The organism is Halorubrum sp. Atlit-28R (assembly GCF_003665955.1).
Classification (GTDB): domain Archaea; phylum Halobacteriota; class Halobacteria; order Halobacteriales; family Haloferacaceae; genus Halorubrum; species Halorubrum tropicale.
Genome location: NZ_QPLS01000009.1, coordinates 1 through 110,143, shown reverse-complemented (window position 1 = coordinate 110,143; position 110,143 = coordinate 1). Strand labels below are relative to the sequence as shown.

114 protein-coding genes, 4 tRNA genes, 1 rRNA gene and 2 pseudogenes (1 of these 121 cut by a window edge) are annotated in these 110,143 nt (G+C 71.1%); 62 read left to right on the top strand and 59 right to left on the bottom strand.

Annotated features, from left to right (window positions below):
* Both DVK06_RS13720 and DVK06_RS13715 read left to right on the top strand, forming a co-directional pair.
* A protein-coding gene (locus DVK06_RS13720; protein ID WP_121600671.1) for a sulfurtransferase crosses the window boundary here: on the top strand, positions 1–289 show its final stretch. Its footprint begins 584 nt before the window's first position; 289 of the gene's 873 nt are visible here — the last part of the coding sequence; the start codon falls outside the window, past its left edge; it ends in the stop codon at positions 287–289.
* A 76-nt stretch (positions 290–365) separates the two neighbouring features.
* Positions 366–797: a universal stress protein gene (locus tag DVK06_RS13715; RefSeq protein ID WP_121600670.1), complete on the top strand. Its 432-nt coding sequence runs from the start codon at positions 366–368 to the stop codon at positions 795–797.
* A gap of 8 nt (positions 798–805) precedes the next feature.
* Here the strand turns inward: DVK06_RS13715 and DVK06_RS13710 are convergent, their stop codons facing one another.
* The 3 genes from DVK06_RS13710 to DVK06_RS19345 all read right to left on the bottom strand — a co-directional run bounded on the left by DVK06_RS13710 (position 806) and on the right by DVK06_RS19345 (position 4,235).
* Complete coding sequence (locus tag DVK06_RS13710; protein ID WP_121600694.1) at positions 806–2,011, bottom strand: inorganic phosphate transporter; 1,206 nt, start codon at positions 2,009–2,011, stop codon at positions 806–808.
* Positions 2,012–2,106: 95 nt separating this feature from the next.
* Positions 2,107–4,005, bottom strand: coding sequence for a prolyl oligopeptidase family serine peptidase (locus DVK06_RS13705; RefSeq protein ID WP_121600669.1), 1,899 nt, complete (start codon positions 4,003–4,005; stop codon positions 2,107–2,109).
* Between the two features lie 83 nt (positions 4,006–4,088).
* Positions 4,089–4,235: a hypothetical protein gene (locus tag DVK06_RS19345; protein WP_233561732.1), complete on the bottom strand. Its 147-nt coding sequence runs from the start codon at positions 4,233–4,235 to the stop codon at positions 4,089–4,091.
* A 308-nt stretch (positions 4,236–4,543) separates the two neighbouring features.
* Here DVK06_RS19345 and DVK06_RS13695 point away from each other — a divergent pair, with 308 nt between their 5' ends.
* The 4 genes from DVK06_RS13695 (at position 4,544) to DVK06_RS13680 (ending at position 8,384) form a co-directional block, all read left to right on the top strand.
* The gene (locus tag DVK06_RS13695; RefSeq protein WP_121600667.1) at positions 4,544–6,151 is read left to right on the top strand and encodes a cryptochrome/deoxyribodipyrimidine photo-lyase family protein; all 1,608 of its coding nucleotides are present in this window, start codon (positions 4,544–4,546) and stop codon (positions 6,149–6,151) included.
* A gap of 75 nt (positions 6,152–6,226) precedes the next feature.
* Positions 6,227–6,460, top strand: coding sequence for a DUF2892 domain-containing protein (locus DVK06_RS13690; RefSeq protein WP_121600666.1), 234 nt, complete (start codon positions 6,227–6,229; stop codon positions 6,458–6,460).
* 179 nt (positions 6,461–6,639) lie between these two features.
* Positions 6,640–7,872 carry an FAD-dependent oxidoreductase gene (locus DVK06_RS13685; protein ID WP_121600665.1) on the top strand — a complete coding sequence of 411 codons (1,233 nt, stop codon included), beginning with the start codon at positions 6,640–6,642 and terminating at the stop codon, positions 7,870–7,872.
* 104 nt (positions 7,873–7,976) lie between these two features.
* Positions 7,977–8,384, top strand: coding sequence for a MaoC family dehydratase (locus DVK06_RS13680; RefSeq protein ID WP_121600664.1), 408 nt, complete (start codon positions 7,977–7,979; stop codon positions 8,382–8,384).
* A gap of 24 nt (positions 8,385–8,408) precedes the next feature.
* Here DVK06_RS13680 and DVK06_RS13675 read toward each other — a convergent pair whose 3' ends face one another.
* From DVK06_RS13675 to DVK06_RS13635, 9 genes are all read right to left on the bottom strand, one after another.
* Complete coding sequence (locus tag DVK06_RS13675) at positions 8,409–9,470, bottom strand: 3-oxoacyl-ACP synthase (RefSeq protein ID WP_121600663.1); 1,062 nt, start codon at positions 9,468–9,470, stop codon at positions 8,409–8,411.
* Between the two features lie 165 nt (positions 9,471–9,635).
* On the bottom strand, positions 9,636–10,820 hold the full coding sequence (locus DVK06_RS13670) for a branched-chain amino acid ABC transporter permease (RefSeq protein ID WP_121600693.1): 1,185 nt from the start codon (positions 10,818–10,820) through the stop codon (positions 9,636–9,638).
* Between the two features lie 154 nt (positions 10,821–10,974).
* The gene (locus DVK06_RS13665) at positions 10,975–12,045 is read right to left on the bottom strand and encodes a branched-chain amino acid ABC transporter permease (protein ID WP_121600662.1); all 1,071 of its coding nucleotides are present in this window, start codon (positions 12,043–12,045) and stop codon (positions 10,975–10,977) included.
* Positions 12,042–12,740, bottom strand: a complete 699-nt coding sequence (locus DVK06_RS13660) for an ABC transporter ATP-binding protein (protein ID WP_053772659.1) — start codon at positions 12,738–12,740, stop codon at positions 12,042–12,044. The genes DVK06_RS13665 and DVK06_RS13660 overlap by 4 nt, the downstream gene beginning before the upstream one ends.
* Entirely contained in the window at positions 12,737–13,657 is a 921-nt protein-coding gene (locus DVK06_RS13655) for an ABC transporter ATP-binding protein (RefSeq protein ID WP_121600661.1), read from the bottom strand. The genes DVK06_RS13660 and DVK06_RS13655 overlap by 4 nt, the downstream gene beginning before the upstream one ends.
* Positions 13,657–15,108 (bottom strand): ABC transporter substrate-binding protein, encoded by a 1,452-nt coding sequence (locus DVK06_RS13650; RefSeq protein ID WP_121600660.1) that lies wholly within the window; start codon positions 15,106–15,108, stop codon positions 13,657–13,659. The genes DVK06_RS13655 and DVK06_RS13650 overlap by 1 nt, the downstream gene beginning before the upstream one ends.
* 166 nt (positions 15,109–15,274) lie before the next feature.
* A complete protein-coding gene (locus DVK06_RS13645; protein WP_121600659.1) occupies positions 15,275–15,976 on the bottom strand; it encodes a helix-turn-helix domain-containing protein in 702 nt (233 codons plus the stop codon).
* 108 nt (positions 15,977–16,084) lie between these two features.
* Positions 16,085–17,683: an AMP-binding protein gene (locus DVK06_RS13640; protein WP_121600658.1), complete on the bottom strand. Its 1,599-nt coding sequence runs from the start codon at positions 17,681–17,683 to the stop codon at positions 16,085–16,087.
* Position 17,684: 1 nt separating this feature from the next.
* Positions 17,685–18,491, bottom strand: a complete 807-nt coding sequence (locus tag DVK06_RS13635) for an alpha/beta fold hydrolase (protein WP_233561730.1) — start codon at positions 18,489–18,491, stop codon at positions 17,685–17,687.
* A gap of 159 nt (positions 18,492–18,650) precedes the next feature.
* Here DVK06_RS13635 and DVK06_RS19340 point away from each other — a divergent pair.
* The 3 genes and pseudogenes from DVK06_RS19340 to DVK06_RS13620 all read left to right on the top strand — a co-directional run.
* Positions 18,651–18,764 (top strand): annotated as a pseudogene (locus DVK06_RS19340) (phosphoribosylamine-glycine ligase); the annotation flags it as partial.
* A 138-nt stretch (positions 18,765–18,902) separates the two neighbouring features.
* Positions 18,903–19,454: a transcriptional regulator gene (locus DVK06_RS13625; protein ID WP_121600657.1), complete on the top strand. Its 552-nt coding sequence runs from the start codon at positions 18,903–18,905 to the stop codon at positions 19,452–19,454.
* A 64-nt stretch (positions 19,455–19,518) separates the two neighbouring features.
* Complete coding sequence (locus DVK06_RS13620) at positions 19,519–20,721, top strand: HD domain-containing protein (RefSeq protein WP_121600656.1); 1,203 nt, start codon at positions 19,519–19,521, stop codon at positions 20,719–20,721.
* Between the two features lie 52 nt (positions 20,722–20,773).
* On the opposite strand, the gene DVK06_RS13615 is transcribed toward DVK06_RS13620, so the two are convergent.
* Positions 20,774–21,178 carry a universal stress protein gene (locus DVK06_RS13615; protein ID WP_121600655.1) on the bottom strand — a complete coding sequence of 135 codons (405 nt, stop codon included), beginning with the start codon at positions 21,176–21,178 and terminating at the stop codon, positions 20,774–20,776.
* 131 nt (positions 21,179–21,309) lie between these two features.
* On the opposite strand from DVK06_RS13615, the gene DVK06_RS13610 reads away from it, so the two are divergent.
* The 4 genes from DVK06_RS13610 (at position 21,310) to DVK06_RS13595 (ending at position 25,117) form a co-directional block, all read left to right on the top strand.
* Entirely contained in the window at positions 21,310–22,572 is a 1,263-nt protein-coding gene (locus DVK06_RS13610) for an HD domain-containing protein (RefSeq protein ID WP_121600654.1), read from the top strand.
* Positions 22,573–22,748: 176 nt separating this feature from the next.
* The gene (locus DVK06_RS13605; RefSeq protein ID WP_121600653.1) at positions 22,749–23,813 is read left to right on the top strand and encodes an amidohydrolase family protein; all 1,065 of its coding nucleotides are present in this window, start codon (positions 22,749–22,751) and stop codon (positions 23,811–23,813) included.
* Positions 23,814–23,929: 116 nt separating this feature from the next.
* Positions 23,930–24,385, top strand: coding sequence for a hypothetical protein (locus DVK06_RS13600; RefSeq protein WP_053772649.1), 456 nt, complete (start codon positions 23,930–23,932; stop codon positions 24,383–24,385).
* Positions 24,386–24,475: 90 nt separating this feature from the next.
* The gene (locus DVK06_RS13595; protein ID WP_053772648.1) at positions 24,476–25,117 is read left to right on the top strand and encodes a thymidine kinase; all 642 of its coding nucleotides are present in this window, start codon (positions 24,476–24,478) and stop codon (positions 25,115–25,117) included.
* 42 nt (positions 25,118–25,159) lie between these two features.
* Here the strand turns inward: DVK06_RS13595 and DVK06_RS13590 are convergent.
* The 4 genes and pseudogenes from DVK06_RS13590 to DVK06_RS13575 all read right to left on the bottom strand — a co-directional run bounded on the left by DVK06_RS13590 (position 25,160) and on the right by DVK06_RS13575 (position 28,095).
* Positions 25,160–26,340, bottom strand: a pseudogene (locus tag DVK06_RS13590) (PAS domain S-box protein).
* A gap of 71 nt (positions 26,341–26,411) precedes the next feature.
* Positions 26,412–26,693 (bottom strand): hypothetical protein, encoded by a 282-nt coding sequence (locus DVK06_RS13585; protein WP_121600652.1) that lies wholly within the window; start codon positions 26,691–26,693, stop codon positions 26,412–26,414.
* Between the two features lie 68 nt (positions 26,694–26,761).
* Positions 26,762–27,397, bottom strand: coding sequence for a hypothetical protein (locus DVK06_RS13580; RefSeq protein ID WP_053772645.1), 636 nt, complete (start codon positions 27,395–27,397; stop codon positions 26,762–26,764).
* Positions 27,394–28,095, bottom strand: coding sequence for a bifunctional 2-polyprenyl-6-hydroxyphenol methylase/3-demethylubiquinol 3-O-methyltransferase UbiG (locus tag DVK06_RS13575; RefSeq protein WP_121600651.1), 702 nt, complete (start codon positions 28,093–28,095; stop codon positions 27,394–27,396). The genes DVK06_RS13580 and DVK06_RS13575 overlap by 4 nt, the downstream gene beginning before the upstream one ends.
* A 60-nt stretch (positions 28,096–28,155) precedes the next feature.
* Here DVK06_RS13575 and DVK06_RS13570 point away from each other — a divergent pair, with 60 nt between their 5' ends.
* Complete coding sequence (locus DVK06_RS13570; protein ID WP_121600650.1) at positions 28,156–28,668, top strand: CinA family protein; 513 nt, start codon at positions 28,156–28,158, stop codon at positions 28,666–28,668.
* A 72-nt stretch (positions 28,669–28,740) separates the two neighbouring features.
* Positions 28,741–29,160 (top strand): universal stress protein, encoded by a 420-nt coding sequence (locus DVK06_RS13565; protein WP_053772642.1) that lies wholly within the window; start codon positions 28,741–28,743, stop codon positions 29,158–29,160.
* A 40-nt stretch (positions 29,161–29,200) separates the two neighbouring features.
* Here DVK06_RS13565 and DVK06_RS13560 read toward each other — a convergent pair whose 3' ends face one another.
* The 4 genes from DVK06_RS13560 to DVK06_RS13545 form a co-directional block, all read right to left on the bottom strand.
* A complete protein-coding gene (locus DVK06_RS13560; protein ID WP_121600649.1) occupies positions 29,201–29,404 on the bottom strand; it encodes a hypothetical protein in 204 nt (67 codons plus the stop codon).
* 60 nt (positions 29,405–29,464) lie between these two features.
* A tRNA-Thr gene (locus tag DVK06_RS13555) sits at positions 29,465–29,538 on the bottom strand.
* 61 nt (positions 29,539–29,599) lie between these two features.
* The gene (locus DVK06_RS13550) at positions 29,600–30,187 is read right to left on the bottom strand and encodes a GNAT family N-acetyltransferase (protein ID WP_121600648.1); all 588 of its coding nucleotides are present in this window, start codon (positions 30,185–30,187) and stop codon (positions 29,600–29,602) included.
* A 66-nt stretch (positions 30,188–30,253) separates the two neighbouring features.
* On the bottom strand, positions 30,254–30,976 hold the full coding sequence (locus DVK06_RS13545; protein WP_121600647.1) for a cyclic nucleotide-binding/CBS domain-containing protein: 723 nt from the start codon (positions 30,974–30,976) through the stop codon (positions 30,254–30,256).
* Positions 30,977–31,176: 200 nt separating this feature from the next.
* Here DVK06_RS13545 and udk point away from each other — a divergent pair, with 200 nt between their 5' ends.
* Positions 31,177–31,875 (top strand): uridine kinase, encoded by a 699-nt coding sequence (gene udk / locus DVK06_RS13540; RefSeq protein ID WP_053772638.1) that lies wholly within the window; start codon positions 31,177–31,179, stop codon positions 31,873–31,875.
* A gap of 415 nt (positions 31,876–32,290) precedes the next feature.
* Here the strand turns inward: udk and DVK06_RS13535 are convergent, their stop codons facing one another.
* On the bottom strand, positions 32,291–33,673 hold the full coding sequence (locus tag DVK06_RS13535; protein WP_121600646.1) for a DEAD/DEAH box helicase family protein: 1,383 nt from the start codon (positions 33,671–33,673) through the stop codon (positions 32,291–32,293).
* 49 nt (positions 33,674–33,722) lie between these two features.
* Here DVK06_RS13535 and DVK06_RS13530 point away from each other — a divergent pair, with 49 nt between their 5' ends.
* Positions 33,723–34,676: an alpha/beta hydrolase gene (locus DVK06_RS13530; RefSeq protein ID WP_121600645.1), complete on the top strand. Its 954-nt coding sequence runs from the start codon at positions 33,723–33,725 to the stop codon at positions 34,674–34,676.
* A gap of 51 nt (positions 34,677–34,727) precedes the next feature.
* Here the strand turns inward: DVK06_RS13530 and DVK06_RS13525 are convergent, their stop codons facing one another.
* Positions 34,728–35,177, bottom strand: a complete 450-nt coding sequence (locus DVK06_RS13525; protein WP_053772635.1) for a universal stress protein — start codon at positions 35,175–35,177, stop codon at positions 34,728–34,730.
* Between the two features lie 131 nt (positions 35,178–35,308).
* Here DVK06_RS13525 and DVK06_RS13520 point away from each other — a divergent pair, with 131 nt between their 5' ends.
* On the top strand, positions 35,309–36,958 hold the full coding sequence (locus tag DVK06_RS13520) for an amidohydrolase (RefSeq protein ID WP_121600644.1): 1,650 nt from the start codon (positions 35,309–35,311) through the stop codon (positions 36,956–36,958).
* A 97-nt stretch (positions 36,959–37,055) separates the two neighbouring features.
* On the top strand, positions 37,056–37,307 hold the full coding sequence (locus tag DVK06_RS13515; RefSeq protein WP_053772633.1) for a hypothetical protein: 252 nt from the start codon (positions 37,056–37,058) through the stop codon (positions 37,305–37,307).
* 12 nt (positions 37,308–37,319) lie between these two features.
* Here the strand turns inward: DVK06_RS13515 and speB are convergent, their stop codons facing one another.
* Both speB and DVK06_RS13505 read right to left on the bottom strand, forming a co-directional pair.
* The gene (gene speB, locus DVK06_RS13510) at positions 37,320–38,162 is read right to left on the bottom strand and encodes an agmatinase (protein WP_121600643.1); all 843 of its coding nucleotides are present in this window, start codon (positions 38,160–38,162) and stop codon (positions 37,320–37,322) included.
* A 5-nt stretch (positions 38,163–38,167) separates the two neighbouring features.
* On the bottom strand, positions 38,168–38,545 hold the full coding sequence (locus tag DVK06_RS13505; protein WP_017344606.1) for a translation initiation factor IF-5A: 378 nt from the start codon (positions 38,543–38,545) through the stop codon (positions 38,168–38,170).
* A 158-nt stretch (positions 38,546–38,703) separates the two neighbouring features.
* On the opposite strand from DVK06_RS13505, the gene DVK06_RS13500 reads away from it, so the two are divergent.
* Positions 38,704–39,426 (top strand): hypothetical protein, encoded by a 723-nt coding sequence (locus DVK06_RS13500; protein WP_233561728.1) that lies wholly within the window; start codon positions 38,704–38,706, stop codon positions 39,424–39,426.
* Positions 39,427–39,453: 27 nt separating this feature from the next.
* Here the strand turns inward: DVK06_RS13500 and DVK06_RS13495 are convergent, their stop codons facing one another.
* Positions 39,454–39,741: a hypothetical protein gene (locus DVK06_RS13495; RefSeq protein ID WP_121600642.1), complete on the bottom strand. Its 288-nt coding sequence runs from the start codon at positions 39,739–39,741 to the stop codon at positions 39,454–39,456.
* Positions 39,741–40,895: an aminotransferase class I/II-fold pyridoxal phosphate-dependent enzyme gene (locus tag DVK06_RS13490; RefSeq protein WP_121600641.1), complete on the bottom strand. Its 1,155-nt coding sequence runs from the start codon at positions 40,893–40,895 to the stop codon at positions 39,741–39,743. Before DVK06_RS13490 ends, DVK06_RS13495 begins: the two co-directional genes overlap by 1 nt.
* Before the next feature lie 114 nt (positions 40,896–41,009).
* Between DVK06_RS13490 and DVK06_RS13485 the strand changes: the two genes are divergently transcribed.
* A complete protein-coding gene (locus tag DVK06_RS13485; protein WP_121600640.1) occupies positions 41,010–42,068 on the top strand; it encodes an AI-2E family transporter in 1,059 nt (352 codons plus the stop codon).
* Positions 42,069–42,142: 74 nt separating this feature from the next.
* Positions 42,143–43,768, top strand: a complete 1,626-nt coding sequence (locus tag DVK06_RS13480; RefSeq protein WP_121600639.1) for a succinic semialdehyde dehydrogenase — start codon at positions 42,143–42,145, stop codon at positions 43,766–43,768.
* Positions 43,769–43,816: 48 nt separating this feature from the next.
* Here DVK06_RS13480 and DVK06_RS13475 read toward each other — a convergent pair whose 3' ends face one another.
* Positions 43,817–44,407 carry an NAD(P)/FAD-dependent oxidoreductase gene (locus DVK06_RS13475; RefSeq protein WP_121600638.1) on the bottom strand — a complete coding sequence of 197 codons (591 nt, stop codon included), beginning with the start codon at positions 44,405–44,407 and terminating at the stop codon, positions 43,817–43,819.
* A 114-nt stretch (positions 44,408–44,521) separates the two neighbouring features.
* A complete protein-coding gene (locus DVK06_RS13470) occupies positions 44,522–45,412 on the bottom strand; it encodes a hypothetical protein (RefSeq protein WP_121600637.1) in 891 nt (296 codons plus the stop codon).
* 163 nt (positions 45,413–45,575) lie between these two features.
* Here DVK06_RS13470 and DVK06_RS13465 point away from each other — a divergent pair.
* The 4 genes from DVK06_RS13465 (at position 45,576) to DVK06_RS13450 (ending at position 47,956) form a co-directional block, all read left to right on the top strand.
* A tRNA-Tyr gene (locus tag DVK06_RS13465) sits at positions 45,576–45,649 on the top strand.
* A 92-nt stretch (positions 45,650–45,741) separates the two neighbouring features.
* The gene (locus DVK06_RS13460) at positions 45,742–46,404 is read left to right on the top strand and encodes a trans-aconitate 2-methyltransferase (RefSeq protein WP_121600636.1); all 663 of its coding nucleotides are present in this window, start codon (positions 45,742–45,744) and stop codon (positions 46,402–46,404) included.
* A 64-nt stretch (positions 46,405–46,468) separates the two neighbouring features.
* Complete coding sequence (locus DVK06_RS13455) at positions 46,469–47,173, top strand: thermonuclease family protein (protein ID WP_121600635.1); 705 nt, start codon at positions 46,469–46,471, stop codon at positions 47,171–47,173.
* A 33-nt stretch (positions 47,174–47,206) separates the two neighbouring features.
* Entirely contained in the window at positions 47,207–47,956 is a 750-nt protein-coding gene (locus tag DVK06_RS13450) for a hypothetical protein (RefSeq protein WP_121600634.1), read from the top strand.
* A 294-nt stretch (positions 47,957–48,250) separates the two neighbouring features.
* Here the strand turns inward: DVK06_RS13450 and DVK06_RS19035 are convergent, their stop codons facing one another.
* Positions 48,251–48,394: a hypothetical protein gene (locus DVK06_RS19035; protein WP_167551923.1), complete on the bottom strand. Its 144-nt coding sequence runs from the start codon at positions 48,392–48,394 to the stop codon at positions 48,251–48,253.
* A gap of 114 nt (positions 48,395–48,508) precedes the next feature.
* On the opposite strand from DVK06_RS19035, the gene DVK06_RS13445 reads away from it, so the two are divergent.
* Entirely contained in the window at positions 48,509–50,395 is a 1,887-nt protein-coding gene (locus DVK06_RS13445) for a DEAD/DEAH box helicase (protein ID WP_121600633.1), read from the top strand.
* A gap of 52 nt (positions 50,396–50,447) precedes the next feature.
* Here DVK06_RS13445 and DVK06_RS13440 read toward each other — a convergent pair whose 3' ends face one another.
* Both DVK06_RS13440 and DVK06_RS13435 read right to left on the bottom strand, forming a co-directional pair.
* The gene (locus tag DVK06_RS13440; protein ID WP_121600632.1) at positions 50,448–51,002 is read right to left on the bottom strand and encodes an adenylate kinase; all 555 of its coding nucleotides are present in this window, start codon (positions 51,000–51,002) and stop codon (positions 50,448–50,450) included.
* A complete protein-coding gene (locus tag DVK06_RS13435) occupies positions 51,002–51,286 on the bottom strand; it encodes a DUF5789 family protein (RefSeq protein ID WP_053772621.1) in 285 nt (94 codons plus the stop codon). Before DVK06_RS13435 ends, DVK06_RS13440 begins: the two co-directional genes overlap by 1 nt.
* Positions 51,287–51,446: 160 nt before the next feature.
* On the opposite strand from DVK06_RS13435, the gene DVK06_RS13430 reads away from it, so the two are divergent.
* The 5 genes from DVK06_RS13430 to DVK06_RS13410 all read left to right on the top strand — a co-directional run bounded on the left by DVK06_RS13430 (position 51,447) and on the right by DVK06_RS13410 (position 56,577).
* Positions 51,447–53,177 carry a thiamine pyrophosphate-binding protein gene (locus tag DVK06_RS13430; protein ID WP_121600631.1) on the top strand — a complete coding sequence of 577 codons (1,731 nt, stop codon included), beginning with the start codon at positions 51,447–51,449 and terminating at the stop codon, positions 53,175–53,177.
* Between the two features lie 72 nt (positions 53,178–53,249).
* Positions 53,250–53,783: a hypothetical protein gene (locus DVK06_RS13425; protein ID WP_121600630.1), complete on the top strand. Its 534-nt coding sequence runs from the start codon at positions 53,250–53,252 to the stop codon at positions 53,781–53,783.
* 110 nt (positions 53,784–53,893) lie between these two features.
* Positions 53,894–54,958 carry a Gfo/Idh/MocA family protein gene (locus DVK06_RS13420; RefSeq protein WP_121600629.1) on the top strand — a complete coding sequence of 355 codons (1,065 nt, stop codon included), beginning with the start codon at positions 53,894–53,896 and terminating at the stop codon, positions 54,956–54,958.
* 90 nt (positions 54,959–55,048) lie between these two features.
* Positions 55,049–56,251 carry a DUF418 domain-containing protein gene (locus tag DVK06_RS13415; protein WP_121600628.1) on the top strand — a complete coding sequence of 401 codons (1,203 nt, stop codon included), beginning with the start codon at positions 55,049–55,051 and terminating at the stop codon, positions 56,249–56,251.
* A gap of 98 nt (positions 56,252–56,349) precedes the next feature.
* The gene (locus tag DVK06_RS13410) at positions 56,350–56,577 is read left to right on the top strand and encodes a hypothetical protein (protein WP_053772616.1); all 228 of its coding nucleotides are present in this window, start codon (positions 56,350–56,352) and stop codon (positions 56,575–56,577) included.
* Positions 56,578–56,605: 28 nt separating this feature from the next.
* Here the strand turns inward: DVK06_RS13410 and DVK06_RS13405 are convergent, their stop codons facing one another.
* Positions 56,606–58,231 (bottom strand): MATE family efflux transporter, encoded by a 1,626-nt coding sequence (locus tag DVK06_RS13405; protein WP_121600627.1) that lies wholly within the window; start codon positions 58,229–58,231, stop codon positions 56,606–56,608.
* Positions 58,232–58,274: 43 nt separating this feature from the next.
* Complete coding sequence (locus DVK06_RS13400; protein ID WP_053772614.1) at positions 58,275–59,345, bottom strand: mechanosensitive ion channel family protein; 1,071 nt, start codon at positions 59,343–59,345, stop codon at positions 58,275–58,277.
* A 104-nt stretch (positions 59,346–59,449) separates the two neighbouring features.
* Between DVK06_RS13400 and DVK06_RS13395 the strand changes: the two genes are divergently transcribed.
* The 3 genes from DVK06_RS13395 (at position 59,450) to DVK06_RS13385 (ending at position 61,171) form a co-directional block, all read left to right on the top strand.
* Positions 59,450–59,608 (top strand): hypothetical protein, encoded by a 159-nt coding sequence (locus DVK06_RS13395; protein WP_233561727.1) that lies wholly within the window; start codon positions 59,450–59,452, stop codon positions 59,606–59,608.
* Positions 59,609–59,706: 98 nt separating this feature from the next.
* Complete coding sequence (trmB, locus tag DVK06_RS13390; protein WP_053772613.1) at positions 59,707–60,759, top strand: HTH-type sugar sensing transcriptional regulator TrmB; 1,053 nt, start codon at positions 59,707–59,709, stop codon at positions 60,757–60,759.
* Positions 60,760–60,817: 58 nt separating this feature from the next.
* A complete protein-coding gene (locus tag DVK06_RS13385; protein ID WP_053772612.1) occupies positions 60,818–61,171 on the top strand; it encodes a hypothetical protein in 354 nt (117 codons plus the stop codon).
* A 21-nt stretch (positions 61,172–61,192) separates the two neighbouring features.
* On the opposite strand, the gene DVK06_RS13380 is transcribed toward DVK06_RS13385, so the two are convergent.
* Positions 61,193–61,834, bottom strand: a complete 642-nt coding sequence (locus DVK06_RS13380) for an RNase H family protein (protein WP_053772611.1) — start codon at positions 61,832–61,834, stop codon at positions 61,193–61,195.
* A gap of 36 nt (positions 61,835–61,870) precedes the next feature.
* On the opposite strand from DVK06_RS13380, the gene DVK06_RS13375 reads away from it, so the two are divergent.
* Positions 61,871–62,257: an aldo/keto reductase gene (locus DVK06_RS13375; RefSeq protein ID WP_121600690.1), complete on the top strand. Its 387-nt coding sequence runs from the start codon at positions 61,871–61,873 to the stop codon at positions 62,255–62,257.
* Between the two features lie 60 nt (positions 62,258–62,317).
* Positions 62,318–62,782: a universal stress protein gene (locus DVK06_RS13370; protein WP_053772610.1), complete on the top strand. Its 465-nt coding sequence runs from the start codon at positions 62,318–62,320 to the stop codon at positions 62,780–62,782.
* Positions 62,783–62,800: 18 nt separating this feature from the next.
* On the opposite strand, the gene DVK06_RS13365 is transcribed toward DVK06_RS13370, so the two are convergent.
* From DVK06_RS13365 to DVK06_RS13350, 4 genes are all read right to left on the bottom strand, one after another.
* A complete protein-coding gene (locus DVK06_RS13365; RefSeq protein ID WP_121600626.1) occupies positions 62,801–63,427 on the bottom strand; it encodes a DJ-1/PfpI family protein in 627 nt (208 codons plus the stop codon).
* 91 nt (positions 63,428–63,518) lie between these two features.
* Positions 63,519–64,208, bottom strand: a complete 690-nt coding sequence (locus DVK06_RS13360) for an SCO family protein (RefSeq protein WP_053772608.1) — start codon at positions 64,206–64,208, stop codon at positions 63,519–63,521.
* A 105-nt stretch (positions 64,209–64,313) separates the two neighbouring features.
* Positions 64,314–65,171 (bottom strand): sulfite exporter TauE/SafE family protein, encoded by an 858-nt coding sequence (locus tag DVK06_RS13355; protein ID WP_121600625.1) that lies wholly within the window; start codon positions 65,169–65,171, stop codon positions 64,314–64,316.
* 98 nt (positions 65,172–65,269) lie between these two features.
* Positions 65,270–65,782, bottom strand: a complete 513-nt coding sequence (locus tag DVK06_RS13350; RefSeq protein WP_053772606.1) for a helix-turn-helix domain-containing protein — start codon at positions 65,780–65,782, stop codon at positions 65,270–65,272.
* A 111-nt stretch (positions 65,783–65,893) separates the two neighbouring features.
* On the opposite strand from DVK06_RS13350, the gene DVK06_RS13345 reads away from it, so the two are divergent.
* Positions 65,894–66,247 carry a hypothetical protein gene (locus tag DVK06_RS13345; RefSeq protein WP_053772605.1) on the top strand — a complete coding sequence of 118 codons (354 nt, stop codon included), beginning with the start codon at positions 65,894–65,896 and terminating at the stop codon, positions 66,245–66,247.
* Positions 66,248–66,261: 14 nt separating this feature from the next.
* Here DVK06_RS13345 and DVK06_RS13340 read toward each other — a convergent pair whose 3' ends face one another.
* The 3 genes from DVK06_RS13340 to DVK06_RS13330 are packed head-to-tail and all read right to left on the bottom strand — an operon-like array spanning position 66,262 to position 69,934.
* The gene (locus DVK06_RS13340; RefSeq protein ID WP_121600624.1) at positions 66,262–67,125 is read right to left on the bottom strand and encodes a copper ABC transporter permease; all 864 of its coding nucleotides are present in this window, start codon (positions 67,123–67,125) and stop codon (positions 66,262–66,264) included.
* Positions 67,122–67,919, bottom strand: a complete 798-nt coding sequence (locus DVK06_RS13335; RefSeq protein WP_121600689.1) for an ABC transporter ATP-binding protein — start codon at positions 67,917–67,919, stop codon at positions 67,122–67,124. The genes DVK06_RS13340 and DVK06_RS13335 overlap by 4 nt, the downstream gene beginning before the upstream one ends.
* Positions 67,916–69,934, bottom strand: a complete 2,019-nt coding sequence (locus tag DVK06_RS13330; protein WP_121600623.1) for a NosD domain-containing protein — start codon at positions 69,932–69,934, stop codon at positions 67,916–67,918. Before DVK06_RS13330 ends, DVK06_RS13335 begins: the two co-directional genes overlap by 4 nt.
* A 104-nt stretch (positions 69,935–70,038) precedes the next feature.
* On the opposite strand from DVK06_RS13330, the gene DVK06_RS13325 reads away from it, so the two are divergent.
* Positions 70,039–70,632: a nitrous oxide reductase accessory protein NosL gene (locus DVK06_RS13325; protein ID WP_121600622.1), complete on the top strand. Its 594-nt coding sequence runs from the start codon at positions 70,039–70,041 to the stop codon at positions 70,630–70,632.
* 4 nt (positions 70,633–70,636) lie between these two features.
* Here the strand turns inward: DVK06_RS13325 and DVK06_RS18715 are convergent, their stop codons facing one another.
* Both DVK06_RS18715 and carB read right to left on the bottom strand, forming a co-directional pair.
* Positions 70,637–70,804, bottom strand: a complete 168-nt coding sequence (locus tag DVK06_RS18715) for a hypothetical protein (protein ID WP_158295140.1) — start codon at positions 70,802–70,804, stop codon at positions 70,637–70,639.
* A gap of 205 nt (positions 70,805–71,009) precedes the next feature.
* On the bottom strand, positions 71,010–74,240 hold the full coding sequence (gene carB, locus DVK06_RS13320; protein ID WP_121600621.1) for a carbamoyl-phosphate synthase large subunit: 3,231 nt from the start codon (positions 74,238–74,240) through the stop codon (positions 71,010–71,012).
* 200 nt (positions 74,241–74,440) lie between these two features.
* Here carB and DVK06_RS13315 point away from each other — a divergent pair, with 200 nt between their 5' ends.
* Positions 74,441–74,656, top strand: a complete 216-nt coding sequence (locus DVK06_RS13315) for a hypothetical protein (protein WP_121600620.1) — start codon at positions 74,441–74,443, stop codon at positions 74,654–74,656.
* Between the two features lie 83 nt (positions 74,657–74,739).
* On the opposite strand, the gene DVK06_RS13310 is transcribed toward DVK06_RS13315, so the two are convergent.
* From DVK06_RS13310 to DVK06_RS13295, 4 genes are all read right to left on the bottom strand, one after another.
* On the bottom strand, positions 74,740–74,964 hold the full coding sequence (locus tag DVK06_RS13310; RefSeq protein WP_121600619.1) for a hypothetical protein: 225 nt from the start codon (positions 74,962–74,964) through the stop codon (positions 74,740–74,742).
* Positions 74,965–75,106: 142 nt separating this feature from the next.
* Positions 75,107–75,640 carry a DUF5815 family protein gene (locus DVK06_RS13305; RefSeq protein WP_121600618.1) on the bottom strand — a complete coding sequence of 178 codons (534 nt, stop codon included), beginning with the start codon at positions 75,638–75,640 and terminating at the stop codon, positions 75,107–75,109.
* Between the two features lie 177 nt (positions 75,641–75,817).
* A complete protein-coding gene (locus DVK06_RS13300) occupies positions 75,818–78,040 on the bottom strand; it encodes a CDC48 family AAA ATPase (protein WP_121600617.1) in 2,223 nt (740 codons plus the stop codon).
* A gap of 241 nt (positions 78,041–78,281) precedes the next feature.
* Positions 78,282–78,584: a hypothetical protein gene (locus tag DVK06_RS13295; RefSeq protein WP_053772596.1), complete on the bottom strand. Its 303-nt coding sequence runs from the start codon at positions 78,582–78,584 to the stop codon at positions 78,282–78,284.
* 192 nt (positions 78,585–78,776) lie between these two features.
* Here DVK06_RS13295 and larC point away from each other — a divergent pair, with 192 nt between their 5' ends.
* Positions 78,777–80,162 carry a nickel pincer cofactor biosynthesis protein LarC gene (larC, locus tag DVK06_RS13290; protein ID WP_121600616.1) on the top strand — a complete coding sequence of 462 codons (1,386 nt, stop codon included), beginning with the start codon at positions 78,777–78,779 and terminating at the stop codon, positions 80,160–80,162.
* Between the two features lie 27 nt (positions 80,163–80,189).
* Here larC and DVK06_RS13285 read toward each other — a convergent pair whose 3' ends face one another.
* Entirely contained in the window at positions 80,190–80,522 is a 333-nt protein-coding gene (locus tag DVK06_RS13285) for a hypothetical protein (protein WP_121600615.1), read from the bottom strand.
* A gap of 557 nt (positions 80,523–81,079) precedes the next feature.
* Between DVK06_RS13285 and aspS the strand changes: the two genes are divergently transcribed.
* Positions 81,080–82,384 carry an aspartate--tRNA(Asn) ligase gene (aspS, locus tag DVK06_RS13280; RefSeq protein ID WP_121600614.1) on the top strand — a complete coding sequence of 435 codons (1,305 nt, stop codon included), beginning with the start codon at positions 81,080–81,082 and terminating at the stop codon, positions 82,382–82,384.
* Positions 82,385–82,535: 151 nt separating this feature from the next.
* Here the strand turns inward: aspS and DVK06_RS18345 are convergent, their stop codons facing one another.
* Both DVK06_RS18345 and DVK06_RS13275 read right to left on the bottom strand, forming a co-directional pair.
* Positions 82,536–82,763 carry a hypothetical protein gene (locus tag DVK06_RS18345; protein ID WP_147438086.1) on the bottom strand — a complete coding sequence of 76 codons (228 nt, stop codon included), beginning with the start codon at positions 82,761–82,763 and terminating at the stop codon, positions 82,536–82,538.
* Between the two features lie 228 nt (positions 82,764–82,991).
* Complete coding sequence (locus DVK06_RS13275) at positions 82,992–84,041, bottom strand: substrate-binding domain-containing protein (protein ID WP_147438085.1); 1,050 nt, start codon at positions 84,039–84,041, stop codon at positions 82,992–82,994.
* A gap of 516 nt (positions 84,042–84,557) precedes the next feature.
* Between DVK06_RS13275 and DVK06_RS13270 the strand changes: the two genes are divergently transcribed.
* Together DVK06_RS13270 and DVK06_RS13265 are read left to right on the top strand one after the other, a co-directional pair.
* Positions 84,558–84,857, top strand: a complete 300-nt coding sequence (locus DVK06_RS13270) for a hypothetical protein (RefSeq protein WP_121600612.1) — start codon at positions 84,558–84,560, stop codon at positions 84,855–84,857.
* Position 84,858: 1 nt separating this feature from the next.
* Positions 84,859–85,566 carry a DUF4382 domain-containing protein gene (locus tag DVK06_RS13265; RefSeq protein WP_121600611.1) on the top strand — a complete coding sequence of 236 codons (708 nt, stop codon included), beginning with the start codon at positions 84,859–84,861 and terminating at the stop codon, positions 85,564–85,566.
* Positions 85,567–85,865: 299 nt separating this feature from the next.
* On the opposite strand, the gene DVK06_RS13260 is transcribed toward DVK06_RS13265, so the two are convergent.
* Together DVK06_RS13260 and DVK06_RS13255 are read right to left on the bottom strand one after the other, a co-directional pair.
* Entirely contained in the window at positions 85,866–86,558 is a 693-nt protein-coding gene (locus DVK06_RS13260; RefSeq protein ID WP_121600610.1) for a VTT domain-containing protein, read from the bottom strand.
* Between the two features lie 76 nt (positions 86,559–86,634).
* Positions 86,635–87,462, bottom strand: a complete 828-nt coding sequence (locus DVK06_RS13255) for an NAD(+)/NADH kinase (RefSeq protein WP_121600609.1) — start codon at positions 87,460–87,462, stop codon at positions 86,635–86,637.
* A 147-nt stretch (positions 87,463–87,609) separates the two neighbouring features.
* Here DVK06_RS13255 and DVK06_RS13250 point away from each other — a divergent pair, with 147 nt between their 5' ends.
* Positions 87,610–89,085: a KaiC domain-containing protein gene (locus DVK06_RS13250; RefSeq protein ID WP_121600608.1), complete on the top strand. Its 1,476-nt coding sequence runs from the start codon at positions 87,610–87,612 to the stop codon at positions 89,083–89,085.
* 318 nt (positions 89,086–89,403) lie between these two features.
* Here the strand turns inward: DVK06_RS13250 and DVK06_RS13245 are convergent.
* Positions 89,404–89,474: transfer RNA gene (locus DVK06_RS13245), tRNA-Gly, on the bottom strand.
* Between the two features lie 117 nt (positions 89,475–89,591).
* Between DVK06_RS13245 and DVK06_RS13240 the strand changes: the two genes are divergently transcribed.
* A complete protein-coding gene (locus DVK06_RS13240) occupies positions 89,592–91,034 on the top strand; it encodes a M28 family metallopeptidase (protein ID WP_121600607.1) in 1,443 nt (480 codons plus the stop codon).
* Between the two features lie 29 nt (positions 91,035–91,063).
* Here the strand turns inward: DVK06_RS13240 and nadE are convergent, their stop codons facing one another.
* A complete protein-coding gene (gene nadE, locus DVK06_RS13235; protein WP_121600606.1) occupies positions 91,064–92,035 on the bottom strand; it encodes an NAD(+) synthase in 972 nt (323 codons plus the stop codon).
* A gap of 424 nt (positions 92,036–92,459) precedes the next feature.
* On the opposite strand from nadE, the gene DVK06_RS13230 reads away from it, so the two are divergent.
* Positions 92,460–92,993, top strand: coding sequence for an HTH domain-containing protein (locus DVK06_RS13230; RefSeq protein WP_053772585.1), 534 nt, complete (start codon positions 92,460–92,462; stop codon positions 92,991–92,993).
* Between the two features lie 22 nt (positions 92,994–93,015).
* Here DVK06_RS13230 and truA read toward each other — a convergent pair whose 3' ends face one another.
* Both truA and DVK06_RS13220 read right to left on the bottom strand, forming a co-directional pair.
* The gene (gene truA / locus DVK06_RS13225; protein ID WP_121600605.1) at positions 93,016–93,933 is read right to left on the bottom strand and encodes a tRNA pseudouridine(38-40) synthase TruA; all 918 of its coding nucleotides are present in this window, start codon (positions 93,931–93,933) and stop codon (positions 93,016–93,018) included.
* Positions 93,930–94,424 carry a universal stress protein gene (locus DVK06_RS13220; RefSeq protein ID WP_121600604.1) on the bottom strand — a complete coding sequence of 165 codons (495 nt, stop codon included), beginning with the start codon at positions 94,422–94,424 and terminating at the stop codon, positions 93,930–93,932. Before DVK06_RS13220 ends, truA begins: the two co-directional genes overlap by 4 nt.
* 173 nt (positions 94,425–94,597) lie before the next feature.
* Between DVK06_RS13220 and DVK06_RS13215 the strand changes: the two genes are divergently transcribed.
* The 11 genes from DVK06_RS13215 (at position 94,598) to DVK06_RS13165 (ending at position 102,210) form a co-directional block, all read left to right on the top strand.
* Complete coding sequence (locus DVK06_RS13215; protein ID WP_053772582.1) at positions 94,598–95,164, top strand: peptidylprolyl isomerase; 567 nt, start codon at positions 94,598–94,600, stop codon at positions 95,162–95,164.
* Positions 95,165–95,246: 82 nt separating this feature from the next.
* Positions 95,247–95,355, top strand: a tRNA-Glu gene (locus DVK06_RS13210).
* Positions 95,356–95,442: 87 nt separating this feature from the next.
* Entirely contained in the window at positions 95,443–96,627 is a 1,185-nt protein-coding gene (locus DVK06_RS13205) for a cystathionine gamma-synthase (RefSeq protein ID WP_053772581.1), read from the top strand.
* Between the two features lie 99 nt (positions 96,628–96,726).
* Positions 96,727–97,674 carry a D-2-hydroxyacid dehydrogenase gene (locus tag DVK06_RS13200; protein WP_121600603.1) on the top strand — a complete coding sequence of 316 codons (948 nt, stop codon included), beginning with the start codon at positions 96,727–96,729 and terminating at the stop codon, positions 97,672–97,674.
* Between the two features lie 184 nt (positions 97,675–97,858).
* Positions 97,859–98,857, top strand: coding sequence for a phosphate uptake regulator PhoU (locus DVK06_RS13195; RefSeq protein ID WP_121600602.1), 999 nt, complete (start codon positions 97,859–97,861; stop codon positions 98,855–98,857).
* Positions 98,854–99,723: an alpha/beta hydrolase gene (locus tag DVK06_RS13190; RefSeq protein WP_121600601.1), complete on the top strand. Its 870-nt coding sequence runs from the start codon at positions 98,854–98,856 to the stop codon at positions 99,721–99,723. The genes DVK06_RS13195 and DVK06_RS13190 overlap by 4 nt, the downstream gene beginning before the upstream one ends.
* Before the next feature lie 36 nt (positions 99,724–99,759).
* Positions 99,760–100,143, top strand: a complete 384-nt coding sequence (locus DVK06_RS13185; RefSeq protein WP_053772577.1) for a hypothetical protein — start codon at positions 99,760–99,762, stop codon at positions 100,141–100,143.
* A gap of 122 nt (positions 100,144–100,265) precedes the next feature.
* Positions 100,266–100,547 carry a ubiquitin-like small modifier protein 1 gene (locus DVK06_RS13180; RefSeq protein ID WP_121600600.1) on the top strand — a complete coding sequence of 94 codons (282 nt, stop codon included), beginning with the start codon at positions 100,266–100,268 and terminating at the stop codon, positions 100,545–100,547.
* Complete coding sequence (locus tag DVK06_RS13175) at positions 100,544–100,903, top strand: hypothetical protein (RefSeq protein ID WP_121600599.1); 360 nt, start codon at positions 100,544–100,546, stop codon at positions 100,901–100,903. Before DVK06_RS13180 ends, DVK06_RS13175 begins: the two co-directional genes overlap by 4 nt.
* Complete coding sequence (locus DVK06_RS13170; RefSeq protein ID WP_233561726.1) at positions 100,903–101,430, top strand: hypothetical protein; 528 nt, start codon at positions 100,903–100,905, stop codon at positions 101,428–101,430. Before DVK06_RS13175 ends, DVK06_RS13170 begins: the two co-directional genes overlap by 1 nt.
* Positions 101,431–101,484: 54 nt before the next feature.
* Positions 101,485–102,210, top strand: a complete 726-nt coding sequence (locus tag DVK06_RS13165) for a fumarylacetoacetate hydrolase family protein (protein ID WP_121600598.1) — start codon at positions 101,485–101,487, stop codon at positions 102,208–102,210.
* 55 nt (positions 102,211–102,265) lie between these two features.
* Here DVK06_RS13165 and DVK06_RS13160 read toward each other — a convergent pair whose 3' ends face one another.
* The gene (locus DVK06_RS13160; RefSeq protein WP_121600597.1) at positions 102,266–103,114 is read right to left on the bottom strand and encodes a hypothetical protein; all 849 of its coding nucleotides are present in this window, start codon (positions 103,112–103,114) and stop codon (positions 102,266–102,268) included.
* Positions 103,115–103,257: 143 nt separating this feature from the next.
* On the opposite strand from DVK06_RS13160, the gene DVK06_RS13155 reads away from it, so the two are divergent.
* The 3 genes from DVK06_RS13155 to DVK06_RS13145 all read left to right on the top strand — a co-directional run bounded on the left by DVK06_RS13155 (position 103,258) and on the right by DVK06_RS13145 (position 108,719).
* Positions 103,258–104,367 carry a hypothetical protein gene (locus DVK06_RS13155; RefSeq protein WP_121600596.1) on the top strand — a complete coding sequence of 370 codons (1,110 nt, stop codon included), beginning with the start codon at positions 103,258–103,260 and terminating at the stop codon, positions 104,365–104,367.
* Between the two features lie 170 nt (positions 104,368–104,537).
* Positions 104,538–106,790, top strand: a complete 2,253-nt coding sequence (locus tag DVK06_RS13150) for an NADP-dependent malic enzyme (RefSeq protein ID WP_121600595.1) — start codon at positions 104,538–104,540, stop codon at positions 106,788–106,790.
* Between the two features lie 723 nt (positions 106,791–107,513).
* On the top strand, positions 107,514–108,719 hold the full coding sequence (locus DVK06_RS13145) for a Cdc6/Cdc18 family protein (RefSeq protein WP_053772570.1): 1,206 nt from the start codon (positions 107,514–107,516) through the stop codon (positions 108,717–108,719).
* 103 nt (positions 108,720–108,822) lie between these two features.
* On the opposite strand, the gene DVK06_RS13140 is transcribed toward DVK06_RS13145, so the two are convergent.
* A complete protein-coding gene (locus DVK06_RS13140) occupies positions 108,823–109,383 on the bottom strand; it encodes a TATA-box-binding protein (protein ID WP_049932645.1) in 561 nt (186 codons plus the stop codon).
* Between the two features lie 660 nt (positions 109,384–110,043).
* On the opposite strand from DVK06_RS13140, the gene DVK06_RS13135 reads away from it, so the two are divergent.
* A 16S ribosomal RNA gene (locus DVK06_RS13135) occupies positions 110,044–110,143 on the top strand; the annotation flags it as partial.

Genomic DNA, 110,143 nt, shown 5'->3' with positions numbered 1-110,143 from the left:
GACCGCCCAGCGCGGCGGCCACATCCCCGGCGCGAGCAACGTGCCGATCGGCACCACGCTGAACGAGGACGGCACGTTCAAGAGCGCGGACGAGCTCCGCGAACTGTACAGCGACGCCGGCGTCGACGGCGACGAGTCGACGATCACCTACTGCCGCGTCGGCGAGCGCTCGTCGATCGAGTGGTTCCTCCTCCACGAGCTGCTCGGCTACGACGACGTCCGCAACTACGACGGCTCGTGGACCGAGTGGGGCAACCTCGTCGGCGCGCCGATCGAGACCGGCGAGTAACCGACGCCGTCGGTCCCCCGCGCCGTCCCGCGCGACCGATCACCGGCGATATGTGTCCGGGGACGTAAGGCGTCGCATGGCACCGTCTCACGTCCTCGTCCCGCTCGACGGGTCGCCGCTCGCCGCCGACGCGCTCGACGACGCGCTCGAACTCTTCGACTGTCGAGTGACCGTCCTGAACGTGGTGACCCCGCTCGACGCGCCGATGAGCGAGGGCGGGATCCTCGGCGCCGACGAGGACCGCCGCGAGAGCGCGCGCGACCGGGCCGACCGCATCGTCGACCGAGCGACGGACCGCGCCGCCGAGAGCGACCGCCGCGTCGAGACGGCGGTCCAGACGGGCGACCCGGCGGCGGCGATCCTGGAGTACGTCGACGCCCACGACGTCGACCGGATCGTCATGGGCGGCCACGGCGGCGAGCGCGGCCGCGTCGCGAGACGGCTGCTCGGCACCGTCGCGACGAGCGTGGTCGCCGACGCGCCCGTGACCGTGACGGTCGTGCGCTGAGCGCCGCTTCACCCGCCCAGCACCGCGGCGAAGGCCGCGTACAGCCCGTATCCGATCGCGATCGACGCCACGAGCGTGATCCCCCAGAAGAGGAGCGTGACGCCGATCTTCCGCCGCGAGACGCCCGCGGAGCCGCCGGCGAGCCCGCCGCCGATGACCCCGGAGATGATGATGTTGTTGAACGAGATGGGGATCCCGAGCCCGATGGCCACCTGCGCGATGATGAATCCGGGGACCAGCGCGGCGATCGACCGCCGGGCGCCGAGCTGCGCGTACTCGCGCGAGGTCGCCTGGAGCAGCTTCGGCGCGCCCATCCACGCGCCCGCGAGGATGCCCGTGGCGCCGAGCGAGAGCAGCACGATGCCCGGCAGTCCGAGCTCGACGCCGTAGAGGTTCTCGAGGGGCCCGGTCGCCAGCCCGACCTGACTCCCGCCGCTGGAGAAGGCGACGACGCTCCCGAGGACGAGGAGGAACGTCCGGATGCCGTCCTCGACCGACGCCCGCGTCCGCCGCCGGACGGCGGCGAACCACGCCGCGGCCGCGAGCAGCGTCACGAGCGCCGCCACGGGGTCGACGCCGAGGAGCGTCGGCGCGCCGACTTGGCGCGCGACGAACCCCGCGACGGAGCTCTGGGCCGCCTCCGGGGGCGAGGGGATGACGCCCAGCCGGACGTTGGCGACGATCCCGCCGACGACGGCCGCGAGCAGCGGGACCCCGACCGTCTCCGGGATGTCGTCGCGCCGGAGGAGGGTTGCGGTGAGGTACGCGAGCCCGCCGGAGACGGGCGGCACGAGCGCCCAGAAGAGCCCGATGCGTCGGTAGGTTTCGAGGGCGGGGTCGCCCCCGAGCGAGAGCCCGACGCCGACCATCGCGCCCGTCGTCGCGAACGCCGCCGGGACCGGGTAGCCGGTGTAGACGCCGAAGGCCATGAACCCGGTGGCGGTGAGCAGTCCCGCCGTCGCCGCCAGCGAGGTGATCTGGACGCCGTCGATCAGTCCCGCGCCGACGGTCTCGGAGATGGCCCCGCCCTGCGTGAGCGCCCCGAGGGCGGCGAGGATCCCGATGAGGAAGGCCGCCCGCATCGTCGAGATGGCGTTGGCGCCGATCGCCGGGGCGAACGGCGGCGAGTTGCTGTTCGCGCCGAGGGCCCACGCGGTAGCGAGGCTGGTTAGCGTCGCGAGGGCGACGAGGACCCAGAAGCCGACGCCGACCACGCTCACGCGCCTCCCTCCGCGCGGGATCGATCCATGTCACTCGGTCCGACGGCGTCGTCGGCTAAATAATCCCCGTCGGACGGGCGTCGGCCGCGTCAGTCGTCGAGCGACGCGACCGCGGTCCGCTCCGCACCGATCCGGCGGTCGAGGAAGTCGTCGAGCAGCTCCAGCGAGCGGATCTTCTGGTCGATGTCGCCCGAGCCGTGGCCCTCCTCGCCGAGCTCCTCGTACTCGTAGTCGTCGCCCTCCGCGAAGCCGGCCTCGTCGAGCGCGTCCCGGAGGATGCGCGCCTGCGAGACCGGCACCCGCGGGTCGTTGACGCCGTGGACGATCAGCAGCGGCGCGTCGACGTTCTCGACGTAGTTCACCGGGCTGCGCTCGCGGTATATCGCCTCGTTCTCGTCCGGCTCGCCGAGGTTCTTCACCATGAGCTCCGTCCGGAAGTGGGGCATGGTGTTCTCGTACATGTCGAACAGGTCGCTGACGCCGACCCACGTGATCCCGGCCGCGTACAGGTCCGGGTACTGGACCATCTGCCAGTTGGCGGAGTAGCCGCCGTAGGAGCCGCCGTAGACGGCGACGCGGTCCTCGTCGAGCCAGTCGTACTCGTCGAGGACGTACTCGGCGCCGGTCGCCACGTCGCCCTGCTCGGCGCCGCCCCAGTCGCCGTACAGCTCCTGGACGAACTCGCGGCCGCGTCCCGTGGAGCCGCGGTAGTTCACCTGGAGGACCGAGTAGCCGCGCGACAGCAGGAACTGGACGCGGTAGCTGAACCGCCGCATGTCGTGGTGTCGCGGCCCGCCGTGGGGGTTGACGATCAGCGGCGAGGGGCGTCGGCCGGAGTCGAACAGCAGCCCCTCGATCTCGAACTCCTCGTAGGGGTCGTGGTCGACCGCGCGCGCCGGCGTCTCGGGGACGCCGTCGGAGGCGAACGTCACCGTCTCCGGCTCGACGAAGTCGTCCGGATCGAACGGGCCGTACTCCGCGTCGAACAACGTCTCCGTCGCGTCCGCGTCGAGGTCGTAGGCGACCAGTTCCGGCCGCTTGCTCGACGTGGTCCGGTACGCGAGCAGGCGGTCGTCCGCGAGCCGGCCCTCGGCCACGCTCGCGACGCCCGCCGGGAAGTCTAGCTCGCGGCCCTCGCCGCTCTCGACGTCGTAGACGACCGGGACCGTCACGGCGCCGCGCGTCCGGCCCGCGACGAACCGGTCGCCGCCCTCGAGGAAGCGGCTCGGCGACTCCTCGAACTCGCCGTCGCCGAACCAGGTCACGTCCGCGTCGTCGACGCCGTCCGAGAGGTCGACGATCCCGGCCCGGCCGAGGTCCTCGCTGTTGTCGCTAATGAGGAGGCGATCGCCGTCCGGTCCCCAGTCGGTGGGCGCGGCCTCGGCGCCCACATCGCCGACGTCGAGCTTGCGCGCGTCCGACCCGTCGGCGGCCGCCACGTACGTGTCGAGGTTCTCGTAGGTGTCCGTCTCGTTCGTCGTGAAAGCGATCCGGTCGCCCTCGGGAGAGAGCTCGCCGCCTCCGACGGCGCGCTCGTAGTCGGTGACCTTCTCCGTCTCGCCGCTCGGCACGTCGTGGCGGTAGAGGTTCATCTGCCCGTCGCGGCTGGAGCCGAGCAGGAGGGTCTCGCCGTCCTCGCCCACGTCGTGGAGGCGGATCTGGCCGTCCATCTCGACGACTGGCTCGCTGTCGCCGTCGAGCGACATCGCCCAGATGTCGTGCTGCTCGTCGCCCGCCTCGTCGCGGTGGTAGAAGAGGCGGTCGCCGCTGGGGTCCCACTCGAAGCCGGCGCGGACGGACCGGGGCACGTCGCCGTCGCTGAGCTGCTCTAAGGACCCGTCTGTCGGGTCACAGAGGTGAAGCTCGTTGCGGCCGGTCACGTCGTAGTAGAGGGCGACGGTCTCTCCGTCCGGGGACACGCGCGGACTCGCGATCGTCGGCAGCGAGGCGAGTTCGCGCAGTACGTCGGTCTCGTCTGAGTCTGACATCCGGATCATACCGGCGGCGGAAACGTCTTGAACGTTTCCCGGGTATCGGTGGGCGCGCGCAGCGCGGCGGTATCGGTGGATCGTCAGGCGGGCGCCGACTCGGTGACGCGCTCTAACTCGGCGATGCCGAGCGCCATCCCGAACACCATGAGGCCGACCGCCGCGACGCCGGCCGGAAGGGAGATCTCCGCGATCACGCTCGCGGTGAACGCTCCGATCCCGCCGCCCATGGCTCCCCGAAACCGCGCCAATCGACCCGGGTCACCCCGCGATGTTCGTCGCCATGTCTTCCGATGGGCGACGACGAGCGACGTCGTCGCCGCGTAGAGGGGAAATATCGCCGCGGTTACAAACGGGTCTCCGGGGAAGAAACGCGCGACGAGACCGGCGACGGACAGTCCGACGACCAGGGCGACACCGTAGCGGAGGGCTCGGTTCACGGTCGTTTATTGTAGGTGTTTCCTAAATGTATTCTGTTGGGTTACCGGTGACGACCCGCCGACAGACCCTTGTCCGGACGCGCCGAACTCCATGTGAAATGGGCTCGTTCGCGGACGCTCCGCTTCCCGTGGCTCCGGACGCCGAGGCGGTCCGCTCCCTCTCGCGGCCGGACGACGCCGACCCCGGAACCGTCGTCTGGCACCGCAGCGACCTGCGGATCGCGGACAATCCGGCGGTCGCGGCGGCCGCCGACGAGTCCGACCGAATCCTCCCGCTGTTCGTCTTCGACCCCGGGTTCCACGACGCGCGCGGCGCGGCCTGCGACGCGCGGATCGCGTTCCTCCACGACTGCCTGCGCGACCTCGACCGCCAGTACCGCGACGTCGACGGCGCGGGGCTCACGTACGCGCACGGCGACCCGATCGAGGTCCTCTCGCGGTTCGCCGACGCCGGCTGGGATGCCGTCGCGAGCGCGACGGCGACCGGCCGGTACGGACGCCGACGCGACGAGCGCGCCCGCGAGCGCCTCGGCGTCGAGTTCGTCGACGGCGACGGACTCGTGCGCGACGCCGACCGCCCGCGAGCGGACTGGAGCGACCGCGTCGAGGCGTGGCTCGCGGCGGAGCCGTTCGACTGGGACCCCCGGTCCGTCGCGGTCGAGCGCGTCGAGACGGGGATCACCCCCGAGCGAGTCGCCGACGCCTACGGGGTCGAGCCGACGAAGACGCGCGTGCCGACCGGGGGACGCGAGGCCGGCCGCGAGCGTCTCCGCGCGTTCACGGAGGAGATCGCGGAGTACCCCGGCTCCATCTCCTCGCCGGTCGACGCCCGCGACGGGACGAGCGGCCTCTCCCCCTACCTGCGGTTCGGCTGCCTCTCCGTCCGCGAGGTCCACCGCCACGTCGACGAGCGCGCGCCGGACGGCCGCGGCAAGTCGATGTTCGTCTCTCGGTTGTACTGGAACCGCCACTACACGCAGAAGCTGCTCGACTGGCCGGGGTGGCTCGACCGCGCCGTCAACCCCGTGTACGAGGAGTTCAACCGCGACCGGCACGACCCCGACCTCGTCGCGGCGTGGAAGGACGGCGAGACGGGGTTCCCGATGGTCGACGCGAGCATGCGCTGCCTGCGCGAGACCGGGTGGCTCAACTTCCGGATGCGGGCGCTCTGCGCCTCCGTCTACTTCCACATCCTCCAGCAGCCGTGGCGCATCGGCGCCGACCACTTCTACGAGCACCTGATCGACGGCGACCCCGCGATCAACTACACCCAGTGGCAGTCGCAGTGCGGACTGGTCGGCCGTCCCGGACTGCGATTGTACGATCCTCGCAAGCAGGTCCGGGACCAAGACCCAGAGGGGGAGTTCGTCTCGCGGTGGGTCCCCGAACTCGCGCCGCTCCCGGCCGCCCATCTCGACGCCCCCGAGAAGGCCCCGCTCGCGGTCCAGCGCGAGGTCGGCGTCAGGATCGGCGAGACGTACCCATATCCGGTGGTCGACTACGAGGCGGCCCGCAGCGAGTTCCGCGAGCGCTACAGGGCCGCGTACCCCGCCGCGGCCGAGCGGCTCGGCGAGGAGGCGATCGCCCGGCGGGCGTCGCTCTCCGGCGGACTCGGCGCCGCCGAGTCCATCGCGGCCGACCACGGGGAACCGGACGCGGACCCCGGGACCGGCTCCGCCCAGGCGGCCCTCGACGAGTTCGAGTGAGCGGTCGCGCCCCTGCTCGGCCGCGCTCGCGAGGCGGTGGAAAGGTTGATACGGTCGTGTGTCGTATTGTGCTGTATGGAACAAAACGTCGGTTCGACGGACAAGCTCGTCAGGACGGCCGTCGGCGCGGTCGCCGGTGCCGCCTCTATAGCGACGCTCGCGGGCGTCGGGCCGCTTCCGGCCCTCGCCGCGCCGGTGCTCGGCGTCGTCGCGCTCGCGATGCTCGCGACGGCGGCGACCGGCACCTGCGGGCTCTACGCCCTGCTCGGCGTCAGCACCTGTCCCGCGGACGGGCGGGCCTCCCGCTGAGCGGCGGCGGACCGACGTTCTGTTTTTCGGCGGCATGGCCCCCGCAGCCACGGTATCACGCCGTTTCGGCGGAGGCCTCAAGTGGCCGCGAGCCGTATCGATATCGTGATCGACAGCCATCCGAGCCGAGGGCGTCTCGCGGCGGACCGTGGCGCGGATCCGAACGGGGTGAGCGCCGCGTGAGCGACGATCCGACGGTCCTCGTGATCGGCGGCGGCGCGACGGGGACGGGGATCGCCCGCGACCTCGCGGGGCGCGGCGTCGACGCCGCGCTCGTCGACCGCGGCGGGCTCGGCGGCGGCACCTCCGGGCGCTCGCACGGCCTCCTCCACAGCGGGGCCCGGTACGCCGAGGCCGACGCCGAGGGCGCCCGCGAGTGCATCGAGGAGAACCGGACGCTCCGGTCGATCGCCGGGGCCTGCGTCCGCGACACCGGCGGCCTGTTCGTCCGCCTCGCCGGCGACGACCCGGACTATCTGGAAGCGAAAATCGCCGCCTGCGAGGAGATCGGTATCGAGACCGAGCGGCTGGACGGCGACGCCGCCCGCGAGGCGGTTCCGGGCCTCGCGGGGGCGGTCGAGGAGGCGTTCCGCGTCCCCGACGGCGTCATCTACCCGTCGCGACTGGTTGCCGCCAACGCCGCCGACGCCGAGCGGCACGGGGCGACCGTCCGCCCGAACGCGCCCGTCGAGGACGTGACGGTCAGCGACGGCGCGGTCGAGTCGGTCCGCGTCGGCGGCGCGGTCGACGCGACGCTCTCGCCCGAGGTCGTCGTCAACGCCACCGGCGCGTGGGCGGACTCGATCGCGGAGATGGCCGGCGTCGAGGTCGGGATGGCGCCGAGCCGCGGCGTGATGGTTTCCGTGGAGTACGACGGGCTCGATCCCGTATTGAACCGGTGTCGGGACCCCGACGACGGCGACATCGTCGTGCCCCACGACGGCGAGGTCGTGCTGGGGACGACGAGCGTCCCCGTCTCCGACCCGGACGACTACGAGACCGCCGAGTGGGAAATCGAGCGCTCCGTCGAGGAGTGCGCCGCGATGCTCCCCGCGGTCGCCGACGCGCCGACCGTTCGGACCTGGTGGGGCGTCCGCCCCCTCTACGCGCCCGACGAGACGGGCTCTGACCGCCGCGGGATCTCCCGCGGGTTCACGCTGCTCGACCACGGGCGCGACGGCGCCGCCGGCCTCTACAGCGTCGTCGGTGGCAAGCTGACCACCTACCGACAGATGGCCGAGACGACCGCCGACCGCGTCTGCGAGCAGCTCGGGGTCGACGCAGCCTGCGAGACCGCCAGCGAGCCGCTCGCGCACGCCGACGACCCCGAGCGGCTGGACGAGCTGGTCGCCGAGTACGGCGGCGCGAACCCGACCGACGCCGACGTGGTCGGCGCGCCGACGGACGACTGAGCCGGACTAGGGATCCACCGCGGACACGTCCACGCGTCCCCGGCCCGACGCGGGGTTCGAGGCTGAACCACGGGATTGAGGCCCCGCCGGCGAGACCGATCGGTATGCCAGTCGCGACGGTCGGCGAGACGGCGACCAACGAGGTAACGGTGACCGAGGAGACGATCGAGGCGTTCGCGGAGCTCTCGGGCGACGAGAACCCGATCCACCTCGACGACGAGTACGCCGCCGAGACGATGTTCGGCGGCCGCGTCGCGCACGGAATTATCTCGGCCGCAGTCGTCTCCGGCGCGCTCGCGGGGCTCTCCGGCGACATCGTCTACCTCTCGCAGGAGCTGTCGTTCGAGAAGCCGGTGTTCCCCGGCGACACGGTCGCGGCGAGCGTCAGCGTCATCGACGACCTCGGCGGCGACCGCCTCGCGGTCGAGACGACCGCGACCGTCCCCGAGCGCGACGAGCGCGTCCTCTCCGGGGAGGCGGTAGTGCTGTCGGTGCCGCACGGCGACGAGTAGCGAGCCGCCGCGGCGGCCGGTCGGTTACCCCTGCCACCGGAGCACGGTCGCCGACCAGGTGTAGCCGGTGCCGGCCGCGAGCAGGCAGACGAGGTCGCCCGGTTCGAGCCGGCCCGTCTCGACGCCGGCCTCCAGCGCGAGCGCCTGATCGACGCTCTGGACGTGGCCGTACTCGTCGAGGTAGTAGCCGTCGCTCGCGGGGTCAAGCCCGAGCTCGTCGAGGACGCGCTCGTGGAACGACCGCTTCATGTGCGTCAGCGCGACGTAATCGAGGTCGCCGCGCTCGAACCCCGACCGCTCCAGGGCCGTGTCGGCGACGGAGAGGTACGCCGGCAGCGACACCGGACCGAGCCGCTCTTTCATCCCCTCGGGGTCGGGCACGTCGAGGGTGTGGAGCCCCTCGCGGACGGTCTCCTCGCTCGGCGGGCGCTTCGACCCGCCCGCCGGCATCACCACGTCGTCGGCGAAGGAGCCGTCCGTCTCGGCCGCGCTCGCGCGGACGGTCGCCCGGGCGCGACCGTCAAAGGGATCGCCGTCGGTCGCCGCGTCGGATCCGTCGCCGTCGTCGCCCGCCTCGACGACGAGCGCGCTCGCGCCGCTGCCGAAGTTGAACATGAAGGAGCTGTCCTCGTTGCCGTAGTCGACGAGGTCCTCCTCGCGGCTGGCGGCGACGAGCAGCGCGGTCTCCATCGGTTCCGCCTCCAGCTGCGCGGTCACCTGCCGGAGCGCGATCGGCGCGCCCGCACAGAGCGTGTAGCTCTCGGTCGCGTACGCGTTCGTCGCCCCGATCCGGTCGGTGATCGCCGCCGCCGCCGACCAGACGACGTGGTCCTTGTACTCCGAGCCGTGGTAGACGACGACGTCGAGGTCGGTCGGGTCAACGCCCGCGTCCGCCAGCGCGGCCTCGGCCGCCTTCACGGACATGTCGGTCGCGTGGTCGCCGTCCGGCGGACAGACGCGCTTCTCGCGGACGCCCATCTTCTCGACGACGACCTCCTCCGGGATGCCGCTCTCGGCGGCGATCGCTTCGCCGGTAACGGTCTCGTCGGGGACGTACGTCCCGAGTCCGGTGATCCCGACCGTCATGCGTCTCCTCCGTGCCGCGTTCGGGTCGTCTCGTCGCGCTCCGTCCGATCCGTTCCGTCGTGTCGCGTTGGTTCGATCATGTGTCGTGTGAGAGTCGCGGGCGGTCGCGGCGAGCGCGCGCGTCGGCGCGTGCCGCGGCGTCCGCGGAGCCGCGGGCCCGCGACGCTACCGGAGGTAGCGCCGCAGGTGGTCCGGGAGCCGCTTCCCGACGGTGCCGCCGAGCCGGTCGCGCAGGGTGCCGAGGATGCCGTTCGGGACGAACAGCACGAACAGCACGAAGACGATCCCGAGGTACAGCGGGGCGCGCCCGTCGACCGCGGTGTTGACGAACAGCTCCAGGCTGATCCCGAAGAGGTCGGCTTGGAGGACGCTCTCCGGGAGCCCCTCGCGGAGCAGCGTCGCGATCCCGCCGCTCTCGGTCGAGAGGACGTCCTCTAACCCCTGGTTGAACAGGGTCCCGTACACCGGGCCGGCGAGGGTGCCGAACCCGCCGACGATCGTCGTGATCAGCGCGTCGGCGGTGACGAGGAAGTAGAACGTCCCGTCGGGCGCGACCGACCGCGAGTAGGCGGCGAAGATCCCGCCCGCGACGGCCCCGAAGAAGCCGCCGACGGCGAACGCGGCCAGCTTGAACCGATAGGTCGCGTAGCCGACGGCGCGGGCCCGCTCCTCGTTCTCGCGGATCGCGATCATTACGCGCCCGAACGGCGAGTGGAGGATCCGCTGCATCGCGAAGTAGCAGACGACGACGACGATCCCGAGCGCGTAGTACGAGACCACCGTCGCCGAGAGGTCGAGCCCGAGCCCGAGCAGGTTCTCGAAGCTCTCGCCCGTGAGCCGCCCCACGTCGAGGCTCAGCGCGTCGACGAACGGGACGCCGATCGCGAGCGCGTCGCCGCTCACCGTCGCGCCCTCGGTCGGGTTCGTCGAGACGTACCCCCACGAGCGGATCAGCTCGTAGATCACCTGCGCGAACCCGAGCGTGATCATCGCGAAGTAGACGCCCGTGAGCCGGAACGACACCGACCCGATGACGAGCGCGAGCAGGCCGGCCAGCGCGGCGCCCAAGAGGAGCGTGATCATGAACGGGGTACCCTCGGGAACGCCCGGGACCTGTCCGTTCGCGGCGAGGACGACGAAGTACGCGCCCGTGCCGTAGAAGGCCGCGTGGCCGAACGAGAGGTAACCGGTGTAGCCGCTGACGAAGTCGAAGCTCATCGCGAACAGGCCCATGTACAGCACCACGACCATGAACGTGATCGCGGGGAGGAACGCCTCGGCGAACGGGGCCGCCGGCGTCGCGAGCAGCGCCTCGTAGGCCAGCGGGTACAGCAGGAACCCGACGATCACGGCCGCGTGGACGACGTGGTCCCGCAGGTACGCGCGGAGGCCGCCGGTCGCGGTCGACGGTGGCATCGGGTCCGTCTCGTCGACGGGCGCGTCCGATTCTGTCGGTGCGTCCGCGTCGACGGGCGCGTCCGCGTCGGCGGAGGGGTCGGGGTCGCTAATGGCCCCCCACCTCCTCGACGCCGTAGAGCCCCTGCGGGCGGATAATGAGCATCACCACGAGCAGGAGGAAGATGGTCACCTCGGAGAGGCCGGGGAAGGTGACGATCCCGGTGGTGAACAGCCACGTCGTCACCGAGTCGGCGACGCCGACGATGCCCGCGGCGACGAGCGTCCCGGTGAAGCTCCCCAGCCCGCCGATGATGACGACGACGAACGCGTACAGCAGCACGTCGATGCTCAGGAGGACGCTGGGGCCCCAGATCGGGTCCCACATCAGCAGCACGCCGCCGACCGCGGCGAGCCCGGTGCCGACGCCGAACACGACGGTGAACGCCTGCCGCACGTCGATGCCGAGCGCCTGGACCATCTCGGTGTCCTCGCTGCCGGCGCGGATGTAGAGCCCGTACAGCGTCTTCGTCAGGAACGCCCACACTGCGACCGCGACGACCGCGCCGATCGCGATCTCGAAGAGGTACAGCCGCCTGACGCCGACGCCGAACAGCTGGGTCCGGCCCAAGAGCACGTCCGGGGCGGTGGCCATCGGCGCCTGCCACTGCGGGTCCGGCTGGATCCCGCGGAGCGTTAAGACGATCCGGGCCAGCTCCTCGATGATGAGCGAGACGCCGAAGGTCAACAGGATCTGGTAGGTGGGCGTGCGGTCGTAGATCGGTCGGATCAGCGCGACCTCCATCGCGCTGCCGGCGGCGGTCGTGACCGCGAACACCAGCGCCAGCGCGACGAAGAAGACGAGTATCGTCGCGAGCGTCCCGGTGTTCGCGCCGACGACGAGCACGAGCACGAGGCCGCCGAGGTACGCGCCGACCATCGCGACCGCGCCGTGCGCGAAGTTGAGGACGCCCATCAGCCCGAAGACCAGGGTCAGCCCGACCGCGATGGTGAAGTACACCGCGCCCTTGCCGATCCCCTCGGCGAGCACGCGGGCGGCCGTCTGGAGGCCGTCGACCGCGCCGCCCGTCGCGAGCAGCGCGCCCGGGTCGAGCAGCGCGCCCGGGTCGAGCAGCGGCGCGAACTGCGAGAGGGCCGCCGCGAGCGTTCCGGGGGTCATGCGGTGAGGTACCTCCGGATTCGCTCGTCGTCGCTCGTGACGCCGGCGGTCTCGCCCTCCTCGACGACGACGCCGTGGTCGACGAGGTAGAACCGGTCGGCCAGGTCCATCGCCAGCCGGAAGTTCTGTTCGACGAGCACCATCGTCGTGTCGGCGGAAGCCGCGCGGAGCGCCTCGACGACGTCCTCGACGATCTGGGGCGCGAGCCCTTCGCTCGGCTCGTCGACGAGCAGCAGATCGTTGTCGCCGACCATGCCGCGGGCGATGGCGAGCATCTGCTGTTGCCCGCCGCTGAGGTCGCCCGCCTCCTTGTCGGCGAAGCGGTCGAGCGCCGGGAACAGCTCGTAGGCCTCCGCGATCCGAGCGCCCGGGTCGGCTGCCGAGTGCGCGGCGACGCGGAGGTTCTCCTCGACAGTGAGATGCGAGAACACGCGCCGCTCCTCCGGGACCCAGCCCATTCCCCGGGCGGCGATCTCGTGGGGCTCCATCCCCGTCACGTCCGTTCCGTCGAACCGGACCGTCCCCTCGCGGGGCGGCGTCAGCCCGAGCGCGGTGCGGAGCGTCGTCGTCTTCCCGACGCCGTTGCGCCCGACCAGCGCGACGATCTCGCCCTCCTCGACCGACAGCGAGAGCCCCTGGAGGATGTGGCTCTCGCCGTAGTACGTGTGGACGCCGTCGAGTTCGAGGGTTGTCACCGCGGCTCACCCCCGACGCTCGCGCGGCGACCGCCGTCGGCCGCGGCGTTGCCGTCGCGGTCGGCGGTGCCGTCGCTCTCCTCGGTGTCGTCGCCGGTCCCCTCGCCGGCCGCCGAGTCGTCGCCGGCCCCCTCGCGGCCGTACCCGCCGAGGTACGCCTCCTGAACGGCCGGGTCACCGCGCACGTCTTCGGGTGGACCGTCGGCGATGAGCTCGCCGCGGTGGAGGACGGCGATCCGGTCGGAGATGTCCATCACCACCTCCATGTTGTGTTCGATGAGCATCACCGAGTGGTCCTCCGCCACGTCCTCGATCAGCTCGACGACCTCGTCGACGCCCTCGCTCGACACGCCGGCGGTCGGCTCGTCGAGCAGCAGGAGGTCGGGGTCGCCGGCGAGCGCGACGCCGATTTCCAGGCTGCGCTTCTCGCCGTGGCTCAGGTTCTCCGTGACGGTCTCCGCCTCGGCCGCCAGCCCAATCCGTTCGAGGATCGCGGTCGCCTCGGCGTAGTGTTCCTCGAAGTCGGCCACGTTGCGCCACAGCTTCCAGGAGTCGTTCCCGCGGCTTGCCTGCGCGGCGACGCGGACGTTCTCCAACACCGTCAGCGTCGGGAACAGGTTCGTGATCTGGTACGACCGGTGGATCCCCGCGAGCGCCGTCTCGTCCGGCGAGGCCGCGGTGATGTCGAGCGCCGAACCGCTTCCGTCCGTCCCCGCGGCGCCGCCCGGCGGGTCGAAGCGGATGCGTCCGTCGGAGGGCTCCAACACGCCCGTGAGCAGGTTGAAGAACGTCGTCTTCCCCGCGCCGTTCGGGCCGATGATCGAGCAGAGCTCGCCGGCCTCCAGCGCGAAGTCGACGCCGTCGACGGCGGTGATGCCGCCGAAGCGCTTCGTGAGCCCCTCGGTCTCCAGCAGCATTACAGCGAGCAGCTGGCGTCCGATTCGGGGACCATCACGTCCTCGGCGTCGAGGCGTTCGAGCGGCTCGCCCGGCATGATGGGCGCGTCCCAGGTGTCGGCGTACTCGTCGCTGGTCGGGACCGGCCACGCGACCGTCATCTGCGAGGCCGCCTGGTTGTTGTGCTCCTGGAACGTGTACCCGTTCTCGCCCTTCGGCGTGTCCGTGACGGTCATCCCGCGCAGCGCGTCGGCGATGTCGGCGCCGTCGGTGGAACCGGCCTCCGAGACGGCCTGCGAGAGCGCCGATGCCGCGGTGAAAGTGCCGGAGCTGAACAGGTCGGGGACGATGCCGTACGCGTCGACGTGCATCTGCCGGAACTGCTCGTTGATCGAGTTGTCGTACTGGTTCCAGTGGTACCGGCTGGTGAACGGTCCGAGCCCGGCGTCTTTGACGTCCTGCGCGGTGAAGTCCTCGCCCAGCGCCGACTCGATGGTACCGCCGATGAGCTGCGTCGTCAGGAGGGCCGCGAACCCGCCGAACACCTGGACGTCGTAGGAGATGGCCGAGGTGAGGAACTGCGGCAGCGTCGACGCCGTGAAGCCGCCGACGACGCCCGACGCGCCGTCCGAGACCGCCTGCTCGAAGAGGCCGTCGAACTCGGAGTAGCCGACCTCGACGAACCGCGGCTCCAGCACGTCGACCCCTTGGCTCTCCAAGACCTGCGTGTAGTTGCTCGCGACGCTCTGCCCGAACGCGTTGTCGGACGCGAACACGGCGACCGTGTCGATGTCGAAGTTCTCCGCCACGTACGTCCCCCCGGCCCGCGCGTCCATCGCGGTGTGCTCGCTCGCGCGGAACGCGAGCGGGTGACAGAACTCGTCGCTCACGGTGATGCCGGCGTCGGCCGCGGGCCCGATCAGGTAGGGCACGTCCGTCTCGTCGACGACGGTGTCGATGAGCCGACGCGCGCTGTCGGAGGAGGTGCCCCCGAACAGGATGTCGACCTCTTCGTCCAAGACGAGGTCGGTCGCGACGCTCTGGGCCGTGTCCGGGCTGAACCCGGTGTCCTCGACGATTATCTCGTAGGTGGGGCCACCGTCTGGATCGACGGTGTACGTCCCCGGCGTCGCCTCCTGGATCGGGTCGAGGTCGTGCTTGTACGCCAGCCCGGAGTAGAACCCGCGGAGGCTGATCTGCCCGTAGTACTGGAGGTCGCCGGAGGTCGGCTGGAGCGCGCCGATCCGGACCGTCTCACCGGAGAGGTCCCCGCCGCCGGCGCCGTCCCCGCCGCTGCCGCCGGAGCCGTCCCCGCCGTCCGACCCGTCCCCGCCGTCCGACCCGTCCCCGCCGTCCGACCCGTCCCCGCCGTCTCCGCCCCCGGAACAGCCGGCCAGGCCGGTCAGTCCCGCCGCGCCGACCGCGGCGCCGGTTCCTCGCAGGTACGATCGCCGTGTGTGTTCGTCTCGCATACACTACCCGAGGACGACCACCATCATCAAGGGCCGAGTTAAGATGTTAACAGTCCTCTCGGATTCGACGGGCAACGCCGGGAAACCGGACTGAAACAGAGGTTTTTGAACGGAGACCGGGCGGTCGCCCCCGCCGACCGCTCGCTTCGACGGGTCGCTTCGGTCGCTACTCCAGTCGGTCGAGCGCGGCGACGACGCTGCGGAGCAGCTTCTTCTCGCCGCGGCGCATGTTCTTCGAGACGGCCGCGGTCGAGACGTCGAACTCGTCGGCGAGCGTCGACAGCGTCGCCTCGCGGGGCGACTCGAAGTAGCCGGCGTCGGCGGCCGACTCGATGGTCTCGCGCTCGACGTCGGTCAGGCCCCGACACGCCTCCAGCATCGTCGAGGCCGCGTTCGCGTTCCGCATCGTGTCGAACAGCGCCTCCATCGAGAGTTCCGTGCGGTCCTCCACGACGAACTCGTTGCCCTTCTCCAAGTCGTGGAGCGCCGCCTCGGTCGTCGCCTCGTCGTCGAAGCCGACCTGCCACTGCTCGGAGCCGTCCTCGATGAGGAACGGGCCGGTGATGTAGCCGCCGTGGTCCGTTATCGTCGACATCGCGTTCGTCTCCTCGATGACGGTCCGGATGATCGCGGTTCCGTCCTCCTTCGAGAACAGGCGGTACTCGGCCATGTTCTCGTGGTCGCGGAGCGCCGAGAGCCCCTCGCCGAGCTCGTAGCGGTCCGGCGACTCGACGAGCAGCCGCGTCTCCAACTGCTCCGCCGCCGTGTCCAACTGCCAGTGCATGGCCGAGAAGGAGACGTCGTGGTCGGCGGAGGTGTCGATGAACGGGCAGTCGAACTGCTCCATATCCATCGTGACGTCGAGCATGCTCCGTCCTTATTCCCCGCGTATATAATGGTTGTTCCTGTGAGTTGCGCGGCGATCGGAGGTGTCTCCGTCCGATAGCTGCGCGCCGACCCGATCTCTCTGCGTCGCCTACTCGCCGAACCGCTCTTTCAGCGCCGCGCGGTCGATCTTCGACGGCCCCGATGTCGGCATCTCGTCGACGAAGGCCAGCTCCTTCGGCACCGCGTACCGGGCGACGCGCGAGGCGAGGTGCGACTCCACGTCGCCGAGCGTGAGCGACTCGTCGCCGACGAGAATCGCCTTCCCGACCGTCCCCCACCGCTCGCTCGGGACGCCGATCACGACCGCCTCCTCGATCCCCGGGTGGTCGGTGAGCGCGTCCTCAACGCGGGGCGGATAGACGTTCTCGCCGCCGGAGACGAACATGTTCTTCTTGCGCCCCTCGATGTGGTAGTAGCCGTCCTCGTCGACGCGCGCGAGGTCGCCGGTCGACACCCAGTCGCCGAACGTCTCGGCCGTCTCCGCGGGCTCGTTCCAGTAGCGGTCGGCCGCGGCCGGACCGGCCAGTTCGAGTTCCCCGACCGTCCCGTCGGGGACGGGTCCGTCCTCGTCGACGACGCGCGCGTCGACCGCGAGCGCCGGCACGCCCACGCTGGCGGTCTTCTCCTGCGGGAACCCGTCTGGCATCGCGAAGTTGTTCGGCCCGCACTCGGTGAGCCCGTACCCCTGCGATATCTCGACGCCGCGGTCGCGCCACGCCGCGATGACGCTCTCCCGACAGGGGCCGCCGCCGCTCTTCACGAAGCGGAGCGAGGAGAGATCGGTGTCCCCGAACTCGTCGTGGCGGGCCATCATCCGCAACACGGCCGGCACCGCGACCAGCGTCGTCGCCGACTCGCGCTCCACGTCCCGCAGCACGCGCCCGGGGTCGACCTCCGGACTCAGCAGGATCCGCCCGCCCATCTGGAAGAAGGGGACCGTGAGCACGTTCCAGCCGCCGGTGTGGAACATCGGGAACACCATCGGCGTAACGTCGTCCTCGCGGAGCCCCCACGCCGTGATCGTGTTGAACGCGTTCCAGCGCATCGCGCCGTGGCTGATCACCGTCTCCTTCGGCGTCCCGGTCGAGCCGCCGGTGTGTAAGAAGAGGTGGGGATCCGCGAGTGAGACGTCGGCAGTCTCGACGGGAGAGCCGTCGACGGGCAGGTCCCGCGTGTACGACCGCCACGCGTCGTCGCCGTCGGTCGGTATCGAGCGGACGGTCGGCTCGACGTCGGCGCGCTCCAAGGCGTCGATGACGTCGCCCTCGAACGGCGTCTCCACGAGGAGCAGTTCCGGGTCGACCGTCCCCAACACCGCCGAGAGGTCGCGCTCCGCGAGCCGGTGCGAGAGCGGCGCGAGGACGGCGCCGGTCTTGCCGGTCGCGAAGAACAGGTCGACCAGCTCGACGCGGTTCCGCGAGACGACGGCGACGCGGTCGCCCGCCTCGACGCCGACCCCGCGGAGGAACCGCGCGGTGCGGTTGGCGCGCTCGTCCAGCTCGGCGTACGTGTACTCGGCGTTCGCGGCCGTGTCGGTGACGGCGACGCGGTCCGGCGAGAGCCGCGCGCGCCGCGCCGACAGCGAGCCGACCCACTCGTACGCCCGGTCGCCGTGCGGGTGCGGTCGCGGGTCGGCGCCGGTCCCCTCCGCGCGGTCCTCGCCCCGCGGGTCGTCTCCGGTCGCCATCTCAGGCGACCTCACCGAGGAACGACCGGACTCGCTCGTTGACGCGCTCGCGCTCCTCGACGAAGAAGAGGTGCGGCCCGCCCTCGAACCGCTCGACCTCGGCGTGCGGGAGCAGCTCCGCCAGGAGGTCGGCGTTCTTGACCGGGAGGACCCGGTCCGCGGTCCCGTGGAGGACGAGCGTCGGCACGGACAGGTCGCCGAGCCGGTCGCTCGCGTCGAACGCCGCCACCGCGGCCGCCTGCGCCTCCCGGCCCGTCGGCGTCGCGTCGCCCGCGAGCCGCCAGTCGACGATCCGGTCGACGAGCTCGGGCTCGCGATCGTAGAATCCGTCCGAGACGGCCGGCTCCATCAGGTAGCGAATCCGCTCGCGGGGGTCGGCGTCCTCGGCCACCGAGAAGATGTGCTCTTGGACCGCCGGCGGCGTCGGCGTCGCCTCGTCGCCGCCGGGCGACGTGCACAGCAGCGTCAGCGACGCGACCCGGTCGTCGGCGAGCGCCAGCTTCTGCGCGATCATCCCGCCCATCGACGCGCCGCAGACGTGGGCCGCGTCGACGCCGCGGTCGTCGAGGACCGCGGCCGCGTCGGCCGCCATCTCGGCGACCGTGTACGGTCCCTCGGGCACGTCGGAGTCCCCGGTGCCGCGGTTGTCCGGACGGAGCACCTCGTAGTCGTCCGCCAACGCCTCGGTGAGCCACCGCCACATCCACCGGCCGTACCCGAGGCCTTCCAACAGCAGCACCGTCGGTCCGTCTGGGTCCCCGTCGACGGCGTAGTCGATCGCCACGCCGTCCCGTGTCACGCTTGGCATAGCAGGATCCACCACGCGGTCCTCCATCAATCCGGGCGTTAACGTTTCAACCACCCCCGCCGAAGCGGGCGGTTCCCGCCGGCTCGCCGCCGCCTCGGGACTCCCGAACGCTCGCGGGCACACACTCAATTCGGTCGGGGACGACCGCCCCGCACGGGTACCGCCAACTTCCTCTTCGTCTCGGCCGACGCGGCGCTCATAACCGACCTGCCCCGGCAGGTTCACCGCGAGGGCCACGGCGTGAAGTACTACGTCGAAACCGAGAGCGACCGCCTCCAGGCGTGGGGGTACCTCGGGTCGTGAGCCTCGAACGGCGCCGGACTCGCTGACGCCGATCGCCGGTCCGACGGCCCGGCGACGGCGGCCCTCGCCCTCCACGACTTTTTAACGGTCCGGACCACTACACCGGGTATGCCGAAGTATTCGACGGGCGGCGGCGGCGGCGGCGACGACGGCGACGCGTGCGAGCTCTGCGGCCGCGAGACCGCGGACCTCCGGAAGGCGACGGTCGCCGGCGCGAAGCTGCTCGTGTGTTCCAACTGCCGCCCCCACGACGACGCCGGGAACGCGCCCAGCGGCGGGTCGCGCGGCGGGAGCGCCGGCGGCAGCCCCGGGGGCGCCGGCGGCTCCGGCTCGGGCGCGACCGAGAGCCGGAAGAAGGAGCTCGCCCGCAAGCAGGCGAAGATGTACGACTCCGCCGCCGGCGACTCGAAGCGCTGGGAGGAGGAGGGGACGAGCTACGAGTCCGACCGCCTCCCGTACCTCGTCTCCGGCTACGGCGACGTGGTCACCGAGGCGCGGCAGGACGCCGGGCTGACCGTCGAGGAGGTCGCCGCCGAGCTGGAGGTCGACGAGGACGACCTGCTCGCGGTCGAGGACGGGCGCGCCGCGACCGCCAACGTGGGCGGGTCGGTCGTGCGGGCGCTCGAGGAGCGGTTCGGGATCGACGTCGTCGACGAGTGACCCGCACCGTCTCCCCCGGCGCCGGGTCGAGTTCGCGGACCGCGCGGGACGCGAGGCGACGGGCATGAAGGCCATCAAGGACAGCGTTCACGGCCACGTCAGGCTCGGCGACCTCGCGACCGACCTCGTGGACACGCCGGCGTTCCAGCGGCTGCGACACATCAAACAGCTGTCCACGGTCCGGCTCGTCTACCCCTCCGCGAACCACACGCGGTTCGAGCACAGCCTCGGCGTCTACCACCTCGCGCGCCGCGCGGTCGAGGGGTTCGACCTCGACGCCGACACCGCGGCGCACGTCCGCGCGGCGGCGCTGCTCCACGACGTGGGCCACGGGCCGTACGGCCACCAGACCGAGGGGATCATCCGGCGCGCGACCGGCCGCGACCACGACGACGTCGCGTGGCTCCTCACCGACGCGGACCGCGAGGTCTGTCGGGTCCTCGAACGGAACGGGCTCGACCCCGAGCGCGTCGCCGCGCTGATCGACGGCGAGGGCGCGCTCGGCCCCCTCGTTTCCGGGGAGCTCGACGTGGACCGGATGGACTACCTCGTGCGCGACGCCCACCACACAGGGGTCCCGTACGGCACCGTCGACACCGGGCGGCTCGTCACCGAGCTCCGGCTGATCGGCGGCGACGGCCCCGGCGAGTCCGCCGACTTCGTCTTGGCCGAGGGGAACGTCGCCACCGCCGAGAGCCTGCTCGTCGCGCGGTCGCTGATGAACGCCGTCGTCTACCGCCACCACGTCTCCCGGGTCGCCGGCGCGATGCTGGAGCGCGCCTGCGAGCGGTACCTCGACCGCACGGGGACCGAGGTGGAGGCGTTCCGCGAGATGGCCGACCACGACCTCCTCGTCGAGCTCCGCGACCGGGTTCCGGCGCTCGGCGAGCGCATCGAGCGCCGCGACCTCTACAAGCGCGCGGTCTGGGCGGGGATCGACGAGGTGCCCGCGGGAACGGTCGACGCCGGCCGCGCCGAGGAGCGGGCGGCCGAGCGCGAGATCGCCGACGCCGTCGGGATCGACCGCGACGCGGTGATCGTCGACATCCCCTCGCGTCCGACGCTCAAGGAGTCCGGCTCCGCCGTCGTCGTCGACGGCGTCCCGCAGCGGCTGGAGGACGCCTCCGAACTCGTCGCCGGGCTCCGCGCCGCCGAGCGCCGCCGCTGGACGCTCGGCGTCTACTGCCCGGCCGAGCGCGTCGAGCCGGTCGCCGACGCGGCGCGGGACGTGCTCGGACTCCGGGCCGCCGGGCGACCCTCCGCCTGACCGCCGCGTGCGGGGCGGCCGGGGCGCCCGACCGACGGCGCCCGCCGCGGCCTCACTCTCCGCCCGATCCCGGGACCGCCAACACCGGCCGGTCCGCGTTCAACACCAGCGCCTGCGTCGTGCTGCCGAAGACGGCCTTCCCGGCCGGGCTCCGCTTCCGGCCCGACGCGCAGATGAGGTCGGCGTCGACGTCGTCCGCGGCCGCGAGGAGCTCCTCGCTCGGGTCGCCGCTGGCCTCGTAGTGGACGCAGTTGACGCCGGCGGCTTCGAGGGTCTCTCGGGCGCGTCGCACGGTCCCGAGCTGGTGGACCGAGGCGCCCTCCGGGTTGTCCTGGAAGACGTGACAGAGGTGTGCGGTCACATCGTCGGGGGCGCCCGGCAGCCCGACGATGGCCTCGGCCTGTGCGCGCGTCCGCTGCTCGTCGTCGAGTCCGACCGCGACTAACACGTCGTACATACGCGACGGTTCACGCGGTCGGGTAATAAATCGCGCCACGGATTCGCGGCCACCGAAACCGGGTCCGGCGAGGCCGCGACGGCGTCGCGGAGACTCACAGCCTTTTATCGGAGGCCGTCGAAGGCGAACGCATGATCACGGTCAAGGACACCGTCCACGACCACATCGAGATCGACGGTGTCGCCGCGGACCTCGTCGACACGCCCGCAGTCCAGCGGCTCCGGCACGTCAAACAGCTCGGGACGGTCCAGCTCGTCTACCCCTCCGCGAACCACACGCGGTTCGAGCACAGCCTCGGCGTCTACCACCTCGCGAGCCGCGCGCTCGACCACCTCCGGATCGAGGGGACCCGCGCCGACCGCATCGAGGCGGCGGCGATGCTCCACGACGTGGGGCACGGGCCGTTCAGCCACAACCTCGAATCGCTCACGCACCGCCGGACCGGGAAGTACCACGACGACGTCGACGAGCTGCTCGCGACCGGCGCGGTCGGCGACGTGCTGCGCGACCACGATCTCGACCCGGACCGGATCGCCGGGATCGTCGCCGGCGAGGGGCCGTACGCCGGGCTCGTCTCCGGGGAGCTCGACGTGGACCGGATGGACTACCTCGTGCGCGACGCCTACCACACCGGCGTCCCCTACGGCACCATCGACACCGAGCGGTTCGTCCGCGAGCTGACGTTCGTCGAGCGCGACGAGATCGCCGACGAGGGCGGGGCCGACCGCGACGGGCCGGAGCTCGTCTTGGACGAGGGGAACGTCCAGACCGCCGAGAGCCTGCTTTTGGCCCGCGCGCTGATGAACCCGGTCGTCTACACCCACCACGTCGCGCGCATCTCGAAGGCGATGCTGCGCCGCGCCGCGAGCGAGCTGCTCGACGCGACCGCGACGACGGCCGCCGAACTGCGCCGGATGGACGACCACGACTTCCTCGCCGCGATCCGCGACTGCCGCGCGACCGCCGAGCTGTCGCGTCGGTACGACGAGCGCGACCTCTACAAGCTGGCGGTGTGGGCCGAGTACGACGACGTTCCCGACCGCGTCCACGAGGCGGACCACGCCGCGGAGACCGCCCTCGAACGCGAGATCGCCGCGGAGGCGGGCGTCGCCCGCGACCACGTGATCCTCGACGTGCCCCCGGAGCCGACGATGCGCGAGTCCACCGCGCGCGTCACCGTCAACGGGGAGATCCGACGCCTCGAACGCCAGTCGCCGCTCGTCTCCGCGCTCCGGACCGCGCAGCGCAACCAGTGGCGCCTCGGCGTGTACGCCCCCGAGCCGGCGACCGACCGCGTCGGTCGCGCGGCCGCTGATGTCCTCGCCCTCGACCCCGACGGGCTCGTGACCGAGGTGCGCGGCGCGATGCCGACGACGCTCGACGAGTTCGAGTGAGGGGTATCCGCCCGCCGGGCGACGTGTCGCCGTGACCGACGCGCACCGCGAGAACCGGCGGCCCCGGAACGAGTGAATCGCCCCGTTTCAGGCGCTGCTGAACGCCGAGACCGACACCGACGCGCCCCTGAACCCGCACCCGTGACGTTTTATGCCCGGGCTGGCGAGCCCCCGGTATGCACCTGGAGGGGACGGTCCTCGTCGGTAGCGACTTCGAGCCGGTCGAGGGTCGGGTCGTCGTCGCGGACGGCGAGATCGTCCGGGTCGAGGAGGCGTCGGTCGAGAGCGACCGGGTGATCCTCCCGGCGTTCGTGAACGCCCACACCCACGTCGGCGACTCGATCGCCAAGGAGGCGGGCGAGGGCCTCTCGCTCGACGAGCTGGTCGCGCCGCCGGACGGGCTGAAACACCGGCTCCTCCGTGCGGCCGACCGCGAGGAGAAGGTCGCCGCGATGGCGCGCACGCTGCGGTACATGGAGGCGACGGGAACCGGCACGTTCCTGGAGTTCCGTGAAGGGGGCGTCGAGGGCGTGCGCGCCCTGCGGGACGCGCTCGCCGGCGAGGGGGTCCCGTTCGGCGGCCGCGCGATCGACGCCGTCGTCTTCGGCCGCGACGACCCCGACGTGCTCTCGGTCGCCGACGGGTACGGCGCCTCGGGCGCCCGCGACGCCGACTTCGACGCGGTCCGGGCGGCGGCGCGCGACGCCGGCAAGCCCTTCGGGATCCACGCCGGCGAGCGCGACGCCGCAGACGTCAACCCCGCGATGGACCTCGACCCCGACTTCCTCGTCCACATGGTCCACGCCGAGCCGATCCACCTCGAACGCCTCGCCGACCGCGGGACCCCGGTCGTCGTCTGCCCGCGCTCGAACCTCGTGACGAACGTCGGCGTGCCGCCGATCCGCGAGCTGGCGGAGCGCACCACCGTCGCGCTCGGCACCGACAACGTGATGACCGACTCGCCGTCGATGTTCCGCGAGATGGAGTTCGCGGCGAAGCTCGCCGACCTCCCCGCCCGCGAAGTGCTGCGGATGGCGACGGTCAACGGCGCCGAGATAGCCGGGCTGAACCGCGGCGTGATCGAGCCCGGCGCCGACGCCGACCTCCTCGTTCTCGACGGCGACTCGGACAACCTCGCCGGCGCGCGCGACCTCGTCCGCGCCGTCGTCAGGCGCGCGGGACAGGCCGACGTCTCGCGGGTCGTGATCGGCGGCGAGACGGTCGTCCCGCGCGGGGACTGAGTCGCCCGCCCGAACGCCGTCCGCCCGCCGCTTTCCCCGCCGCCTTCCACCGCCGCTTTCCCCCGCCGCCTTCCCTCGCCGACGGAGTGAAACCGTTCCCGCCCGTGATCCATCCTATGACGACGCTCTCGCTGCTCGCCGGCCTCGCGCTCGGGCCGGTAGTCGGACTCGCCGCGACGCTCGCGATGGACCCGGTGATGGCGCGGCTGCCCGAGGGGACGACGGCGCCGAAGGTCGCCGCGGGCGTGCTCACCGACACGCCCGTCGACGACGCGCCCGAGCGCTTGGCGACGTGGGTCCACTACGTCGCCGGGGCCGGTTCGGGGCTGCTGTTCGTCGGCCTCGTCTCGGCGATTCAGGCGGCGCTCGGCCTCGGAGTCGGCGTCGCGCTCGCGGTCGCCGGCGTCGCGCAGTTCGCCCTCATGGTCGGCTTCTTCGCGCTCGTCCCGCTCCCCCGCGCCCCGGGGCTCCCGCGCCAGCGGCTCGGCCCGATCCGGCGCGACTGGGCCGCTTCCGCGGCGGCGTACGTCCTCGTCGCCGCCGTCGCCGTCGGCGTCGCGACCGCGGTCTGACGCCGCGTCGACGGCGGGCCAGCTCCGGCTCCGCGAGTAAAGCGCGCCCGGAGAGAAACGGTTTTGTCGCTGGCTCCGGCCCGATCCGGTATGCACGCCATCACTCGATCCGGCTGGATCGAGGTCATCTCCGGGTCGATGTTCTCGGGCAAGACCGAGGAGCTGCTCCGCCGGCTCCGGCGCTCCGAGATCGCCGGGCAGTCGGTCGCCGTCTACACGCCCGCGGTCGACGACCGCTACGGCGAGGCGACGATCGGCAGCCACACGGGCCGCCAGTGGGAGGCGACGGTCGTCGACAACGAGGGCGACGGCCCCCTCGACATCCTCGACGACGACCCGGCCGAGGTCGTCGCGATCGACGAGGCGAACTTCTTCTCGGACGCGCTCGTCGAGGTCTGTAACGCGCTCGCGGACCGCGGCAGCCGCGTGATCGTCTCCGGCACCGACCAGACGTTCCGCGGCGAGCCGTTCGACCCGGTTCCGCAGCTCATGGCGACCGCCGAGTACGTCGACAAGCTCCAGGCCATCTGCTCGGTCTGCGGCGAGCCCGCCTCCCGGAACCAGCGGCTCATCGAGGGCGAGCCCGCCCACGCCGACGACCCGACGATCCTCGTCGGCGCGGAGGAGTCCTACGAGGCGCGGTGTCGCGACTGCCACGTGCTGCTGACCGGCGACCGGCCCGAGGAGGAGCGGCCGTTCGAGAGCGCCGAGGCCGACTCCACGAACGACTGAGCCCGGCCCGGACGCTGGCGTCGACCGACGCCGCCCGCCGTCTCACTCCGGCCGTTTCGCCCGCCGGTAGGCCCAGAGGTGGCCGTCGCCGCCCGGCAGGTCGATCGGTCGGTACGTCCGGATCAGCGCCGTCCCGTCGGCGAGCGCCAGCCGCTCGTCGTTCACCGGGACCCCGGCGTCGACGACGCGCTCGATCCGCGCGACGAACTCCCCGGGTCGGCGAACTCCCCGCTCAGGTCGGCGGCGAGCTCCCGGCAGTCGAGCCCGGTGGCGTCCTCCGGGTCGCCGTCGAGGCCGAACAGGTCGAAGAGCCGCTGATTCACGCGTATCACCCGCCTGTCGGCGTCCTCGACGAGCATCCCCACGGGGAGCGCGTCGAGGGCGGTCGACAGCACGGCGTTCGTCCGTTCGATCTCGCGTTTGCGCGCCGTCTCCTCGGTCACGTCCTCGAACTGGGAGAACACGCCTATCACCGCCCCGTCGGCGTCGGTCACCACCTGGTTGTGCCACGCGCAGCGGATCCGCTGGCCGTCGCCGCGAACGTTCTCGTTGACGCTCTGGTACCCGCCCTTGTCCGAGAGGAGGTCGCGTTCGAGCGCGGCGACGTGTCGGCGCTCGGACGCGGGCACGAACGGGAGCCACGTCCCGCCGAGGAGCTCCGACTCGTCGTAGCCGAGGATCTCCTCCGCGGCGGGGTTCGTCCGGACGATCCGGAAGTCGGCGTCGTACTCGATCGTCCCCAGCGGCGACTGGTCGATGAACCGCGAGAGCCGCTCTTCGCTCTCGGCGAGCGCGACCCGCGACCGGTGCTGGTCGACCGCGTTGCGGACCCGGTTGGCCAGCACCTCGTACTGGTCGTTCCCGCCGCGCTTCTGGATGTAGTCCGTCGCGCCGGCCGAGATGGCCTCGCTCGCTATCTCCTCGCTCCCCTTCCCGGTGAACAGCACGAAGGGGATCTCGATCCCGCGGTCTCGGACCCGCTGGAGGAGCTCCAGGCCGTCGGCCTGCGGCATGTCGTAGTCGGAGACGACGCAGTCGATCGCCTCGTGGTCGAGCGTCGCTAAGGCGTCGTCCACGTCGGTCTCGGAGGTCACCGCGAACGCCTCGTCGATCCGTTCGAGGTAGGTCGCGGTCAGGTCGAGGTAGGCCGGGTCGTCGTCGACGTGGAGCACGCGGAGGCTCGACGCGTCCGCCGACCGGGCGTCCGAAGCTGGCCTCGACATGACAACTCATACCCCGACCGGTCAAATATACGTTCGGGTAGCCCGACCCGCGCCGCCGGCGGGCTACCGGCTCACGCTTCGTCCGCGTCGCTGCCGTTCGCGTCACCGCCCGTCGCGTCGTCGCCACCGTCCGCACCGTCGTCCTCCGCGGTCGCGAGGCGGAACAGCCCCACGAGCGCGCCGGCCGCCACCAGCGTTCCCTCGACCTTCGCGGCCGCGTACACCCACTCGCGCGGCTCCGCCTCGCCGGCGTTCCGGTAGAGCGCGCGCGTCCACAGCGCGACGGCGCGCCGCGGGGCGACGGCTTCGAGCAGTCCGCCGATTCCGGCCACCAACAGCAGTAGCGCTTTCATGCCGGTGCTTCGACGCCGGTCCTGAAAAGCGGACCGGGGGACCGGCCCGTCCGGTGTGATCCGACCGCTCAGTCGTCGGTCACCCGTTCGGCCGCGTCGAGGTAGCGACGGCAGGTCGCGGCCGCCCACTCGCGGACCGCGGGGTCGTCCGTCCACAGTAGCGCGGCGACCCCCGCGTCGTCGACCAGTCCGACGACGGCGCGGTCGTCGCCGAGCGCCACCGCGACCGGCGAGTCGCCGTCGTGTCGGTACGCGTCGACGCCGCGGTCGGCGAGCGCGCGCCGGACTACCGGCCCCGTCGCTCCGGCGAGTCGGTCGGCCGCGGCGCCGGTGAACACGACGCGGGCCTCTCGCGGCGCGACCGCGTCGGGTTCGGTGTCGGTCGCGCCGTCGCCCCCGTCGTCTCCCGCCGCCAGCGCCGCGTTCAGCCGACGGGCGAGGTCGGCCTCGAACCGCGGGACGACGGCGACGACGCTCTCGGACTCGCCGACGAGGGCGGCCAGTCGCCCGGCGGGGGTCCCGATGTCGCCGCTGACCGCGCCCTCGCCGGCCGGTCCGCTCTCGGTCGCCTCGTCGTCCGCAGATGCGCGTCCGCGTTCGAGGGTGTCGACTCGCTCGTCGAGGCGCTCGGGGTCGACGTCGACGGCGCGCGCCACGAGCGACCGGAGGGCGGCCGCGGGCGACGCGGGGTCGCCGTCGCTCACGGGCCCTTCTCGCCCGCGGCCGCGGAGTCGCCCGCGGCGTCGTCTGCGCCCGCCGAGTCGCGCTCGTCCCCCGGCCATCGGGCGGGCGCGTCGGGTCGCGGCGGATACGACTGCCGGCCGCCGGTCGACTTCCGCGCCAAGAGCCGCGCCGTCGCGCGGCGGCGGTCGCCGGGGCGCTCCGTCGTCGTCTCGTCGTAGTAGCGCACGCTCAGCCCGAGTCCGGCGCGGAGCAGTTCGTTCGCCGCGAAGCGGTAGCGGTCGTCGCTCGGCCCCGACGGCGACGGCTCCGCCGAGCGGAGGTGGCCCTCGACGAAGAGGTACCCGCCGGGCGAGAGCGACGCGACGAGGTCGGCGAAGCGGTCGAGGGTGTGGAAGTAGCTCATCGTGACGAGGTCGTACGCCTCCGCCGGGAGTTCGTGCGTCGTCGCGTCCGCCGCTATCGTCTCGATCCGGTCGGCGACGCCGCGTTCGGCGGCGCGCTCGCGGACGATCCGGAGCCCCGCCGCCGAGGCGTCGAGCGCGTCGACGTCGTAGCCGCGGTCCGCGAGGAACACCGCGTTCCGGCCGGTGCCGGCGGCGACGTCGAGCGCGCGACCGCCGGGCAGCGACGGCTCGTATGCGCGAAGCACGGGAGACGGCGCCGGCGCCCGGGGGTACTCCCCCGACGCGAAGCGCTCGTCCCAGTCGGTGTCGGTCACGGTCGCCGTTCGACGCGCCGGGGCGTAAACCTCAGGGGCGCCTCGCTCGGAGTGGCCCGTATGGACGACGCGACGGACCCCGCCGAGCGCCTGAACGCGCTCCTCGCCGACCGCGACGAGACGCTCGCGACCGCGGAGTCGCTCACGGGCGGCCTCGTCGGCTCGCGAGTGACGGACGCCCCGGGCGCGAGCGCCTACTTCGACCGCGGCTTCGTGACGTACACCTACGACGCCAAGCGCGAGCTGCTCGGCGTCTCACGCGAGTCGCTCGACGCGCACGGCGCCGTGAGCGAGCCGGTGGTCCGCGAGATGGCGGCGGGCGCCCGCGACCGGGCGGACGCGGACTGGGCGGTCGCGACGACCGGCATCGCCGGACCGACGGGCGGGACCGACGAGAAACCGGTCGGGCTCGTCTACTTCGGCGTCGCGCACGCCGCGCCGTGGGGCACCGGGGAGTCGTTCGTGCGAACCGAGCGGGCCGTCCTCGACGGCGACCGCGACGCGGTGAAGCGGGGCGCCGCCGAGCGGGCGCTCGACGCCCTCGTCCGGGTCATCGAGGACGTCGACGGGTGAGGATGCGACCGGTCGGCCCGCCCGACCCGCGTCACCACCTGCGTTTATCAGGAAACGGCGCGTACTGCCGGCATGATCGAGCGCGTACTCGTGGCGATGGACGGCTCAGACCTCTCCGAGCGCGCGCTCCGGTACGCGCTCGACGGCCACCCCGACGCCGAGATAACCGTGCTGACAGTGGTCGGCGGCGCGTCGCCGATGATGGGACAGGCCGCGGGGATCGCGCTGTCGGACGACGGCGAGGACGGGGTCCGCGAGGCCGCCGCACCGGTGTTCGAACGGGCGCGGGAGATCGCAGCCGAGTACGACGCGACCGTCGAGACGGCCGTGGAGACGGGCCGCCCCGCGCGGCAGATAATCGACCGGGCCGAGGAGTTCGACGTGGTCGTCTTGGGCACCCACAGCGGGTCGCTGGCCGACCGCCTGTTCGTCGGCAACGTGGCGAAGACGGTGTTCCAGCGGTCGCCGGTGCCGGTCACGGTCGTGCGGTGAGTCGGCGGACTTCGGTCGCGATCCGTGCGCCCGCCCGCGGTCAGTCGATGTACGCGTTCCCGATGACCGCGACGACCAGCGCGGCGATCACGATCCACGTGAGGGGCTCGACCGCGAGAAGTCGGATCGGGCGCGCGGCCGACTCCCCGAAGCCGAAGAGGACGCCGCCCGCGAACGCGATCGCGACCACGAGCGCGCCGACGATCCCGGCCACGCCGAGCAGCGCGCGATCCGACGAGTCCATACCCGACGTGTGCGTCGGGGCTACTTAAGAAATGCCCGCGGATGGTCGCGACGGGGTCGAAGCCAGGGCAGGGATTTGAACCCCGGAAGTCTCGATTACAAGTCGAGTGCATGAACCACCCATGCTCCCCTGGCGCGTGCGGTCGTACTCGGTCCTCCTATGAGTGCGTGTCGCTTTCCGCGAACCCGGCCGGGGTCAGCCGCTTTCGTCGGTCGGAGCCGCGCCCTCACCGTCATGCGACTCGGCCTCGGTGTCGGGCGGCTCGGCCTCGGCGTCGCCCAGCGACTTCGTCAGTTCGACCCGGTGGAGGTCGTAGCCGCGCGCCGCGTAGAACGCCCGGGCGCGGTCGTTGTCGGCGAGCGCCTCCAGTGCCACGTGTTCGGCGCCCGCCTCGGCGAGTTCGCGCTCCGCCGTGTCGAGCAGCGCCGCGCCGATCCCCTCCCCGCGGCGCTCCGGGACCACGTAGAGGTTGCTGACGGTCCCGCGGACGGCGTCGCGCTCGTAGTCGCCGCGTTCGAGCGAGAAGCCGACGAAGCCGACCGGATCGGATGTTCCGTCTCCTCCCCCCTCCGTCTCCGCCCCGGGAGGCGGAGCGCGAGCGACGAACAGCTCGCCCGTGACGACCGACTGTGCGACCCACTCGCGGACGGTCGCGCGGTTCGCCTCGGCGCGGAGCGTGGCGCCGTGCTCCCGCTGGCCGGCCGCGAGCGAGACCCACATGTCGGTGACGGCGTCGACGTCGTCGGCGGTCGCCGGCTCGACCCGCGCGTCCGACTCGCCCATGCGCACGCCTTCGGCTCGCGGCGTGTTGAGGCTGCCGGCCGGCGGCTCGCTCGCCTCGGTGCGGGCTCAGATCTCGCGGCAGTTCGGGCAGACGGCCTGCCCGTTCGCGGTGACGAGGTCGGGGACGAGCGCGCCGCAGTTCTCGCAGACGCCCTGGGTCGATCCCCCGTCCGCGCCGCCGGTCGCGTCGGCGCCGCCGTCGGTGTCGGCGGTCTCGTCCCGCGTCGCGACCGCCGCACGCTCCGCCGCCTCGGGGTCCATCGTCGCCTCGGCGCGCCGCTCCGCGTCGGTGTCCGCGGCGGCCGCGGTCGACAGCACCGCTCCGTCGGGCCCGGGCTCGCCCGCCGCGGGCTCCTCGCCGAAGGCCTCGGTGCCGGTGCCCGTCCGCGGCGCGCCCGCGGCGAGCGCGTCGCCGTCCGTGACGACGCCGACGGCCTCCCCGTCCGCCACCGCGACGACGCGGTCCGCCCCCTCCGCGACGAGGCGCTCCTCGACCGCCGCCAGCGAGTCGTCGGGTGCCACCGCCGGCAGCGGCGGGCCCATCACGTCGGCGACGGTGAGGTCGGCAGGGGCCGGACCGTCGTCCGATCCGGCGGTCGTCGCGTCCAGCAGCGCGTCGAGCGCGTCGCGGGACTCCAGGCGTCCGACCGGCTCGCCGCCGCGCACGACGACCAGACAGTTCGTCTCCTCGTCGACCAGCAGCGCGGCCGCGTCCGGGAGCGAGTCCGACTCGCTGACGCCGAGGAACTCGCGGTGCATCACGTCACGAACCGTGGTGTCTGTTCGCATACGACTCGGATCCGCTCCGACCGGCTAAAAGGTGCCCCCGGTAGCGTTTTATCCGCGCCGATCGTACTGTTTTGATCGGTTCCCACACCGGGCGCCGGACGTGCGACGCGCGGCGGCCCCCGGTGCGTGCGCAGCGGTGACGGGGACCGCACGCGGCGAGGAAAGGGAGCGTTCAAACCCTCCGGCGTTCGAACGGCGATATGGCCATTCCCTCGTTCGTGATCGGGATCGCGGGCGGGACGGGCGCCGGGAAGACGACGGTCTCCCGGCTCGTCACCCGCGACCTCGGCGACAGCGTCACCCGGATCCCGCTGGACAACTACTACGAGGACCTCTCGCACCTCGAGTTCGAGGAGCGTCAGGAGGTCAACTACGACCACCCCTCGGCGTTCGAGTGGGAGCTGCTCAGGGAGCACTTGGAGGCGCTCTTGGAGGGCCAGTCCGTCGAGATGCCCCAGTACGACTTCGAGGTCCACAACCGCAAAGACGAGCGCGTCACCGTCGAGCCGACCGACGTAATCGTCTTGGAGGGAATCTTAGCGCTGTACGACGAGGAGATAAACGACATGATGGACCTCCGGCTGTTCGTCGAGACCGACGCCGACGTGCGAATTCTCCGTCGGATTCGGCGAGACGTGATCGAGCGCGGCCGCGACCTGGAGGGCGTCATCGACCAGTACCTCTCGACGGTGAAGCCGATGCACGAGCAGTTCATCGAGCCCTCGAAGAAGCACGCCGACGTGATCATTCCGGAGGGCGCCAACAGCGTCGCCGTGAACCTCTTAGAGGAGAAGCTCCGCGCCGAGGTCGAGGGCGACGCCGTCCGGAGCTGGGAGCGCGGCAGCCTCGAACAGGAGCTCGGCGAGAAGCGCTCGCTGGACGTCGACGGCGACGATTAATCGCGGGCGGTTCTCTCAGGTTACGGACCCGACGGCGCAGTCGTGGTGACCACCTCCAAAGCCCCAGTCGCGAGGGCGGCGCACGCTCGCTGCGGTCCTCAGTCGGTCGCTCCGCTCCCTCCTTGCGGTCCTTACGTCGTCATCAGAACGCTTTGCGTTCTGATTGGCTCACGAGAGCGGAGCTCTCGTGAACGCCTGCGCCGCCCTCGCGACTGCCCCTTTGAGTCCCCCCGAACCGCACCTCACGCCTCCCCAGCCTCGCGGCTCCCTTCGCTTCGCTCCGGTCGCCGCGTCCCTCGCGCGTGCTCCTCGCGCCCTATCGGGCGCTCGTCGGCACGCGCCGCCGCATCGTCTTTCATAAAAATTGTACCAGCCGCTCACAGGAATTTAAATATCCCCTCCCGACCGTTCCGGCTTATCGCCGCCGGCTCGCCACCCGCTCCTCGGCGGTCTCGGCGCTGACGAGCTCGTACAGCGTCGCCCGCCCGCCGTCCTCCTTCGGGCGAAGCACGCGGCCGAGCCGCTGGGTGAACTCGCGCTCGCTGCCCGAGCCGGAGAGCAGGACCGCCACGTTCGCGTCGGGCACGTCGACTCCCTCGTCGAGGACGTTGGCGGCGACGACCCGGCTGTAGGTGCCGTCGCGGAAGCGCTCTAAGATCTCGCGGCGCTCCTTGGCGCCCGTCTCGGCGGTGATCGCGGGCAGGAGGAAGCGCTCGGAGAGGCGGTAAACGAGGTCGGTGTGGGCCGTGAACACGATGACGCGGTCGTCGCGGTGGCGCTCCAATATCTCGGCGAGCCGCTCGACCTTGCGGTCGGCGTTCATCATGATCTCGCGGGCGTCCTGCTTCGCGAGCAGGGCCTCGCGGGCCGCGGGGTCGTTGCCCGAGCGCTTGACGAGCTCCTGGTAGTCGCTGCCGCTCGAGAACGTGATGCCGGCGTCGCGCACGTACTCGACGAAGGTGCCTTGCCTCTCGTCGTATCGCTCGCGCTCTTCCGCCGTCAGCTCAACCTCGATCCGCCGGATGTCGTAGGGCGCGAGGTGGTTGCCCGCCAGGTCGTCCACGTCGAGCGCGTAGACGCGCTCGCCGACCAGGTCGGCGACGACCTCGTGAGCCCCGTCCGGGCGCTCGAAGGTGGCGGTGAGGCCGAGCCGCGCGGGCGCGGCGAGGAGGCGGGCGGCGTCGCGGTACCCCTCGCCGCCCAAGTGGTGGACCTCGTCGAAGACGACGAACTCGAAGGCGTCGCCGACGCCGTCGGCCTTCAGGTACGCCGAGTCGTACGTCGACACCGTGATCGCCTCCCGGCGCTGCTCGCCGCCGCCGAACCGACCGATCGGGGCGTCGAACTCCCGTTCGAGTTCGCGCTGCCACTGGTCGAGGAGGTCGACGGTGGGGACGACCACGAGCGTCGGGACGCCCAGGTCGACCATCGCGCGGACCGCGATCACGGTCTTTCCCGCCCCGGTCGGGAGTTCTATCACGCCGCGGTCGTCCGCCTCGCGCCACGCGTCCAACGCCTCGCGCTGGTACTCGCGGAGGTCGTAGTCCGTCGCGAGCGCGTCCGGCAGCTCCGCCTCGCTCGCCGCGCGGTCGCTCGCGTCGAGGACGCGGTCGTCGACCGAGACGCCGGCCACCCGGAGCGCCCGCCGGAGTTCGGCGTAGCGGTGCGCGGGCGCCCGCCCCGTCCCGGTCCGGGGGTCGGTCTCGACCCCCGGGAGCGGCGGGAGCGCGTCGGGCGCGAGGTCGGCGTCCGCGTCGATCCGGACCGTGCCGTCCTCGTAGGTCAGCCGGACGTCCATCGCCCGGAGTTGCCGACCGACTTACAAAGGCCCACCGCCTCGCCCCGGTATGCGCGCGGACGAACTCGACCCGGACCTCGCCGCGGCGATCGACGAGATCGAGTCGCTGGGCCTGCCCGCGTGGAGCGACCTCTCCGTCGCGGCCGCCCGCGACCTCGAGGACGACCTGTTCTCCGGACCGCCCGAGCCGCCGGTGGCCGAGGTCCGCGACCTGGCGTTCGACGGCCCGCACGGGGAGGTGCCGGTGCGGGCGTACCGGCCGGGGACCGCGCTCGACGCGGCCGACGGCGAGCCGGGCCGCACCCTCGTCCACTTCCACGGGGGCGGGTGGACGCTCGGGACGCTCGACTCGGTCGACGGGATCTGCCGCGAGCTCGCCGTCCGCGCCGACGCCGTCGTCGTCTCCGTCGACTACCGCCTCGCCCCGGAACATCCCTTCCCGGTCGCGGTCGACGAGGCGGCCGCGGCGGTCGGGTGGGTCGCGGAGGCCGCCGACGCGCTCGGCGTCGACCCCGCTCGGCTCGGCGTCTCTGGCACCAGCGCGGGCGGCGCGCTCGCGGTCGCCGCGTCGCTTCGCGCTCGGGAGTTCGACGAGCCGCCGACCCCCACCGGCCAGTTCCTGCTCTATCCGATCGCCGGCCACGACTTCGAGACGGACTCCTACCGGGAGAACGCCGACGGCCCCCTCCTCACCCGCGCGGACATGCGGTGGTTCTACGAGCAGTACCTCCGGAGCCCGGTCGACGCCGCGAACCCCTACGCGGTGCCGCTCCGGGCGGCCCACCTCGGCGACCTGCCCCCCGCGACGGTCGTCACCGCCGGGTTCGACCCCCTGCGCGACGACGGCGCCGCGCTCGCGGAGCGGTTCGGGCGCGAGGGGACCGCGGTCGAGCACCGTCACTACCCGGCGATGGCGCACGGGTTCTGTAGCCTCGCCGACCGCGTGCCGACCGCGGAGGCGGCGCTGTCCGCGGTCGCCGAGGACGTGCGAGAACGGTTGTGAGGCGGCCGCGGGGCCCGGGTTCCGCTCCCGAGCCCCGGGCGCCGACTCCGGTCAGGCGTCCACGGTCGTCTTCACGATGCTCACGGGCGCGGTCGACTGCCGGGAGACGCGCTCGGTGACGGAGCCGAGCATCCGTCGGTAGCCGCCGGAGCGCGTCTTCGACCCCATCACCGTGAGGTCCACGTCCGCCTCGTCGACGTACCGGAGGATCTCCTCGTGGGGGACGCCGTACCGCAGCGCGGTGACGGTCTCGACGTCGGCCTCGTTCGCGCGGGACGCGACCGCGTCGAGCGCCTCGCGGCCGCTCTCTTCGAGTGTCTCCTCGGCGCCCTCGGCGCCGTCGACGAACTCGTCGCCGGAGTAGGCGTTCACCACGTCGCTGTCGACCACGTAGAGGACGTGAAGCGTCGCGTCGTAGCGGTCGGCGGCGTCTATCGCGTGGTCGGTCGCGCGGTCGACGCCGACGCTGCCGTCGGTCGGGAGGAGCACGTTGTCGTACATACGCGACGGTTCGACGGGCGAGCGAATAAATCGGTCGCCCGTTCCCGGCGGCCGGTTCAGTCGGCGGCCGCCGGCGCCGCCGTCCGACCGGTTCCCGAACGGTTAACACGCTGTGCGCCCGCCGAAGTCCCATGACAGAGGCCGCGGACCGGATCTTCGTGAACGGAGAGGTACACACGCTCGCGGACCCGGACGACGGCGGCGACGAGGTCGCGGAGGCCGTCGCCGTGCGCGACGGTGCGGTCGTCAGGACCGGGCGGACCCACGACGTGGAGCTGCTCGCGGGCGTCGACACCGACGTGGTCGACCTCGGCGGGCGCGTGCTCCTCCCCGGGTTCGTCGACGCGCACACCCACCTGACGACCGTGGGGCGGTACCTCGTCCACGCGGACCTCTCCGCGGCCGACTCCCCCGGAGCGGCCGTCGACCTGCTCGCGGAGCGCGCGGCGGAAGTGGAACGGGAGGAGAGCGGCGGCGAGGCGGCCGGCGGGGGCGACGAGGCGGCCGGCGGGGGCGGCGAGGCGAGCGACGGCGGCGGGACCGGCGAGTGGGTGTTGGGCTACGGCTACGACGAGTCGACCTGGGACGAGTCGCGCTACCTGACCCGCGCGGACCTCGACCGCGTCTCGGCCGAGCGTCCGGTCGCGGCGTTCCGCGAGGACATGCACGTCGCGGCGGTCAACGGTGTCGCGCTCGACCGCTTCGCGGAGGTGCTCGCCGACGCGCCCGACGGGACGGTGCCGACCGACGGCGACGGCGAGCCGACCGGGGTCCTCCTCGAGGCCGCCATCGATCCGATCTACCGTGCGGTCGAGCCGGACCGCGAGGAGACGCGCGCTGTCGTCGAGGCCGCGCTCGACCAGTGCGCCGAGCGCGGGATCACCGGCTTCCACGACATGGTCCGCGACTCGCACGCCCCGCGGGTCTACCGCGACCTCGACGCGGCCGGCGAACTCACCGCCCGCGTCCGGATCAACTACTGGAGCGACCACCTCGACGCGGTGCGGGAGGTCGGCCTCGCCACGAACGCGGGGAGCGAGTTCGTCGAGACCGGCGCGATCAAGTCCTACACGGACGGGAGCCTCGGCGGTCGGACGGCCCGCCTCTCGGCGCCGTACGCGGACGCGCCCGACGAGACCGGGCAGTGGGTCGTCGCCCCCGAGGAGCTGGACGAGGCGGTCGCGGCCGCGACCGAGGCGGGCTTCCAGTTCACCGCCCACGCCATCGGCGACGAGGCGGTCGACGCCGTGCTGGACGCCTACGAGGACGCCTCTGGGACCGACGCGGGCGAGGCGCGCCACCGGATCGAACACGTCGAACTGGCCGACGACGACGCGATAGCGCGGCTCGCGGAGACCGGCGTCGTCGCGAGTGTCCAGCCGAACTTCCTGAAGTGGGCGGGCGAGGGCGGCCTCTACGAGGAGCGACTGGGACCCGAGCGCACCGCCGAGACGAACCGCTACCGCGACATGCTCGACGCGGGGGTCGAGCTCGCCTTCGGCTCCGACGGGATGCCGATGGACCCGCTCGTCGGCGTCCACCACGCGGTCACCGCCCCGACAGAGCCCCAGCGGCTCACGGTCACCGAGGCGCTGCGCGCGTACACGAGCGGCGCCGCCTACGCCGGCTTCGACGAGGACCGACTCGGGACGATCGAACCCGGGAAGCGGGCCGACCTCGTCGCGCTCGACGACTCGCCGTGGGAGGCGTCCGACGCCATCGACGACATCGACGTCGCCCTGACGGTCGTCGACGGCGAGGTCGTGTTCGACGACCGGTGAGCCGGCGGCAGGGGAGGTCGGCGGCCGTCGAACCGGGAAACCCGCAATCGCTGCCAGAAAACAGTAGTTATTAATCGTGTAGTTCTAACGCGCCACTATGGCAGAGATAGCCATCGAGTACGCCGAGGGGAACCGCCTCCGGTCGGAGGCGGAGACCGCCCGACGGCTCATCGACGCGTACCTCGGCGACCGCCCCGACGTCGACCGCGTCACGCTCGCTCCCTCCGGAGAGTCCGTCTTCTGTGTCAGCGTCGAAGGCGACCGTATCTGGTGTACCGACCCCCGCGAGTGGATCGACGCGATGGAGGCGGTGACGGCCGCGCGGAAACGCCTCTCGGAGGTCTCGTAACGCTCCCGTCCGTCACTCGCTCGACTCGTCCTCGCGGGCCGCCGCGCGCGCGAACACGAACTCCCGCAGCAGTTTGCCCGCCACCGCCGCCGCCTGCCCGTCGTCGCGGTCGTTCACCTCGACGACGTCGAACCCGTCGGCCCGGGGCGCGACGGCGCGCACGATGTCCCGGACTTCGCGCGGTTCGAGTCCGAACGGCTCCATCGTTCCGGTTCCGGGGGCGTACCCCGGGTCGAGCCCGTCGACGTCGACGGAGCAGTAGACCGACTCGTCCGCGAAGGCGTCGCCGTCGAGGGCGTCGAGCCATTTGCGGGCATCCTCGGGCGCGACGACCTCCACGTCGGCGTCGGCCGCGCGGTCCCACTCCGCCTCGGAGCCGGTCCGGGCGCCGACGATCACCGCGCGGTCCACGCCGAGGTCGTCGAGACAGCGGCGCGTGACGCAGGCGTGGTTCCACGGGGTCCCGTCGTACGCCTCGCGGAGGTCGAGGTGCGCGTCGACGACGACGAGGGCGTCGGGTTCCACCGCGTCGACGCCGGCGTATGTGACCGTGTGCTCGCCGCCGAGGAGGAGGGGGACGGCGCCGTCGTAGACGACGCTCCGCAGTTCGGCGGCGAGGTGGTCGAGGTACGCCGGCACGTCGTCCCAGGGACGCACGTCGCCGGCGTCGTGGACGCCCAGCGCGGAGAAGCGGCTGTCCGTGCGGCGGTCGTAGTCGTCGTACGTCTCGGCGAATCGCCGGACCCGGTCCGGTCCGAACCGGGCGCCCGGCTGAAAAGTGGTCGTGGCGTCGAGCGGAGCGCCGACGACCACGTGGGAAGCAGCTTCGCGGTCGGTCGTCGCCCCGGGGAACATGCCGACTACCCGATGATCTTCCGTTGGCCCTCGTAGTCGAGGTACTCGATGTTGTCGTCCGAGGTGAAGTCCTCGCCCTCGGGGATACGCATCGTGAACGTGTCGTAGGTGTCTAAGTCCATCACCTGGACCTCGTCACCGCTGACGTTGACGACCTGTCCCTGCTTGCGCTCGATGATCGGGACCCACACCTTCGCGTCGACCGGCTGCGAGAGCGAGCGCTTCTTGTCGTCGAAGACGCCCTTCCCCTCGACGCGTGCCTTCGCGCTGCCGTGTTTTCCGGGTTTAGCGGTGCTGTAGTGGTTGATCTTACAGGGCGCGTCGTCCATCATCACGTAGCTGCCCTCCTGGAGTTCGCGAACCTGCTTCTGCTCTCGCGGCATGAACGCCATTTCCCGCGGGGCGGGTATAAACGGTTTGGAACCGCGGCGCTGCCGGAATCGGTCCGGCGGCCGAGGCCGTTCCGAGGGCCCGGACCGGACGATCCGGCTGCTCCCGCGGAGGGGAAACACTCAACAGGAGCCGAGTTGGATCGCCGGGCGTGTCCCCGATCGCTCCCCCCTCGTCGGACGCACCGACCTCGACCGCCGCTATCGGCGACGCCGCGACCCCGAGCGTCGCCTCCGCCGACCCGGCCGCGATCCCCCTGAGCGGCGACGGGCTCGTGCTCGCCGGCGCGGTGATCTCGGCCGGAGTCGCGCTCCTCGCCGGCGTCGTCGCGTACGTCCTCCGCTCGTCCGACGACCGGGTCGACCACGTCGCCGACGCGCTCGGCGGCGACCTGCCCGCGCCCACCGACGCGCCGCTCCGCGAGGGGGCCGACGCGCCGTCGTCCACCGGCCTTCACGAGGTCGCCGAACACGACGACGGCGACCCGGTGTACGTCCCCGTGGTCCGGGTCCCGCTCGCGACGGCCGATCCCGGGACGGACGGCGTCTACCGCCACGCCGCCCGCGCCGCCGCGGCGCTGCACGACGAGTTCGGCGACGCCCACGTGCGCGGCTACGACGTGGAGTTCGGCCTCGACGACGGGTCGATCGGCGACGTCGGCCGGACGGTGAAACGCGTCGCCGTCACGCCGGAGCTCGCGGAGCGGCTCCGCGACCCGGACTACGATCACCGCGACCTCCGGAGCGACGTCGAGGCCGGCGACGACGGCGACCCCGGCGTCCCCCCGGTCGACTGGGGCGACGCGGTGAACTACGCGAGCGGAAGCGGGTCGGCCGGGGCCGGCGGCGCGGCGGCGGCGGCCGCGGCGACGTAGGGCGCCCCGATCGCGGAAAAAAGCGGTCTACGGGTCGAGCTCGTCGACGTACTCCTCCGGCTCCTCGTCGTCGTCGTCGACGTTCCCGTCCGGCGGGACGAACTGTCCCGTGTACAGGTAGCTGACGAGGAACATGACGACGAAGCCGACGCCGACCGCGGCCGTCGTCCGCACGACGAACGGGAATTCGACGAAGTAGAGCGCGCGGTCGGCGATCGCGATGGCGACGGCCGCGGTCACCAGGATCTTCTGCTCGTCGGTCGGGTCGCGGACGAGCCCGACCACGTCGTCCTTGAGGTCGCCGAGCAGGCCCATCAGGCGTCACCTCCGCTCGTCGCGGCCGCGTCGGACGCCGCCGCACGCTCCTCGATCACGCGGCTCACGCGGTCGAGCCCGTCTGCTAACTCCTCAGTGGGGAGCCCGAACCCGATCCGGAACCGGCCCGGGAAGCCGAACAGGTTCCCGGGCGCGAGGACGACGCTCGCCTCGTCGACGACCGTCCGGCAGAACGCCTCCGCGTCCTCGAACCCGTCGGGGACCGTAACGAACGCGTTGACGCCGACCGGGTCGAGCCAGTCGAGGCCGTGCTCGTCGACCCAGTCCGCGACCCGATCGCGGTGGTCCGCCGCCAGCTCGCGGTTCTCGGTCAAGATGCGGTCCTCGCGCGCGCCGAGCGCCTGCTTCGCGACGTGTTGGCCGAACAGGCTCGGCGAGATGGTCGTGTAGTCCTTCCACTGCCACGCGCGCTCGACGACGGGCTCCGGGCCGGCGATCCAGCCGAACCGCAGCCCGGCGAGCCCGTACGCTTTCGTCAGGCTCGTGGTCGAGATCCCGTGCGCGCCGTAGCTCGCGACCGGCGGCTGCGGCTCGTCGGCGAGCAGGCGGTACACCTCGTCGCAGAGCAGGTAGGCGTCGCGCTCGACCGCGACGTCGTACACCGCTCGCATCGCCGCCTCGTCGTGGTACTGTCCGGTGGGGTTGTTCGGGTTGTTGACGACGATCACGGCGGTGTCGTCTCGCGCGGCGTCGGCGACCGCGCCGGGGTCCAGCTCCCACTCCGGCGGCTCCAACTCGACGCGGGTCACGTCCCCGAAGGCGTCCGGCACGGCGTGGAGCGCCTGGTACGTGGGCGTGACGACGACGGCGTGGGTGCCGGAGCCGACGCCGGTCTCCCCGCCCTCCCCGTCGACGGCGGTCTCGTCGCCGAGCAGCGAGAGGAACGTCAGGAAGTTCGCCTCCTGGGTGCCGCACGTGAAGAGGACCTCGTCGGCGGACCGGTCGTAGCGGTCGCCGACGGACGCCCGGAACTCGGGGTCGCCGTTCGTCGGGATGACGTAGCCGAGCTTCCCCGGGTCGAGGTCGAACCGACTCGCGTCGAGCGACCGGACGCCGCTCTCGGCCAGCATGATGTCGGCCTCGTGTTCGTGCTCCGCGAACCAGCGTTCGAGGCCGAACGGGTCGATGCGCATGGGCGTCCTCGGGGAGGCGCGAGGTTAGGTGCTGTGGTCTCGGGCGCCCGGTACGGGTTCGAGGCGGGCCGCGACCACCACAACGACTTTCCTCGCCGATCGCGACAATGTGTCATGGTTCTCAACCGGCAGCGGCTGTTGGCCGCCCTGTTCGTCGCCCTGGCGACGCTCGCGGCGGCCGTGCTGGCGGAGGTGCTGCGGACGGTCGTCTTCGCGGTCACCGTCGCGTACGTCCTGTACCCCCTCCGGCAGCGGCTCGTCGGCCGGGGACTCCCACGCCGGATCGCCTGCGGCGTCGCCACCGCGGTCGCCTTCCTCGGCGCCACGCTCCTCGTGGCGCCGCTCCTGTACGCGCTGTACCGGCGCCGGGCGGAGCTGATCGCCATCCTCGAAGGGATCCCAGACGTCGTCCCGATCAGCGTCGGCGACTTCGAGACGGCGATCGAGGTCGCGCCGTACGTCGCGGCCGCCGAGGCCTTCGTCCGCGACGTCGCGCTCGCGCTGGCGGGCGCGGCGCCCGTCCTCGTCTTGGAGCTCGTCGTGTTCACCTTCCTCGTGTACGGCATCCTCTACCGGCCGGGAGCGGTCGGCGCCGCCGTCTTCGGCGTCCTGCCGCCGGAATACCACGACGTCCCCGCTCGGCTCCACGAGCGGACGCGACAGACGCTGTACTCGATCTACGTGCTTCAGGCGGCGACGGCGGCGGCGACGTTCCTCCTCGCGCTCGTGGTGTTCCGCGTCCTCGGCTACGGCTCGCCGGTCCTGCTGGCCGTGATCGCCGGCATCCTCCAGTTCATCCCCGTGGTCGGCCCGAGCGTCCTCATCGTCGCTCTCGGCACCGGCGACGTACTCGTCGGTCAGCCCGGGCGAGCGATCGCCGTGCTGGTGATCGGCCTCGTCGTCGTCGCCTTCGTCCCCGACGCGGTGATCCGGACCCGACTTGCCGGCTGGACCGGGAAGATATCCCCGGGGCTGTACTTCGTCGGCTTCGTCGGCGGCATCCTCACGCTCGGCGCGGTCGGGGTCATCGTCGGCCCCCTCGTCGTCTCGCTGCTGCTCGAGGTGATCGACATGCTCACCGAACACGGCGCCACGGGGTCCGTCGCGCACGAACCCCGCTCCGTCGCGCAGGAGGCCGGCCCCGTCGAGGGGCGCGAGGACTCGTCGGACTGACCGGCGCCCGATCCACCTCCCCCTCTCCGCCGCCGGTACCGCTTTCCCTCCGCCGACCGTCGTCACGGTATCCGATGCCCCCGACGGATCTCCCCACCGCGGTCGGCGACGCCCCGACGCTCGCTTCGCGACGCCTCGACGACCTCCCCGAGCGCGTGGCCCGCTCGCGGCCGGCGGACGGCGACGACGCCATCGACGTGTTCGCCCCGGCGACCGGCGAGCGGATCGGGCGCGTGCCGGCCTGCGACGCGGACGACGTGGCGGCCGCCGTCGAGCGCGCGCGAGACGCGCAGGCCGAGTGGGCCGAGACGCCCGCGGCGGAGCGCGCCCGGGTCGTCGACCGGTTCGGCGACCTCGTCGCGGACCGCCGCGAGGAGCTCCTCGACCTGCTCCAGCTCGAGACGGGCAAGTCCCGGCGCACCGCCGTCGAGGAGCTGTTCGACGTGCCGACTGGTTGCGCGTACGTCGCGAGCGAGGCGCCGGACGCGCTGGCCGAGGAGCGCCGCCGGGGGGTCGCGCCCGGGATCACGACCGCGACGGTCACCCGCGAGCCGGTCGGCGTCGTCGGGGTCATCTCGCCGTGGAACTACCCGCTCACCCTCTCGATGGCGGACGCGATCCCCGCGCTGGCCGCCGGCAACGCGGTCGTGCTCAAGCCCGACGAGAAGACGCCGTTCGGGGCCCTCCTGCTCTCCGAACTGCTGGAGGTCGCCGGCCTCCCGGCGGACCTGCTCCAGGTGGTCACCGGCGAGGGGCCGCGGGTCGGGCCGCCGCTGATCGACGCGGTCGACTACGTCGCGTTCACCGGCAGCACGGCGACCGGGCGGACGATCGCGGAGCGCGCGGGGCGGAACCTGATCGGCTGTTCGCTGGAGCTCGGCGGCAACAACCCGCTCGTCGTCCTCGGCGACGCCGACGTCGAGGAGGCCGCCCGCGGCGCGGTCCAGGCCTGCTTCTCGAACGCGGGCCAGCTCTGCCTCTCCGCCGAGCGGATCTACGTCGTCGAGTCCGCGTACGACGCCTTCCTCGACGCGTTCGTTCGCGAGACGGAGGCGGTGACGCTCGGCACGGGGTACGACTACGACGCCGACCTCGGGTCGCTCGTCGACGCCGACCAGCTGGCCCGGGTCGAATCGCACGTCGAGGACGCCCGCGAGCGCGGCGCGACCGTCGAGACCGGCGGCCGCGCGCGGCCCGACGTGGGACCCTCCTGCTACGAGCCCACCATACTGACCGGCGTTGAGCCCGACGCGACCGTCGCCTGCGAGGAGACCTTCGGACCCGTCGCCGCGGTGACGCCGGTTCCGGACGCCGACGCGGCGATAGCGGCCGCGAACGACTCCCCCTACGGGCTCAACGCGAGCGTCTGGACCGCGGACCGCGAGCGCGGCGCCGAGATCGCCCGCGAGATCGACTGCGGCACGGTGAACGTCAACGACGCGTTCCTCGCCACGTGGGGCGCGAACGACGCGCCGATGGGGGGGTTCGGCGACTCCGGGCTCGGTCGGCGACACGGGCCGGAGGGGATCCGGCGCTACACGGAGACGCGGACGGTGGGCGTCTCGCGGGTCGGCCCGCTGACGTTCCCGGACCGGATCCCGACCGACTGGTTCGTCCGCGGCGCGTTCGCGGCGATGGGGGTCGGGCGGCGAGCGAGCCGCGCGGTCGACGCGGTCAGACGGCGCTTCTCGCGCCGCTGAGGGAGCGCGTCGAGCCGACGACCCGCGACCGAGGCGCCGGACGCCGCCTCACTCCCCGTCGTCGATCAGGTCGCCGAACACGGAGGCCGCGGTGTCCGGAACGTCGAAGTCGTGGTAGTGCTCGCCCTTCTCGTTCGAGAGGATGTTGAGCGCGGCGGCCGCGCCGTCGCCCGCGGAGATGACAGCCTGCCACTCCTCGGCGCGGGCCATCGCACCCGTCGCGTAGGCGCCCTCAACGCTGGTCTCCATCGAGACGCCGACGCTGACGGTGTCGTCGTCGTCGAACGCGCAGCCCAGCTCCTCCGCGAGGTCGCGGTTCGCGCCCGTCGCGAGGACGACGTAGTCGGCGTCGTACTCGTCCTCCTCGGTCGTCACGGCGAAGCCGTCGTCGGTCGACTCGACGCCGGTGACCTCCTCGCCCTGATGGCGGTCGACGCCGAAGTCGTCGACCTGCTGGCGCGCGGTCGCCATGAACTCGCTGCCGCCGACGGAGCCGACGCCGAGGTAGTTGAACAGGTGCGCCTTGTGCATCCACGTCCCGTCCGTGTCGAAGAGGACGGTGTCGAGGCCGTTCTTGCTCGCGAACAGTCCCGCGCTCAGTCCGGCCGGTCCACCGCCGACGATTGCGACGTCTGACATGGCCGCCATATCACCGCGCCCGGACATAAGCGTTGACGGAAGCAGGGATCGACGGGACGGGACGAGACGAGTCGGCTGCGGCGACGACGCCCCGTCGGCGATGGATCCGGCGACTTACGCCCCGAAATCGTCGAGCGAGCCGTCGGGAGCGTCGTCGCCCTCCTGACCGACGTTCCGATCACCCTCCTGGCCGTCGTTCCTGTCGCCTTCCCCGTCGCCGTCTCCTCCCCCGCTCTCATCGCCGGGCTCACCCCACGGGTCGTTCGGGTCGACCGGTTCGACGGCGCGGTCGAGCTCGTCGGCCTCGTACTCGGTGTCCTCGTCGAGGATCATCGCGAGACGCTGCCAGCGCGCGCTCTGGTCGTCCTCGCCCTCCGGCCCGACCCGGGCGCCGTGGGTCTTGAAGAAGCGGGTGCCGCGCCCGCGCTTCGAGCCCTCGCCGGTGTGGCCGTCGAAGACCGCGTCGAACTCGCCCTCCGGTTCGAGGTCGCCGACGGGGAAGTCGTGCGCCGGCTCCTCGCCGCGCTCGCGGGCCTCGGCGCGGACCTCTGCGACGGCGGAGAAGTAGGCGTCCGCGTTCGACGCCTCCCGGGTTGAGCGGGCGCGGGCGGCCGCGAGCGCGGCGTGAATTGCACAGAGGCGCCCCTTCCACGCGTCCGGCTCCCAGCGCTCGGTGGCGAGTTCCTCGTAGCGGTCGATCAGGAGCGCGACCTCGTCGCCCGCCCGGAGGTCCTCGACGACGTAGAGGTTGAGCCGGTCCCAGAGGTTCCAGGCGTACCCGGACCGGGCTAGCTCCCAGGCCGCCCACGCCGCGACCTCCTCGTCGGAGCGCCGGACCGCCTTCTGGAGGAGGCTGGAGACGACGTACCGGCTGTACCCGCCGTCCGTCTCGTTCGGCTCCTTCTCCTCGCCGAAGTCGTTCTCGCCCGTCGCGTCCGGCGTCGTCTCGGTTTCGAGGCTCCCGTCCGACCCGAACGTCGCCTGTCTGTCGTCGCCGTCGGCCATGCCCTCGCTCCCGCCGCGAGCGACTTAACTGCCGCGCGGCGAGCGCGCCGGGAGCGCGGTCCCGGCGGCCGTTCGCGTCGGTCGATCCGCGCTGCGGTACGGCGGATCACACCTGTTCTGAAAGGGAACCCTTAAGTCGAATCCGGCGGCTATGTTTCGGTAACCGCCCTTAGCTCAGCCTGGTAGAGCAGTCGACTGTAGATCGACTTGTCCCCCGTTCAATTCGGGGAGGGCGGACTGAATTTCTTCTCCGGTGAGCCGCCGCGTCCGCGACTTTCGCGTCGCTCGAATCGGCGAAGGCTTGACCTCGATCACGACGTACACTCACTATGAGGATGTCGTTTCCGTCGACGATCGACTGGGACGACTACTGGGAGACGACGGACCGAGGCGGGTTAGACGAGATGCGTGCCGCCGGCGAGCGAATGGTCGATCGCCTGGAGCGGTTCTTCGACGGCTTTCCCGGGTCACTGGCCGACGTCGGCTGCGGCCCGGCGTTCATGCTGTTCGAGGCCGCCAACCGTCACCCCGACGTCGACCTCTACGGATACGACGCGGCCGCGTCAGTCGTTCGGCGAAACCGCTCGATCGCCGCCGAGCGCGAGGTCGACGGCCTGCACTTCGAGACGGCTCGGCTCCCGGCGTTGGACGTCGACCGCCGGTTCGAATGCGTCACCTGTATCGCGACGCTCCACTACGTCGCGGACGTCCGGTCGGCCCTCGACGCGCTGTACTCCCGCGTCGCGCCCGGCGGGCACCTGGTGTTCAACTACCCGAACCGGTACACCAGGCGGATGTACCGGGAGGACCCAGATACCGACCCCGAGCGGTTCGAACTCGTACTCGACGGCGAGAACCTCCTCACGTACGAGGACATCGAGGCCACCCTCTCCCGCAGGCCCCGTAGCTTCTGGAAGGCGGTCGACGAGGACGACTGGCGTTCGATCGGTCGGGTGAACCCCTGCGTGATCGTGACCAAGCCCGAAGGCTGAGCCCGGCGATACGGGACGGCGCCGTCACCGGCCGACTTTTGCCGACGCCCGGCGACGACCGCGTATGAGCGTTCGCTGGCGGCCGACCGCCGTCGTCATTCTCGTCGTGCTGGCCGGCTGCGCTGGCGCGCCGGTCCCGGACACGGGCTCCGACTCGCAGCCCACCGCCCTCGACTCGCCGCCCGCCGATCCGGACGGCGTCGACCCCGACGACCCGGCCGACACGGCGTGGACGGGCACCGTCGTCCGCGTCGTCGACGGCGACACGATGGAGGTCGAGTTCCCGAACGGCGAGGTCGACACCGTCAGGCTCCTCGGCGTCGACACGCCCGAGACGAGCGCGGAGTCGACCTCCCCCGCCGAGTTCGAGGGCATCCCGGAGACGGATGCCGGACGCACGCACCTCGCGACGTGGGGCGGCGAGGCGTCGGCGTTCGCGGAGTCGGAACTCGCCGGCGAGGAGGTCACGGTCGTGACCGGGGGCGACCGCCGAGGCGGCTACGGGCGCCTGCTCGCGGTGCTGTACGTCGACGGCGAGGACTTCAACGAGCGCCTGCTGAGGGAGGGATACGCGCGGCTCTACGACACCGAGTTCGCGAAACGCGACGCGTACGCGGCCGCCGAGGCGGACGCGAGGGAACGCGGCGCCGGCCTCTGGGCGTTCGACGAGGCCGAGTCCTCCGCCGAGACGAGCGAGGTCGACGGCGCGGACCTCCGGCCGCCCTCCCGGCTCGAAGCCGCGGGGACCGCGGCCTCTGTGTCGGCGTAACACACTTAAGAGCGCGCTCGGTACGGTGGTGTAGTGGCATCCCGACAGGGCGGGTCGGGGGACGCGGAGCCCCTCGGGCCCGGATCGACGGAGCGTCGGACCGCCTCCACGACCGCCGCAGCGAGCCGGCAGGCAGACGCGCGACACCGGTCCCCGCCGGAGTCGCCGGCGTGCCGCCGCGCTCGGGCCGGACGAACCGATCGGTCCACGGACTATCGGTCGGTCGACCCGCCGCACGGCGGGGAGGCCGCCGCCCGGACGCCGGAGGATCCGCCGGTCCGGGACCCCTCTCTGTACGCGCTGACCGACCACTTCCGCGAGCGGCTCGAACAGCCCGGTCGGTACGTGTCGACGCGCACCGTGAGCGACGCGATCCGGGAGGGCCAGTTGCGGTGGAACAGCACCGACGGCTGGCGGTTCGCCCTCGTCGAGGGGGGCGTCCGCTTCGTCGTGGTCGTGAGCGACACCGAGACGGACTCTCCGGTCGTCGTCACCGGCTGGACCGAGGTCGCGGACCGCGAGGCGGCGTTAGAGGCCCCGCGGTGGGACGGCGTCGACGTCGACACCATCGCCGTGCGGGCCGCGCTGAGCGAGTCGGCCGCGACGCCGATTCCCGACCGGATCCGCCCCCGAACGGTTACCCGCCCGTTCGAGGTGGGCGAGCATCGACTCGAAACCGAGCCCGGCGAGCCGTTCGTGCGCTGTACGGAGTGCGGCTGCCGGTTCCGCTCGAAGGAGGGGATCACGTCGCGGCGGTGTCGACAGCGGTCGCCCGGACGGTAGCGGCCGAGCTCCGACGTATCCATTTATACACAACTGTCGAGCGACGAATACCGCTCGGCCGTGAGTCTGCGGTGCGGTGGCGAGACTCGAAGGGGCAGTCGCGAGGCGGGGGCAGGCGAGACAAGGACCGCAAGGGGCGAGCGAAGCGAGCGACTGAGGACCGCAACGAGCGTGCCCCCGCCTCGCGACCGGGGCTTCGGCGGTGTGCGTGTCGACGGTAGCAGCTATTGATAACTAGCCGACCGGATCGCCGTCTCGGACGCGGAATCGGCTCGGACGACTCTCTGGCGTCGGTTATAATCCGATGAAGTCGTCGAGTTCGACGTCGGTGACGTGGCCGCCGCACGCCGCGCACTCCTCCACGTAGTCCGGGGCCGCACCGCCTTCCATGTGGAGGTTGCCGCACTCGGTACACACCTGGAATTCGGCGTCTAACATGCGGTCGAGCGTTTTTCGAAGCTCTCGTATATGCCTTGTGTCGAGCGCCGTCGCCGCTCGGACCGCCTGCCCGGTGACGCTACCCATTTCCGCCTCGCGGTCGAAGCGACGGTGATGACCGACGACACCGGCGACGGCCCCGCCGGCGACGATGCCGCCGAATCCGACGACGACATCTCACTCGACCGCTTTCACGAGGCGCTCGAAGCCGAGGAGCGGCCGGTCGCGACCGCGAGCGAGGTCGCGCGCAGACTCGGAACCTCGCAGGCCGCGGCCCGCGACGCGCTCGCCGCGCTCGTCGACCGCGGCGACGTGGACCGGCTCGACGTCGAGGCCGACCCCGTGGTGTTCTACCCCCGCGACTGGGGGGCGTTGGCGAGCCGCGAGCGCGTCGTGGTCTTCCCGAAGCGCCGCGAGATCGTCGTCGACCGACCTACCCAGTACACCCGCGCGCGGCTCTCGCAGTTCGCGAACCTCGTCGACACCACCGGCACCGAGCCGGGGACCCGCGGCTACCTCTATCGGATCCGGCAGGAGGACGTGTGGGCCGCGCCGTTCGACGACGACGACGGGCTCGTCGGCGCGCTCCGCTCGGTGCTGCCCCGCCGGTACGACCACCTCGAAGACTGGGTGCGCGACCAGTGGCGGCGCGCGCACCGGTTCCGGCTGTACACCCACGAGGACGATTACGTCGTCCTCGAAGCCGCCTCGGAGAACCTGATGGGGAACGTCGCCGACCAGCACCTCGACGACGACCACCTCCGCGCGCCCATCTCGGACACGGAGGCGTGGGTCAACGAGGCGGCGGTCGCGGCGGTCAAGCGCGCGCTCTACGACGCCGGCTACCCCGTCGAGGACGACCGCGACTTAGAGACGGGCGACCCCGTCGAGATCGAACTCACGACCGACCTCCGCGACTACCAGGCCACGTGGGTGGAGACGTTCCTCGACCGCAAGTCCGGGGTGTACGTCGGCCCGCCGGGCTCCGGCAAGACCGTCGCCGCGATCGCGACGATCGCCGCGGTCGGGGGCGAGACCCTCATTTTGGTCCCCTCGCGAGAGCTCGCCGAGCAGTGGCGCGAGGAGCTGCTCGACCACTCCACCGTCGACCCCGCCGACATCGGGCTGTACCACGGGGGAACGAAGGACGTCCGGCCCGTGACGATCGCGACCTACCAGATCGCGGGGATGGACCGCCACCGCAGCCTCTTCGACTCCCGCGAGTGGGGGCTGATCTGCTTCGACGAGGCGCACCACATCACCGCCCCCGTCTTCTCCCGCTCGGCCGAGCTACAGGCGAAACACCGGCTCGGGCTCTCGGCGACCCCTGTCAGCGAGACCGGCAGCGAGGAGGAGATCTACACCCTGATCGGCCAGCCGATCGGCGCCGACTGGGACGCGCTGTTCGAGGCCGGCTTCGTCCAGGAGCCCGAGGTCGAGATCCGGTACGTCCCGTGGCGCGAGGAGATGGCCCGCAACGAGTACGCGGCCGCGGACGGGCGGGAGCGCAGACGGCTCGCGGCCGAGAACCCCGCCAAGGTCGAGGAGATCCGCTACCTGCTCGCCGCGCACCGCGACAAGAAGGCGCTCGTCTTCGTCGAGTACCTCGACCACGGGGAGGCGATCGCCGACGCCCTCGGCGTCCCGTTCGTCAGCGGCGAGACGCCGCACCGCGAGCGCGCGGAGCTGTTCCGCCGGTTCCGCGCGACGGACGACACCGACGAGGACGCCGACGGCGACCTCGACGTGCTCGTCGTCTCCCGCGTCGGTGACGAGGGGATCGACCTCCCGAACGCGGAACTCGCGGTCGTCGCGAGCGGGCTCGGTGGCTCCCGGCGACAGGGCTCGCAGCGCGCCGGCCGGACGATGCGCCCCACCGGCTCCGCGCTCGTCTACGTCCTCGCGACGCGCGGGTCGAGCGAGGAGGAGTTCGCCCAGCGGCAGATGCGCCACCTCGGCCGGAAGGGCGTCCGCGTCCGCGAGACGAACGTCGCGGAGTGACCGGAGGCGCGGTCCCTTTCGCCGGGGGTCCGGGGAGACCCGAGTCGGCCCGTCAGAGCGAGTCCGCCAGGCTCTCGGCCGCCGCTCCGATCGCTCCCTCGTTCTCGACGAACCGCACGGGCGCGTTCTGGTCCCTCGCGTACTGGAGCGCCGCAGAGCGGTTGAGGTCCTGCTCGAAGTCGATCTGCCGTTCGGTGACCCCGTCGAGGTCGCGGTCGCTCTCCCGCCGCCGTTCGAGGATCGTCGACGGCTCCGCCTCCACGAGGACGAACGCGTCCGGCGAGACGTCTTCGAGCACTTCGACCGGGAGCCCCTGGACGTAGCCGGTCTGCGTTTCGACCGCGAGGTGCGTCGAGAGGATCACGTTCGTCGTCGCCGCCTCCTCGGCGACGAACTCGCCGGCGCGACGCTGGAGGCGACGCGTCTCCGTCTGCGAGAGCGTGCCGAGCTGGGCCCGCTCGGTCGTGATGCCCATCGCCGCCGCCTGTTCGAGCATCACGTCGCCGAAGTTGATCAGCTTGTACCCGTCGCCGAGTCCGCGTCGAACCGCCTGACAGACGCTGGAGAGGCCGACGCCGTTGACCCCCGACACGAGCGTGACGGACATCAGAAGCTCACCTCGTTCTCCTCGTCGCCCGGCATCCCGCCGCGGTCGTCGTAGTACCGACGGCCGATGAACTGGGCGCCGACGAGCATCATCAGCGTGTCGTAGAGGTCGTCCGCCGAGTCGAACGTCTCGACGTCCGATCGGTCGACGACCGCCCGGATCGTCGTTGACTCCCCGTCCGGCGGCGACAGCGTCGTGTCACCGACCGTCTCCAGTACCTCACTCCGGGGCGCCGGAAACTCTAACTTCCTCGCGAACAGGTCCCGCGTCTCTGGTAAGCGCATTCATACCATATGACAACGCACGTGAGGATAAGTGTGTATGTACCGCGGGGCGTCGTCGCGTCCCTCGGGGGTTCCCTTCGCGTCATCGCCGACGCCCCGGACCCGACCACATACCGTCGCCGGGCGAAGATTTCAACACGCACTCCGGCGACTTCGCGACATGGACGCTGACGAGCCCTCGCCCGCGGCGGATCCGACCGCACCCGACGACCCGCCCCCGACCGTCGCCGAGGCGGTCGTCGACGCCATGCTCGACCGCGGCGTCGACACCGTCTTCGGTATCCCCGGCAAGCAGACGCTCCCGCTGAACCGGGCGCTCGCCGACCGCGACGCGCGGTTCGTCGTCGCCCGCCACGAGACGGCCGTCCCGCATCAGGCGTGGGGGTACGCCGAGACGAGCGAGCCGGGCGCGATGGCGGCCACCTGCGTCGTCCCCGGTCCGGGAGACACCAACGCGATGAACGGGCTGAAGAACGCCCTCAACGACTGCGTCCCGCTGCTCCACCTCGCCGTGGAGACCGAGCGGTCGGTCCGCGGCGGCGACGGCATCCACGAGACGCCGCCGGAGACGTACGACACAGTCGTCAAGGAGAACGTCCTCGTCGACTCGCCGGCGGGCGCGGTCCCCGCGGTCGTCGAGGCGATCCGCACCGCGCGCGAACACCCGCAGGGGCCGGTCCGCGTCGGGATCCCGAAGAACGTGCTCGCGAGCCGCACGCCGCAGCCGGCCGTCGGCGACCGCGACCCCTCGCCGCCGCCGACCGCGCCCCCGGACGCGGTGCGAGACGCCGCGGACCGCTTGGCCGACGCGGCGACGCCGGTCGTCCTCGTCGGCGGCGGCGTCAGGCGATCGGGCGCGAGCGAGGCGCTCCGGTCGGTCGCCGAGACCCTGGACGCTCCCGTGGTGACGACGTACAAAGGGAAGGGGACGCTGCCCGAGACCCACCCGCTGTCGGCCGGCGTCCTCTGTGGCGGCGCGAGCGCGGACCTCCGCGACCTGCTCGCGGGCGCGGACGTCGGCCTCGTCGTCGGCTCCGACCTCGACGCGGTCGCGACCGCCTCGTGGTCCGTCTCGATGCCGGAGACGCTGATCCACGTCACGCTCGACGGCGACGACGTGGGGTTCGGCTACGACGCCGACCTCGGCGTCGTCGCCGACGCCGACCGCTTCCTGCGCGACCTCGACGGCGCGCTCGACGGAGAGCCCCCGGCGAGCCGCGAGCGCTCCGGCGCCGCGCGCGCCGAGGCTGTCCGCGCGGCCGACCGCGATCGGTTCGCCGCGCTCTCGGAGGACCGCGGTTCCGACGATCCGCTCCGCTCCGTCGAGGTGCTCTCCGCGGTGCGCGACGCGGTCCCCGAGGACGCCGTCGTCACGGCCGACGCGGGCGGGTTCCGGCTGTGGACGCTCGTCTCCTTCCCCGCCGCGGGGCCCCGGTCGTACGTCAACCCCGGCTCGTGGGCGACGATGGGGACCGGGCTCCCCTCGGCGATGGGGGCCAAGCTGGCGAACCCGGAGCGCGACGTCGTCGCGCTCACCGGCGACGGGGGACTCATGATGTGCGTCCACGAGCTCCACACGCTGGCGAGCGAGGGGATCGACGTCACCGTCGTCGCGCTCAACAACGACGACTACGCGATCATCAGCGAGGAGGCGGAGCGCTCGTACGACTTCTCGGCCGGGAGCTACGGCTGGGCGGAGACCGGCCTCGACCTCGTCGCGGTCGCGTCCGGGATGGGGTTGCCCGCGGAGCGCGTCCGCGAGCGCGACGCGGTCGGCGACGCCGTCGAGCGCGCCCGGATCCGGGAGGGACCGGCGCTCGTGGAGGTCGTCACCGACCCGGGCGAACCGCAGGCGAGCGAGTGGATGACCGGCCCTCGCCCCGGCGAGTAGCCGCTCCGTTTCACGCCCGGCGTTTCCGAGATCTGAAGCGAACTATATCTGGGTCTGCTCCCGACTGCGCGTATGCGTAACCCGTGGGTCCACGACGACGTGCCGGACGACGCCGGCGGCGGATACGACGGTCCCGTCCGCCTGCTGGCGGCGTTTATGTGGGGGTCGTTGGCCCTCCTCGTCGGCGGGTTCGTCCTCCTCTCCGGGGCCGGCGTCGTCGACCTCGCGGACGGCGGCTCGCTGGGCGAAGTCGTCACGGGTGTCGTCGCCGCGCTCGCGCTCGGGCTGGCGCTCCCGGTCCTGTTGAAGTTGCTCGCGGTCTCGCGGGCGCTCGCGCTCCTCGGGTTCCTCGGGACCACCGCGGTCGTCGGCCGGTTCGTGATCGCCCGCGAACCGGAGCAGTTCCGGGCCCTGCTCGACGCGCGCGACGGTCTGGCCGAGAGCGCCGATTCGCTCGGCGGCCTCTTCGACGTCGTCGACTCGATGTCGCCCGCGGCGGTCGACGCCGTGACGACCGCACTCGGAATCACGCCATCGGTGACCGACGCCGCGACGGCGCTCGTCGACGCCGCGGTGACCGCTCTCGTCGCGGTCCCGGCGGCGTGACCGCGGCTCTCGCGGACCCCCTGTGACCGGGACTCGATCGACCGAGTCCCCGAGTCCCGCCGCGTTCGCCCGGACGTGAGTCTTAACAACACCCGTCGTGAATCCCGCCCATGACGCATCCGAACGACGTCGCCGTCGGCATCGTCGGCCTCGGCGGCATCGGGTCCCACCACGCGACGAAGCTGGTCGAGCGCGGCGCGAATCTGGTCGGCGGCATGGACATCGACGGCGACGCCCGCGCGCGGTTCCACGAGGAGTTCGGCCTCCCCGCGTACGAGGACGAGGCGGCCCTCTACGAGGAGTGCGACGCCGTGTTGGTCACCACGCCGAACCGCTTCCACGAGGAGTACGCCACCTCGGCGCTGGGAGCCGGCCTCGACGTGCTCTTGGAGAAGCCGCTGGCGCACACGGTAGCGAGCGCCGAGCGCATCGCCGACGCCGCCCGCGACGCCGAGGGGTTCTGTATGGTCGGGTTCAACAACCGGTTCGCGGAGCCGGTCCGGGTGATCAAACACTACCAGGACGAGGGGCGGTTCGGGGAGACCACGCACGTCGAGGCGAACTACGTGCGGCGGCGCGGCGTCCCCGGGCGCGGGTCGTGGTTCACCTCCGCCGACGTCGCCGGCGGCGGCGCGCTCATCGACATCGGCGTCCACGCGGTCGACCTCGCGCTCTACTTCCTCGATCACCCCGAAGTCATCGAGGTGTCGGGCGAGACGCGCTCGGAGTTCGGCGGCCGCGACGACTACGCGTACGTCCACATGTGGGGCGACGACGCCGGGCCGGAGGGGTTCGACGTCGACGACTCGGCCTCGGCGTTCATCCGCGCGGCCGACGGCTCCACGGTGTCGTTGGAGGTCGCGTGGGCGACGAACCGCCCGGCGACCGACGAGTTCGTCGTCCGGGGCACCGAGGCGGGAGCGACGTTCGACCGCGGCAGCGACGACCTCACCGTCCACGAGGCGGGCGTCGGCGGCGGCCACCACCTCACGGACGCGAGCGTGGAGACGCGCGAGGGGGACGCTCACGCGGCCGAGCAGGCGACGTTCCTCGAAGCGGTCGCGGCGGGCGAGGCGCCCGCGATCAACACCGTCGAGGAGGGGCTCCGCGTCCAGCGCGTCATCGACGCCATCTACCGGTCCTCGGAGGCCGGCGCGGCGGTCCGACTGGACTGACCGCGCCCCGCCCGAACCGGTCGGCCGGCGGGCGACGGCATCCGCGATGGGAACCTATTCGGTGTTGGGGACCGTTCCCGGCGACAACTCGTGACCAGCGACCCCGGCCCGACGCCGCCCTCCGAACGGATCACCAGCCTCGACGCCCTCAGGGGGTTCGCGCTGCTCGGCATCCTCGTCATCAACATCCGCGTGTTCTCGATGCCGGAGCAGACCCTGCTGAACCCCAACGTGTACGGCGACTTCACCGGGATCGACTACTGGGCGTGGTTCGTCGGCCACGTGTTCGCGCAGTCGAAGTTCATCACGGTCTTCTCGGCGCTGTTCGGCGCCGGCGTCCTCCTGTTCATCGAGAGCAAAGCGGAGAAGGGCCAAGACGCCGTCCGCCTCCACCTCCGCCGGACCGCGGTGCTGATCGCGATCGGACTCCTCCACGCGTACCTGCTCTGGTACGGCGACATCCTCGTCACGTACGGGCTGACCGGGATCTTCCTGCTGTTCGTCCGCGACCTCGACGCGCGCCGGCTCGCCGGCCTCGCGGGGATCTTCCTCCTCTTCGTCCCCGCGATCGAACTGTTCGCGGCGGTGTCGATCGGCGGGGAGGCGATCGCCGGCCAGTGGATGCCCTCGGAGGCCGCGATACGGCAGCAGGTGGCCGCCTACCGCGGCGGGTGGCTCGACCAGATGAGCCACCGCGTCGACTCCTCGCTCCAGCGACAGACGAGCGGGTTCATCGGGTCGAGCTTCTGGCGGGTCGGCGGCGTGATGCTGCTCGGGATGGCGCTGTACAAGCGGGGCGTGCTGACCGCCGAGCGCTCGACCGCGTTCTACCGGCGGCTCGTCGCGGGCGGCGTCGTCGGCGTCGCGATCGTCGTCGCGGGCGTCGCCTACGTCGAGGCGAACGACTGGAGCGCGGGCGCCGCGCTGTACTGGCGGCAGTTCAACTACGTCGGGAGCCTCCTCGTCGCCGGCGGCTACGTCGGCCTCGTCACGCTGTTCGTCCGGCGGCGCGGCGAGGGGCTCGTGACCCGCGCGCTCGCCGCGGTCGGCCGGACCGCGTTCACGAACTACCTGCTCCAGACGGTGATCGCGACGACGATATTCTACGGCCACGGCCTCGGGCTGTTCGGCTCCGTCAGCCGCGTCGAGGCGATGGGGATCGTCGTCGCCATCTGGGCGGTTCAGGTGCCGCTCTCGGTGCTCTGGCTGCGCCATTTCCGGTTCGGCCCGGTCGAGTGGGTGTGGCGGACGCTCACTTACGGAGAAGCGCAGCCGATGCGCCTCGAAGGCTGACCGGCGCCGCGCCCCCTCGGCGCCCCCAGCCAAGCGCGCGTTCTCCGAACTGAGACTCGCGAGGACACGTTGAACACCCCGCCGCCGAACCCCCCTACATGACCGGCTTCGACGTCCACGACCACCGCCACGAACTGAAACAGCTCCGCGACTCGGGCCGGACGAGCCTCTGGGAGAACAGGGAAGCGATGGCGTGTCCCGTGTGCGACGACGTCTTCTCGCGGCTCTTCGTCACGCGGCAGGCGGGGACGACGTTCCCCGAGAACGACGGCGCGCGGTTCTGTCTGCTCCGTGACGACGACGCCGTCTACCTGTTCAGGCACTGAGCGCACGGGGGATCGGGTCCCGGCGCGGTCAGTCGTCGCCGACGGGGTCGACGCCGGGGTCCGGGTCGTCGATGTAGCGGTCGGTCCACGTCCCCCGCGAGAACCACGCGACGCCGACCGCCGCGCCGAGGACGTTCCCGAGCGCCATCCCGACCCACACGCCGGTCTCGCCCCAGTCGGCCACGAACACGAGGTACGCCACGCTCGCGACCCGGCCGACCCAGAGGGTGACGATGGAGATGACCATCGCGGTCTTCGTGTTGCCCGCGCCGCGGAACGCGCCTAAGATTACCTGCGAGACGCCGATGAAGGCGAACTCGACCGACCGGATCCGAACGTAGTCGACCGCGTGGCCGATGGTCGCCGGCGCGTCCGGCACGTCGCCGAGGAACGCCCCGACGATCGGTTCCGTGAACGCCACGGCGACGACGGCGACGAGGAACATCACGCCCGCGCCCGTCGTGGCGGCGAACTTCACCGCCCTGCCGGCGCGGTCGGCGCGGTCCGCGCCGAGGTTCTGCCCGACCATCGTGTCGATGGCGCGCCCGAGCCCCATCGCGGGCAGGAAGACGAGCGAGATGAGGCGGTTGCCGAGGCCGTAGGCGGCGACCACCGGCGGCGAGAACGTGACGATCATCGCGGTGAGCGTGATCATCGCGAGGGCGCTCGTCGTCTGCTCGACGCTGGACGGGAGGCCGAGCCGGAAGATGTCCCGGATGAAGTCGAGGTTGGGCGCGAGGTGGCCGACGGTCACGTTCGGGCCGTAGCCGGTCCCGAACAGGATCCACATCCCGATGGCGGTCGCGACGCCCCGCGAGAGGATGGTCGCGAGCGCGGCGCCCTGGATCCCGAACCCGGTGATCCCGGTCGCCGAGAGCAGGGTCGCCTCGAGCGCGACCGGGTCGAGCGCGGCGACGCCCGGCACCGCGGCCAGCCACTGGAACAGCGGATTCCCGTCGAACCCGAAGATGAAGAACGGGTCCAGCAGGACGTTCAACAGGACGGAGACGAACATGACCGCCATCGGCGTCCGCGTGTCGCCGTAGCCGCGCATCAGCGCCGAGAAGACGAAGAACCCGAACATCAGGGGAATCCCGGCGAATATCACCTCCATGTAGTCGGCCGCGAGCGGGATCACGGTGGCGGCCGTGTCGGCGTCGCTCGGGAGGGTCTCCAGGGCCGGCCGGGTGTAGAAGTACCCGCCGATGCCGATGAGCACGGACAGCACCGAGACGGTGAAGATGGTCTGTCCGGCCACGAGGCCGGCGGACCCGTCGCCGTCGGCGCCAGTGTACTGCGCGACGAGGATCGCGCCCGCGGTCGTGAAGCCGCCGGCGACCGCGATCAGCAGGAAGATGAGCGGGAACGCGAGGCTGATCGCGCCGACGGCCTCCGCGGAGAGCCGGCCGAGGTAGAGGGTGTCGACGATGTTGTACGTGACCTGTAGCAGCTGGATGACGACGATCGGCCACGCCAGTCGGAACAGCGGGCGGAGGAGGCTCCCCTCGGTGATCGACTCGTCGTCGAGGGGACCGTCGTCGTCGGGACCGCTCGACGGGCCGGCGACCACGTCGTCCGGCCGGTCGCCGGAGGGATCGTCGGGCGAACCGTCGGCGGAGGAGCCGTCGGAGTCGGCAGCGGGCTCGTCGCTCACTGCCGTAACACGCCGGGGGCGCTCTATCAGGCTTCCGATTCGGTTACCCGGCCCCGCCGCCGCTCACGTCGCCGCGGTCGGGCTCGGAGTCGACGCCGCCCCGGGCGGCGCCGTCGCCGGCGGCGTCCGAGCCCGGGCCGTCGCCGACCTCCGACGCATCTGCCGCCGGCGCGTCGGGGTCGACGGCCCTCGGCGCCTCGCTCCCGGCGTCGACGCGGGCGACGCCCGACGTGTCGTCGAAGACGAGGTGCCGGTGCGGGTACGCCATCTCCACGTCCGCGTCGGCGAGGCGCTCGCGGATCAGGGTGTTCACGTCCGATTGGACCTTCGCGAGCTTGTACGGCTTCTTCACCCAGTACCGCAGCCGGAGGAGGATCCCGTCGTCCGCGAACTCGTGGAGCCGACAGTCCGGGCCCGCCATGTACCGGGCCACGCCGATCCGGATGTCGGGGCCGCCGTCGATGACGGCGTCGCAGTCGCGCGCCGCCATCTCGATCAGCCGCCGCGCCTCCGGGATGTCGCTCTCGTAGGTGACCAGCACGTCGATAGACCGGCGCGTCCGCTCGTCTTCGGCCGAGAGGTTCGTCACGTCGCGTTCGCGCATCGTCCCGTTCGGCACGACGAGGAAGGTGTTGTCGACGGTGAAGATCTTCGTGTACCGGATGGTGATGTCCTCGACGAACCCGGCGGTCCCGTCCTCCAACTCGATCATGTCGCCGATCTCGAACGGCTGGTCGGCGAGGACGAACACGCCGTTGATGAAGTTCCCGACAAGCGGCGCGAGGATGATACCGATGACGGCCGAGAACACCGCCGTCCCGAGGAGGAGGTCGGCGAACTGGAACCCGGCGGCGCCCAGTCCCACGAGCAGTGCGGCCCCGATCGTTCCCGCCCGGACGCCGCGGACGATCGTCTGTGCGACGCTCTGGCGGGACACCCGCTGCGCCACGGGGCGACCGATCAGCCGGACCAGGAAGTTTGCGAGGACGACGCCCACCGCGACGGAGGCGATCACGGTGAACAGCCCCGCTCCCGGCAGCTCGGCGAGCCGAGAGCCGAGACTGGCGAGCCGGGAGACGACCCCGACGATCGGCGTCACCTCCGGGAAGACCATGATGACTCGCGGACGGCCATCCGAAAAAGCGTTTCTCCCTGCGGACGCCCCGGGCGGACAGCGCGAGCGCGGCGACCCCGAGCGGGCTGAACGTCGGCGCCGCGGTGCCGCTCGTCGACACGGCGAACGCGACCTACGACCTCGGCGTGGACGCGACCCACTTAGAGGCGTTCGCGGAGGAGATCCGGCGGCGCTACGAGGACCTCGCCGAGCGGATCGAAGAGCGGGAGCCGGAGGGGAGCGACGACCGGACGTATCTGTGACTGGTCGGTCGTCACGGGGGTGGAGGAGCGAACTCTGAAAACGCGTACAACTCGACTCATAGTAAAAAGCTATAATCCCCGCCCCCCTTCGTCGGACTATGACAGACGATCTCCGGGACACCCTCGACCGCGTCGGGGACCGGTTCAACCTCGGCGAGTACGAGATCGACGCGTACCTCGCGGTGTTGGAACACGGGGAACTGACGGCGAGCGACATCGCCGACCGGACCGACATCCCGCAGCCGCGGGTGTACGACACGGTCCGGAGCCTCTCGGACCGCGGGCTCGTCGAGCTCCGCGAGTCCCGACCGATGAAGATCGTGGCCGTCGACCCCGACGACGCGTTCGGCGAGCTCCGCTCGTCGTTCACGGAGATGGTCGACGAACTCGAGGCCCGCTACACCGCGCCGACCAGGGAGACCGAGGCGGTGTCGCTCGTGAAGTCGCGCTCGACGATCCTCCGGTACATCGAGGAGGTGATCGAGAACGCGGAGTACGAGCTCGCGGTGTCGCTCACGCCCGGCCTCCTCCGGCGGTTCCGCGACGAGCTCGCCGCGAAGGTCGCGGCGGGCGTCAGCGTCGAACTGCTCGTCACGCCCGCGTCGAACGCGCCGGACCCGGCGGAGTTCGACTACCTCGAGGTCGCGACCATCGCGCGCGCCCGCCGCGGGATCACCACGCCGGTCCTCGCGGTCGGCGACGGCGAGTACTCCGTGTACGCCACGCAGGACGCGCTGCGCGACGACCGCGAGCGCTACGGCGTCATCTTCAACCGCTCCGCGCTCGGCTTCCTCGTCTCGGGCTTCTTCGGCACCGTCCTGTGGACGACCGCCGAGACGCTGGCCACCGACGGCGCGGAGCGGCCCTTCCCGCGCCGCTACGCCTCGATCCGCCGCGCCGTGAAGGACGTGCGGGAGTTCGACGGCGAGGAGTTCTACGCCACGGTCGAGGGGCGCGACATCGAGACCGGCGAGGAGGTGACGGTGCGCGGGAAGGTGGTCGACGTCGCGTTCGTCGACACCGAGGAGGTCGCCTCGCTCGTCGTCGAGACCGACGAGGGGCGCGTCGAGATCGGCGGCCGCGTCGCCGCCTTGGAGGACGTCGAGGGCCAGGAGATCGTGATCGGGCGCGGCGAGCCGCCGGCGCTGTGAGGCGGACTTCGGTCGCCGCGCGGTCGCCGTTCAAGTGCGTGCGGTCCGAAGCGTCCCCGTGACCGACGACGCGTCCCTCGACGACGACCGGGCGGTACCGACCGTGTCCTGCGAACGGTGCGGCCGCGAGTGGGACCTCGACCGCGAGATCGACGGCCTCGACCCCGGCGGCCACGCGGTCGAGCAGTTCGCGATCGACCACGAGCGCCACACCGGCCACTACCCGGACGACGTGACCCCGTGGATCGCTCGGTGCGAGCGCTGTCCGGACGGCGAGCGCTTCCTGGCGGAGCGGCCCGCCCGGCGCTGGGCGCGGACCCACGCGCGACACGCGAACCACCCGGTCCGGCTCGAAGCGCCGAGGGGCGACGACGACCTCGTCGCCCCTGACGGCGACCGAGACGGGGCGTGAGGGGCTGACCGCCGGCTCTGGTCACGGGCCGAGCGCCGCGATGTCGGCGCCGACCGCGGCCCGCGCGTCCGCCGGGTTGGGGTCGCTGTCGGCCAGGTGCGTCCACTCGCAGGCGGACAGCGCCGCGATCCGCTCTTGGATCGCCGTCCTGTACGGCGCGGCCGACGGGACGCCGTCACCTGTCCCCCAGACGTCGTCGATGACGGTCCGTGAGTCGATCCGGACCTCGACGGCCGCCGGGTCGCAGCGCGCGGCCAGCGCCTCCAGTCCCATGTGGAGCGCGGCGTACTCCGCGGCGTTGTTCCCGACCCGGCCGACCGGTCGCCCCAGCCGGACCGCCGGTTCGCGGTCGGCCCGCAACACGGCGCCCGCCCCCGCCGGCCCCCGGTTCCCGCGGGCGCTCCCGTCGACGTAGAGGACCACGCTGCCGTCGTCGTCGCCCCACGAGCCCTCCCGCTCGCCCGGCGGGTCCGCGGCGAGTACCGCCTCGACGGCGGTCCGGATCTCGCCGTCGCCGGTCCCCGGGTCGAACAGGCCGCCGTAGCCGGACACGGCCGCGTCGATCGCGTCGATGGCGGGGCCGATCTCGTACCCGTACCGCGCCAAGACCTCGTCGACGCGACTCGCGAGCGGCGAGAGCCCCTCCGTGGGGAGTCGGTCCATCACTCCTCCGTCGTCCGGCGCGCTCCCTGTCGGTCCATCACCAACGGGTTCGACCGACGAGACAAAAAGGCGCGGGCGCCCCGGCAGCGCGGCCGCGAGCGGGACGGCTTCGTCCATGCCGCGCGTGGCCGCCGTAGGGAGTACGCGACGCTCGGCGGGTCCGGAACGAAGGCGAGTCGGATCGGCATCGGGACGAACACCTTCGGCGGCGACGCGGACCGGCACCTCTCGGACGAGGAGGCGCAGGTGGTCGTCGACACCGCGATCGACCACAGGATCGCCTTCATCGACACCGCAAACGCCTACGACGCCGGCGAGCGCGAGCGCGTGCCCGGCGAGGCGCTCGACGTCGACCCCGCCGACCCGGACCTCGACTGGCCGGCCGAGCCGTACGAGCCGGTACCGGTCGACGGCCCGAGCTGACGCGCTCGCGCGGCCGCCACATCGACAGCGTATTTACGTCCCGAGCGCGACCGGTCTGACATGACGCTCGTCGTGGTCCCCGTCCGGTTCCCTCCCTCGTCGCACTCGGCGGCGACGCTGCGAGAGGCGACCCGCGTCGCCGAGGAGCGCGACGCGGACCTCACGGTCCTCCACGTCGACCTCTACCAGCGCTCCGGCGGGGTCTCGCGCAGCGACCTCAAGCGCGCCGTCGAGGAGCGAATCGGTCGGGTCGACCGCGCGCGCTACGTCGTCCGCCGCGGCTTCCTCGTTGAGGAGACGATCCTCGAAGAGGTCGTGGCCGAGGGCGCCGACGTGGTCGTCATCGGGTCGAAGCAGGCCGGCCGGTGGCGGCGGATGGTCCAGAAGCTGCTCTCAGACCCCGACATCGACTCCTTCCTCCGGGGCGAGCTCGACTGTACCGTGATCACCGTCGACGCGGACGGCGGGATCACGACCAACGAGGTCGACGACGAGGGCCCGCCCCTGCCGGAGGACGACGACTGAGCCCTCGCGCGGTCCGACCTACTCGGCGACCTCGTACCGCCGCTCGTACTCGATGACGGTCGCCACTCGGTCGGCGACCGCGGCGCCGAACTCGCGCTCGACGACGTACAGCGCCAGGTCGATGCCGGAAGTGACGCCGCCCGCGGAGAGCAGGTCGCCGTCGTCGACGACGCGGGCGTCGACGACCTCGGCGCCCGACTCGCGGAGCTCCTCGACCGCCGACGCGTGCGTCACGGCCCGGCGGCCGTCGGTGACGCCCGCCTCCGCGAGCAGCATCGAGCCCGTACACACCGAGGCGATCCGGGTGCCGGCCGCGTGGTGGCCGGCGAGCGCGCGCGGCGCGTCGCCCTTCTGCGCCTCCGCCCAGGCGCTCGCGTCCTCGTCGCGCGCGCTCCAGCCGCCCCCGGGGACGACGAGCAGGTCGGGCGCGTCGGCCGACTCGGGGTCGGGAAGGACTCCGTCCACGCCCACGCGGGTCCCGTGGCTCGCGGTCACCGTCTCGCGCTCGGCGAGCGTGACGTACCTGACCCGGCCGGCGCGCTCGCCGTCCGCGGCGGCGTAGCCGAGCGCGTAGTCGAACACCTCGTACGGCCCGATACCGTCGAGTTCGTCGAACCCGTCGTACAGCAGCACGTCGACGTTCATACCGCTCCGGAGGGCGGCGGACGGTTTGTGCGTTCCCCCTCCGGGAGAGCGAGGTCCCGGCCGCGCGTCGGTCTGAGCGTTCGACGGGGCGTCACTCGTCGTCGAACGCGGCGACGACGCGCTCCATGTCTCCCGCGACGCGCTCCGGGTCGATCCGCTCGCCGCGGTAGGCCCGTTCGACCACGCCGTCGGGGTTGACGAGCAGGGTCACGACGATGTGGGTGAAGTCGTAGCCCGGGAGGCGGTCGCTCTCCGTCGTCCGCTCGAAGCCGATCCCCAGTCGGTCCTCGACCACCGCCTTCGCGCGAGCCGGCGTCTCCGGCCGCAGGTAGATCCAGTTGCCCGCCTCGAGGTCGGCGCCGATCGACTCGGCGTTGTCGCGGAGCGCCGCCGCGTCGTCGCGCTCCGGATCGAACGTGATCGGGATAAAGTACGTGTCGTCGGTCAGCCCCGCCGCCGCGACGCGGCGCTGTACCGTCGCCCACTGGCGGAGGAGGATCGAACACTCCGCGGGACAGAACGTGAACACGCCGGTCACGAGGGCGGTCCGGTCGAGCTCGTCGCTGTCGAACGTCTCGTCCGCGAGGGGAGCCGGCAGCTCGAACGACGGGAGCGGCTGGCCGTACGCGGGATACGCGAGGTCCTCGCTGTCCGCGAGCTGGTCCGACTGCGGATCGAGCACGACGTCGTCCGGGCTTCCACCGAACAGGCGCGACGTACAGCCCGCGACGGAGCCGGCGGCGGCCGTTCCGACGCCGGCGAGCAGCGTTCGTCGCTTCATACCCGAGCGAAGGGGCGAGCGGCGCATAACGCGTCTGGTGCGATCGACGAACGCGAGCGACCCGGGTCACGCGGGAGCGAGCGCGCGGCGAGTCGGTCGCCCGAGTCAAAACGGGGTGTAGTACGGGATCGGCGGGTGCGGCAGCGGCACGCCGAGCGTCGCGAGCCCGTGCTGGAGCGGGACGTATCCGAGGGCTACGAAGGCGACGCCGAGCACCCGGTGGATCCGCAGCCGCGTTTCGAGACGCATCGACCCGAACACCGTACCGAAAAGCAGCAGCGACGGCACGGTGCCGAGGCCGAGGGCGCCGAGCGCGACCGTTCCCCCGAGCGCGCTCCCCTGGACGAACGCGTAGAGGAAGGCCGGGTACAGGAGCGGGCACGGGAGAAAGCCGTGCGCCGCCCCCAGACCGACGATCCGCCAGTCTCCGACCCAGGCGTCGACGCGGGCGACGATCCGGTCGCTCACCGCGCTCGCCGCCCGGTCGAACCCCGGTATCGGGACGGACTCCAGCCGGAGGCGGAGCGCGTAGCGCGCGCCGACGGCGATGATCACTCCGCCGACGAAGATGCCGGTGAGCGCGTGGACGTCGTCGGCGACGCCGGTGACCGTCTGCCCCGTGACGAACGCGAGGCTGCCGGCGAGACCGAAGGCCCCGCCGAGGGTCGCGTAGCTCGCCGTGCGTCCGAGGTTGAAGAGCGCGTGCTGGCGCACCTGGCGGAGGGTGAGGTCGTCGTTTCGCCCGCGACCGCCGCCGGCCTGCTCGGACCGCATCCGATCGGCGTAGGTGGTGACGAGCGGGCCACACATGCCGAGACAGTGCGCGCCGCCGAGCAGTCCGACGAGCAGGAAGACGCCGAGGCCGAGCGACTCGGTCGCGTACAGGGAGCCGCTCGGCTCACAGGTCGCCGTTCCGACGGCGTCGACGAGTCGAAGCGCCCCGGTATCGATGAGGACGTCCATACCGGATCAACGACCGCCGGGTCGCTAACCGATCTGGTGTGATCGGCGAACGGGCGCGAGCCCGGCTCACACCGATCCCCTCGCGCGGCGCTCACCCGTCACCCCTCGGCGTCGAGGAGCGAGTCGACCGTGCGGACGAAGCGGTCGACGAGCCGGTCGGGCAGCGACGGCGACACCTCGTCGAGGAGCGCGGCCGTCCGGTCCGGACGCGCCAGCGCGACGGTCATCGGCCGGTCGGGGGACTTCTCGACGATCCCGTGGTCCGCGAGCGTCGAGACGTGCCACGACACCGTGCTCTTCGCGAGGTCGAGGTCGCCGGCGAGCGCCGCCGGCCGGGTTGGGCCGTCGGCGTGGAGCCTGACGACGATCTCGCGGGCCGTCTCCCGCCTGAGAAACGCGAGCGTCCGCCGGTCCCACGGGTCGACCGCCGGATCGAAGTAGTGCGCGCGCCCGCCGATGCGTTCGACCGCGAGCTCGCCGTCCCGGACAAGCCGGCGGAGGTGGTACTGCGCCTGTCCGGTCGCGATGTCGAGCTCGCGGCCGATCCGGTTGAAGTGGACGCCGGGGGCGTCGCGGACGTGGCGTCGGATCCTGTCTCTGGTGTCCGCCATTTTCGGGGGATCGACCTACCCCCGCTCGGAATAAAAGGCGCCCGTGCGGTCTCTCGCTCTGGGAACGGCGGCGGGGCACGTCTTCTTGTCGGTCGGCTCCCAAGGGCCGGTGTGACGCAGTCGCTCTCGGGGTCGGTGTCGGCGCTCGCCGGATGGTCCGTGGAGGGGTCGCTGCCGATCCTGGCGGTCGTGGTCGCCGCCGGACTCGGGACGAGTCTCCTCTTCGCCGTCAGCCTCGCCGCCTACCGACGCCGCCGGCAGGCGCAGTACCGACTGATCTCCCTCGCCGTCGGCGCGCTTCTGGCTCGGTCGGTGGTCGGCGTCGGGACCGTTCTGGGAGCCGTGCCGATGCCGGTCCACCACCTCCTCGCGCACAGCCTGGACTTCCTCATCGCCGCGACCGTCCTCTATGCGGTGTACGCCCACGCGCCCGGCGCGGTCGGCGACGACGCCGCCTCGGACTGAGCCGAGCGACGCGCCTACCGGCCGACGCTCCCGCGGAGGCGTTCGACCGCGACGCCGACGCGGGGCCCGAACGCGACGGCGGCGACGGAGACGACGGTCCCGCCGACGGTCCACCCGACGAGCGAGGCCACCGCCCGCCCGGTCTGGACGAACCCGCCCTCCGGCGCGAAGGCGACGCCGATCACGTGCTCGAAGACGAGTCCCCGGAACGCACCGTTCGGGGAGAGCGCGACCGACCCGGCGATCCCGCCCGGCGACGCCCCGGCCGACAGCGATCGAAGCACCGCGAGGTCGCCGGCGAGAACGCCGCCAAGCAGCGCGAGGAGGGCAAGCGCGACCGCGCTCCGCCGGCTCGTCGCGACCGTCGACACCGCCGCCGAGAGCGCGAGGTACGCCGCGCCGAACGGCACGACGAGCGCGATGAAGCGGACGAAAAGCACCGGCGAGTCGACACCGGCGTGCGTCGCGAAGATGCCCGTGTCCGGCGCGGCGGTGAGCCACACGTAGGCGCCGACGAGCGCGAACGGGCCGCCCACGAGCGCGACGAGCGCGACCGTCCGGGCGAGCAGCACCCCGAGGACGTACCCGGTCGCGCTCACCGGATACGTCCGGATCACGCTGAGCTCCCCGCTTGCGGCGTCGGCGAACAGCGAGCGGTACCCGAGCACGACCGCCAGCAGCGGCACAAGCACCTCGGCGGGCAACAGCAGGTCGACGACCGCGGGCACGAACCCGGTCGCGCCGCCGCCCCCGACCGCGACGAGGCCGGCGAGGACGACAAGCAGCCCGGCAGCGAGAACGGCGTACCCGGGCGTCCGGCGCACCGTGACCAGCTCGCGCCGGAAGACGACCAACACGCCGCCGAACGGAGAGTTCACCGGTCGGACACCCCCGTGACGTGGACCGACTCGGCGTCGGCTCCGCCGCTCTCTCCGCCCTCCTCCGCCCCGCCGCCCGCGGGCGACGACGCCCCGTCGGTACCGGCCGCGACCGCGCGGTACAGCGCCGCGACGTCGTCGACCCCCCGCTCGTCGAGGAGGCGCTCGCGGCGCCCGGCCGCGGCGACCCGGCCGCGGCGGAGGACGACAACCGCGTCGGCGTGGGCGTCGACGAGGTCGAGGTCGTGCGAGCTGACGACGACGGCGGCGTCGTCGCCCGCCCGCGCCGCCGCGCGGAACGCCCGCTCTCGCATCTCCGGGTCGAGCCCGCTCGTCGGCTCGTCGAGGACGACGACGTCCGGGTCGCCGAGCCTCGCCTGTGCGATCCCGAGCAACCGCCGCATCCCGCCGGAGAGGTCCGCGACCCGCTTCCCGGCCGCGTCCGAGAGCCCGACCGCCGCCAGCGCCGCGTCGGGGTCGCCGCCAGCGAGCGCCGCGTAGAACCCGAGGGTCTCTCGGGCGGTGAACCCGTCTCGGAACGGTACCCGCTGCGGGAGGTAGCCGACGCGCTTCTCCGACCCCGAGCGCGGACCGCCCTCGGGGTACCGGACCGTCCCCGCGGTGGGTTCGACCGCGCCGCTCAGGACCCCGAGCAGCGTCGACTTGCCGGAGCCGTTGGGACCGATGACGGCGGTGACGCCCGTCCCGACCGACAGTGAGACGTCGTCGAGCACCGCGACGCCGCCGTAGGTGCGCGTGACGCCGTCGAGCGCCGCGAGCGTGCGGTCGCTCATCCGGCCCCCTCCGCGGTCGCCGTGGCGTTCCCGTCCGCTCCGGCGGCGGAGCGCCACGACGACTCGACCGGGTCGCCGTCCGACTCCGCGACGGCGGCGAGCCGGTCGGGGTGATACGGTTCGGCCGCGGGCGCCGGATCGATGATGCTCCCCGAGCGCGCCCCGGGCACGGTCCCGCGGAGCGCGTCGAGCAGCCGCGCGGCGGGGGACTCACGCACCGTTACCGCGCTCACCGTCCGGTGGAGCGCCCCGTCGACCGGCGACGTCGGGCGGTACGCCCGTTCGCCAGGACCGCGCGGTCCGACGTTCGCGCCCTCCCAGAAGTTCCCCCGGCCGCCGTCGGCCCACACGCGCAGCGCGCCGGCCCCGGCCGCCGCGTGGTCCGCGTTGCCGACGAAGTCGTTGGCGACGACCCGGCTGGAGGGGACGACCGTCGTCGCCCGCGCCCCGAGCTCGTTGCCGACGACGACGTTGTGCTCGTACAGCGACCCGCGGGCGCTCGTGGAGAAGCCGAGCTCGTTGTCGACGAGCGTGTTGTAGCCGACGTACGTCCGCGTTCCCGACGCCTGGATCCCCGCGCTGGAGTCGCGGACGTCGTTGCCGACGATCGCGTTCCCGGCCGGCCGCGTCATCACGGTCACCCCGGCGAACAGCTCGTTTCGGAAGACGTTGTCCGCGACCAGCGCGTCCCCGGTGTACATGAGGTGCGTCCCGTACCGGTTGTCGACGAACGTCGAGTTCCGAACGACGGAGCCGTCGGCGCGGTGGAGGTAGATCCCGTCTCGCCCGCCCTCGAACCGGCTGTCCGTGACGGTGACGCGCGACTCCATCCCTGTGATGCCCATGAACCCCGCCTGCCACTCGTCGGTCCCGTGGACGACGAGCCCGCTCGCGGTCGCGTGAGAACCCGATCGCAGCAGGAGCCCGCTCGCGTTCGTGTCCACGACCACCTCGTCGACGACGAGGCCCGGCGCGCCGACGGCCTTCACTCCGGCGTCGCCGTGGCCGTAGCCGAGCTGGATGTTCGTGTCCCACGTACCGCCCTCCGGGTCGCGGGACTGACGGGCGGCTTCCGGGTCCCGGGTCCGATTCCCCGTTCCCGCGATTCGCAGCCCCGTGAGCGCCACGTCGGCCGCGCGGACGGTGACCACCGAGCCGGTGCCGTTGCCGACGATCCGGGTCGCGGCCGCGTCGCCCCGCCCGGCGCCCGCGCCGGCGATCGTCACGGACCGGTTCACGGTCACCGTCTCCTCGTAGGTCCCGGGCGGGACGCGGACTGTCGTGTTCGGCGGCGCCGCCGCGACCGCCGCGGAGACGGTGGGGGCGTCCTCGCCGACGACGACGGAGACCGGTCGGTCCGCGCGCCGTTCCGCGGCCGCGAGCCGCTGGTTCGCCGTCCGCCAGCGGTCCGCGGCGAGCGACCGCACGGTCGCCGCGGAGTCGACGTCGTACGACCGGGTCCGGACCGCCTCCCACCCGACGACCGACCCGCCGTGGTCGTCGGCGAACGCCGCCGCCGCCTCGCGGCCGCGGAACGGGACGACGACTTCGCCCGACGGCGTCTCGGCGTCGCTGCCGACGACGTAGAACGCCTCGTCGACCGGCGTCCACCCACCTGCCCCGCCCGCCGCGAAGAGTCCGGACTCGGTCGTGCCCGGGTCTCGGTGATCGAACGTCTCCACGTACGCGACGAGCGGGTAGCCGAACTGTCGCTCGGTCCGCCCGTCTCCGCGCGAGTCGACGAACGAGGCGATCCCGTTGTAGCCGACGACGTACTGGAGCTGCGAGTAGAACACCTGGACGCGCGGGAGCGTCGCATCGCCCGCCATCAGGGCGTCCGTCTCCGAGGAGAGCCCCAACTCGACCGCGTCCTCGAACCGCACCGGCTCGGGGACCGACTCGCTCGGGTCCGCGGCGAACGCGCCCGCGGTGCCCACGGCCGCGAGGGCGACGAGCGCGACGGCCGCGAGACGGAGGCGACGCGACCGGCCCGAGTCGGTGTCGAAAACTGCCACGCGTTCGGTTCGATCGCCAGTGGCTTATGGCGTTTGGTTCGTTCCTCGAACGCGCCGCTGAACGCGTCCAGAGGGGCTAAGAGGCCAGTACCCCAACTACGACCATGACGAAACGCGACCCATCGACTCCCACGCCCGCCAGCTCGAAGAGCGTCCCGCGGCGCCGAGTGCTCGCCGGAATCGCCGCCGCAGGGATCGGTTCCGTCGCCGGTTGCGCCGGCGGTGGGTCGAACTCGATCGCCCCGGTCTCCATCGACGACGACCAGGCATGCGACCAGTGCGGGATGATCGTCGCGGACCACCCGGGAACGGTCGGGCAGGTCCACTTCGAGGACGACGAACCGGAGGGCGGTCGCCCGGCGCAGTTCTGTAGCGCCACCTGTACGTACACCTACCGCTTCGACGCCGAAGACTCCGGGCGCACGCCGCTCGCGACGTTTCTCACCGACTACTCCGCGGTCGAGCAGGAGGTGTTCGAGGAGGGCGGCGACACGATGTTCTCCTCGCACGTCGACAGCGAGGCGTTCGCCCGCGAGCCCTCTCTCACCGTCGTCGCGCGCAGCGAGGTGATCGGCGCGATGGGACCCGACCTGATCCCGTTCAGCGAGGAGGGCGACGTCGAGTCGTTCGTCGCCGAGTACGGCGGCGAGGCGATGCCCGCGACCGAGGTGGACCGCGCGACGCTCGAAGCACTGTGAGCCGTCAGTCGTCCGCCGTCGCGTCGCGACCGATCTGGTTGACGCCGAGCGAGCCGACGAGTTCGGTGCGGGGGTACGGGAACCCGATGCCGGCCTCGTCGGAGCGTCGCATGACGGTCTCCGCGAGCGCGTGTTTGACGCCGCCGGCCCCGGTCTCCGCGGGGTCGTCCACACCCGGTGGTTGAACACGACGGCGGAGTCGCCGAGCGCGGTCAGCGGTGCGGCCGGCTCCGGGTCGGCGAGCAGGCCCGCCTGAAGTAGTTGCGTAGTCACACCGTCTCCGATCGTCGCCGTTGGAGTTAGGTACGGTCGATAAATCGGGCGTGTGGCCTAACGAGCCGAAAAAGAGCGTCCGGCCGACCGAGTCGCGCCCGGGGCTACTCCGCGGCGCCCCACTGCTCGACGCGCTTCGGGCGGTCCGAGACCGCCATCACGTCGAGGTCGTCGCCCGCGTGGTCGAGCGCCTCCAGCGCCGCCTTCGCGGAGGCGTGCGTCGAGAAGTAGGTGATCTCCTCCTCGACGGCGACCTCCAGCAGGTCGCGCTGGCGCGAGACGATGAGGTCGAGGTCGCCGCGCTTGGCGGCCTCGATCAGGTCCGTCGCCTCGCTCAGCTCGAAGTGCTCGGCGTAGCCGTCGACGAGCGCCTCGCCCGCCTCGGTCCCCGGGTCCGGGAACTCCTCGGCCGAGAGGTCGACGACGGCGGTGCCGGACTCCGGGATCGGCTTCCCGGTGGCGTCCTGCGCCTTGTCGTACGCCTTGCCGAAGGAGGTCGCGGTGCCCATCACCTCGCCGGTGGACTTCATCTCCGGGCCGAGCCGCGGGTCCGAGCCCGGCAGGCGGTCGAAGGGCAGGACGACCTCCTTCACCGAGCGGTGTGCGGGGATCTGCTCGTCCGCGTCGAGGTCGGCGAGCGTCAGGTCGTCGGTCATCACCTTCGCCGCCAGCTTCGCGATGGGGACGCCCGTCGCCTTCGAGACGAACGGGACGGTGCGCGAAGAGCGGGGGTTCGCCTCCAACACGTACACCTCGCTGTCCGCCTCGGGGTCGTCGACGCCGGTCACGGCGAGCTGGACGTTGAGCAGGCCGACCGTGTCGAGCGCGCGGGCGATGTCCTCGGTGACCTCGCGGACCCGACCGAGCGTCTCGTCGCCGAGCGAGCGCGGCGGGATCATGCACGCGGAGTCGCCCGAGTGGACGCCCGCGCTCTCGACGTGCTCCATCACGCCGCCGAGCAGCACGTCCTCGCCGTCCGCGACGGCGTCGACATCCAGCTCGACCGCGTCGTCGAGGAACTGGTCGACTAAGATCGGCTTGTCCGGCGAGACGCGGACCGCCTCCTCGATGTATTCCTCCAGCTCGGCGTCGTCCTCGACGACCCGCATCGCGCGGCCGCCCAGCACGTAGGAGGGGCGCACGAGGACCGGGTAGCCGATCTCGTGGGCGAGTTCGAGCGCCTCCGCCTCGCTCGTCGCGGTGCCGCCCTCTGGCTGGGCGATCCCCAGCTCGTCCATCAGGACGTTGAACCGGTCGCGGTCCTCGGCGAGGTCCATGGCCTCGACGCTCGTGCCCATGATTTCGCAGTCGAGCCCGCGGCGGTCGATCTCCGCCTCGAGGGGTTCGCCCACGTTGACGGAGGTCTGCCCGCCGAACTGGACCATCACGCCGTCGGCGCCGGTCGTCTCGATCACGTCGGCGACCTCCTCGGCGGAGATGGGCTCGAAGAACAGCCCGTCGGAGGTGTCGTAGTCGGTCGAGACCGTCTCGGGGTTGTTGTTGATCACGTGCGCGTCGATGCCCAGCTCGCGGAGCGCGCGCACCGCGTGGACCGCGCAGTAGTCGAACTCGACGCCCTGCCCGATGCGGATCGGCCCGCCGCCGACGACCACGACGCTCTCGACGTCGGGGTCGACGCGGACCTCGTTCGCCGCGCCCGCGGTATCGGCGCCCCGGAGGAACTCCGGTAGGCGCGCGGAGTAGTAGTACGGGGTGGAGGCCTCGAACTCGCCCGCGCAGGTGTCGACCTGCTTGTAGGTGCGGTCGGGGACGGCGCTCTCGACTTGCCCCACGTCGGCGTCGACGCCGCCGGCGGTCGCGGTCGCCGCGATCTCGGCGTCGGTGCGGCCGACCATCGCGGCCTCGGTGAAGTCGCCCTCGGCGGCCGCGGCGGTGCCCTCGGCGATGTTCTCGAAGCGCTCGACGTACCAGCGGTGGATGCCAGTCAGGTCGATGACCTCGTCGACCGAGTACCCGCGGTCGAACGCCTCGAACATCGCGTACGGGCGGTCCGGGCTCGGCCGTTCGAGATACTCCGACTCCAGCTCGCCGTCGTCGACCGCGTCGAAGTCGACGGCGGGGTCGTACTCCGAGGAGCGGAGCGCCTTCACCATGCTCTCCTCGAAGGTGCGGCCGATCGACATCGCCTCGCCGGTGGACTTCATCGCGGTGCCGAGCTCGAAGTCCACGTCGTCGAACTTGTCGATGGGCCACCGCGGCACCTTCGTCACCACGTAGTCGATGGCGGGCTCGAAGGCCGCCGTCGTCTCGCCGGTGATCTCGTTGTCGATCTCGTGGAGCCGCTTGCCCAGTGCGACCTTCGCCGTGACGCGGGCGATCGGGTACCCGGTCGCCTTCGACGCGAGCGCGGAGGAGCGCGAGACGCGGGGGTTCACCTCGACGACGCGGTACTCGCCGCCGGGGGTGCCGTCGTCGTGCCACGCGAACTGGATGTTACAGCCGCCCTGGATCCCTAAGTCGCGGATCACTTCGAGCGCCGCGTCCCGCATCTCCTGGTGACCGTCGTCGGGGATCACCTGCGACGGCGTGACGACCGTCGACTCGCCGGTGTGGATCCCCATCGGGTCGATGTTCTCCATGTTACAGATGATGATACAGGAGTCGTCGGCGTCCCGCATCACCTCGTACTCTAACTCGACCCAGCCCGCGATGGACTCCGTGATCAGCACCTCGCTGTTGCGCGAGAGCCGCAGCCCCTTCCGGACGCGCTCGACCAGCTCCTCGAACTCGTCGACGACGCCGGAGCCGGAGCCGCCGAGGGTGTACGTCGTCCGCGCGATGACTGGGAGGCCGCCCACCGCGTCGACCGCCTCCCGGACGCGCTCGCGGAAGGCCGCCTCGTCGAAGTCGGTGACCGACTCGTCGTCGTCCAAGGAGATGGTGGTCGACTTCGGGACCGGCTGTCCGAGGCCCTCCATCCGCTGGCGGAACAGGTCGCGGTCCTCCGTCGCGTAGATGGTGTCCAGCGGCGTCCCCATCACCTCGACGCCGTGTTCCTCCAAGATCCCCTCCTCCGCGAGTTCGGCGGTGACGTTGAGCCCGGTCTGCCCGCCGAGCCCCGCGATGACGCCGTCCGGCTCCTCGATGCGGATGACCTCCGCGATGGCCTCGGGCGTGATCGGCTCGATGTACACCCGGTCGGCCGTCTCGGGGTCGGTCATGATCGTGGCGGGGTTCGAGTTCACCAGGACGACGCGGGCGCCCTCCTCCTGGAGGGCGCGACACGCCTGTGCGCCGGAGTAGTCGAACTCGGCCGCCTGTCCGATCTGAATCGGTCCGCTGCCGATAAGGAGAATCGTCCGGTCCTCGCTCATTGAGCGGACGGAATACGCTCATCGTAATAAGGCCGGCGGTAAGGTACGAATCTCGCAACGAGTTTGCGATTTTCGCAAGCTACATCTTACCACGGTGGTCGGTACGATACCACACGTTCTCCTCGTCGCCTCGCCGTCTCGGTGCGCTGACGGGTCCACCACAAGGAATTTACCGAGATGTCGGAAATTCGGTCAGTGACATGCGCTGTTCCCGCCGCAGTGCCCTCCGACCGCTCGGCGTCGCCGCCGCCACCGCCGCCACGGCCGGCTGTCTGAACGCCGGCGACCCCGACGTGCTCGCCATCGCGGACGACCTCGAACCGATCGACGGCTACGACGAGCGCGTCGACTTCCGGAACGCCGTCGTCGAGTACCGTGACGCCGTCTACCGGTTCGACCTGATAGTCACGCCGTAGGAGGGGACTCGGACGACCGCCGGCTCATCGCCCCGAGCGGCGGGGCGTCGGCGCGGGAACCGAGTGTCGCACGGGGGCGGCGCTCAGGCCTTGAGCCGGTATCGGTACGGCTGCCCCGCGATGACCTCGACCTCGCCGCGCTCGGCTCGCCGCCCGAGCACCGTGGCGACCCGGTGCGGGCTGCCGATCTCCTCGCACTCGTCGCACTCCTCGACGAGGGCGAGGATCTCCCGCGCCGTCAGCGGCTCGTCGGCCTCGGCGAGGACGCCGCGGATCCGGTCGTACCGGTCGTATTCACCGGCGCTCATACGTCTTACGTACGGTCTCCGAACATATAGGGTTCAGTGAGACAGAAGTCGGACGATTGTCTGACAGCGGGCGCGAGACGCCCGTTAACCGGCTTTCGTCGCGGTTCCGGTGAGGGTTCGAAGCTGGGTGGGCGGCCCGGGCTCAGGCGTACGGGTCCTCGGCTTCGAGGTCGCGCTCCGCGCGGTACTGCTCGACGAACTCGCTCACGTCGAACTCGACCATCTCCCGCTCGAACGCCGAGAGCGCCTCGTCGTCGTCGGCGTGGCTCACGGCGTGTTCCATCAGTTCGACGACGAGCTCGACGACGATCTCGTGGAGCCGGCGGGAGTCGAACTCGGTGACCCAGACCATCGCGTACCCGACGTCGGCGTTCTCGCTGGCGTCGTGCGCGACGACCGCCTCGGGGAACTCCTCCAAGACGACGCCGAGCAGGTGCGGCGTGTCGAACTCGGGCATCTCCTCGCTGGTGGTGTCGATCGCCTCGCGGAGGACCTCGACGAGGAACTCCGGGAGGAACCGCTCGGGCGGGTGAACGTCCATCACGACCGCGTGCGTCTCGCCGCAGGCGCACTCGTACTCGCGCATCCCGAGGTCCAGTTCGCCGACGCCGACCGTCTCCCCGCAGGGTAGCTCCAGCGCGTTTTCGTCGCCGCCGGGGACGCGGGGCTGGGACATGCCTCCGCTTGGTCGCTGTCGAGGTTAAAAGGAGCGGAACGGGGCAATCGCTGCTCGACATCCACGCCGACGAGCACGCCGTCGGACATATCGGCCTCCGCTTCGATGCGGGAACGCAAAAACGGTCGATCGCGACGGGTCCGAGCGGGGCGATTTGCGGCCCCGCGACTCAGGCGCTCACTGGAAGCCGATCCGGCCGCCGGTGTCGCGGAGCGACTCGCCGCCGCCGCCCTTGAACTGCTCTCTGACGTCCTCGTAGTACGCGAGGATGTCGTCGTTGATGGTCGGGCGGACCGACTCCATCGCGCGCCGGAAGTGCTTCATCTCGACCTCCTCGGCGTCGTCGTCGTCGCGCAGCGCCTCGATCGCGGCCTCGCGGGCGATCCCCTCCAGGTCGGAGCCGACGTAGCCGTCGGTGATCTCCGCGACCTCGCGGAGACTCACGTCGGGCGCGAGCGGCGTGTTCCGGGTGTGGATGTCGAGGATCTGCTCGCGGCCCTCCCGGTCGGGCTGGCCGATCATCACGAGCCGGTCGAACCGGCCAGAGCGCAGCAGCGCGGGGTCGATCATGTCCGGCCGGTTCGTCGCGCCGATGACCATCACGTCGCCCATGTCTTCGAGGCCGTCGAGCTCCGTCAGGAGCTGGTTGACGACGCGCTCGGAGACGTTGTTCCCCATCTCCTGACCGCGCGAGGGCGCGAGGCTGTCCAGCTCGTCGAAGAATATTATCGTCGGGCTCACCTGCCGGGCCTTCCGGAAGGTCTGTCTGATCGCCTTCTCCGACTCGCCGACCCACTTCGAGAGCAGCTGCGGCCCCCGCACCGAGATGAAGTTCGCGTTCGTCTCGTTGGCGACGGCCTTCGCCATCAGCGTCTTCCCGGTGCCGGGCGGGCCGTACAGCAGCACGCCCTTCGGGGCGTCGACGCCCATCCGGTCGAACTTCTCCGGCGAGGTGAGCGGCCACTCGACGGACTCTTGGACCTGCTGTTTGGCGTCTTCGAGCCCGCCGACGTTGTCCCACGAGATCTTCGGGAGCTCGACGAGCACCTCCCGCATCGCCGACGGCTCCACCTCGTTGAGCGCGCCGGAGAAGTCGTCGCGCTTGACGATCATCCGGTCGATGAGGCTCGGGGGCACCTCCTCCTCGTCTAAGTCGATCTCGGGGAGGTATCGGCGCAGCGCCTTCATGGCGGCCTCCTTGGTGAGGCTCTCGATGTCGGCGCCGACGAAGCCGTGCGTCTCGTCGGCGAGGTGGTCTAAGCTCACGTCGTCCGACAGCGGCATGCCGCGGGTGTGGATCTGGAGGATCTCCTTGCGGCCCACCTCGTCGGGGACGCCGATCTCGATCTCGCGGTCGAACCGGCCCGGCCGGCGGAGCGCGGGGTCGACGCTGTCGACGCGGTTCGTCGCGCCGATGACGATCACCTGTCCGCGGGTCTCTAACCCGTCCATCATCGTCAGCAGCTGGGCGACGACGCGGCGCTCGACCTCGCCCGTCACGTCCTCGCGCTTCGGCGCGATGGAGTCCAGCTCGTCGATGAAGATGATCGAGGGCGACTCCTCCTTCGCGTCCTCGAAGATCTCGCGGAGCTGCTGTTCGGACTCGCCGTAGTACTTCGAGATGATCTCCGGCCCGGCGATCGAGAAGAACGACGCCGAGGTCTCGTTGGCGACGGCCTTCGCGAGCAGGGTCTTCCCGGTCCCCGGCGGCCCGTGGAGCAGGACGCCCTGCGGCGGCTCGATGCCGAGCTTCGAGAAGATCTGCGGGTGCTTCATCGGCAGCTCGACCATCTCGCGGACGCGCTGGATCTCGGACTGGAGGCCGCCGATGTCCTCGTAGGTAATTCCGCCCCCGGTCTTCTCGAACCCGGAGATCGGTTCCTCGCGAAGCTCGACCTCCGTGTCCTCGGTGATGAGACAGACGCCGTCGGGCTCCGTCTCGACCGCGATCAGCGGGATCGCCTGCCCGGGCGACCGCATGAACGGGTGGTTCGTCGACGACATCACGGGAACGATGTCGCGCTCGACGACCGGGCGCTTGAGGATCTGCCGTTTGACCATGCCGGCGGCGTCGGATCCGAACTGGACCGACGCCTCCTCCGGCGGGGCCAACACCAGCTTGTCGGCCTTTTCTGCCTCCGCCTTCCGGATAGTGACGCGCTCGCCGATGCCGACGTCCGCGTTCTGCCGCGTGAACCCGTCCACGCGCACGGTGTCGGTGTTCCAGTCCTGGCGGTCGGCGCGCCAGACCTTCGCGGCGGTCGTCTCCGCGCCCTCGATCTCGATGATGTCGCCGGGCGAGAGCTTCAGGTGGAGCAGGGTGTCGGGGTCGAGTCGGGCGATGCCGCGCCCCGAGTCGTTCGGGTACGCCTTCGCCACTTCGAGTTGGACTTCGTTCATGATTCCTCGCGGGGGATGGTCGTATCTGGATCCGGTCCGGGAATAAGCCTGTTGCCCGTGCCCGGCCCGCCGATTCCGCCGGTCCGATCGGCGGCCGCGATAGGCTGTGTGATCATATAGCACGATACGGAGTCCGGTCATAAAACCCCGTCGTAAGCGTGCGTTTTCGCCGTGGACTCGCGGCCGCTCTACCGGACGTTCGTTCGCCGTTCGCCGCGGCGTGTGCGTCGAAGCGACGCCGCTACCGCGGGCCGAGAACGACTTCGGGGGCGAAAACCGTGACCAAGAGCAGCCCTGTCAACAGGAGGACCGCAGCGACACGAACCCAGCCCGCCAACCGGCGACGCTCCGCCGGCAGGGACTCGGCGACCCCGGACAGCGCGAACCCGACCGCCATGACGAGCGCGTTGACCGAGGCGACGCCGCGGAGGACGCCGAAGTAGACGTAGATGCTCGCCATGAGGAGTGAGGAGGCGAACATCGCGTACGCGTTGAGTCCGCCGGACGGTTCGCTGAAGACGACCTCGCTGATTCCGGAGGGCACGGTACGAGCCGATCGCTCGGCGACGCGGATATGATTGGTGAAACGGAGAGTGTCCCGCCGGCGTTGCTCGCGGTCCCAGCCTGTGTGCGGACCCTCCGGCGACTACCGTCGGCTCGGACGTGTCACCGGCCGATAGGCTCGACGGAGCCGCCGATCCGGGGGTATTTGTCGGACAGTCGCCTCGGAGGAGCCATGCGAACGCTCGTCTTCGACGGTCGGACCGGCGCCGCCGGCGACATGATCTGCGCCGCGCTGATCGCGGCCGGCGCCGACCCCGCGGTCCTCGGCCCGGTGCGCGACGCGCTCCCGGTCCGGTACGCGGTCGGCGAGACGGAGAAGAACGGGATCCGCGCGACGACCGTCGACGTCCTCGTCGACGGCGACGACGCAGGAGACGCCGATTCGGATCGCGGCCACGCCCACGGCAACGATCATAGTCACGGTCACGACCATAGCCCCGACAACGACCATAGTCACGACCACGGTCATGACCACGAGACGGACGCCTCCCGAGACGAGACGCACGCCGAGGGCGCCGGCGTCCATCGGAGCTACCGCGAGGTGGTCGACCTCGTCGAGTCGATGGGCCTGCCGGACGCGGTCGAGTCGACCGCGCTCGACGCCTTCGAGCTGCTCGGCCGCGCGGAGGCGTCGGTCCACGGGACCGACCTCGCCGAGACGCACTTCCACGAGGTGGGCGCCGACGACGCGATCGCCGACGTGGTCGGCGCGGCGCTGCTGTTAGCGGACCTCGACCCGGAGCGCGTGGTCACGACGCCGGTCGCCGCCGGCGGGGGGACCGTCGAGATGAGCCACGGGACCTACCCGGTCCCGGCCCCGGCGACGACCGAGATCGCGAGCCGGGCCGGCTTCCGGGTCGTCGGCGGGCCGATCGACCGCGAACTGCTCACGCCCACGGGCGCCGCGATCCTCGGGGCCGTCGCGGAGGGCGTCGACGCGGTCCCGGATCTCGACGTCGAGCGGGCGGGATACGGCGCCGGCGACGCCGACTTCGAGCGCCACCCGAACGTCCTGCGGGCGCTCGTCGGCGATGGGGGACGGGAGGAGAGCGAGACCGATCGGGAACGAACCGCGGGCGGCAACCTCGTCCGCGACGACATTGTCGTCTTGGAGACCAACCTCGACGACGCCGCGCCGGAGGTCCTCGGCGGGCTTCAGGAGACGCTCGAACGGGCCGGCGCGCGGGACGTGACGATCGTTCCGACGACGATGAAGAAGTCCCGGCCGGGCCACCTCGTGAAGGTGATCTGTAAGCCGGCGGACGCCGAGGCGGTCGCGGAGCGACTCGCCCGTGAGACGGGGACGCTCGGCGTGCGCCAGTCCGGGGCGAGTCACCGCTGGATCGCGGAACGAGAGTTCGAGACGGCGACGCTCCGGGTCGACGGCGCCGACCACGAGGTCACCGTGAAGGTCGCCTCGACGACTGACGGGGAGGTCTACGACGTCAGCGGGGAGTACGACGACGCGGCCGCGGTCGCGGAGGCGACGAGCCTCCCGATCCGGGAGGTGCTCCGGCGAGCGGAGGCGGCGGTGCGGGAGCGGATCGCCGACGAGTAGCGGGACGCCGACGTCGCGACCGGCCCGTCAGTCGGGCGGGTCGACGCGCTCGACGCGCTCGGGGTCGACGCCGAAGCCGTCGGCGAGGCGCTCGCGGACGCGGTCGGCGACGACCCCCTCCGGGGCGCCGACCTCCGCCCGCGAGACCGCCTCCTCGTCGACCGCGAGGGTGGCGACCGCCTCGACCGTGGTGTCGTTGAGGCCGGGCCGGAGGCCGTCGATCTCGATCTCCTCGACGCGGAGGCCGTCGATTCGCTCGATCTGCGCTCTGGCGCCGGCGACGAGGTCGCCGGTGGCCGCCTGCGAGACGCGGACGGTCACCGCCGCCTCGACCGACGGCGTGTGGATGGCTGCCGCCATACGCCCTCGCCGCGAGTCGAACGCGGCGCGGCCGGTCGCCGTCTCGGGTCGCGGTCCGAGGGGCGACCGGTCCGCGTCCCCGAACGCCGCGGGGGCGACGGCGGAGGTCGCCGGCGGCGGCGCTCGCGAGGGTGACGGTCGTCCGACTCGACGCGCGCGACGGACAGCGGCGGCTGGAGAGAACGGGGTGCGGTCCGTCCCGCGGGGAAACCTCCCCAGCCGACGCGCGTCACGCGGTCGGGCGGACGGACCGTGGGGTCGGAATCCCGTAGCCGGTCCCCATCCACCCGAGGAACGCGACGCTCGCGGACCGCACGAGCGTCGAGCGGGCGGAACGGGTCATGGTCGGGATCCGCGGCGCGGGGCGCGCCGTCGTTCACGTCCAGAGTCGGTTTTGTATTAAAATTATGTTAGTTATGAGACCACATGGCACGGCGTGTTCGACCCGAGAGGCGCCGAGAATCCGCCGGAGCGGGCGCAGGCGCTCGGTTCCGTCGACGACGAGACGACAGGCCTATGCCGACCGCCCGACCAGTTGCGCGTAAGCAGTCACCGCCATGATCGAGCGCATTCACACGTCGGACGTCGAACCGGACGCGGACGAGGTCGCCATCGCCGGCCACGTCCACGAGATCCGCGACCTTGGGGGCCTCGTCTTCCTCATCGTGCGCGACCGCGAGGGGCTCATCCAGATCGTCTTCAAGGAGGAGCGCGAGCCGGAGCTGTTCGAGGCCGTCCAGGACGTGGGCGCCGAGGACGTGGTCCGGGTCGTCGGCGAACCGCTGGAGAGCGACCAGGCGCCCGGCGGCGTCGAGATCGCGCCCACCGAGTACGAGGTCATCGACGAGGCAGACTCCCCGCTCCCGCTGGAGATCTCGAAGGACATCGAGGTCGACCTCTCGACCCGGCTCGACAACCGCGCGCTCGACCTCCGGAAGCCGGAGACGCTCGCGGTGTTCACCCTCCGCTCCGAGCTGATCACCGCGATGGAGGAGTGGTTCGAATCGGAGGGGTACGTCGACATCAAGACGCCGCTGATCTCGAAGGGCGGCGCCGAGGGCGGCGCCGAGCTGTTCCCGATCCTCTACTACAACCAGGACGCGTTCCTCTCGCAGAGTCCCCAGCTGTACAAGCAGATGCTGATGGCCTCGGGCTACGAGGCCGTCTACGAGACCGGCACAGCGTTCCGCGCCGAGGACTTCGCGACCTCCCGCCACGTCTCCGAGATCGCGATGTTCGACGTGGAGCTGGCGTACATCGACGACCACGACGACGTGATGGACGTCCAGGAGGAGTCGCTGCGCTACGCGCTCCGCGAGGTCGCCGAGAACGCAGAGCGCGAACTCGACCTCCTCGACGTCGACCTGGAGGTCCCCGAGGACGACTTCCCGCGGATCACCTTCGACGAGGCGCTCGACATCCTCGAAACCGAGTTCGGGCACTTCCCGGACGACCCGACCGACCTCGACACGAAGGGTGAGAAGCTCCTCGGCGAGCACTTCGAGGAGCAGGGTCACCCGGCGTTCTTCGTCGTCGGCTACCCCGACGAGAAGTTCTACTACATGCAGGACGTGCCGGAGGACGACATCGCCTCCCGGAAGTTCGACCTCATCTACAAGGGCCAGGAGCTCTCCTCGGGCGGGCAGCGCGAGCACAACGTGGAGCGTATGGTCGAAGTGATGGAGGAAGAGGGCGTCGAGACGAGCAACTTCGAGTTTTACATCGAGGCGCTGAGCTACGGCACGCCCCCGCACGGCGGCTACGGGCTCGGCATCGACCGCCTCGTCCAGAAAGTCGCAGACCTCGACAACATCAAAGAGGCGATTATGTTCCCGCGCGACCCGAACCGGCTGGAGCCGTAACGAGAGCGAACCACGCCGGATCGCCGAAACTCGTTCCGTCGGCTCTACCAAACCCTATCCCTCGGACATATATCGACTGAAACAGCCGGTATATCAGAGCAGCGTATGTGTCATATTAACCGGTCCATTTTCAAGAAATCTGGCTCATAAGTTACAATCCGAGAAATACAAATCTAACACCATAGAACACGATAACAACACCTGCGATCCGGCCGACAGTAATCGATAGTTGAGTCATTTCGATATCAGCCGCAGTCTGTTTTGTCCCCAATGACTGCGCGATGCGATAGTACTTATCCATAATAGGTGGATGTATTGCGAACATCCCGCCTATGAATATAGATATAATTCCAAATCCGATCAGCGGAAGGCTGATCATATGATATTGTGACAGGTACCCAAGTAAATGTCTTGTCTCTGCTGTTCGGTCATACGTTCGTTTTGATAGGCAGTTGTGGCTCTGTTGAAATCCTCAGTAGGTGATGTGTTCTTGGAGACGTGCTGAATACAGAGCGCGAATCGGTCAGAATCGGTTGGTCAGAAACAGGACGTTCGAGACCAATCGATACCGAGGAGAGACCACGCTGGGAGGGATTTGTCCTGTTGTTCACGACTTAGCGAGCGGTTCCACGGGAAGCAACTCTCTGGCGACAAGGGTATGCTGACCGAAGGGCGAGGACAGCAGGTCGAGAAACGCCCGTTCTCGGGTATCGGGTTCGCCGAGCGTGTACAGGTAGACATCATCGGTCATTGGGTAGCCCTCGTCATACACGGTCCGCCGCTCGGCGTCAACGAGCACGTCCAAGGTCGGAACGCCGCGGTCTCGGGCGATACGAACACCGCCGGCTTGGACAACCCCAATTGCGTTGTCGCGTTCAGCTGCGGCAGTCACGAACTCGTCGGCTTGCCCGTATCGGGCGCCGAGTGCTTCGGGCACAGCGTCGTTCTCGCGCAGAAAGCTCTCATAAGCGGGATCAACCCCGGTCACGTCTGCTCCGAGAAAGACAAACGGCTCCTGATCGGGCCCTCCGAGCGCTTGCCAGTTCGTCACCTCGCCTTGGTAGACGCTCGCGATCTGTCCGGGAGTGAGTGCGTCGATGCCCGCCTCGGCGAGGGCGGGCGAGATGATGAACGCCCATCCCTCGCGTCCGACGTGGTGGAAATAGATCTCGTCGATCCGGTCACCGAAATATCGTTCCGGATCGGGACCGGCCGGAGTGTGGCTACTGTCGATCCCACCCACATCGACCGTCCCATCGAGAATGGAATCCGCCGTCTCTGGTGGCTCCCCCAGCGCGACTGCCACTCGGAACGGTGGGGCAGACCGCCCGCCGTCGACTGCGACCGCTGCCTCGCGGGCGAAGTGGTTCGCTACTCGCTCCTCGAACGCCGGTCGGGTCCCGATTTTTGACCAGATAACGTCGTCGCCTACGGGCGACGGATTCGCGTTCCACACTCCCGTGGCGAGGTGAATTGCGTCAAACAGTGTCGGGGGTACTTGGACTGTCAGCGGTCCTGCCTCCGCGCGGTCGTCGGTCCGTGGCTCGACAAGCGAGGAACACCCGGCGGCCCCGGCGAGAGTTGCTGCCCCACCGGTCAACAGGCCACGGCGAGTCCAGCCCCGATTCTGAAACGGTGACAGATCTGTGGAGGGCACAGTCGAGCGTCCCCGTGGCACGGTATTGAAATTTGTGTCCACGTTGGAACCGTCTGCGACGTGAGTGTCATCACCGGGAGCTACTGACTATAACCCTCTGTATCTCGCACGTGGTTTCTATCAACTGCTGAGGGTTTCAACAGAGCCGCAGTTGTCCTATACTGACCGTAACCGGGCCAAATATCACTTGCTGAGTGTTTCAACAGAGCGGTTCCGTCCGACCTCGGTACGCGGCCGGGCGGTCAGGATCGCACGCTGCTGCGCGAGCGGGATATCATCGAATGCTGCTACGCGAGCGGAATCTCATCGAATGCTGCTGCGCGAGCGGAATCTCATCCCGCCGCGCGAGCGAGGATCGAACCGGCCACCGCTCGCGGTCTTTTATAAGCAACTCGTCGATCCGATGAGATTCGGGTCTCAAAGTCTCTCACGGCCGTTAAACCGAGTTAAATTGGACGTAATTCGGCTGAACGGCTTGCGCCATTAAAGAGGGTATGGACCCGAGAGGGAGTCGCAATGAACGCACTCCGAACGACGTTGCTCGTGGCGCTGGCCACGGTTGTACTGATCGGGACCGGCGCGGCCGCCGGTGCCGTCGCGGCGACGCCCGGCCCGGACAGCGCCTCCGGCGACGCCGGGCCGCCGGGCGACCTCCCGGACCAGGTGCCCGACTTCGTCGGCGGCATCCTCGACAGCGTGAACGAGTTCCTCGGCGGCGGCGTCGACGACCTCGGTGAGACCGTGAGCGAGGTCGCCGGGAACGGCGCCGGCGAGAGCGACGCGAGCGACGGAACGGACGCCGACGGGGGTGCGTAACGTGACGGACCGCACGCTCGACCTCGACGCGCTCGACCGCCGGACCTATCTTCAGGCGACCGGCGCCGCCGCGCTCGGCGCGGCCGGCCTGGCCGGCTGCGTCGGCCGCGCGAGCGGGACGCTCGCGACGCGGGTGACGGACCAGCCGGCGGACATCGGCGACTTCGAGTCGCTCGTCGTCACCGTCGAGGGGTTCTGGCTCGGGCCGGAGGGCGACGACCCCGACGAGGACGCCGAGGACGCCGACAACGAGACCGACACCGGCGACGACGCGGACGCCGGCGGCAACGAGACCGACGGGGAGGAGGACGCCGAAGAGGGTCGCGAGTACTTCGAGTTCGACGAGCCGCAGGAGGCCGACCTCGTCGAGCTTCAGAACGGCGAGACGAAGCTGATCGACGAGCGCGAGCTTCAGACCGGCGAGTACCCGTACCTCCAACTGGACGTGTCGTCGGCAGACGGGACGCTCACCGACGGGAGCGACGCGACCGTCGACCTGCCGGGCAACGCGCCCCTGAAGTTCAACGAGTCGTTCGAGATCCGCGAGAACACGCGGACGACGTTCACTGCGGACTTCGCGCCGGTGCTCCGGGGGAACGGCCGCTACCTCCTCCGGCCCGTGCCGAGCGGCATCGAGGTCGAGTACGAGAAGTCGAGCGAGTCCGACGGGAGCGGTTCGAGCGGCGACAACGAGACCGCCGACGCGTAGCGCCGCCGCAGTCCCCCGGTCCCCCGTTGGAGCCGCGGTCGCGTCCGACGGCTCGCGCGTGCGTGCGAGCCGTCGGACGCGACCGCGGCTTCGGGGTCAGGGCTGGGTCGGTTCCCGGGATTCGGGGACCGGGGGAATGCGCGCGCCGCTGCGGTCGGTCCCCGACTTGAGGCATCCCGTCGCCGTCAGAGGCACACGACCCGCACGGATCGTCCGCGCGACGACGACGCACGGACGGTCTTCGCTTTCTCCGATCCGTTCACCCGACCGCTCGCGGAGCGGCGTCGCTCTCTATCTAGTCAGGCGGCCGCCGCGTCCGACCGCACGAACGTCCGGTACAGGGGGCCGGCGAGCACCAACGCGCCGACGCCGGCCATCCCGAGGATCACCGCGGGGTCCACGAGCGACCCGCCGCCCGCCGCGAGGCGGTCGAGCGAGACGCCGACGGCGACCCCGCAGAGGACCCACGGCAGCTCGCCGAGCGCGGTCCCGAAGACGAACGGTCGGGCCCCGACCCCCGCGGCCGCGGCGCCGACCGTCACCGCGTCGGAGGGGAGCGGCAGGAGTCGCGTCCCGGCCACGGCGCGCACGCCGCCGGACTCGGCCGCGAAGCGCTCGCCGGCGCGACAGAACCGCGCTGCGACACCCGAGTCCTCGGCCGTGTCGAGGTCGCCTCCGAGCCTGAGCCGCCCCGCCCGAGCGAGCGCGTACGGGGGCACGGCGGTGCCGACCACGAGCGCGAGCGCGAACGGCGTCCCGACCCAGCCGTATCCGAACCCGACGACGACGGCGAGCAGCGTCGTCGGCCACGCGAGGATCGGTCTGACGGCCGCCAGCACGACCACGGCGGCGCCGAAGCGGAGCGGATCGGTCGCGAGCCAGCGGAGCCGCGAGAGCGCCGCCTCCGGGGAGACCGCGAGCGCGACCGCCGCGAGCGTGGCGACGGCGGTCCCGCCGAGCGCGTACCGACCGACCGTGGTCCGGCGATTCACGCTCCCGCGTCCGCGGGCGTCCGGTAAACGCTTTGTGGGTGCGTTCGAGCGGGGGTCGCCGGCGCGACCGCCACGGTCACGACAGCTTCCCGAGCGCCTCGAAGAAGTCGGAGGGCGGCCCCGCGATCCGTATCGGCGGCGCGGCGCGCTCGACTGTCACCTCGACCGGCCCGTCGAGGGTCTCGGTGTCGCGGCCGTCGCTGACGACCGTCGCTCCCGCGTCGCTCTCGACGGCGACGGTGACGGTCGCGTCGGCGTCCACCACGAGCGGCGGCATCCCCTCGTCCGCGACCATCTCGTTGACGACCAGTCCCCCGACATCGGGGTGGACCAGCGGGCCGCGCTCGGAGAGATTGTACGCCGTCGACCCGGTCGGCGTCGCCACGAGGACCCCGTCGGCGTGGCCGCCGGCGTACCGCGAGCCGTCGACGCGCACCTCGTAGTCGATGCCGCCGCCCGGCCCGCGGCGCCCGCCCTGGACGACCACCTCGTTCGCCGCCGGCGTCGAGGTCCAGTCGCCGGCGCTGGCCGCGAGCCGCGGAGCCTCGCGGACGTCCAAGCCGCCGTCGCGAAACGCCCGGATCTCGGCGCGGAGCGCCGTTGCCGCGTCCGCCGGCTGGACGGCGTTGAGAAAGCCGACCTCGCCGAGGTTCACGCCCACGATCGGGGTGTCGCCGGCGTTGCGCGCGACGAACAGGAACGTCCCGTCGCCGCCGACCGCGACGACCAGGTCGCAGTCGTCGAACGCGCCGACCGGCCGGGCCTCGTCGCCGGCGTTGAGGGCCGCGGCGGTCTCCTCGTCGAGCCAGACGCTCTCGTCCGCGTCGACGACGACGTCTCTGAGCGTCGCCGCGAGCGACGCCGCCCGCTCGCTGCCCTTTCGCGCCACGATGCCCACTTCCATGACAGACCCATCCCGATCCCCGGATAAAAGCGTGCGGACATCGGGCGGCTCCGCCGGGTTCCCGGGTCCCGGCGCCCCGCCGGAAAGTTTAAAGCCGCTCGGCCGCGTTGCTCGGGCCATGTCGACCCCCCACGGGCGGCGAAAACGATGAGCGAGGAGGACGACTGGTTCGAGCGCGCGCTGCGCGAGACCGACGAGGAGTCCGACGAGCGGCCGGTGGGCGACGCGGCGGGCGGATCCGGCGACGACGAGAGAGCGGCGGACGGCCCGGCCGACGGAGCGGCAGAAATCGATCCCGCGAACGGCGATTCGGATGACGGCGAGCCTGATCCCGTGTCGACCGACTACGACGATCCGGCGGCCGAGCTCGGCGACTTGGGCGGCGGTGCCGACTCCGAATCTAAGTCCGAAGATGCGGACGAGGATGTAGGCACGGAAACGGACGAGGGGGGCGCCGCGGCCGACGACGGCGACCCGTTCGACGGCAATGTCGGAGGCGACGACGAGTCCGGAGGCGAAGGGCAGACCCCCCCATCGGCGGACGACGGCGTGCCGGCCGACGCGTTCGGCGACCTCGACGCGGACGAGGGGTTCGACTCCCTCGGCGGGGACGACCCCTTCGGCGGGGGTGGCGGGACAGACGCTGACGGCGTCCCCGAGAGCGGCTCCGGCGCGGGGACGGACACCGGTTCGGGCGGTGGGGGCCCGTTCGGCGCGGACGACCCCTTCGGCGGGAGTCGGGGAGGAGGCGGCGGACCGAGCGGCGCGGGCGGCGGCGGGACCGAGGGCGGTGGCGACCCCTTCGGCGGCTACCGCGGCGCCGCGACCGCCGGCGACGACGACTTCGGGTTCGGCGACCTCGGGGGCGACGCGGACGCCGGCGGCCCGCCCGACTTCGACGCCGACCCGGACGAGTTCGAGTCGGAGATCACGCGGACTGACATCGGGATCGAGGGGCTCGACGACATGATCCTCGGCGGGGTCCCCAAGCGGTCGCTGCTGTCTGTCATCGGCGGCGCCGGGACGGGGAAGACGACGTTCGCGCTCCAGTTCCTCAACCGCGCGCTCGAGTCCGGGAACAGAGGGATCTACATCACGCTGGAACAGACGCGCGAGTCGATCCTCGACACCGCGACCGAGAAGGGGTGGTCGTTCCGCGAACACGCCGGCGAGGACCGCCTCGCGGTCGTCGCCATCGACCCGATCGAGATGGCCAACTCGCTGTCGTCGATCCGCAACGACCTCGTCCGGCTCATCTCCGAGTTCGGCGCCGACCGGTTGGTGCTCGACTCCGTCTCCCTCCTGGAGATGATGTACGACCACCCGGCGAAACGCCGATCGGAGGTGTTCGGGTTCACGCGCTCGCTGAAGGAATCGGGCGTCACCACGCTGCTCACCTCCGAGGCGAGCGAGGACACGCCGTACGCCTCGCGGCACGGGATCGTGGAGTACCTCACGGACGCCGTCTTCGTCCTCCAGTACGTCCGCGGCTCCGACTTCCGCGAGACCCGGCTGGCCGTCGAGATCCAGAAGATCCGCGACGCGAACCACTCCCGCGAGACGAAGCCGTACGACATCACGGACACCGGAATCTCCGTGTACGATCAGGCGAACATCTTCTGACCGCGAGCGGCCGTGTCGGCACCGAGTTTCCGGAGCGGATTCGGCTACGGTTCCTGCGGCTCACGGATTGTTCGCCGCAGGAATGCACCGTCCGGGAGTCCCGTGAGCGGAGTGAACGGGACAACGGACGGAGCACGACCGAAGAGAGTTTACCGAGCGAAGCGAGGCAAACGCTGACTGACAAAGTCCGTCAGAAGTGCACCGTCCGGGAAGTGAACCGGAATCAGACGTGCTCGCTCGTTTCACTCGCTGCGCGCGTCTGATAGGGTTCAATTCCCCTGCTGATTCCTGCGGCTCACGGATTGTTCGCCGCAGGAATGCACCGTCCGGGAATTGAACCCGGGCTATTAGCTTGGGAAGCTAATGTCCTACCACTGGACCAACGGTGCTCAAATTGAGGTACCCGACCGTCCCACTTGAACGTAGCGTTTCGGCGGACGCCGGCCGGCTCCGAGCCGCGGTGCCGCGAGCCACACGCTTAAGCCCTCACCGACGGACGCACGCCCATGACCGACGACGCAGCAGACGCGGCGCGACCCGAGGCGGCCGCGGCGGTCGACCGCGTCCGCGAGCGCGCGGACGAACTCGCCCCCGCCCTCGGCGCGACCTGGACCGACGACGATCCGTGGCGCTTCCTCACCGACCTCACCGCGATCGGGAGCCGGATGGCCGGGAGCGAGGGCGAGCGCCGGGCGGCGGGCCTCGTCGCCGATGTATTCGAGCGCGTCGGGCTCGCGGACGTGCGCACGGAGCCGTTCGACCTCCCGGTCTGGGAGCGCGGGTCGGCGTCGCTCGACGTGACCGTCTCGGGCCGCGACAGCCAGCCGTCGACGCGCTCGTTCGAGGCCCTGGCGCTGCCGTACTCGCCGTCGGGGAGCGTCTCGGGCGAACTCGTCGACGTGGGCTACGGCACCCCCGCGGAGATCGACGAGCGCGACGTCGAGGGCCGGATCGCGGTCGCGTCGACGACCACGCCCTCCGGCGACCGGTTCGTCCACCGCATGGAGAAGTTCGGCTACGCGTTCGACGCGGGCGCCGTCGGGTTCGTGTTCGTCAACCACCTCGACGGCCAGCTGCCCCCCACCGGGTCGCTCACGTTCGGCGAGGAGGCCGAGGCCGTGGCGGTCGGCGTCTCGAAGGAGACCGGCGCGTGGCTGCGCGAGTACGCTGTGGGCGGCGGGAGCGGCGCCGTCGGGGCCGCGAAAGACGACGTCGCACGGGCGGAGCTGTCGGTCGAGGCGTCGACGACGCCCGGCGAGAGCCGCAACGTCCTCGGGAGCACCGGGCCGGACACCGACGAGCGGGTCCTGCTGCTCGCACACTACGACGCCCACGACATCGCGGAGGGCGCGCTCGACAACGGCTGCGGGATCGCGACGGTCGCGACCGCGGCCGACATCCTGACGGACGCCGACCTCCCGATCGGCGTCGACGTCGTCGCGGTGGGCGCCGAGGAGGTGGGGCTGCTCGGGGCGGAGCACCTCGCCGACCGGCTGGACCTCGACCGGGTGAAGGGCGTGGTCAACGTCGACGGAGCCGGGCGGTTCCGGGACCTCGTCGCGCTCGCGCACGCCTCCACGGCGGCCGCGTCGGTCGCGGAGGCGGTGTCGACCGCGACCCGGCAGCCGATCGAGGTCGACGCGCAGCCGCACCCGTTCTCCGACCAGTGGCCGTTCGTCCGCCGTGGCGTGCCGGCGCTCCAGCTCCACAGCGACTCGGGCGACCGCGGGCGCGGCTGGGGGCACACGCACGCGGACACGCGGGACAAGGTGGACGACAGGAACGTCCGCGAACACGCGATGCTGATCGCGCTGCTCGTCGCCGAGTTCGCGGCGCCCGAACGCGACCTCCCGCGGCTCGACCGCGACGAGCTCGCGGCCGCGTTCCGCGAGGCCGACTTCGAGACGGGGATGCGCGCCGCCGATCTCTGGCCGGCCGACTGGGACTGATCGAGCGGGGGGACGGGCCCGCCGGTCGTTCACTCCAGGTCAGCGTCCGGCGTCGGCGCGGGAAGCCGCTTATGCGCCGACGCGCGGTGACGCCCGAGCAGGTCCGCGACGAGCTCGCGGTCGACCGCGTCGAGGTCGGTGCCGGCCCCAGTGTCGGCCGCGGGGGATTTGCCCTCCGTGAGCGCCGCCGCGATCCGCTCGACGACGGACTCGGGACTGAGCCCGCGGTCGACGCCGAGGTGGAGGACCGGGTCGATGACCTCGTACGGCGCGCCCAGGTCGTCCGCGTCGCGCTGTCCCGGGAGGAAGCCCGCCGTCGGCGCCTTCTCGACGACGAACTCCGGCACGTCGAGCTCGCTCGCGAGCGCCCGCACGTCGGTCTTGTAGAGGTGGCCCAGCGGGAACAGGTCAGCCGCGCCGTCGCCGTGTTTCGTCAGGTAGCCGAGCAGGAGCTCGCTCCGGTTCGCGGTGCCGCAGACGAGGCGGTCCGTCGCGCTCGCGGCGAGGTAGGCGACCGCCATCCGGAGCCGCGCGACGGCGTTGCCGGACCGCACCGGCTCGTCGTGGAGGTCGAAGCGGTCCGGGACGGCGGCGCCGAACTGCGCGAACACCGGCTGGAGGTGGACCGTGTCGTGGTCGATACCCAGCGCTTCCGCGAGCGCCTCGGCGTCGCGGGCGTGCGGCGCGCCGATCTTGTTACACGGCAGGATCAGCCCGTACACGCGGTCTGTCCCGAGCGCCTCGACCGCGAGCGCGGCCGTCGCCGTCGAGTCGAGCCCGCCGCTCATGTTCACGACCACGCCGTCGGCGCCCGCGGCGTCGACCCGGTCGGCCACGAACGACCTGATTCGATCGCGTTCGAGCGCGGGGTCCCGGTCCGGGAGCAGCGAGGCGGGGAGGACCCGGCCGGCGGCCGCTCCGCCGTCGCCTGAGCCCGTCGCTCTCCCCGAGCGCTCGGTGGCCGCATCGTCCGGGTCGAACGCCGACTCGCGGTCAGCCATCCTCGCCTCCGCGGGCCGTCCGCCCCGTCCGCTTCGTGCGCCCGCGGGAGCGTCCGACGGTTCGGCGCGGAGCGCGGGCGCGTCTCTGCGAGCGATCGCGGGCGTCGCGTAGGATCGTCATTCGTCGCCCGCCGCTTCCGGTCGCGGTAGTAAATACTTGCGGTGTAGATAATATAAGGAGATGGTACATTTACTAGTGTTTCGTGGGTACAAAAGCGGAGAAACCATATATACAAGCAATTATCGCCAAGGTATTTCAAATAATTGAATATAAGACGTCTCGATTGGCGCCGTGACCTGTATATGAAGTCTTGTATCCAAAATTATTGCTTTTTTTGTAAGAATAGCGCAGATAACCACATTTCTAATCATATAATGTCGTTATACGCAAACTTTTATTAACTGTATCCAGTTCTATATTGCCATGTCGAAGATCCAGTTGAGTTCGAGTCAGGAACGCGTGCTCACAGCGCTCGTGAACCTCTCGGAGGGTCGAGAGGCGCCGGTACAGGGCCGCGAGATCGCGGACGCAATCGACCGCAACGCGGGGACGGTACGGAACCGGATGGGGAGCCTCAGCACCCTCGGCCTCGTCGAGGGCGTCGCCGGGCCGGACGGCGGCTACATCCCGACCGACGGGGCGTACGACGCGCTCGGCATCGAGCGCTTGGAGGACGCCGCGACGACGCCGGTCGAGCGCGAGGGCACCTTGGTCGAGGACGTCACCGTCGCGGAGATAGACCTGTCGAGCGTCGCGAACCCGGAACTGTGCCGCGCGGAGCTCGTGATCCGCGGCCCGGTCGGCCCCTTCGACGCGGGCGACCACGTGACGGTCGGGCCGACGCCGGCCACCGGGCTGCGGCTCTCCGGCGTCGTCGACGCGACGAACGTCGACGGCAACAGCCTCTTGGTCCGCGTCGACGGCATGGAGACCCCGACGGGCGGCTCGGCCGCCTGAGCGGCTCGGTCGGCGCCCGCGGTCAGTCTCCCTCGACCGCCGAGAGCAGCCTGTCGCGGACCGCGTCGGTGGCGGACGCGGCGTGTCGCGCGTCCCTGTGTCGCTCGCCGAAGGCGACGCGCGCGCTCTCCGCGGCCTCGCGGTCGACGGCGAACGAGGCGTCGGGGTAGGTCACGTCCCACAGCACGAGCGGCTCCGGCGGCGCGGGACCGATCCCGCGGTCGCCCGGTATCGGCTCGGCGGCGAGCAGTCGGTCGATCCACGCGAGGTCGGCGGTCCCGCGGCCGACCGCGCGGGCCGCGGCGACGACCCGCCGCACGAGCGCCCGCGGGAAGCCGTCCGCCGAGAGTTCGACGACGAGCGTGTCGCCCCCGCGGGTCGCGCCCGCGTCGAGGTCGCGGACCGTCCCCGTCTCGTCGGTCGTCAGGTTGTGGAAGTCGCGTTCGCCGTCGAACCGCGCGAGCGCCTCCCGGAATCGGTCGTCGTCGACCGCGTGCTCGGGGTCCTGCCGCGCGCGGTCCGAGGCGGATTCGGCCCCGGACTCGGGGGCGTAGAGGTGGTACCGGTACGTCCGCCGGGCCGCGTCGTGGGTCGCGTGAAAGCCGTCGCCGACGTCGGCAGCCGCCCACGTGCGGACCGACCCCGGCAAGTGGCCGTTGAACGCGCGGGGCGTGAGCCAGGTCGGCGCCTCGAAGGCGACGGTCTGGGCCACAGCCGAGACGCCGGCGTCGGTCCGCCCGGCCGCGGCGTAGCCCGTGGGCGTGGCGTGCGTCGACCCGTCGCCGCGCTCGACGAGGCCGTGGTCCGCGAGCGCTTCGAGGAGCGCGTCCGCGACGGTGCGGGCGTGGGGCTGGCGCTGAAAGCCGGCGTACGCCCGCCCGTCGTACGCGACGCGGAAGGCGCGCGTGACCGTGTCGCGTCCGTTCGACGCGCCCGTCACTGGGCGCCGGACGGCTCGCGGTCGCCCGCCTCGCCGGTGTCCGGCGGGTCCGCCTCGGCCTCGTCGGGGTCGGCCATCGGGACGGTCACCACCGGCACCGACGCGACGCGGACGACCTTCTCAGTGACGCTGCCGAGGAGGAACCGGCGGATCCCCCGACGGGTGTGGCTCGGCATGACGACGATGTCGGCGCCGTCGTCGATGGCGTTCTCGATGACTTCCAGGGGGTCGCCGCGGACGACGCTGCCGACCGTCTCGACGCCCCTCGCCTCCAACTCGGCGGTCACCGCCTCGACCCGTTCCTCGGCCGCGTCCGCCAGTCGGTCGGAGAACACGCCCGCCCGAGGGCCGGCGAGCGTGTCGGCGGCGGTATCCGCGGCCGAGAGGACGTGGACCGTCGCGTCGTACCGCTCGGCGAGGCTGGCCGCGTGCGGGATGGCGTCGTTCGCCTCGCCGCCGGGGGCGACGGGCAGGAGGATGTCGTCGTACATGCGTGGGTACGGAACGCCCACCCGCAAAGTCCTGTCGGCCGGGGAACCGGTCGGCGGACCTGTCGGCTGACCGGTCGGGAAGGCGGTCAGCGACGGTCGATCGAGGGTGTCGCCGGGCGGCAGTCGGGCGCCGGATGGGTAGGGTTTTCCGGCGGGCGGCCCTCCCCGTGGGTATGGGACGCGACGTGTCCGACCCCGACAACCCGCAGGTAACGCTTCAGACCAACCACGGCGACATCGTCGTCGAGCTGTTCGCCGACCGCGCGCCCCGGACGGTCGAGAACTTCCTCGGCCTGGCGCGACACGACCCCGCCGCGGACGCCGAGCCCGCGCCGGAGACGAACACGTGGGAAGACCCCAAGACCGGCGAGGTCCGCGGCGACTCGCTGTACGAGGGCAACGTCTTTCACCGCGTCATCGACGACTTCATGATCCAGGGCGGCGACCCGATGGAGAACGGTCGCGGCGGCCCCGGCTACCAGTTCGACGACGAGTTCCACGACGAGCTCACCCACGACGGGCCCGGGGTCCTCTCGATGGCGAACTCCGGTCCGAACACGAACGGCTCGCAGTTCTTCATCACGCTGGACGCGACCCCGCACCTCGACGGCAAGCACGCCGTCTTCGGGCAGGTCGTCGACGGGATGGACGTCGTCGAAGAGATCGGCGCGGTGCCGACCGGCCGCAACGACGACCCCCGCGAGGCCGTCGAGATCGAGCGCGTCGACGTCGACGAGTAGCCCTCGCGGTCGGGCGTCGGGCCCCTCCCCGGCGCGTGGAGTTGAGAAGAGTTAAATTGCCCCCGGCGTAATCACCGGTTGCGCTCGGTTGGTGTAGTCCGGCCAATCATGTTGGCCTTTCGGCGGACGCGGCGCCTCGGTGCCGGTTCGGAAGTCAGCCGACGACCAGGGTTCAAATCCCTGACCGAGCATCCATTCTCACCTCGCGAGCGGCGCGTCCGGATCCGCCCGCACTCCGAAGGGGAAGAATCACCACCGTCGGTGACGGAGAGGCGGACATGATCGACCGATCCGACGACGCCGAGGGCGACGACAGGCGGTTCGAGACCCGCGCGATCCACGCCGGCCAGGAGCCGGACCCGGAGACCGGCGCGCTGATGACGCCGATCCACGCGAACTCCACCTACGAGCAGGACGCGCCCGGCGACCACCGCGGCTACGAGTACAGCCGGACCGGGAACCCCACCCGGACCGACCTCGAAGCGAACCTCGCCTCGCTCGAGTCGGGCAGCCACGCCCGCTGTTTCTCCTCGGGGATGGGCGCGATCAACACCGTGCTCAACCTGCTCTCGGCGGGCGACCACGTCGTCGCGGGCGACGACGTGTACGGCGGAACCCACCGAATCTTGACGCAGGTGTACGACGAGTACGATCTCGACACGACGTTCGTCGACACCACCGACCACGACGCGGTCCGGGACGCGATGCGTGACGAGACCGAGCTGGTGTGGGTCGAGACGCCGACGAACCCCCTGATGAACGTCAACGACATCGGCGCGCTCGCCGACATCGCCCACGAGGGCGACGCGCTCTGCGCGGTCGACAACACGTTCGCGACCCCGTACCTCCAGCGGCCGCTCGAACACGGCGCCGACATCGTCTCGCAGTCGCTGACCAAGTACCTCGGCGGCCACTCGGACACGATCGGCGGCGCCCTGATCGTCGACGACGAGGAGCTTGACGAACGCCTCGGCTTCTACCAGAACTCCGTCGGCGCGACGCCCGGCCCCTTCGACGCCTTCCTCGTGCTCCGCGGGACGAAGACGCTCCCGGTGCGGATGGACCGCCACTGCGAGAACGCGATGGCGCTCGCGGAGTGGCTGGAGGGTCACGACGCGGTCGACCGCGTCTACTACCCCGGGCTGGAGTCGCACCCTGACCACGAGCTGGCGGCCGAACAGATGGACGACTTCGGCGGCATGCTCTCGTTCGAGCTCGACGGCACCCTCGAAGAGGCGTCGACGGTCGTGAGCGAGACCGAGGTGTTCACGCTGGCGGAGTCGCTGGGCGGCGTCGAGAGCCTGATCGAGCAGCCGGCGGCGATGACCCACGCGGCCATCCCGCGCGAGGAGCGGCTCGCCGCCGGGCTGACCGACGGCCTCGTCCGCGTGTCCGTGGGGATCGAACACGTCGACGACATGAAGGCGGACCTCCAGGCGGCGTTCGACGCGGCGCTGTCGTAATCCGTCCGCCCGCCCGAGCTCCGGGCCGCTCCGTCGGCACGCCCGGTTCGCGGCCGCACGACTGGTACCATTTTTGTCGCCGCCACCGAGACTGCCTCCATGAGCGATCCAGACGTCTTGGTGCTTCGACAGACGATCCACGGGCTCGGCCCCGACGAACTGGCGGCGGCGATCCGCGAGCGGCTCCCCGACGCCGAGGTGGCGCGGGCGCGGACGCCGGCGGAGGAGCGGGAGCTGATCCGGACCGCCAGGGTCGCCGTCGGACTCAGCATCGACGAACACCTGCTCTCGGTCGCCGACGACTTGGAGCTGTTCGCCTGCGTGTTCGCGGGGACGGGCCACCTGCCGCGGGACCTGCTCGCGGACCACGGCGTCGCCGTGACGAACGCCTCGGGCGTCCACGGACCGAACATCGCCGAACACGTTATCGGCTCGATGATAGCGCACGCGCGGCAGTTCCACCGGGCGTTCCGCCAGCAGTCCCGTCGCGAGTGGCGCACCTACGAGACGACGGAGGTGTACGGCTCGACGGTCGCCGTCGTCGGACTCGGCGCCATCGGCCGGTCCGTCGTCGACCGCCTGGAGTCGTTCGACGTCGACACGGTCGGGGTGCGCTACACCCCGGAGAAGGGGGGCCCGACCGACGAGGTGTACGGCTTCGACGAGTTCCACGACGCCGTCACCGACGCCGAGTACGTCGTGTTGGCGTGTCCGCTCACGGAGACGACGCGGGGGCTGGTCGACGCGGACGCGCTCCGGACGATGCGGTCCGACGCCGTCCTCGTCAACATCGCGCGCGGGCCGATCGTCGACACCGACGCGCTGGTGACGGAGCTTCGGAACAACCGGATCCGCGGCGCGGCGCTGGACGTCACGGACCCGGAACCGCTCCCGGAGGACCACCCGCTGTGGGGGCTGTCGAACGCGACGATCACGCCGCATAACGCCGGCCACACGCCCGAGTACTACGAGCGCGTCGCCGACATCCTCGCGGACAACGTCGCGCGGCTGGACGCCGGCGACGACCCGCGCAACCGCGTGGTTTGAAGCGGCACCGAGGATTGACTGTCTAAAAATATACAATACTATATATTCATAATTGTTTCTTAATACCGATTTAGAAAACACTGAACGGGACAGAGCGAGCTGAGTCGGCGGGGTTGTCCCGTACTCTCTGACGGAGGTATATATTTTGATCAAAATTAAGGCGGTCCGCTCCCGAGGGCCTGATATGGAAACGCGGAAGGTCCAGGTCACCGGCGGCTCGACGTACACCGTTTCGATTCCGAAGACGTGGGCGACCGACAACGACGTCGAGGCCGGGACGGAGATCGAGTTCCACCCCGACGGCGACTCGCTGTTCCTCACCCCGCGGTCCGAGTCCGAACGGACGCGGGGGTCGCTGGACATATCCGGTCTGAGCGGTCAGGCGCTCCGCCGAGCGGTCACGACGATGTACGTCAGCGGATTCGACGTCATCGAACTGGAGGCCGCGGAGATCACCACCGAGCAGCGCTCGACGATCCGCGACGGAGTCCAGAGCCTCGTCGGGCTGGAGGTGTTAGAGGAGACGCGCGACCGCGTCGTCGTCCATGACCTGCTCGACTCCTCGGAGCTTTCGATCCACAACGCGGTCACGCGGATGCGACTGATCTCGCTGTCGATGCTCGAAGACGCGATCACCGCGCTCTCGGAGCGCGACCACGACCTCGCGCGCGACGTGATCGGCCGCGACGACGACCTCGACCGCCTGTGGCTCGTCGTCTCGCGGATCTTCCGCGCCACCCTGCGGACGCCGAAGGCCGCCGAGGAGCTGGGCCTCCCCCGCGAGGAGTGTTTCGATTATCACTCCAGCGCCCGGCAGCTGGAGCGGATCGGCGACCACGCGACGAAGATCGCGCACCTCACGCTGAACATCGACGAGGCCCTCCCCGCGGACGTGGTCGAGGCGGTGAGCGACCTCCACGGCGACGCCGTCGACGTGATCGACGCGGCGATGGACGCGCTGTTCGACGACGACACCGAGGCCGCGACCCGCCAGGCCAACGAGGCGCGGACCGGCGTTCGAGCCATCGACGAGCGCGTGCGCTCCATCGACGAACTGCTCCGCGACCTCGACCCGACGCGGGCCCAGCTGCTCGGGCTCGTCGTCGACTCCGTGCTTCGGTCCGCCGACTACGGCGGGAACATCGCCGAGACCGCGCTCCAGAAGGCGGCGCCGACGCCGTGAGGAATTCCCTCGACTCGATCGCGCGCCGACTGCCCACGCGCCGGACGCTCGCGCTCGCCGCGGGCGCGGTAGTCCTCCTTTCTGCTATCGTTTTCGCCGCCGGTGCCGCGTACTTCGCCGCCGGACTCGGGCCGAACGCCGACGCGGTCGCGGCCGCCGAGGCCGACCCGGACGTCGCCGTCGATCGGACGCCGGTCGGGACCGCGGTCCGCGACGGGCCGGTGACCGCGTCGACCGTCGGGCTCGTCTACTACCCCGGCGGGCGAGTGTCACACGAGAGCTACGTTCCCACCGCCGCCGAGATCGTTGCCGCTTCCGACCGCGCGGCGCTCGTCGTCGTGGTGGACGCTCCGCTCAACCTTGCCGTTCTCGCGCCGGACCGCGCCGACCGCGTCCGGGAACGCTACCCCGATGTGGACGCGTGGGCGGTCGGCGGCCACTCGCTCGGCGGCGCTATGGCCTGCCGACACGCCGCCGGTAACGCCGGGGCGTACGACGCGCTCGTCCTCCACGCCGCGTACTGCGACCGGGACCTCTCACAGAGCGGCCTCGACGAGCTCGTGGTCCTCGGCGGCGCCGACGGAGTGATCGACGCCGAGCGCGAGCGCGCCTCTCGGGAGAACCTCCCGGCGGACGCTCGGGTCGTCGAACTCGACGGCGTCAACCACGCCGGCTTCGGAGCTTACGGCCCGCAGCCCGGCGACGGTCCCGCATCGCTGTCGCCGGCGGCCAGCCGGCGAGCGGTCGGGAACGTGACGGGAACGTGGCTCTCCGAACGGGGAGCGGTGACCCGTGAGCGCCGGTCGCGATCGGTTTCGCACCGTGGCTCCGCGGGCGTCCTTACCGCCGCTCCCGTCGCCGGGTGAACGGGTTTTTTCAGCGCGCTCCCCCGAGGTGATCCCATGCCAGAGATCGAACTCGGCGTGCCGAAGGGCGTCGTCGAGTCGCTTCCGGAGGACGAGGGGACCGCCGAACGCGACATGCGACGCGCCATCGCGGGGATCCAGTCGCGGCTGAACGAGGCGCTCGACGAGGCGGATCCGGACGAGGCGGCCGAGGTCGTCGCCGACGCGGTCGAGCGCATGGAGTCGCAGGCGAGCACGTACCACGAGTTCGTCCCCGAACTCCGCGCGTGGGGGCAGTCGCCGATATACGCCATCGCGTGGCGGAACCTCTATCTCGAACTGATCGGCCAGCTGTACGACCACGAGTGGCTCGCCGACGACCTCGACCGCGAGCGGAACTTCCGGCTGGTCGAGGACGGGATCCGGCTGTCGGACCTGTAGCGGGTGCGACCTCGCGCGGGCCGCGAACTGTGGGCCACGTATCGCCGTCGTCGCCGCGCGTCCGCCGTCGATTCGGTTCCGCGGCCGACCGCTTTTAAGCCGCCGCGACACGACGTACGCGTATGGAATTGGAACTGCGGTTCTTCGCGACGTTTCGCGAGGCCGCCGGCGGGAAGACGGTGAACGCGGAGTTCGCCGACGGCTCCTCCGTCGGCGACGTGTTGCGCGAACTGGAGGCCGAGTACGAGGGGATGGAGGGCCGGCTGATCGCCGACGGCGACCTCGCTCCCCAGATCAACGTCCTGAAGAACGGCCGCGAGGTGCTCCACCTCGACGGGCTCGACACGCCGATGGCGGACGGCGACCGGCTCTCCGTCTTCCCGCCGGTCGCGGGGGGCGCATGACCGACGACGCGTCGGCGGCGACCGAGGGGGGCGTCGACGACGAGGCGGCGGGGGCCGACCTCCCGCCCGCCGAGGAGGGGTGGGAGCGAAAGACGGTGGCGTACCGCGGCATCTCTCGACGGCTCGCGGTTCACTACCTCCGCAACCTCGGCGGGGAGCTAGTGGGGACGGACGACCCCGCGGCCGCGACCCGGGTGGACGGCGACGGCTGGCGAGTGACCCTCAGCGCCGAGACGGTGACCGCCGCGGCCGCCATCAAGCTCACCGAGGTGACCGCCGAGTTCGCGGGCGACCCCGAGGTCCTCGCCGAGCTCCTGCCGAGGTACCGGCAGAAGGCGATGCGCGCCGGCGGGTGATGTCCGACGACGCCGACGGCGGGGAATCGGGGGGGCGGGACGGCGCCGAGGAGGACCCGGGTCCGTACCCGATCGAGGGGACCGCGCTGGTGAAGACGGCGGCGCTCGCGAGCGTGCCGGCCGCCCGCGTCCCGGCGCTGCTCACGCGCGTCCAGGCCGATTTGGGGACAAGGATCGACGAGTACCGCCGGCGCTACGAGCGGGTCGCGACCGAGCCGGACCGCGAGACGTTCCTCGTCGAACCGGACCACTGGGAGGCGGTGGCCGACCGCGTCGGGCTCTCCGAGCGCGAGCGCGACGCGGTCGTGCGAGCCCACGAGGCAGCGGTCGAGCGGATCGGGTCCGGGAGCGGTCGCCGGGAAGAGTTCGACACCGCGCTTGAGATCCGGTCGGGCGTCGTCATCGGCGTCGAGGTAGAAAGTGAAGAAGCTGACGACGCAGCGGCGAGAACGAACGGCGGCGAGTCGGGGTCGGACGGCGGCGAGTCGGGGTCGGACGGCGGCGAGTCGGGGTCGGACCGAGACTGACCCGGGCGCTGCCGTCACCGACGCCTTTTCGAAGGCCAGCGCAGATGTCCTGGCATGCGACTCGCTCGACTGCTCACGCCGGACGGTCCCGTGGCCGGCCGCTACGACGACGGCGCGGTCGTCGCGGACGACGGCCGCTACGAGGTCGGCCGCGACGGTCGGTTGCTCCCGCCCTGTGACCCCAGTGCGCTGTACTGCGTCGGCCGGAACTACGCCGAGACGCTCGACCAGATGGACTACGAGCGGCCTGCCGAGCCGGACTTCTTCGTCAAACCGCCGGCCAGCCTGCTGGCGCACGGCGATCCGATCCGGTACCCGGAGTGGACCGACGAGCTGACTTACGCCGGCGAACTGGTCGCGGTGATCGGTGAGCGGTGCCGCGACCTCGCGCCCGATGAGGTGCCGGACGTCGTGCGCGGCTACACGGTCATGAACGATGTCGACGCGCTCGACCAGCAGGGGCGGACCGCCCGCAAGGCGTTCGACGGCTCCGCGCCGCTGGGGCCGTGGATCGAGACCGACGTCGACCCGACGGCCCTCGATATCGAGACGACCGTGGGCGGCGAGACGCGCCAGGACGCCAACACGGAGCTGATGCTGTTCGGTCCCCGCGAGATCGTCTCGTACCTCTCGAAGCGATTCACCTTCGAGCCCGGCGACTGTATCGCGTTCGGCAGCCCCGCGAACCCCGGCCTCGTCGAGCCGGGCGAGCGCGTCGAGATCACGTACGAAGGGGTCGGGACGCTCTCGAACGCGGTGGTCGCGCCCGGCGAAGACTGACGCGCCGCGTGCGGCGGGCGGGCGAGCGGCGGGCGGCGGGCGAGCGGCGGGCGGCTCAGCGATCTGTCTGGTCGACGCCGTCGACGCTCGCGTCGTCGATCAGGTCGGTTGCGGTCCGCAGGCTCCCCTCGTCGCCGGTTCGGACGTAGGCCCCGAGCGCGGCGGCGGCGTCGACGAGGGCGTCCGCGGTCGCGGGCGACACGTCACCGCCGAGGGCGTCGACACGCGTGACGCGGTCGCGGAGGCGCTCGAAGGCGTCGCGGGCGGGGGCGATCCTGTCTTCTGGGTCGGGGCCGTCGACGGTGACAGTCGGCGCGTCGTCAGCGTCGGTCCCGTCGTCGCCGTTCGTTTCGGCCCGGTTCCCCCCAGCGCCTGATTCGAGTTCGTCAAGGAAGTCGAGCACGTCGCTCCGGTAAGCCTCGACGGCGCGCACGGCCGCCATTCCACGCGCCTCCCGGAGCGCTGTCGGGACCTCCTCGGCCGCGGGTCGGTCGCCGTCGTCCGCGCCGGCGAGTAGCGCGAGGAGGTATTCGCCGTCGGCGTCGGTCGGGTCGCGCAGCCGCTCGTAGCAGTCGACGGCCTCAAGCAGCTCGCGGGCAGCGAGGTACGTCCCGTCGAGCGGGGCGAGCTTCCCCCCGTCGATGAACCCGCGCTTCCGGCAGTACTCCCGGAGGTCGGACTGGAGCTCGTCGACGCCGGATCGGGGGAGGGTCTCCTGTGCCTCTCCGAACCGCTCGCGGTGAGGGGCGAGGTCGAGCGAAACGGGGGCGTCCGTGTGGGCCGTGCGGTCGTCGACGCCGACGCTGCGCAGGTCCCCGCAGCTCGGACACGCGACGGAGCCCGTGTCGTAGTACGACCACCGCGCGCCGCAGGACTGGCACTCGCGTTCGCCGCGGACCTTCATGCCGATCGGTTCGTCGCGTCCGCCCTAAACGGCTGCGGGTCGCCTGGTGGCCGGTGACACGGTGCCCGGGGTCAGCCGCTCTCCCCCCGAACCGTCCGGGACCAGTGGCCAGCCTATTTCACGCCCTCGGGCGAACGGTCAGTATGAGCCGGCACGCCGTCGAGGCCGTCGACCGCGCCGTCCGGGTCACGCGCGGGTTCCTCTTTCCCTTCGAAGCGGTTCGGTGGGCGAAGCTCGGGTTCCTGGCGCTCGTGATGGCGAGCGGCGGCGCCGGGGCGTCGGGCGCGACGACGTCGTCTCTCGGCGGTCCCGCCGGCGGCGGTGCCGGCGATTGGAGCGACGCCGGGGTTACAGAGCCCGTGTCGGTGCCCGCGGGCGTCGAACGCGCCGCGAACGCGGGGGTCGAGCGTCTCGCCGGGTTCGACGCCGCGCTGCTGACCGGACTCGCTCTCGGGGTCCTCCTCGCGGGGATGGCTCTGTTCGCGTGTTCGATCGCGTTTCGGCTCGTCTTCTACGAGGCGCTCTCGACGACGGAGGTCGCGCTCTGGCGGCCGTTCCGCGACCGCTTCCGACAGGCGCTCGGTCTCCTCGGCGTCGCGGTGCTGAGTGCTGTCGCCGTCGGGCTTCCCGCGGTCGCGGTCGCGATTGCGATCGATCCCGACCTGTTGCGGTTCCTCGGCGTTTCGGCTGGGGGATTAGCTGCGCGGTCGTCGGCGATCGGTCCGGCGTTCGGCGTGCTGGCCGTGATCGGGGCCACGGTCGCGGTCGTCGGGACCGTCGTCTCCAGGATCACGTTCGAGTTCGTCGCTCCGGCGATGGTCGCCAGAGACGTTGGCGTGATCGACGGGTGGCGAGCGGTCTGGGCGTCGTTCCGCGGGTCGTGGGCCGACGTCGTCCTCTACTTTGCGGTTCACCTCGTCCTCGCGGCCGGCGTCGGGATCGTTCAGGCCGTCGCCGCCGCGTTCGTCGCCGGCGTCGTCGGGGTTTCGGCGCTCGTCGCGCTCCTCCTCGCGGCGGTGGCGCTCGGCGGCGTCGGGGCGTTGATCGGGACGACCGCTGGGGCGATCGCCCTCGCGGCGGTGCTCGTCTGCGCGGTCGTCGCCGTCGTGGTCCTGACGCTCCCGGCCACGCTGGTCGTGCGGACGTACCTGACCGCGTTCGAAGTCTCGACGCTGGCCGGCATCGATCCGACCCTCGCGCCGCTGGCGCCGACGCTCGCCGCGAGCGACGACCGGGAACCGACCGGCGAGTGAGTCGGCGGCGGTCGATAGCGATCGCGTGTCGTTGGCGGGCTCGGTCGTGATGATCGCGGTGGCCGAGGTTCTCGGCACCGCGTACGAGTCGCCGAGTGATCGTCGAACGTCGAATTGCGTACTCGACACCATCGGATAGCTTTTTACTCCGTTCACGAATGGAGAGAGACATGGGACTAGACGACGACGCGCGGGAGTACCACCGACAGGAGCCGCCCGGGAAGATCGAGATAGAGACGACGAAGCCCACGAACACGCAGCGGGACCTCTCGCTGGCGTACTCGCCGGGAGTCGCGGCGCCGTGTCGCGACATCGCGGCCGACCCCGAGTCCGTCTTCGAGTACACGGCGAAGGGGAACCTCGTCGCCGTCGTCTCGAACGGCTCGGCCGTCCTCGGGCTCGGCGACATCGGCGCCGCCGCCTCCAAGCCCGTCATGGAGGGGAAGGGAGTGCTGTTCAAGCGGTTCGCCGACATCGACGTGTTCGACATCGAGCTCGACATCGACGCCGTCGACCCGTTCTGCGAGGCGGTGAAGGCGATGGGACCGACGTTCGGCGGGGTCAACCTCGAGGACATCAAGGCGCCCGAGTGCTTCAAAATAGAGGAGCGGCTCCGCAAGGAGATGGACGTCCCGGTGTTCCACGACGACCAGCACGGCACCGCGATCATCTCGGGCGCGGCGCTGATGAACGCGGTCGACATCTCGGATAAGGACCTCTCGGAGCTCGACATCGTCTTCTCGGGCGCGGGCGCGTCCGCCATCGCGACGGCCCGGTTCTACGTATCGCTGGGCGCGCGCAAAGAGAACATCACGATGTGCGACTCCTCGGGGATCATCACCGAGTCGCGCGTCGAGGACGGCGAGGTCAACGAGTACAAGAGCCAGTTCGCCAGCCCGGTCGAGGGCGGTGACCTCGCGGACGCGATGGAGGGCGCCGACGTGTTCGTCGGACTCTCCGTCGGCGGGATCGTTTCACAGGAGATGGTCCGCTCGATGGCCGCCGATCCGATCATCTTCGCGATGGCGAACCCCGACCCGGAGATCACCTACGAGGACGCGAAGGGCGCGCGCGACGACACGGTGATCATGGCGACCGGCCGATCGGACTACCCGAACATGGTGAACAACGTGCTCGGGTTCCCGTTCCTCTTCCGTGGGGCGCTCGACGTGCGCGCGACCGAGATCAACGAGGAGATGAAGGCGGCCGCCGCGGAGGCGCTGGCCGACCTCGCCCGCAAGGACGTTCCGGACGCGGTCGTAAAGGCGTACGGCGACGACCCGCTCCAGTTCGGCCCCGAGTACGTGATCCCGAAGCCGCTCGACCCCCGCGTGCTGTTCGAGGTGGCCCCGCGCGTCGCGGAGGCGGCGATGGAGTCCGGGTCGGCCCGGACCGAGATCGACCTAGCGAAGTATCGTGAGCGGCTCGAAGCGCGACTCGGGAAGTCCCGCGAGATGATGCGCGTCGTCTTGAACAAAGCGAAGAGCGACCCGAAGCGGATCGCGCTCGCCGAGGGGACCGACGAGAAGATGATCCGGGCGGCGTACCAGCTCTCGGAGCAGGGGATCGCCGACCCGGTGCTGCTCGGCGACGCGGACACCATCTCGCAGACCGCGGCCGAGCTCGGGCTCTCGTTCCGACCCGAGGTCGTCGACCCCGACAACCGCGACGTCTCGAGCTACGGCGACCGGTTGTACGAACTCCGGAAGCGGAAGGGGATCACGAAGCGCGAGGCGGCCGACCTCGTCCGGCGCGACACGAACTACCTCGCGAGCGTGATGGTGGAGACGGGCGACGTCGACGCGATGCTCACCGGGCTCACCCACCACTACCCGTCCGCGCTTCGGCCGCCGCTCCAGATCGTCGGGTCCGCGGTCGACACCGACACCGTCGCCGGCGTGTACATGCTCACGTTCAAGAACCGCGTCATCTTCTGTGCGGACACGACGGTCAATCAGGACCCCGACGCGGAGACGCTCGCGGAGGTCACGCGACACACGGCGGACCTCGCGCGCCGGTTCAACGTCGAGCCGCGCGCGGCGATGCTGTCGTACTCCAACTTCGGGAGCGTCGACAACGAGGGGACCCGGAAGCCGCGCGAGGCGGTCGACATCCTCCAGTCCGACGAGACGGTCGACTTCCCCGTCGACGGGGAGATGCAGGCCGACACCGCCGTCGTCGACGACATCCTCAACGGGACCTACGAGTTCTCTCAGCTCGACGAGGCGGCTAACGTCCTCGTGTTCCCCAACCTGGAAGCCGGGAACATCGGGTACAAACTGCTCCAGCGCCTCGGCGGCGCCGAGGCCATCGGGCCGATGCTCGTCGGAATGGACGAACCGGTCCACGTGATCCAGCGAGGCGACGAGGTGAAAGACATCGTCAACCTCGCCAGCGTCGCTGTCGTCGACGCTCAGGAGTAACTCGTCCAGCGGAGTGCGGCGAAGGCCCTCGTCGACTGCCTTCCGCCACTTTTCGCCGCTTTCTAGCAGCACTCGGGGCCGACGTGGCGTACTTCTTTCGCGGGGCCTCCGTTTCCCGCGACCGACTCCTCGTAATTTCTCGTAATTTCTTCGCGGCTGGCACCGCGTCGTTCTCCCCGACCAACGTGAGTCGCGGTGTGAGTGACACACCGTGTTTCCGGTGAAATCGGGTGTCGTCGCGTGGGGGGTGTACTGCCGGCTGGGGGAGGCGTGCGAGACCCGCCGAAGTAGAATCGCGGACCCTCCACTATTCTGTCTGTTCTGAAATAACGGGTTTTATTAGTTAAATGTGAGTACAGTTCGCCAAGCGGTAGAAGCGAAGGTTCGCCGAGCGAATTATGTCGTTCACCGGAAACGCGGTCTCCGCCGTGAGGGGAGCTTCGACACGACACCGTACACCGGGTTTCCGGTGAAATGCTGAGACGTGTCACCGCCGTGCCTCGCCTGAATTTTCCGAACTGACGGACGTTGTCGCCCGGGGTCGCTCTCCGAGGTCCTGTTTCCCTCGGTCACAGGAGTCACTCCAAGATCGCACCACCGACCGCTCACCCCGTTTCACCGGAAACGCGGTGTGAGTCTCGACCGGTCGAATTACGCGCGGACCTCGCCTCCCGCCCGGTCGCGAAACAGAACGCATTTCACCGGAAACCCGGTGTCTCTCTCATGGACGCAGCGGACGACCTCTTCACGAGAGAGGATCCTATCTTCGCGAACAAGGAGCTCCTCGAGATCAGTCACCTACCCGGCGAGGGACGGATCGTCGGCCGAGATGACGAGATATCCGACTTGGCGACGGCCGTCAACCCGGCCATCTTCGGACAGAGCCCGAGCAACGTCCTGATATACGGAAAGACGGGCACCGGGAAGTCGCTGTGCGCGAAGTACGTCTCCAAACGGCTCGTCTCGACCGCCAGCGAGGAGGGCGTCACCGCCACGTTCGCCTACGTCGACTGCGCGCAGGACACCACGGAGACCCAGGCGGTCCAGACCATCGCCGAGGGCGTGAACGACCCCGAGCAGACCGGCATCAACGTCCCCGACAAGGGACTCTCGACTTCGACCTACTACAAGCGACTTTGGCGCATCCTCGACCAGCGGTACGACGTGGTGCTGATCCTGCTCGACGAGATCGACAAGCTCGACGACGACGCGATCCTGATGCAGTTGTCCCGCGCGGGAGAGGCCGGGAAGATCACCGACTGTAAGCTGGGCGTCGTCGGGATCAGCAACAAGATCCAGTACAAAGACCGGATGGACGAGCGCGTCAAGTCGAGCCTCTGTGAGCGCGAGTTCGTCTTCCCGCCGTACGACGCGAACCAGCTTCGGGAAATCATGCAGGCGCGCGCGGACGCGTTCCACGACGACGTGCTCGAACCCTCGACGATACCCCGGGCCGCGGCGCTCGCCGCGCGCGAGCACGGCGACGCCCGGAAGGCCATCGACATCCTCCGGTACGCGGGCGAGATCGCGCAGGCGAACGGCGAGCCTACGGTTCGCGAGGAGTTCGTCACGCAGGCGCGCGAGCGAGCCGAGACCGACCGCTTCCGCGAGCTCATTCGTGGCTCCACGCCGCACTCGCGGTACGTGCTCCAGGCGCTCGCGCTGCTGTCGCTGTCGAACGGTCGTCAGGACGGGTTCCGCACGAGCCGCGTGTACGAGATATACGAGAACATCTGCCGCCAGGAGGGATCCGACAGCCTCTCGCTGCGGCGCGTCCGCGACCTGCTGAAGGAACACGCGTTCCTCGACATCATCGAACAGTCGAAACACAGCGGCGGCAGCGCCGAGGGGAGTTACACGAAACACCAACTCCTCGAGGACCCGAGCGTCGTCAAGGAGGTGCTCACCGAAGACGACGCCGAAACGTAACCGGACCGCACTCAGCCGCTCGACAGCGACCCACGGCCGCTCGACACCGGTCGCCGCCCGTCTCCGAGACGGCGGGAACCGAACAGACCGATCGATTCGACCCTCAGCCGAGCAGGCCGAGCCCTTCGATGCGCTCGACGATCTCCTCGACCGCTTCCTCGGCGTCGTCGGTGCGCTTGCCGCCGGTGATGACGATCTTCCCGCTCCCGAACAGCAGGATGACGACCTCGGGTTCGTCCATCCGGTAGACGAGGCCGGGGAACTGCTCCGGCTCGTACTCCACGTCCTCGAGTCCGAGACCGATAGCGAGAGCGTTGAGGTTGAGGTTGTGTCCGAGGTCCGCGCTCGACACGATGTTCTGGACGGTGATCTCCGGGTCGTCCTCGACGGGGATCTGGAGTCCGCGGAGCTTCTCGAAGATGATCCCGAGCGCGTCGTGGACGTCGTCGATGCTCTTCGCGCCCGTACACACGATCTTCCCCGAGCGGAAGATGAGCGCGGCCGCCTTCGGCTCCTGGGTCCGGTACACGAGGCCGGGGAAGTTGTCCGGGTTGAAGTCCGCACCCGGGAGGTCCTCCGCGAGCGCCTCCAAATCGAGCTCCTGACCGATACCCGTCGATGCAACAACGTTCTGAATCTCGATCGAGTCTGCAGGGTTCGTCATCGTTCGCTTTTATATGTGTCCCCCTCCCTTATAAACGCCCGTGGTATAAATGACCGGCTGCCCCCGAGTTCTTCTTTTGTCGATGTTGCGCACGCGCGTGTGCCTCCGAGTCGTCGGCAGCACTATGATATAGTTCTGATATGTCTGCCGGTCACGCGCTCCTCTCCAGTCGCTCGCTCTCGTGGGCGAGCTCTACCCGTCGCGCCGCGTCGACGAGTCACTCGGTTGTGAGTTGCTCCATGAAACCGCATGACGTGGTGCCGATAGTTCGACGAGGTTAAGTACAACCCGGGCATTCGATGAGATGCGAGGCGCCCCCGCCGAGGGGGCACCGACCGGCCGTCGACGCGGCCGGTCGAAGCGTTCCGACGTGCTTAAGTGTATAAGCCCGTTCGGTCAAGACGCGAAGAACGCACCGCGGACTCGGGCCGTTCAACTCGGCCCGGTTTCGCAGAGTCGGTTCATCCGACTCATCCGATGAGGATCACGCCCCCTGCGCTCCGGCGTAAGCGGTGATCTGATGTGAGCCGTGGTCGTTCGGTGCCATCCAAGCCGCTGGCTGGCCCGGACACCACACAGACCAATGCAATGGTGTGTCAACACTACGTTGACACCCGCCAACACCCCCTTCGAGCCGGGAATCAGGCTCGAAGGACATACATTCCGGTTGATCCTGCCGGAGGCCATTGCTATTGGGATCCGATTTAGCCATGCTAGTCGCACGAGTTCAGACTCGTGGCGAATAGCTCAGTAACACGTG

Bases quoted from the DNA above. Each gene is read 5' to 3' on its own strand.
- DVK06_RS13715 (WP_121600670.1), top strand. From the start codon at position 366: ATGGCACCGTCTCACGTCCTCGTCCCGCTCGACGGGTCGCCGCTCGCC.
- DVK06_RS13705 (WP_121600669.1), bottom strand. From the start codon at position 4,005: ATGTCAGACTCAGACGAGACCGACGTACTGCGCGAACTCGCCTCGCTG.
- DVK06_RS19345 (WP_233561732.1), bottom strand. From the start codon at position 4,235: ATGGGCGGCGGGATCGGAGCGTTCACCGCGAGCGTGATCGCGGAGATC.
- DVK06_RS13695 (WP_121600667.1), top strand. From the start codon at position 4,544: ATGGGCTCGTTCGCGGACGCTCCGCTTCCCGTGGCTCCGGACGCCGAG.
- DVK06_RS13690 (WP_121600666.1), top strand. From the start codon at position 6,227: ATGGAACAAAACGTCGGTTCGACGGACAAGCTCGTCAGGACGGCCGTC.
- DVK06_RS13680 (WP_121600664.1), top strand. From the start codon at position 7,977: ATGCCAGTCGCGACGGTCGGCGAGACGGCGACCAACGAGGTAACGGTG.
- DVK06_RS13675 (WP_121600663.1), bottom strand. From the start codon at position 9,470: ATGACGGTCGGGATCACCGGACTCGGGACGTACGTCCCCGACGAGACC.
- DVK06_RS13665 (WP_121600662.1), bottom strand. From the start codon at position 12,045: ATGACCCCCGGAACGCTCGCGGCGGCCCTCTCGCAGTTCGCGCCGCTG.
- DVK06_RS13655 (WP_121600661.1), bottom strand. From the start codon at position 13,657: ATGCTGCTGGAGACCGAGGGGCTCACGAAGCGCTTCGGCGGCATCACC.
- DVK06_RS13650 (WP_121600660.1), bottom strand. From the start codon at position 15,108: ATGCGAGACGAACACACACGGCGATCGTACCTGCGAGGAACCGGCGCC.
- DVK06_RS13645 (WP_121600659.1), bottom strand. From the start codon at position 15,976: ATGCTCGACGTCACGATGGATATGGAGCAGTTCGACTGCCCGTTCATC.
- DVK06_RS13640 (WP_121600658.1), bottom strand. From the start codon at position 17,683: ATGGCGACCGGAGACGACCCGCGGGGCGAGGACCGCGCGGAGGGGACC.
- DVK06_RS13635 (WP_233561730.1), bottom strand. From the start codon at position 18,491: ATGCCAAGCGTGACACGGGACGGCGTGGCGATCGACTACGCCGTCGAC.
- DVK06_RS13625 (WP_121600657.1), top strand. From the start codon at position 18,903: ATGCCGAAGTATTCGACGGGCGGCGGCGGCGGCGGCGACGACGGCGAC.
- DVK06_RS13620 (WP_121600656.1), top strand. From the start codon at position 19,519: ATGAAGGCCATCAAGGACAGCGTTCACGGCCACGTCAGGCTCGGCGAC.
- DVK06_RS13615 (WP_121600655.1), bottom strand. From the start codon at position 21,178: ATGTACGACGTGTTAGTCGCGGTCGGACTCGACGACGAGCAGCGGACG.
- DVK06_RS13610 (WP_121600654.1), top strand. From the start codon at position 21,310: ATGATCACGGTCAAGGACACCGTCCACGACCACATCGAGATCGACGGT.
- DVK06_RS13605 (WP_121600653.1), top strand. From the start codon at position 22,749: ATGCACCTGGAGGGGACGGTCCTCGTCGGTAGCGACTTCGAGCCGGTC.
- DVK06_RS13600 (WP_053772649.1), top strand. From the start codon at position 23,930: ATGACGACGCTCTCGCTGCTCGCCGGCCTCGCGCTCGGGCCGGTAGTC.
- DVK06_RS13595 (WP_053772648.1), top strand. From the start codon at position 24,476: ATGCACGCCATCACTCGATCCGGCTGGATCGAGGTCATCTCCGGGTCG.
- DVK06_RS13585 (WP_121600652.1), bottom strand. From the start codon at position 26,693: ATGAAAGCGCTACTGCTGTTGGTGGCCGGAATCGGCGGACTGCTCGAA.
- DVK06_RS13570 (WP_121600650.1), top strand. From the start codon at position 28,156: ATGGACGACGCGACGGACCCCGCCGAGCGCCTGAACGCGCTCCTCGCC.
- DVK06_RS13565 (WP_053772642.1), top strand. From the start codon at position 28,741: ATGATCGAGCGCGTACTCGTGGCGATGGACGGCTCAGACCTCTCCGAG.
- DVK06_RS13560 (WP_121600649.1), bottom strand. From the start codon at position 29,404: ATGGACTCGTCGGATCGCGCGCTGCTCGGCGTGGCCGGGATCGTCGGC.
- DVK06_RS13550 (WP_121600648.1), bottom strand. From the start codon at position 30,187: ATGGGCGAGTCGGACGCGCGGGTCGAGCCGGCGACCGCCGACGACGTC.
- DVK06_RS13545 (WP_121600647.1), bottom strand. From the start codon at position 30,976: ATGCGAACAGACACCACGGTTCGTGACGTGATGCACCGCGAGTTCCTC.
- udk (WP_053772638.1), top strand. From the start codon at position 31,177: ATGGCCATTCCCTCGTTCGTGATCGGGATCGCGGGCGGGACGGGCGCC.
- DVK06_RS13535 (WP_121600646.1), bottom strand. From the start codon at position 33,673: ATGGACGTCCGGCTGACCTACGAGGACGGCACGGTCCGGATCGACGCG.
- DVK06_RS13530 (WP_121600645.1), top strand. From the start codon at position 33,723: ATGCGCGCGGACGAACTCGACCCGGACCTCGCCGCGGCGATCGACGAG.
- DVK06_RS13525 (WP_053772635.1), bottom strand. From the start codon at position 35,177: ATGTACGACAACGTGCTCCTCCCGACCGACGGCAGCGTCGGCGTCGAC.
- DVK06_RS13520 (WP_121600644.1), top strand. From the start codon at position 35,309: ATGACAGAGGCCGCGGACCGGATCTTCGTGAACGGAGAGGTACACACG.
- DVK06_RS13515 (WP_053772633.1), top strand. From the start codon at position 37,056: ATGGCAGAGATAGCCATCGAGTACGCCGAGGGGAACCGCCTCCGGTCG.
- speB (WP_121600643.1), bottom strand. From the start codon at position 38,162: ATGTTCCCCGGGGCGACGACCGACCGCGAAGCTGCTTCCCACGTGGTC.
- DVK06_RS13505 (WP_017344606.1), bottom strand. From the start codon at position 38,545: ATGCCGCGAGAGCAGAAGCAGGTTCGCGAACTCCAGGAGGGCAGCTAC.
- DVK06_RS13495 (WP_121600642.1), bottom strand. From the start codon at position 39,741: ATGGGCCTGCTCGGCGACCTCAAGGACGACGTGGTCGGGCTCGTCCGC.
- DVK06_RS13490 (WP_121600641.1), bottom strand. From the start codon at position 40,895: ATGCGCATCGACCCGTTCGGCCTCGAACGCTGGTTCGCGGAGCACGAA.
- DVK06_RS13485 (WP_121600640.1), top strand. From the start codon at position 41,010: ATGGTTCTCAACCGGCAGCGGCTGTTGGCCGCCCTGTTCGTCGCCCTG.
- DVK06_RS13480 (WP_121600639.1), top strand. From the start codon at position 42,143: ATGCCCCCGACGGATCTCCCCACCGCGGTCGGCGACGCCCCGACGCTC.
- DVK06_RS13475 (WP_121600638.1), bottom strand. From the start codon at position 44,407: ATGTCAGACGTCGCAATCGTCGGCGGTGGACCGGCCGGACTGAGCGCG.
- DVK06_RS13470 (WP_121600637.1), bottom strand. From the start codon at position 45,412: ATGGCCGACGGCGACGACAGACAGGCGACGTTCGGGTCGGACGGGAGC.
- DVK06_RS13460 (WP_121600636.1), top strand. From the start codon at position 45,742: ATGAGGATGTCGTTTCCGTCGACGATCGACTGGGACGACTACTGGGAG.
- DVK06_RS13455 (WP_121600635.1), top strand. From the start codon at position 46,469: ATGAGCGTTCGCTGGCGGCCGACCGCCGTCGTCATTCTCGTCGTGCTG.
- DVK06_RS19035 (WP_167551923.1), bottom strand. From the start codon at position 48,394: ATGTTAGACGCCGAATTCCAGGTGTGTACCGAGTGCGGCAACCTCCAC.
- DVK06_RS13445 (WP_121600633.1), top strand. From the start codon at position 48,509: ATGACCGACGACACCGGCGACGGCCCCGCCGGCGACGATGCCGCCGAA.
- DVK06_RS13440 (WP_121600632.1), bottom strand. From the start codon at position 51,002: ATGTCCGTCACGCTCGTGTCGGGGGTCAACGGCGTCGGCCTCTCCAGC.
- DVK06_RS13435 (WP_053772621.1), bottom strand. From the start codon at position 51,286: ATGCGCTTACCAGAGACGCGGGACCTGTTCGCGAGGAAGTTAGAGTTT.
- DVK06_RS13430 (WP_121600631.1), top strand. From the start codon at position 51,447: ATGGACGCTGACGAGCCCTCGCCCGCGGCGGATCCGACCGCACCCGAC.
- DVK06_RS13425 (WP_121600630.1), top strand. From the start codon at position 53,250: ATGCGTAACCCGTGGGTCCACGACGACGTGCCGGACGACGCCGGCGGC.
- DVK06_RS13420 (WP_121600629.1), top strand. From the start codon at position 53,894: ATGACGCATCCGAACGACGTCGCCGTCGGCATCGTCGGCCTCGGCGGC.
- DVK06_RS13410 (WP_053772616.1), top strand. From the start codon at position 56,350: ATGACCGGCTTCGACGTCCACGACCACCGCCACGAACTGAAACAGCTC.
- DVK06_RS13400 (WP_053772614.1), bottom strand. From the start codon at position 59,345: ATGGTCTTCCCGGAGGTGACGCCGATCGTCGGGGTCGTCTCCCGGCTC.
- trmB (WP_053772613.1), top strand. From the start codon at position 59,707: ATGACAGACGATCTCCGGGACACCCTCGACCGCGTCGGGGACCGGTTC.
- DVK06_RS13380 (WP_053772611.1), bottom strand. From the start codon at position 61,834: ATGGACCGACTCCCCACGGAGGGGCTCTCGCCGCTCGCGAGTCGCGTC.
- DVK06_RS13370 (WP_053772610.1), top strand. From the start codon at position 62,318: ATGACGCTCGTCGTGGTCCCCGTCCGGTTCCCTCCCTCGTCGCACTCG.
- DVK06_RS13365 (WP_121600626.1), bottom strand. From the start codon at position 63,427: ATGAACGTCGACGTGCTGCTGTACGACGGGTTCGACGAACTCGACGGT.
- DVK06_RS13360 (WP_053772608.1), bottom strand. From the start codon at position 64,208: ATGAAGCGACGAACGCTGCTCGCCGGCGTCGGAACGGCCGCCGCCGGC.
- DVK06_RS13355 (WP_121600625.1), bottom strand. From the start codon at position 65,171: ATGGACGTCCTCATCGATACCGGGGCGCTTCGACTCGTCGACGCCGTC.
- DVK06_RS13350 (WP_053772606.1), bottom strand. From the start codon at position 65,782: ATGGCGGACACCAGAGACAGGATCCGACGCCACGTCCGCGACGCCCCC.
- DVK06_RS13335 (WP_121600689.1), bottom strand. From the start codon at position 67,919: ATGAGCGACCGCACGCTCGCGGCGCTCGACGGCGTCACGCGCACCTAC.
- DVK06_RS13325 (WP_121600622.1), top strand. From the start codon at position 70,039: ATGACGAAACGCGACCCATCGACTCCCACGCCCGCCAGCTCGAAGAGC.
- carB (WP_121600621.1), bottom strand. From the start codon at position 74,240: ATGAGCGAGGACCGGACGATTCTCCTTATCGGCAGCGGACCGATTCAG.
- DVK06_RS13315 (WP_121600620.1), top strand. From the start codon at position 74,441: ATGCGCTGTTCCCGCCGCAGTGCCCTCCGACCGCTCGGCGTCGCCGCC.
- DVK06_RS13310 (WP_121600619.1), bottom strand. From the start codon at position 74,964: ATGAGCGCCGGTGAATACGACCGGTACGACCGGATCCGCGGCGTCCTC.
- DVK06_RS13305 (WP_121600618.1), bottom strand. From the start codon at position 75,640: ATGTCCCAGCCCCGCGTCCCCGGCGGCGACGAAAACGCGCTGGAGCTA.
- DVK06_RS13300 (WP_121600617.1), bottom strand. From the start codon at position 78,040: ATGAACGAAGTCCAACTCGAAGTGGCGAAGGCGTACCCGAACGACTCG.
- larC (WP_121600616.1), top strand. From the start codon at position 78,777: ATGCGAACGCTCGTCTTCGACGGTCGGACCGGCGCCGCCGGCGACATG.
- DVK06_RS13285 (WP_121600615.1), bottom strand. From the start codon at position 80,522: ATGGCGGCAGCCATCCACACGCCGTCGGTCGAGGCGGCGGTGACCGTC.
- aspS (WP_121600614.1), top strand. From the start codon at position 81,080: ATGATCGAGCGCATTCACACGTCGGACGTCGAACCGGACGCGGACGAG.
- DVK06_RS18345 (WP_147438086.1), bottom strand. From the start codon at position 82,763: ATGATCAGCCTTCCGCTGATCGGATTTGGAATTATATCTATATTCATA.
- DVK06_RS13270 (WP_121600612.1), top strand. From the start codon at position 84,558: ATGAACGCACTCCGAACGACGTTGCTCGTGGCGCTGGCCACGGTTGTA.
- DVK06_RS13255 (WP_121600609.1), bottom strand. From the start codon at position 87,462: ATGGAAGTGGGCATCGTGGCGCGAAAGGGCAGCGAGCGGGCGGCGTCG.
- DVK06_RS13250 (WP_121600608.1), top strand. From the start codon at position 87,610: ATGAGCGAGGAGGACGACTGGTTCGAGCGCGCGCTGCGCGAGACCGAC.
- DVK06_RS13240 (WP_121600607.1), top strand. From the start codon at position 89,592: ATGACCGACGACGCAGCAGACGCGGCGCGACCCGAGGCGGCCGCGGCG.
- nadE (WP_121600606.1), bottom strand. From the start codon at position 92,035: ATGGCTGACCGCGAGTCGGCGTTCGACCCGGACGATGCGGCCACCGAG.
- DVK06_RS13230 (WP_053772585.1), top strand. From the start codon at position 92,460: ATGTCGAAGATCCAGTTGAGTTCGAGTCAGGAACGCGTGCTCACAGCG.
- DVK06_RS13220 (WP_121600604.1), bottom strand. From the start codon at position 94,424: ATGTACGACGACATCCTCCTGCCCGTCGCCCCCGGCGGCGAGGCGAAC.
- DVK06_RS13215 (WP_053772582.1), top strand. From the start codon at position 94,598: ATGGGACGCGACGTGTCCGACCCCGACAACCCGCAGGTAACGCTTCAG.
- DVK06_RS13205 (WP_053772581.1), top strand. From the start codon at position 95,443: ATGATCGACCGATCCGACGACGCCGAGGGCGACGACAGGCGGTTCGAG.
- DVK06_RS13200 (WP_121600603.1), top strand. From the start codon at position 96,727: ATGAGCGATCCAGACGTCTTGGTGCTTCGACAGACGATCCACGGGCTC.
- DVK06_RS13195 (WP_121600602.1), top strand. From the start codon at position 97,859: ATGGAAACGCGGAAGGTCCAGGTCACCGGCGGCTCGACGTACACCGTT.
- DVK06_RS13185 (WP_053772577.1), top strand. From the start codon at position 99,760: ATGCCAGAGATCGAACTCGGCGTGCCGAAGGGCGTCGTCGAGTCGCTT.
- DVK06_RS13180 (WP_121600600.1), top strand. From the start codon at position 100,266: ATGGAATTGGAACTGCGGTTCTTCGCGACGTTTCGCGAGGCCGCCGGC.
- DVK06_RS13175 (WP_121600599.1), top strand. From the start codon at position 100,544: ATGACCGACGACGCGTCGGCGGCGACCGAGGGGGGCGTCGACGACGAG.
- DVK06_RS13170 (WP_233561726.1), top strand. From the start codon at position 100,903: ATGTCCGACGACGCCGACGGCGGGGAATCGGGGGGGCGGGACGGCGCC.
- DVK06_RS13165 (WP_121600598.1), top strand. From the start codon at position 101,485: ATGCGACTCGCTCGACTGCTCACGCCGGACGGTCCCGTGGCCGGCCGC.
- DVK06_RS13160 (WP_121600597.1), bottom strand. From the start codon at position 103,114: ATGAAGGTCCGCGGCGAACGCGAGTGCCAGTCCTGCGGCGCGCGGTGG.
- DVK06_RS13155 (WP_121600596.1), top strand. From the start codon at position 103,258: ATGAGCCGGCACGCCGTCGAGGCCGTCGACCGCGCCGTCCGGGTCACG.
- DVK06_RS13150 (WP_121600595.1), top strand. From the start codon at position 104,538: ATGGGACTAGACGACGACGCGCGGGAGTACCACCGACAGGAGCCGCCC.
- DVK06_RS13145 (WP_053772570.1), top strand. From the start codon at position 107,514: ATGGACGCAGCGGACGACCTCTTCACGAGAGAGGATCCTATCTTCGCG.
- DVK06_RS13140 (WP_049932645.1), bottom strand. From the start codon at position 109,383: ATGACGAACCCTGCAGACTCGATCGAGATTCAGAACGTTGTTGCATCG.